The 84,433-nt window shown below is 42.0% G+C and carries 47 protein-coding genes and 2 pseudogenes (1 of these 49 only partly in view); 42 read left to right on the top strand and 7 right to left on the bottom strand.

The window, feature by feature from the left end:
- The 8 genes from KFO40_RS02315 to KFO40_RS02280 form a co-directional block, all read left to right on the top strand.
- A partial coding sequence (locus KFO40_RS02315; RefSeq protein ID WP_118326088.1) for a glutaminase domain-containing protein occupies nucleotides 1-145 on the top strand: 145 nt, incomplete at its 5' end.
- 17 nt (nucleotides 146-162) lie between these two features.
- Nucleotides 163-1,707 (top strand): IPT/TIG domain-containing protein, encoded by a 1,545-nt coding sequence (locus KFO40_RS02310; protein WP_117685120.1) that lies wholly within the window; start codon nucleotides 163-165, stop codon nucleotides 1,705-1,707.
- Nucleotides 1,708-1,739: 32 nt separating this feature from the next.
- Entirely contained in the window at nucleotides 1,740-4,865 is a 3,126-nt protein-coding gene (locus KFO40_RS02305) for a SusC/RagA family TonB-linked outer membrane protein (RefSeq protein WP_211146051.1), read from the top strand.
- Nucleotides 4,866-4,879: 14 nt separating this feature from the next.
- Nucleotides 4,880-6,931, top strand: a complete 2,052-nt coding sequence (locus tag KFO40_RS02300; RefSeq protein WP_211146050.1) for a RagB/SusD family nutrient uptake outer membrane protein — start codon at nucleotides 4,880-4,882, stop codon at nucleotides 6,929-6,931.
- A gap of 21 nt (nucleotides 6,932-6,952) precedes the next feature.
- Nucleotides 6,953-7,972: a DUF4973 domain-containing protein gene (locus tag KFO40_RS02295; RefSeq protein WP_151934068.1), complete on the top strand. Its 1,020-nt coding sequence runs from the start codon at nucleotides 6,953-6,955 to the stop codon at nucleotides 7,970-7,972.
- Nucleotides 7,973-8,190: 218 nt separating this feature from the next.
- Nucleotides 8,191-9,543, top strand: a complete 1,353-nt coding sequence (locus KFO40_RS02290; protein ID WP_211146049.1) for a sulfatase — start codon at nucleotides 8,191-8,193, stop codon at nucleotides 9,541-9,543.
- A 37-nt stretch (nucleotides 9,544-9,580) separates the two neighbouring features.
- Nucleotides 9,581-11,266: an arylsulfatase gene (locus tag KFO40_RS02285; RefSeq protein WP_211146048.1), complete on the top strand. Its 1,686-nt coding sequence runs from the start codon at nucleotides 9,581-9,583 to the stop codon at nucleotides 11,264-11,266.
- 135 nt (nucleotides 11,267-11,401) lie between these two features.
- A complete protein-coding gene (locus tag KFO40_RS02280) occupies nucleotides 11,402-12,820 on the top strand; it encodes a glycoside hydrolase family 28 protein (RefSeq protein ID WP_087318144.1) in 1,419 nt (472 codons plus the stop codon).
- 190 nt (nucleotides 12,821-13,010) lie between these two features.
- Here KFO40_RS02280 and KFO40_RS02275 read toward each other — a convergent pair whose 3' ends face one another.
- Together KFO40_RS02275 and KFO40_RS02270 are read right to left on the bottom strand one after the other, a co-directional pair.
- Nucleotides 13,011-15,572 (bottom strand): hypothetical protein, encoded by a 2,562-nt coding sequence (locus KFO40_RS02275; protein WP_151934067.1) that lies wholly within the window; start codon nucleotides 15,570-15,572, stop codon nucleotides 13,011-13,013.
- A 9-nt stretch (nucleotides 15,573-15,581) separates the two neighbouring features.
- A complete protein-coding gene (locus KFO40_RS02270; protein ID WP_151934066.1) occupies nucleotides 15,582-17,366 on the bottom strand; it encodes a glycoside hydrolase family 2 protein in 1,785 nt (594 codons plus the stop codon).
- A 301-nt stretch (nucleotides 17,367-17,667) separates the two neighbouring features.
- Between KFO40_RS02270 and KFO40_RS02265 the strand changes: the two genes are divergently transcribed.
- The 5 genes from KFO40_RS02265 to KFO40_RS02245 all read left to right on the top strand — a co-directional run bounded on the left by KFO40_RS02265 (nucleotide 17,668) and on the right by KFO40_RS02245 (nucleotide 25,585).
- Entirely contained in the window at nucleotides 17,668-19,260 is a 1,593-nt protein-coding gene (locus KFO40_RS02265) for an arylsulfatase (protein ID WP_004310843.1), read from the top strand.
- Nucleotides 19,261-19,278: 18 nt separating this feature from the next.
- Entirely contained in the window at nucleotides 19,279-20,649 is a 1,371-nt protein-coding gene (locus KFO40_RS02260; RefSeq protein WP_211146047.1) for a sulfatase, read from the top strand.
- A gap of 55 nt (nucleotides 20,650-20,704) precedes the next feature.
- Nucleotides 20,705-22,081, top strand: coding sequence for an arylsulfatase B (locus KFO40_RS02255; RefSeq protein ID WP_151934064.1), 1,377 nt, complete (start codon nucleotides 20,705-20,707; stop codon nucleotides 22,079-22,081).
- A gap of 34 nt (nucleotides 22,082-22,115) precedes the next feature.
- Nucleotides 22,116-23,495 carry a sulfatase gene (locus KFO40_RS02250; protein WP_211146046.1) on the top strand — a complete coding sequence of 460 codons (1,380 nt, stop codon included), beginning with the start codon at nucleotides 22,116-22,118 and terminating at the stop codon, nucleotides 23,493-23,495.
- A gap of 563 nt (nucleotides 23,496-24,058) precedes the next feature.
- Entirely contained in the window at nucleotides 24,059-25,585 is a 1,527-nt protein-coding gene (locus KFO40_RS02245; protein WP_008024201.1) for a sulfatase-like hydrolase/transferase, read from the top strand.
- A gap of 102 nt (nucleotides 25,586-25,687) precedes the next feature.
- Here the strand turns inward: KFO40_RS02245 and KFO40_RS02240 are convergent, their stop codons facing one another.
- Both KFO40_RS02240 and KFO40_RS02235 read right to left on the bottom strand, forming a co-directional pair.
- Nucleotides 25,688-27,244, bottom strand: coding sequence for a sulfatase (locus KFO40_RS02240; RefSeq protein WP_211146045.1), 1,557 nt, complete (start codon nucleotides 27,242-27,244; stop codon nucleotides 25,688-25,690).
- Between the two features lie 131 nt (nucleotides 27,245-27,375).
- A complete protein-coding gene (locus tag KFO40_RS02235; protein WP_211146044.1) occupies nucleotides 27,376-29,190 on the bottom strand; it encodes a glycoside hydrolase family 2 protein in 1,815 nt (604 codons plus the stop codon).
- Between the two features lie 418 nt (nucleotides 29,191-29,608).
- Between KFO40_RS02235 and KFO40_RS02230 the strand changes: the two genes are divergently transcribed.
- The 10 genes from KFO40_RS02230 to KFO40_RS02185 all read left to right on the top strand — a co-directional run bounded on the left by KFO40_RS02230 (nucleotide 29,609) and on the right by KFO40_RS02185 (nucleotide 51,097).
- Entirely contained in the window at nucleotides 29,609-31,165 is a 1,557-nt protein-coding gene (locus KFO40_RS02230) for a DUF6377 domain-containing protein (protein ID WP_248005551.1), read from the top strand.
- Between the two features lie 351 nt (nucleotides 31,166-31,516).
- Nucleotides 31,517-33,454, top strand: coding sequence for a glycosyl hydrolase 115 family protein (locus tag KFO40_RS02225; protein ID WP_306462967.1), 1,938 nt, complete (start codon nucleotides 31,517-31,519; stop codon nucleotides 33,452-33,454).
- A gap of 149 nt (nucleotides 33,455-33,603) precedes the next feature.
- Nucleotides 33,604-36,768: a SusC/RagA family TonB-linked outer membrane protein gene (locus tag KFO40_RS02220; RefSeq protein WP_087322864.1), complete on the top strand. Its 3,165-nt coding sequence runs from the start codon at nucleotides 33,604-33,606 to the stop codon at nucleotides 36,766-36,768.
- A gap of 21 nt (nucleotides 36,769-36,789) precedes the next feature.
- A complete protein-coding gene (locus KFO40_RS02215; RefSeq protein ID WP_211146042.1) occupies nucleotides 36,790-38,688 on the top strand; it encodes a RagB/SusD family nutrient uptake outer membrane protein in 1,899 nt (632 codons plus the stop codon).
- A 24-nt stretch (nucleotides 38,689-38,712) separates the two neighbouring features.
- Entirely contained in the window at nucleotides 38,713-41,484 is a 2,772-nt protein-coding gene (locus KFO40_RS02210) for a SusC/RagA family TonB-linked outer membrane protein (protein ID WP_032852725.1), read from the top strand.
- A gap of 12 nt (nucleotides 41,485-41,496) precedes the next feature.
- Complete coding sequence (locus KFO40_RS02205) at nucleotides 41,497-43,278, top strand: RagB/SusD family nutrient uptake outer membrane protein (RefSeq protein WP_008024214.1); 1,782 nt, start codon at nucleotides 41,497-41,499, stop codon at nucleotides 43,276-43,278.
- A gap of 28 nt (nucleotides 43,279-43,306) precedes the next feature.
- Nucleotides 43,307-44,227, top strand: coding sequence for a DUF1735 domain-containing protein (locus tag KFO40_RS02200; protein WP_008024216.1), 921 nt, complete (start codon nucleotides 43,307-43,309; stop codon nucleotides 44,225-44,227).
- 159 nt (nucleotides 44,228-44,386) lie between these two features.
- Nucleotides 44,387-46,399, top strand: coding sequence for an alpha-glucuronidase family glycosyl hydrolase (locus KFO40_RS02195; RefSeq protein ID WP_248005550.1), 2,013 nt, complete (start codon nucleotides 44,387-44,389; stop codon nucleotides 46,397-46,399).
- A gap of 216 nt (nucleotides 46,400-46,615) precedes the next feature.
- Complete coding sequence (locus tag KFO40_RS02190; RefSeq protein ID WP_369867976.1) at nucleotides 46,616-48,121, top strand: sulfatase; 1,506 nt, start codon at nucleotides 46,616-46,618, stop codon at nucleotides 48,119-48,121.
- 27 nt (nucleotides 48,122-48,148) lie between these two features.
- Nucleotides 48,149-51,097: a glycosyl hydrolase 115 family protein gene (locus tag KFO40_RS02185; RefSeq protein ID WP_211146040.1), complete on the top strand. Its 2,949-nt coding sequence runs from the start codon at nucleotides 48,149-48,151 to the stop codon at nucleotides 51,095-51,097.
- A gap of 1 nt (nucleotide 51,098) precedes the next feature.
- Here KFO40_RS02185 and KFO40_RS02180 read toward each other — a convergent pair whose 3' ends face one another.
- The gene (locus KFO40_RS02180) at nucleotides 51,099-52,202 is read right to left on the bottom strand and encodes a family 43 glycosylhydrolase (RefSeq protein ID WP_128858802.1); all 1,104 of its coding nucleotides are present in this window, start codon (nucleotides 52,200-52,202) and stop codon (nucleotides 51,099-51,101) included.
- 164 nt (nucleotides 52,203-52,366) lie between these two features.
- On the opposite strand from KFO40_RS02180, the gene KFO40_RS02175 reads away from it, so the two are divergent.
- The 17 genes and pseudogenes from KFO40_RS02175 to KFO40_RS02095 all read left to right on the top strand — a co-directional run bounded on the left by KFO40_RS02175 (nucleotide 52,367) and on the right by KFO40_RS02095 (nucleotide 80,275).
- A complete protein-coding gene (locus KFO40_RS02175) occupies nucleotides 52,367-53,356 on the top strand; it encodes a glycoside hydrolase family 43 protein (RefSeq protein WP_118029770.1) in 990 nt (329 codons plus the stop codon).
- A gap of 105 nt (nucleotides 53,357-53,461) precedes the next feature.
- Complete coding sequence (locus tag KFO40_RS02170) at nucleotides 53,462-54,034, top strand: RNA polymerase sigma factor (RefSeq protein WP_004299529.1); 573 nt, start codon at nucleotides 53,462-53,464, stop codon at nucleotides 54,032-54,034.
- 113 nt (nucleotides 54,035-54,147) lie between these two features.
- Complete coding sequence (locus KFO40_RS02165; protein ID WP_211146039.1) at nucleotides 54,148-55,350, top strand: FecR family protein; 1,203 nt, start codon at nucleotides 54,148-54,150, stop codon at nucleotides 55,348-55,350.
- A 158-nt stretch (nucleotides 55,351-55,508) separates the two neighbouring features.
- A complete protein-coding gene (locus KFO40_RS02160; RefSeq protein ID WP_049702268.1) occupies nucleotides 55,509-58,940 on the top strand; it encodes a TonB-dependent receptor in 3,432 nt (1,143 codons plus the stop codon).
- 11 nt (nucleotides 58,941-58,951) lie between these two features.
- On the top strand, nucleotides 58,952-60,871 hold the full coding sequence (locus KFO40_RS02155) for a RagB/SusD family nutrient uptake outer membrane protein (protein ID WP_004322390.1): 1,920 nt from the start codon (nucleotides 58,952-58,954) through the stop codon (nucleotides 60,869-60,871).
- A gap of 23 nt (nucleotides 60,872-60,894) precedes the next feature.
- Entirely contained in the window at nucleotides 60,895-62,217 is a 1,323-nt protein-coding gene (locus tag KFO40_RS02150) for a glycoside hydrolase family 76 protein (protein ID WP_211146038.1), read from the top strand.
- Nucleotides 62,218-62,242: 25 nt separating this feature from the next.
- Nucleotides 62,243-63,384: pseudogene (locus tag KFO40_RS02145) on the top strand (DUF4972 domain-containing protein).
- Between the two features lie 22 nt (nucleotides 63,385-63,406).
- Nucleotides 63,407-64,873 (top strand): DUF4972 domain-containing protein, encoded by a 1,467-nt coding sequence (locus KFO40_RS02140; RefSeq protein WP_117611276.1) that lies wholly within the window; start codon nucleotides 63,407-63,409, stop codon nucleotides 64,871-64,873.
- 232 nt (nucleotides 64,874-65,105) lie between these two features.
- Nucleotides 65,106-66,365 carry a glycoside hydrolase family 76 protein gene (locus tag KFO40_RS02135; protein WP_128858800.1) on the top strand — a complete coding sequence of 420 codons (1,260 nt, stop codon included), beginning with the start codon at nucleotides 65,106-65,108 and terminating at the stop codon, nucleotides 66,363-66,365.
- Nucleotides 66,366-66,420: 55 nt separating this feature from the next.
- Complete coding sequence (locus KFO40_RS02130; RefSeq protein WP_128858799.1) at nucleotides 66,421-68,898, top strand: glutaminase domain-containing protein; 2,478 nt, start codon at nucleotides 66,421-66,423, stop codon at nucleotides 68,896-68,898.
- Nucleotides 68,899-68,910: 12 nt separating this feature from the next.
- The gene (locus KFO40_RS02125; protein ID WP_211146037.1) at nucleotides 68,911-71,193 is read left to right on the top strand and encodes a GH92 family glycosyl hydrolase; all 2,283 of its coding nucleotides are present in this window, start codon (nucleotides 68,911-68,913) and stop codon (nucleotides 71,191-71,193) included.
- 113 nt (nucleotides 71,194-71,306) lie between these two features.
- A pseudogene (locus tag KFO40_RS02120) lies at nucleotides 71,307-72,668 on the top strand (glycoside hydrolase family 125 protein); the annotation flags it as partial.
- Between the two features lie 143 nt (nucleotides 72,669-72,811).
- Entirely contained in the window at nucleotides 72,812-73,942 is a 1,131-nt protein-coding gene (locus KFO40_RS02115; RefSeq protein ID WP_117932300.1) for an aldose epimerase family protein, read from the top strand.
- 214 nt (nucleotides 73,943-74,156) lie between these two features.
- On the top strand, nucleotides 74,157-75,551 hold the full coding sequence (locus tag KFO40_RS02110) for a retropepsin-like aspartic protease (protein ID WP_049701688.1): 1,395 nt from the start codon (nucleotides 74,157-74,159) through the stop codon (nucleotides 75,549-75,551).
- A gap of 302 nt (nucleotides 75,552-75,853) precedes the next feature.
- Complete coding sequence (locus tag KFO40_RS02105; protein ID WP_248005549.1) at nucleotides 75,854-77,068, top strand: retropepsin-like aspartic protease; 1,215 nt, start codon at nucleotides 75,854-75,856, stop codon at nucleotides 77,066-77,068.
- A gap of 37 nt (nucleotides 77,069-77,105) precedes the next feature.
- Nucleotides 77,106-79,160: a beta-L-arabinofuranosidase domain-containing protein gene (locus KFO40_RS02100; RefSeq protein WP_117611265.1), complete on the top strand. Its 2,055-nt coding sequence runs from the start codon at nucleotides 77,106-77,108 to the stop codon at nucleotides 79,158-79,160.
- 26 nt (nucleotides 79,161-79,186) lie between these two features.
- On the top strand, nucleotides 79,187-80,275 hold the full coding sequence (locus KFO40_RS02095) for an acyltransferase (protein ID WP_117611264.1): 1,089 nt from the start codon (nucleotides 79,187-79,189) through the stop codon (nucleotides 80,273-80,275).
- A gap of 241 nt (nucleotides 80,276-80,516) precedes the next feature.
- Here KFO40_RS02095 and KFO40_RS02090 read toward each other — a convergent pair whose 3' ends face one another.
- Entirely contained in the window at nucleotides 80,517-81,860 is a 1,344-nt protein-coding gene (locus tag KFO40_RS02090; protein ID WP_128858796.1) for a VapE domain-containing protein, read from the bottom strand.
- Between the two features lie 333 nt (nucleotides 81,861-82,193).
- On the opposite strand from KFO40_RS02090, the gene KFO40_RS02085 reads away from it, so the two are divergent.
- Nucleotides 82,194-82,829 carry an HU family DNA-binding protein gene (locus KFO40_RS02085; RefSeq protein WP_049701691.1) on the top strand — a complete coding sequence of 212 codons (636 nt, stop codon included), beginning with the start codon at nucleotides 82,194-82,196 and terminating at the stop codon, nucleotides 82,827-82,829.
- A 239-nt stretch (nucleotides 82,830-83,068) separates the two neighbouring features.
- Here KFO40_RS02085 and KFO40_RS02080 read toward each other — a convergent pair whose 3' ends face one another.
- Nucleotides 83,069-83,536, bottom strand: a complete 468-nt coding sequence (locus KFO40_RS02080; protein WP_004299546.1) for a hypothetical protein — start codon at nucleotides 83,534-83,536, stop codon at nucleotides 83,069-83,071.
- Between the two features lie 337 nt (nucleotides 83,537-83,873).
- On the opposite strand from KFO40_RS02080, the gene KFO40_RS02075 reads away from it, so the two are divergent.
- A protein-coding gene (locus KFO40_RS02075; protein ID WP_128859667.1) for a DUF2059 domain-containing protein crosses the window boundary here: on the top strand, nucleotides 83,874-84,433 show its 5' portion. The gene runs 460 nt beyond the window's last position; the window shows 560 of its 1,020 coding nt (coding positions 1-560); the start codon lies at nucleotides 83,874-83,876; the stop codon falls past the right edge of the window.

Here is an 84,433-nt window from a genome sequence, read left to right as displayed (position 1 = left end):
ATATATTAACGAGACAGTATCTCGTGTACCTATCAGTGACTGGCATCATACTGATAGTGGTAAGTGGGTTGGCTTCAGAGCCCGTTCGGTGATCGGAGGATACTGGATGAAAGTATTAATGGATAAAGTTCAGAATAATCAATAATTTAAATCTAATTTATTATGAATGGTAGAACAATGAGACATGGAAGCATGGAACTTCTATGGAGGATGCTATTTGTGCTCTTTATAATTTGTTTGGGCAGTTGTAAAGACGACAAAGACGCAACAGCAGCACCTTATGATCCGAATCAGCCGATAGAGGTGACGGATTTCACACCTAAGTCGGGAGGTGGAAAAAAGAAGATGATTATCTATGGTAGTAATTTTGGGACAGATCGCTCCATTATATCTGTAAAAGTAGGAGGAAAAGAAGCACTAGTCATTAGTTCTAAGGGGAATAGTATATACTGTCAAACACCTGAACGATGCTTCGAAGGAACTGTTGAAGTGAAAATTGGAGAACAGGTAGTCGTAGTATCGGAAAAATACCAATATGAGCCTCAGACGGTAGTAACGGATTTGTGTGGAGAGGTAAACGAACTAGGTCAGGGAAATATTGAGACCGAACCACGTCCGTTCAATGATTGTGGAAAGATAGAATATCCTTATTGGTTCTCTTTTGATCCTCAACATCATCATATCCTTTATTTGTCTCAAACGGGTACTGATAAGGAAAAGAATAGACCTTTACGAGTTCTGGACTTAGAAAAAGAGATGATCTATACAAAGAAAGTTAATAATATAGTTCGTATGACTTCCATAACATGGACTGATGAAGGTAATATGGTAATAGCATGTCCACAGGGTGGTGGCAGTTCCAATAGGAGTAATATTATATTAAAGCGTGGTAGTAGTGCGGACGGTCAGGACTTTAAAGATGCTAGTTGGACGATACTGACACGCGGTAATGCTTGCAACGGTTCAATGATTCTTCCGGAAACCGGTGATATTTATTTTAATCATCGTGCCACAGGGCTCGTATACAGATACAATATTAGTAATGAAGAAAATTGGAATGCTAATCCACCAGTTCCCGGTGGAGACGGATTATCTGAAATTCTGGCGTTCAGCGTTCCGAATAGTGGTGTTGATTTTAGTTTTGTGCCTCATCCTACAGGCAAATATGTCTACATTATCATGCATGAATCGCATTATATACTTCGTTCTAATTATGATAAAGAGACAGGAAAACTGGTTACTCCATACATTGTATGCGGACAGTCCGGACAAGCCGACTATAAAGATTTAGTGGGTATTAATGCCCGCCTGAATAAACCGGGACAAGGCGTATTTGTATATAATGAAGAATATGAAGATGCGGGAAAAGAGGATCATTATGATTTCTATTTTACAGATACCAAAAATCATTGTATTCGTAAACTGACCCCGGATGGAGTTGTCTCTACTTTTGCAGGACGTGGTTCCGCTTCAACCAGTGCCTATAAATGGGGAAAGCAAAATGGTGAAATACGTGAAAGAGCTCGTTTTAATGAACCGGTTGCTTTGGCTTATGATGAAGAGACAAAAACTTTTTATGTAGGAGATACGGGAAACTTTAAGATTCGAAAGATTGCAAAAGAGCAAGAAGCGGATGAACAAGGAGAAGGAGGATCAGATGATGAACAGACTGGTGAAAACCAAATGGATGAGATTTTTCCAGAATAACGAGAACAAATAATCGAATAAAAAACAAACACATGAGAAGAAAAAGTTTTATCACTATTTGTCTATTATGGATCTTTATGTCCCTTTCTGCTCAGGAAAAGAAAATAGAGGTTACGGGAGTAGTGACAGATATGAACAATGAACCGTTAATCGGTGTCAATGTGACTGTAAAAGATCAGGCTGGTTTAGGGGCTATTACAGATATTAACGGACGTTATAAAATTAATATTGAAGAGTTCTCTAGACTGGTGTTTTCATATATCGGATTTGACAGGCAAGAAGTGTTGGTGAAGAGACAGCGTGTGATCAATGTCACTATGAAAGAATCAGAAGCCAGCGAGCTTGATGAAGTTGTTATAACGGGAACTGGGGCGCAGAAAAAATTGATAGTGACTGGTGCTGTAACTACTGTGAATGTAGATGACTTGAAATCTAATCCTTCAGCAAATCTGTCGAATGCTTTGGCTGGTAATGTGGCAGGTGTACTTGCCATGCAAACTTCCGGTCAGCCAGGTGTAAACACTTCCGAATTCTGGATTCGTGGTATTTCTACTTTTGGTGCCAATAGTGCTGCACTAGTGTTAGTGGATGGATTTGAACGTGATTTGAATGATATTAATATTGAGGATATTGAGACGTTCACGGTATTGAAGGATGCTTCCACTACGGCTATCTATGGTCCCCGTGGTGCTAACGGAGTAATACTTATTACTACAAAACGGGGTAAAGAAGGTAAAATTAATATCAATGCAAAGGTGGAAAGCTCTTATAATACACGCACTATCACACCTGAATTTGCAGATGGTTATAGTTATGCGATGTTGATGAATGAAGCACGTATTACTCGCAACCAGGAACGGATCTATCGTGATGATGAAATGGAAATTTTACGATTAGGTCTTGATCCGGATCTCTATCCGAATGTAGATTGGATGGATACATTGTTGAAAGACGGAGCCATGACTTACCGTGCTAACTTAAATATGAATGGTGGAGGTAGTACCGCACGATATTTTGTATCTCTTAGCTATATTAATGAGGAAGGGATGTATAAGACAGATGAAGCGATGCGTAAAGATTATAATACTAATCCCAGTAGTCAACGTTGGAATTATCGTTTGAATACGGATATTGATGTTACGAAAACAACACTTGTGAAAGTCGGTGTGTCCGGTTCATTGAAAAAACGGAATGCTCCGGGACAAGGTGATAATGTATGGTATTCTTTGTTAGGACAAAATCCGATTAGTATTCCTATTATGTATTCTGATGGTTCCATACCTGCATTCGGTGAGGGTGAGAATCGGAAGAATCCTTGGACGCTTGCCACACAGACCGGTTATAAGGAGATTTGGAATAACAAGATACAAACGAACATCTCATTGGAACAGAAATTAGATTTTGTTACTAAGGGACTGCGTTTTGAAGGTCGATTCGGTTTTGACACTGACAACCAGAGCTCGATTACTCGTAAGAGAATGCCGGAGACATGGCGTGCCCAACGTGAACGCGATGACAACGGAGATATTATATTAAAACAGCAAAGTATCGAGAAACCGATGGAACAAACAAGCTCGTCAACTGGTGATCGCCGTGAGTTTTTTGAGGCTATTCTGCAATACAATCGTGCATTCAAAGCACATCATTTAGGCGGAACGTTGAAATATAGTCAAGATGCATACCGGACTACAGTGGATATCGGTACTGATGTAAAGAATGGTATTGCCAAGCGTCACATGGGTGTGGCAGGACGTTTCAGTTATAACTGGAATTACCGCTATTTTGCAGATTTCAATTTCGGTTATAACGGCTCGGAAAACTTTGCAGACGGACATCGATTCGGTTTCTTCCCTGCCTTTTCCGTAGCTTGGAATGTTGCTGAAGAGAAATACATCAAGAAGCATCTGAAATGGATGAATATGTTTAAGTTGCGTTATTCTTATGGGAAAGTGGGTAATGATAAATTAGGTGAGCGCTTCCCTTATTTATACACTCTTGCTAATGAATATAAGGAAAAAGTAGATGGTAAAGATGTGGTGAAATATTATCCGGGATGGACCTGGAGTGACTATGACTCTGAAGACAATAAATATAACGGCATGCTATATACCCAGTTGGCTTCGGAAAGTGTAACTTGGGAGATTGCAACCAAACATGATGCGGGTGTAGATATGTCTTTATTTAATGATAAGTTTACTGCTTCTGTTGATTATTTTCACGAACAGCGTGACGGTATTTATATGGAGAGAAAATACCTCCCCAGTATAGTCGGTGTAAGAAGCAATCCGAAAGCTAATGTGGGAAGTGTTTTATCACAAGGCTTTGATGGAAATTTTGCTTATAAACAAAAAATAGGCAAAGTAAACTTAACCGTCCGAGGAAATATGACTTATAGCAAGAACGAGATATTAGAAAAGGATGAAGAGAATGCTGTTTATCCTTATCAGACAGAAGCCGGTTATCGAGTGAATCAGGCAAAAGGTTTGATTGCGTTCGGCTTGTTCAAAGATTATGATGATATCCGTAACAGTCCGAAACAAGCTTGGAATAAAGTACAACCAGGGGATATTAAGTATAAAGATGTCAATGGAGACGGCATTGTAAATGATGCTGATATGGTAGCTATCGGTGCAACTACTAAGCCAAATCTGATTTATGGTTTTGGTGTTTCAGCACAATGGAACGGATTTGATTTTAATGTTCATTTCCAAGGTTCGGGTAAATCTTCTTTCTTTATCAACGGTACCAGTGTGCATGCCTTTAGTGACAGCCAATGGGGCAATGTTTTTACTAATCTTGTAAAAGAACGCTGGGTAGATCCGGAAACGGCAAAGATTCTAGGCATTCCTGTCAACGAAAATCCGAATGCTTCTTATCCGAGGCTTACTTACGGAGGGAATGAAAACAACTATAAAAAATCCACATTCTGGTTGCGTGATGGTTCTTACTTACGTCTGAAGACATTAGAAGTTGGCTATACTTTACCTAAATCAATTGTAAATAAGATGAGATTCAATAAAATCCGCATATTTTTCATCGGAACCAATTTATTGACATTTGCCAAGTTCAAAGAATGGGATCCGGAAATGGGTAGTTCGAATGGAGAACAATATCCGCTGGCTAAAGTCTTTACTTTGGGATTGACTGTTAACATCTAATAAATGTATGTGAAATGAAAAAGATATATAAACTATATATTGGTGTTTTATTAAGTGTGATTGCCGTTTCTTGTACGGATAGTCTGGATTCGGACAAATATTTCACTGACCGGAGGTCGTTGGAAGATGTGTTTACTGATAAAACATATACGGAAGAATGGCTGGTACATGCTTATTCTTTCTTAGGAGGCAATAATATGGAAGTCTCTACCAGAGATAATATTCTCTGGAATTTTGCCGATGATATTTATTTCGGCGGCAATAGTCTCGGTGATTATAAGAAATTCAAAACCGGAACTTATGATGAAAATTGGTATCAATCATGGGGGGCTAGTTATAAAGGTATTCGTCAGGCATCCATCTTCATCGAAAATATTGACATGAATACAAAGTTTACGGAAGAAGAAAGAGCCGATTTGAAAGCCCAGGCCCGTTTCGTACGTGCATACTATTATTGGTTGTTGTTACGCAGGTATGGACCTGTACCTTTGTTGCCTGACGAGGGACTTGATTACACAAGTAGTTATGACGATTTGGCTGTTCAACGCAACTCGTATGATGAATGTGTAGAATATATAGAGACCGAAATGCGTTTGGCAGCTCAAGATCTGCCTTTGACCAGAGCGGTGAACCAAATTTCACGTCCAACGAGAGGTGCAGCATTAGCCGCACGTGCCAGAGCATTACTTTATGCGGCGAGTCCGATTAATAATCCTCGTCCGGAAGATACAGAAAAGTTTTCGGATTTGGTAGATTATGATGGAAGATGCCTGATCTCACAGGAATATAATGAATATAAATGGGCTAGAGCTGCAGCTGCTGCAAAAGATGTAATGGAACTTCCTGGAAGTAACAGTGGACATCGTTACGAACTATACCATAAAAAAGCAATCACTACATCGGAGCCGGGATATCCTGCCACTGTCGCTCCTTGTCAAGACGGTGATTTTTCGGAGAAGACATGGGATCAAGGTGGTTATAATGATATAGATCCTTATGCATCCTATCGTGAAGTTTTCAATGGCTCATTGGCCATGTACCAAAATCCGGAACTGATTTTCAGTCGTGGACGTAATCAGGGAGACAACAGTCTCGTTGCAATGGTGAGGCTCCAAATGCCCAAAGTATTTGGTGGTGGGAGCAATGCTTATGGCATGACAATGAAAATGTGTGATGCTTATTATATGGATAATGGAGAGGAATTCAATAGAGAACTGTTTAAAGAAACATATCCTGCAGATAAGCGTTTTGTGACCAAAGAGGAAGCCGAAGCTGAAACCTACCCTCATTTGAAAGAGGGAGTATATAAGGAATATGCTAATCGTGAACCGCGTTTCTATGCTTCCGTTTCGTTTAATGGTTGTGTGTGGTCCTTGTTAAAAAATGCAGAAACAGTAGATTATAAAAAAGATGTTGAGAAACAAGTTAATTATTATTATGGTATCAACACAGATGGTTTCTCGGGGACAGGTGTCTATTTGCGTTCCGGTATTGGCATCATGAAGTATGTGCATCCGGATGATACTAATCGTAAGGAGATTAAACCGAAAGCAGAACCTGCTATTCGTTTTGCTGAAATCCTGTTGATTTATGCTGAAGCGTTAAATGAACTTGAAGAAGGAGCCAACTTTGATGTCCCTTCATGGGATGGTTCTACTACTTATTCTATTAAGCGTGACATTGATGAAATGAAAAAAGGAATCCGCCCGATTCGTCGTCGTGCGGGTGTACCAGACTATGATCTTGAGACTGTATACAAGAGTCAGGATGAATTCCGTAAAAAAATGAAAAAAGAACGTCAAATAGAATTGATGGCAGAAGGACAGCGTTATTTCGATTTGCGTAGATGGAAAGATGCGGAAGTGGAAGAATCGAAAAAGAATTATGGTTGCAATTTCTATATGTCGGATTCTAAGGACCAAAAAGAACAGTTCTATACTCCGATAGAGATTACAGATCTACCGACTGCATTTTCTCGTAAATTGTATTTTTGGCCGATTAGTCATGAAGAATTGAAGCGGAACAAAAGGTTGACACAAAATCCAGGATGGACATATAATGATTAATTCAAAACAACAGAATATGATATGAAAAATATATATGCTTATTTAATGATATTGGCTACTGTCACATTGAGTACTGCCTGTAATAATGAATGGGAAGACGAACAGTATGAACAATATATATCTTTCAAATCGCCTATTCCTGCAGGGGGCGAAGGAGTTACTGATATTTACGTCAGATATAAGGAAGATGGAAAGGTGACTTATCGGTTACCGATCGTTGTTAGCGGGTCTACGACGAATACACAGGATAGGGAAGTACATATAGCAGTGGATAAAGATACGTTGGAAACGTTGAATATAGAGCGTTTCAGCATTCATCGTCCGGAATTGTGGTATACAGCATTGGAGGAAGATAAATATGATTTTCCTAAGACGGTACATATTTCGGCCGGTTCCTCTGTGGAACAATTGAATATTGATTTTAATTTGCAAGGCATCGATATGTTGGAGAAATGGGTATTGCCTTTAACTATTGTTGATGACCCTTCTTATAATTATAAAAGTCATCCGCGCAAAAATTATGCGAAAGCATTGTTGCGTGTAATCCCATTCAATAATTATTCTGGTTCATATACTTCTTCGGCTATGAAAGTATACACATACATAAACGGTAAGCCGGATACGAATGCAAGAACCGCGAATAAGCGGACTGGATATGTGATAAATGATAATACCGTTTTCTTTTATGCAGGTTTAATCAGTGAGGATTTGGATAAAGAAGTACGTGAGAAATACAAAATAAACGTGCATTTTAATGAGGATGGAACACTGCACATGGTGCCGGACGATCCTAATAATGAAATGGAGTTTGAATTGATAGGGACACCTATTTATAGCAGCACATCTATTATGGACGCTACACGTCCTTACTTGGAACGTCGTTATGTTCAAATCATGTTTGAATACGATTTTCAGGATTTTACCTATGGTGGAAGTGGGGTAGATGTAATTCCTATCAAGTATAGAGTGGAAGGTAGCATGACGCTTCAACGGAATATCAATACGCAAATTCCGGATGAAGATCAGCAGATTGAGTGGTAACCATAGAAAATAGACTAAGAATAGAGAAGATATAGTTTCTGTATCTTCTCTATTTGATTCTAAGCTGTTATAATCATCCATTCTCATCTCTGTTTACCTGTTTTTTTCCTTTATTGATTTGTATTTTTCCCTTTCTCTTAAAAAACTTCTCTACTTTTGCTACATAAGTCAGTCACACGAAACCGACAAAAAGCATAGTTAATTAAATCAGAATAATTATGAACATCAAAAAACATTTGCCTTGGTTGGGAGCTTTATTACCCGTGGCCAGTATGCAGGCAGAGACAAAACCCAATGTGGTCGTCATCTATGTAGATGATATGGGAATCGGAGATATCGGTTGTTATGGAGGTAAGTTTGTTTCTACTCCGAATATTGATAAGATAGCGCAGGACGGATTGTTATTCAATCAGTATTATTCATCCGCACCGGTCAGCTCACCTTCACGTTGCGGATTGACAACAGGCAAATTCCCGATTGAAGTAGGAATTAATACCTTTTTAAATAATAAAGCCAGCAACAAGAAGTGTGAACAGCGTAACTTTTTGAGTGACAAGAATCCTTCCATGGCACGTGCTTTCCAAAGTGCAGGTTACGCTACCGGGCATATAGGTAAATGGCATATGGGAGGCGGACGCGACGTGCACAATGCACCTTCTATTAAGAATTATGGTTTTGACGAATATATATCAACGTATGAAAGTCCGGACCCTGAACCTGCAATCACTGCTACAAACTGGATATGGTCGGCCAAAGACAGCGTAAAACGCTGGAGACGTACCGAGTACTTTGTAAACAAGAGCATCGACTTCGTTAAACGTCATAAAGATCAGCCTTTCTTTTTGAATCTCTGGCCGGATGATATGCATACCCCTTGGGTACCGGAATTTAAGCAAAAGGATAACAAAAGCTGGAACACAGAAGAAGCCTTCATCCCTGTTCTTGCTGAAATGGACAAACAGATCGGACGTTTTATCAAAGCATTGGATGAGTTGGGATTGTCGGAAAATACAATCGTGATTTTCACTAGTGATAATGGACCGGCGCCCAGTTTCCAATCCGTTCGTGCTGCCTATTTAAGAGGAACGAAGAACAGCCTTTATGAAGGTGGAATTCGTATGCCGTTCCTTATAAAATACCCCAAGAAAATAAAGGCTGGACAAGTGAATAATGAGAGCGTACTGTGTGCAGTCGATTTATATCCCTCTTTATGTGCGATAGCCGGAATTGAAACAGAGAAAGGTTATCAGGGAGACGGACAAAATTATGATAAAGTTCTTTTGGGCAAATCGAAAGCTAAACGTAAAACGGATTTGATGTGGGATTTCGGTAGAAACCAATTCTTTAAGAAACCGGGAAATGCAAACGACAGAAGTCCTCATCTGGCTATACGCAGTGGCAACTGGAAGCTATTGATAAATAGTGATGGAAGCGATGCACAGCTGTACGATATTGAAAAAGACAAATTCGAGAAAAACGATGTGGCGCAGTCGCATCCGCAAGTCGTAGCTAAGTTAAGCAAAAAAGTATGTAAATGGTTTGAGGAAAACAAAGACAAAGGAAAAGAGTAATACAGTGAAAAACAAATTATAAACCAATATTAAATTTATGAATTCTAGATTATTACTATTACCGACCGCCTTGATGGTTGCTGGCCATTCTGCAGCAGAGGCGAAAGGCAAGAAATCGGACAAACGTCCTAATATCTTGGTAATTCTTGCAGATGATCTTGGCTATTCCGATCTGGGATGCTATGGTAGCGAGATTCATACTCCTAATTTGGATAAACTGGCACAAGAAGGAGTACGCTTTAATCATTTCTATAATGCAAGTCGTAGTTGTCCGACTCGTGCTTCCCTGTTGACGGGACTTTACCAGCACCAAGCCGGAATCGGACGAATGACCTTTGATGCTCACTTGCCGGGCTATCGCGGAACACTCTCACGCAATGCCGTTACCATTGCCGAGGTGTTGAAAGAAGCAGGATATACCACCAGTATGGTTGGAAAATGGCATGTTGCAGAGACTCCACTTCGTAAAGACCAACGCGAATGGTTGGCACACCGTGTCTTCCATGATACATTCTCTGATTTATGTCATTATCCCGTCAATCGTGGGTTTGATTCTCACTATGGAGTGATTTATGGAGTGGTGGATTACTTTGATCCGTTCAGTTTAGTAGAAGGTGAAGTGCCTATAAAGGAAGTACCTAAAGGATATTATATAACCCAAGCTCTTTCTGACCGCGCTGTGCAAGAGGTAGAAGAATATGCAAAGGATGACAAACCATTCTTTATGTATCTGGCTTATACAGCACCACATTGGCCGCTGCATGCACTTCCTGAAGATATTGAGAAATATAAGGATACTTATAAAGTAGGTTGGGAAGCTATCCGTAATGCCCGCTACGAACGTCAAAAGCAGTTGGGTATTTTCCCGGGAATGGATAACTTTTTGTCCGAACGTCAGTTTCATGACAAATGGGAAGACAATCCACATGCAGAATGGGATGCCCGTGCGATGGCCGTTCACGCTGCAATGATCGACCGTGTAGATCAGGGTATTGGACAAATTATCGAGGCTTTGAAAAAGACCGGACAGCTTGATAATACACTGATTCTTTTCTTGTCTGATAATGGTTGCAGTAACGAAGACTGCCAGAACATGTCTGGTGGAGAGAACGACCGTCCGGATATGACTCGTGATGGAAAGAAAATCATTTACCCGCGTAATAAACAAGTATTGCCTGGACCACAGACTACATACGCTTCATTGGGAGCCCGTTGGTCTAATGTAGCGAATACTCCATTCCGCTTTTGGAAAGCTAAATCTTATGAGGGAGGAATCTGTACTCCGATGATTGCTCATTGGCCGAAAGGAATTAAAAAGAACGTGGGTGGCATGACATCTGAAATAGGTCATGTGATGGACATCATGGCTACTTGTGTCGATTTAGCGGATGCTGAATATCCAACTACCTATAAAGGACATGATATTCTTCCAATGGAAGGAAAGAGCTTGCTTCCTATCTTCAAGACCGGACATCGCAAGGGACACGCCTATCTGGGTTTTGAACATTTCAACGAACGTGCTTTTCTTTCCAATGATGGCTGGAAATTGGTTCGCCCGAAAAATAACTCTCAATGGGAATTGTACAATTTGAATGAAGACCGGAGCGAGCAACATGATCTGGCTGCTAAATATCCGGAGAAGGTGGCAGAAATGTCAAAAGCCTACGAAGCATGGGCTAAGCGTTGCATGGTAGAACCTTACCCGGGACAGAAAAAGAAATAACTGTCATTCCATTTAAAACGGAATGAATAGAACATTGAATGAATAATGGGGATGAGGTTGTTCTTGATTAAGAATCATTCATCCTCATTGATATATCTAAAGATCTTATTCTTTTGGGAATAAAAATAAGTACAAATGAAAGTTCCATATAATAATTTGGATATGCAGATGCAGAAGAGTTTCTTAATAGTGTTTACTTTAATAGTGACAAATACAGCAAATCTTGCAGCAAAAAGTTCACCTTGGGATATAGCGGACAAAATAGTAGCAGAACTTAATCCGGTGACTTTTCCTGATAAGACATACAACATTGCTGATTTTGGTGCTGTAGCAGATGGGAGAATGCCTTGCAAAGGTGCTTTTGATAAGGCTATAACACAATGTAGTGATCAAGGCGGCGGTAGAATAATTGTACCTGCAGGAACTTATTATATGAATGGACCGCTGGTATTTAAGAGTAATGTCAATATCCATTTGGAAGATGGTGCTATCTTGAATTTTAGTAGTAACCAGGAAGATTATTTGCCCGCGGTAATTACACGATGGGAAGGTACGGAGTTGTTTAATTATTCTCCGCTAATTTACGCTTATCATGTACAGAATATCGCTTTGACTGGAAAAGGCACGATAAATGGCAATGGTTCCAAGAAATTTTCTGCCTGGGCTGATAATCAGAATATAGACAAGGAAATACTAAGACGAATGGGACGTGAAAACCTGCCTATTTACAGGCGTATATTTGGAGAGGGTTTCAGATTACGTCCAGGGTTTATCGAACCGTATGGCTGTGCAAATGTGCGTATTGAAGGTATCACAATCAAAGATTCACCGTTCTGGGTGATCCACCCGATATTTTGCAACAATGTTATTGTTCGTGATGTAACGGTTGACAGTCATAATCGGAATAACGATGGTTGTGATCCTGAATCATGCAGCAACGTTTTGATTGAAGGTTGTACTTTCTCCACGGGCGATGATGCTATTGCTATTAAGTCGGGACGGGATAATGATGCTTGGCGTATTGGACAGCCTACTGAAAATGTCGTCATTCGCAATTGCACCTTTTGGTCAAAAATAAACGGGGTATGTATCGGAAGCGAAATATCGGGAGGTGTACGTAATGTATTTATAGAAAATATTAGTATCCTTAAATCATCGAATGCCATCTATTTCAAATCGAATCTTGACAGAGGGGGATATATCGAAAATATTTATGTTCGCAACATACAGGCTGACTCGGTGCGCACAGCTTTGGTTCGCGTAGAACCGAATTATAAGGGAGAGCGATCGGGATTTCATCCTACCTTGTTCAACAAGATTACGGTCGAAAACGTAACTTGTGGGCAAACGAATGAGTGTGCTATATCCATGGCTGGATTCCCGGAACTACCTATAAGAAACATTACGTTGAAGAATATCACCGTAGATAAGGCTGTGTCGGACTATCGCTTGGAGAATGGTGAGAATATTATTTTCGAGAATGTGAGAGTAAATGGTGAAAAATTACCGGAAAAACCAGAAGCGAAAAAGATTAAGAAACTTCGTGTTTTATAAGATATACTGTCATTATTAAGTGCCAAACATACTTGTAATGGGATATTCGTTGAATTAAAAATATAAGGCAACTAGCTCGCAAAGAGTTAGTTGCCTTTTTGAAAGAGAGAATTACTCTTGTTAGGATAGAAAAGTGAGAATTTTCAGAATGTTCTTGTTCATATACTTACTACTTTTGTAGTAAGGAATATTATTCTATTTGTCCAATGGTAGAAGACCTCATACTTCCTATCTGTCCATCTTTTCCCAGCGTTTCCGCTTGAATAATCAATGGAGTGGAATATTGATTATTATAGCATTCAATCACCGCTTTTCCATTTTCATCAGCTTGTACGGATGGATTCCAGTATAACGTCCGTCTTTTGTCCACTTTATCCATATACAATTCCTTGGTCGGGTAGGCAGGAGAATAATATTCCAAAGGACGGGTATATCCCTGGATAACGGTTTGTCGGGTACCAAGTACGGCACTCTGACTTTTATTCAACACATCGCGTCTGGGTAGGGGAATCAGGTAGAAAACACTGTATTTATCCAGTTTGCTGATATCCACTCCCGTACTATCGGTAACTTCGGACATTTTGGTGTTTTGGATAATCTCGTCATCGATGCCTCCTGTTCCTTTGCTGATGATGATAGAGGCCAATCCATCCACCTCGGTCAACATCATTTGAGTTTCTGTCTCGGATAAAATGTGGTTATCCATGATATAGCAGATCGGTTTCTGCCGATAAGTAAGCTTGTCATTGCTACGATCCCAATCGAATTGCGGACTCAACTTTTCCATTAATTCCGGAATAGTTGTGACAATCTTCCCATTGTCACGTAATAAATCTACAGAACGGCGTACGTCGTAATAAGCGTCGATGCTTTTCTCATTGATTTTAGTAGCCATATTACTTCCTTGCCGGCGTTTACTTTTTATTTCCACCTCATCCAATACATAAAGTCCTTCTACCTTTCGGATAGAATCCATGTATAGAGAATCAAAACTCTCGGCTTTCTGTTGCCAGTAGGCCAAGTCTTTCCATTCCGGATGAAGCTCCTTGTAGCCGTAAGCCCGCGGAGCGGGGGAGAAATTACGGTCGATCAGGATAGAAGCATCCTTATTACGTTCTTTACCGACTTTCCGGGTTTGGATCACTGCCTCCGTCGTTCCTTCAAAATCTTCCACCGGAATGCTGAAACGGCCGTTTTCATCGGTCACGGTTCCTCCGGTTATGAATTGATCGTCCTTCTTTACGATCACGCTAAGCGCAATATCTTTCAGTTTATTTTTGAGAATGGTTGATTTCACCTGCCCGTTCAGTGCTAATTGTGTTTCCGGCAATTGAAGCGGAGTGAAAGGAGCGGTAGAGATGGCCTGGCTCATGTCGTATTTACGCCATCCGTGCACCATCAATAAAACATCCAGTTCGGTTTGCTTCCGCGGAGACGGAGACGCAAAGTAATAACCGGGTTGATGGATATATCCTTTTAAATCGGAGGTTAATAGCAGGTCAGTGAAAATATTGTTGTCATACTCCAAATAATCCGACCGGACACCATCCCGGATGCTGACCGACAATTCTCCGGACACAGGTTCCCCCTTAGCATTCTTTATTTGCAATTCACAACGGATGGGAGCGTAGGGAGCATACACCTCTTTCAATTTTTTTGTCGATATTTGCAGGGGAGCACGCGGATTGGCAAAGACAAAACGTTCGCACAATGTATTGCCTGCCCGGTTGATGAGGCTGACTTGCAGTACGCCTGCCGGTAGCTTACGGGTGGGTAGAATAAACTCCTGCGGAGCATCCGACCGGCAACTAATCAATTGATGAACATACGGGCGTCCCTGATGACTGATAAATACAGCCAGTGTATCTTGAGGAGTAGCGGCATTACAGAAAACTCTCACCAAAAGGGCACCGGCATTACTGACAGTGCTCAAAATATACCCGTTAGGCAATGCCTGTGGAAGGGTAAATTCATACTTCTTCCCTTGAAAATCGACTTTAGCAACAGCCGGTTGTGCGGAAGGTGTATATTCAAAACGCCCCATTCCATCGTGCAAAGTCTCGAAAGAAGTGATTTCTGCCCCTTCTTTGGTATAGATCGTTCCCGATAATTCGATATTCCCTTCATTTTTACTCTCCGCCTTGAAAGCCACTTGCGAAGTCACCCCCTCCACTAATTGTCCTCCTTCAGGGAAAAAGCGTACATTTAACTTCTCCTCTGTTTCCGACGGACGGTTCTCCATCGACGAACTAAGTTCGTAAGTCGTGATACTACGTTCCAGCTTATCACTATTTGTCAGTTGATAAATAGGAAAAGTGCGCGAAAAGTACTGTGGTTCATTAAAAGCAAGCATCCAGCGGGTATAGGCACGTACCTCGTAATAGCCGGATAACATGGAAGGGGGAAGAATGAATTGTCCGTTTCCTTCTCCCTGTGTCAGTTTGATGATTTGTTTATCTGCTATATGCCCTGTCTGGTCTACCAACTCTACATATAGAGGACGACTGATCTGACTGAAAGTCTGTTGTTCAGCAAGAGTGACATAAGCCTTGAACCAGATCGTATCTCCGACGTAATAACTCGTATTGTCAAAATGCAAATACGCCTTCTCCCGTGGAAAGTTGTTGGCAAATGTTTGTGCCTGGTTCATGTATTGTTGGAATACAACCTTGGCGGGAGGTACTTCTCCTGACACATACGCGGTCAGGAGATTACATACAATGAGTATCAGTATGAATAGTTTGTTCTTCATGATAGCTTACTATTTTATCTTTTTCGGTCTGCTTGGAATCTTTTCGAAGATAGTCTTAATACGCTGCATATCCAGCTTGGGACGTCGGTCATAATAATAAATTCCATTTTTCTCTAAATCAATGTCGGTCAATTGCGTGTAGCAAAATCCTGTAACGTCCGGTGAGGAAGCTATTGTCTGTATCAACCCTTCCAGCCGTTCGTAGAATCCTTCTTCGTTGGTGAGCATACCTCCATACCCCCATGAGTTATCCCGTTTGGTAGATTCTGTCCAAAGTATACCTCCGAATTCTCCGATGAAAAAAGGCTGGTTGTTGTAAAATGCCATTCTGTTGTTAGGCTTCAAATGCTGTGCAAAACGCATGGCATCAGATTCGTAGTTTCGGATGCTCCATATATCACTCATGAAATGCACATCTCCTGCAATACCGTTCACAGGACGTGAAGGGTCTATGGCTTTGGTCAGTTGATAGGTACCGATGCACAGGCGCATCATTGTACCCGTCAGGAGGGTTAATGCGTCTTCAAGCGGCTGATTGAAGGGAACCCAGGTGATGATTGACGGGTGGTTGCGATCCCGTGTGATAACTTCTGCCCATTCGCTAAGGAAGTTGCGTGATGCTACTTCGTTCTTGATATTCATCCCCCAGTTGGGAGATTCTCCCCAAGTTATAAATCCCAATTTGTCGGCCCAGTAATGGAATCTTTCTTCAAATACCTTCTGATGAAGACGTGCTCCGTTGAATCCGGCAGCTTTGCTTAATAGAATATCATTTTTCAGAGCTTCGTCGTTTGGAGCAGTCCAGAGTCCATCCGGATAATATCCCTGATTTAAGACGAGGCGTTGAAAGTAAGGTTCATTGTTTAAATAGATCATTCCATCTGCCGTATGCACCTTACGCATACCTATATAAGATTTTACCTCATCTACGGTTTCTCCGGTCGGACTTTTGATACTGTAGACAATATCATAAAGGTGTGGATCTTCGGGACTCCAGAGTTTCATGTTTTTAATGGGAAGGATGACAGGAGTTCCGTTGTTACATTTTACAGTTTTTTGAACCACCTTTTTCTGATTGTCATACAAGGTGATTTGAAGCGTCCTATCATTGGATGCCTGATAAAATTCGGGTGTGATGATTAACTGCTCTTCATCAATATTCGGAGTGGTTACGGCTGATTTCAGACCATAGTGAGAAACAGCTTCCATCCATACGGTTTGCCAAATACCTGTGACACGGGAGTAGAAACATCCATAAGGAGATATCCGGGTAGATTGCTTACCGATAGTTTGAAGCCCTGAACGGGCATCATCCGTGACATAAACAACTAGGTTGTGCTTTTGTCCCGCTTTGACGGCAGGAGTTACATCCATTGAAAAAGAAGAACTTCCTCCATAATGACTGCCTACATAATGCCCGTCAATGAAGACTTCTGCATAATAATCGACCGCTCCGAAGTGCAGTATGATTTTCTTTCCCTCCCAGTCGGAAGGTATGGATATGGGACGTTGGTACCACATCTGATTGATAAAATCGGTATAATTCACTCCTGACAGTTTACTTTCAGGACAGAAAGGGACGGTAATCGTATTACTGAATTGCTTGGCTATTGTCAACCGCCGGCTTTTCCCCGAATTGGAGAAGTCGAACTCGTATGTCCATTCACCGTTGAGATTAATCCATTCGGATCTTTCAAATTGAGGTCTTGGATATTCCGGACGAGGAATATCATTGGCTGCGTTTAATGTAAAGGATAACAATAAGCCGGCCAAAATCAGATGTGCCTTTTTCATTATTTATTTTTTTTGTTTTGCGTTTTGTGCGCAAAGTGTATTAGTTTATACAAAGATAGGACATTTGACATACAAAAGAGGAAACATATTGTTCAATAAAAGAAAAAAGCTGTTCATTCTAAAAAACATTGGTGGTAACATTGAATCAAATGTTGAAAATAGAAGGGAACTATTGTCTTTTAAATAGGGAATTTTCTTTTCGGGTATCACATATACCTGATTTTGTTCTTTATTGATTAGCATTTTTCCTTCCTTTTCCTTAAACTTCTCTACTTTTGTTTTCCAGATAATTGATAATACTATGGTAAAGAAGAATTTCTTAATGACTGCCCCCTTACTGATGGCATCGTTTTGTTCGGCACAAGAGAAGCCGAATGTCGTACTGATTATGGTAGATGATATGGGTTATTCCGATATTGGCTGCTACGGTGGAGAAATACTGACCCCTAATATTGATGCGTTGGCATCCAAAGGAGTACGTTTCACACAATTCTACAACACTTCACGTTCTTGCCCCGCCCGGGCCAGTTTAATGACAGGGCTATATCAACATCAGGCAGGTATCGGTCAGATGTCCGAAGACCCGTTTAAAAATCCCGGCCAGAAGAGTCCGAATGATTGGGGAGTGCCGGGATACAAAGGATTCCTCAACCGCAATTGTGTCACAATAGCCGAAGTTCTGAAAGAAGGCGGCTACCATACCTATATGGCAGGTAAATGGCATCTGGGAATGCATGGAGAAGAAAAGTGGCCCTTGCAACGGGGATTTGAACGCTTCTATGGAATTTTGGCAGGAGCTTGCAGTTATCTCCGTCCATCGGGAGGACGCGGCTTAACCCTTGACAATACAAAACTTCCGGAGCCGGAAGCACCCTATTATACAACAGATGCATTTACCGATTATGCAATCCGCTTTGTTGACGAACAGAAAGATGATAAACCTTTCTTCCTATATCTGGCATTTAACGCTCCTCACTGGCCGTTGCAGGCAAAAGAAGAAGATATTCAAAAATTCACGAAGATCTATCGTGAGAAAGGATGGGATGAAATTCGTGAAGCAAGACGGAAGCGGATGGCTAAGTTGGGAATTATCGACTCGAATACAGAGTTCGCCGAATGGGAAAACCGGAAGTGGGACGAACTGACAGAGAAGGAAAAAGATGAAGTAGCCTACCGGATGGCCGTTTATGCAGCGCAGGTGCATTGTGTAGATTATAATGTAGGAAAACTGCTGGACTACCTGAAGAAGAATCATAAACTGGATAACACGCTTGTCATGTTCTTGTCCGATAACGGTGCTTGTGCCGAGCCATACGCTGAATTGGGAGGCGGGAAAGTGTCTGAAATCAACAATCCTGCTTGTAGCGTGTTCCCTTCTTACGGAAGAGCATGGGCACAGGTTTCCAATACTCCGTTCCGTAAATACAAATGCCGTTCTTATGAAGGAGGTATTTCTACCCCTCTCATCGTGTCGTGGAAAAGCAATCTGAAGAATAAGAAAGGTGAATGGTGTCGTGTTCCCGGTTATCTGCCGGACATTATGCCGACAATTCTGGAAGCAACAGGAGCCGCCTATCCGGAAACTTATCACGGCGGAAACAAAATATATCCATTGGTAGGCAGTAGCCTTTTCCCTGCTATTCAAAAGAAAGCAGACTCTATCCATGAATATATGTATTGGGAACATCAGAACAATAGAGCGATCCGCTGGGGAAACTGGAAAGCAATCCGCGACGAAAAAGGAAAAGAGTGGGAATTGTACGATGTGGTTAAAGACCGTACCGAACGTAACAATCTGGCAGAACAGCACCCTGAAGTGCTTACCAAGTTAGTTGCCGAATGGGAGAAATGGGCGAATGCAAACTTTGTATTACCGAAACATCCGAAGAAATAAATAAAGGAGGAACACAAAATGAATAAATTACTAGTAAGTGCATCCGTAGCCTTGGGAGCTACCAGCCTGTCTTTCGCCCAGCAAACGGAAAAACCGAACTTCCTATTGTTCATAGCCGACGATTGTTCTCATTATGATTTGGGCTGTTATGGCAGTGTTGATTCGAAGACTCCGAATATCGACCACTTTGCCACACAGGGAGTACGCTTCACACAAGCCTATCAGGCCGTTCCGATGTCGTCGCCTACCCGGCACAATCTATATACCGGTTTGTGGCCTGTACGCAGCGGAGCTTACCCCAATCATACTTGTGCCAATGAAGGAACATTGAGCGTTGTACACCACCTGCAACCGTTGGGTTATAAAGTCGCGTTGATCGGGAAATCGCATATTGCTCCGAAATCAGTATTTCCTTTCGACCTTTATGTACCTCCTTTGAAAGGTGGGGACTTGAATTTTGAAGCAATTCAGAAATTTATTTCCGATTGCAAGGCGAAAGGCGAACCTTTCTGTCTGTTTGTAGCCTCCAATCAACCGCATACTCCCTGGAATAAAGGCGATGCCTCTCAATTTAATGCGGACAAACTGACACTGCCTCCTATGTATGTAGATATTCCCCAGACTCGCGAGTTGTTTACTCATTATCTGGCAGAGATCAATTATATGGACCAGGAATTCGGCAATGTCCTTTCTATTTTAGATAAGGAAAAAATGACGGATAAATCTGTTGTCGTATATTTGAGCGAACAAGGCAACAGCCTGCCTTTTGCCAAATGGACTTGTTATGATGCGGGGGTACACTCTGCCTGTATCGTTCGTTGGCCGGGAGTGGTTAAGCCGGGAAGCGTAAGTGACGCGTTGGTGGAATACGTAGATATTGTCCCTACTTTTATCGATATAATAGGAGGAAAGCCGCAGGCGAAAGTGGATGGCGAAAGCTTTAAACAGGTATTGACAGGCAAGAAGAAAGCACACAAGAAATATTCTTTCTCCCTTCAGACCACGAGAGGCATCAATGCCGGATCGCCTTATTATGGCATCCGTTCGGTATACGACGGCCGATACAGATATATTGTCAATCTCACCCCGGAAGCTACTTTCCAGAATGTTGAAACAAAATCTCCTTTGTTTAAAGAGTGGCAAAGTCTGGCAGAAACGGATGCTCATGCAAAAGCGATGACGACTAAATACCAGCATCGCCCGGCTATCGAATTGTATGATGTGAAGAACGACCCGTATTGTATGAAGAATCTGGCGGAGGACGCGAAACAAGCTTCTACCATCAGCCGCTTGGATAAAGAGTTGAAACGCTGGATGAAGGATTGTGGAGACGAAGGACAACCTACCGAAATGCGTGCCTTCGAACACATGCCGGGAAAGAGAAAATGAACCGTCACACATCAAAACGAATAAAACACAGAATGTTATTTATAAATCGTATATCATGAAAAAAGAATTTTTTGGTTTGCTTTGTGGATGTACTCTGCTTCCGGCATTTCTTCATGCGCAGACAGAGCGTCCTAATATTGTGATTGTATTGGCCGACGATTTAGGTTGGGGAGATGTAGGGTTTCATGGTAGTGAAATCAAGACTCCCTGTCTGGATGCTCTGGTAGGCGAAGGAGTGGAACTCGAACGCTTTTACACTTCTCCCATCAGTACGCCCACCCGTGCGGGACTGATGACGGGACGTTACCCGAACCGGTTTGGTGTCCGTTCGGCTGTTATTCCGCCCTGGCGTGAGGACGGACTGGATGAGAATGAAGAAACGATGGCCGATATGCTGGCACGTAACGGATATAAGAACAGAGCCATTATTGGTAAGTGGCATCTGGGACATACCAAGAAAGTGCATTATCCGATGAATAGGGGCTTTTCGCATTTCTATGGTCATCTGAACGGTGCGATAGATTATTTCGATCTGACGCGTGAAGGTGAACTGGACTGGCATAACGACTGGGAAACCTGTCACGACAAAGGATATTCTACCGAATTGATAACCAAAGAAGCCATCCGCTGTATCGATGCATACGAGAAAGAAGGTCCGTTTATGTTGTATGTGGCCTATAATGCACCTCATACACCTTTGCAGGCACAGGAAAAAGATATAAAACTCTATACTGACAATTTCGACAGCCTGACACCGAAAGAACAGAAAAAAGCGACTTACAGTGCAATGGTTTCCTGTATGGACAGGGGAATCGGTGCTATTGTAGATGCCTTGAAGAAGAAAGGAATTATGGACAACACTTTCTTTATCTTCTTTAGTGATAACGGTACAGCCAGTGTTCCGGGATCTTCATCAGGACCTTTGCGTGGACATAAATTCGACGAGTGGGATGGAGGGGTACATGCACCGGCTGTTCTTTATTGGAAGAAAGCAGAGAAACAATATAAGAACTTGAGTTCACAGGTGACAGGTTTTGTTGATCTTGTTCCCACATTGAAAGATTTGGTAGGAGATCACAGCCGTCCGAAACGTGAATATGACGGTATCAGCATCCTCCCTGTATTAAACGGTAAAAAGACCTGTATCGACCGCGATTTTTATCTGGGACACGGAGCAGTAGTCAATAAAGACTATAAACTGATAAGAAAAGGTATGAAACCGGGACTGGATTTGAAACAGGACTTCCTGGTTGATTATAAAACAGATCCTTACGAAAAGAAAAATGCCAGCGCAGGAAACGAGAAAATTGTGAAAGCTTTGTATGAGGTTGCCCTGAAATATGACACGATCACTCCTTGTATACCGGAAGTACCTTACGGTAAAGGTCGTGACGGATTCAAAGCTCCTAAAGAATGGAAAGTAGTACGTTGAATCTGTTAACCCTATGAATTGAAAATAATACAAGATGGAAAAATCAATGATTAGTTTATGCCTCCTAGGCGGATTGGCGATAGGAAACGGGTTTGCCCAAACTCCTTCAAAGCCTAATATATTATTAATCATAGCCGATGACTGCTCCTATTACGATATAGGCTGTTTCGGAGCAGTCAACAACAAGACTCCCCATATAGATGCATTGGCTCGACAGGGGATAAAGTTCAACAGTGCGTATAATTCTGTTTCGATGAGTACGCCTACCCGGCATTGTGTTTATACAGGTATGTGTCCGATGCATCATGGCGGTTACGCCAACCATAGCTCGGTCAATGCCGATGTAAAATCTCTTCCCACTTATCTGGGAAATCTGGGTTATCGGGTTGGATTGGCCGGGAAGTGGCATATCAAACCTTTGGCTAACTTCCCGTTCGAAGATGTACCGGGATTCCCCAAAGGATGTACAAGCCCAAACACTGACTATCATACCAAAGGTATCGAGAAGTTTATGGAACGTGATGCTTCCCAACCTTTCTGCCTTGTCTTGGCATCTATTAATTCGCACGCTCCCTGGACAGGTGGTGACGCTTCCGTCTTCGACCGGAAGAAACTTCAGTTGCCGCCACAGTTTATCGACACGGAAGTAACACGTGAATACTATGCCAGATATTTGGCAGAAGTCGGCTTGCTTGATCAGCAGGTGGGTGACGCTATGCAGATTCTGAAAGAAAAGAATCTGCTGCAGAACACTCTTGTCATTTTCATATCCGAGCAGGGTACGCAATTTGCTGGAGCCAAATGGACCAATTGGAGTGCCGGTGTCAAGTCGGCGATGGTGGCTTCCTGGCCGGGTGTCATTAAACCCGGTACGGAGACTTCCGCTATTGTGCAATATGAAGACCTTCTTCCTACATTTATCGATGTTGCAGGCGGAAAGGTGCCTGACGTAATAGATGGAAAGAGTCTGGTAGATGTATTTCAAGGGAAAACAAAGACACACCATAAGTATGCTTATCATGTTCACAACAATGTTCCGGAAGGTCCGGCATATCCAATCCGTTCTATTTCAGACGGACGCTATCGTCTAATCTGGAACTTGACTCCGAAGGAAACATACGTAGAAAAGCATATTGAAAAGGCAGAATGGTATCTCTCGTGGAAAGCACAGGACACGGAACAGGCACATAAAATCATGAATCGCTATAAGAATCGTCCCGAGTTCGAACTATATGATATCAAGAAAGATCCGTTCGAAATGAATAATCTGGCGGATGTGAAGAAATATAGTAAGAAGAAGGCAGAACTGACGATGGAACTGCAAAAATGGATGAAACAGCAAAATGATACCGGAGCTGATAAAGACCGGCCGCGTGCTCCTAAGAATAAGCAGAAGAAAGCAGCCAATGTATAATATTCGTAATGCTACCGCTTGGCTTGCTCTCTGAAAGAGATTTATCTTTTTTATTTCTCATTTCTCATAAAATCTAGATAATGAGTTTATAATCAGTAATATCTGGTATGAGAAATGCTTTCTATACAGGCATTTCTCATACTTTTTACAGATATTTTAACGAAAAAACGGCTATTTCTCATTCGTTTTTCAATGATTTCTCATACATCTGCCCTGTATTCATCCTGCATTTCTCATACATTTCTCATGATGACTGCATAGACGATGGTTGCTGATCTTATTTACATTGAAAACAGATGAAAGGTACTTATCATTCAAACAACCCTATGCCGGCATGTTTTTCATTCGTTATCGTCCAGTTATTGATAGAGCATCTCCATCGTTCCACTAGAGTGACGAGGGTTGCTCACTAGAGTGCATAGATTCGTTCACTGGAGTGAAAAGACTTGTCTACTGGAGTGGAACGATTGAAATGTCAGTCAGATAATCCGGGCATGTCGGTTGGAAAACATGAAGAGATAGGTTATATCATACATAAACTATAGCTTTAATACATTCAATATATGAATAAACTAATCACAATCTCCTCTGCACTTCTTACAGCAGCTGCTGTAAAAGCGCAAACGCCCAATATTGTATTTATATTGGCGGATGACTTGGGTTATGGAGACATCTCGGCCTTTAATCCCGAATCTAAAATCCATACTCCTAACATTGACAAACTGGCCGAGCACGGGATTGCCTTTACGGATGCCCATGCTTCTTCCGCTTTATCCACTCCTTCCAGATATTCTCTTCTGACTGGAAGGTATCCGTGGCGAACCAAGCTGAAACGAGGTGGTCTTGATGGCGATTCGCCTGCAATGATTGATCCTGAACGTTGCACAATCGCACAGATGTTTTCTGCCAATGGATATAATACTGCTTGTATTGGCAAATGGCATTTGGGCTGGAGTTGGGGATATACAGGAAATGGCAGAAGCATGAAAGATATAGATTTCTCGCTTCCGATCAAAAACGGACCTACCGACAGAGGATTTAATTACTATTTCGGCATACCGGCATCATTGGATATTTCTCCTTATGTATATGTAGAGAATGATGAAGTGACCTCCATCCCCGATCATGTGATAGAACCCCAAAAGAAGAATCTGGCTTTACTGATGCACGGAGGATTGGCAGGGGCCGATTTCAAACCGGAAGAATGTTTTCCCAACATCATCCGTCATAGCCTGAACTACATCAATGAGCAGAAAGACAGCAAGAAACCATTCTTTTTATATTTGCCTATTACTGCTCCTCACACCCCTATATTGCCTTCGAAAGAGTTTCAGGGCAAAACCAGTATCGGTCCTTATGGCGATTTCGTAGTCATGATAGACGACATGGTGCGCCAAATCGTAAAAACATTGAAGAAAAACAAGCAACTGGATAATACCATCATTGTCTTTGCTTCGGATAATGGGTGTGCCGGTTATATCGGCGTGAAAGATATGGAAAAGAAAGGACATTTTCCTAGTTACATCTACAGAGGCTACAAAAGCGATATTTACGAAGGCGGACACAGAATTCCCCTTATTGTCTCCTGGAAAGGAAAATATGGGAAAGAGACAAACAACTCTTTAGTCTCATTGATAGACTTTTATGCCACTTTTGCTCAAATGCTTAACCACAATTTGGAGACAGAAGAAGCTGTTGACAGTTACAGTATGTGGCCGATATTGAGTAAGAAAGGTGCTTCTGCGCGTAAAGACTTGGTGCACGAAGCGGGAGAGGGGTATTTGTCTTTGCGTACTTCCCAACTGAAATTGGTGTTCTACGGAGGTTCGGGTGGCTTTTCTTATCCTGTCAAACCTTCTGATGTGGCGAAGTTCCCTCCGATGCAATTGTTTGATATCGTGAAAGATCCTTCGGAAAAAGAAAACATTATCGGTGATAAGCGTTACGAAAATGAGGTGAAAGAAATGAAACGGGCTATGAAGCAATATGTAGAGAATGGCCGTTCTACTCCTGGTGAAAAAGTATCGAATGATACGAAGAATAGTTGGAATCAGGTAAAGATCTTCATGCAGGAAGAGGAGGGAATATAATATACTGTATACTTTTTTACTAGTAGGCATGGATTACACGGATCTTACGGAAAGAGAATAAACTTGTCCCTATTAATCCGTGTAATTCGTGCCTGAATGATGTTAGTCAGTGAGCAAAGGTGCTGGGAAGGTACGCATTGCTCCACTCAAACGCGGATAAGTTTCCCAGATGTCATCTTGAGTCGGATCATCTAAGTAGCGTGTATCTTTGGTCTTTTTAAGTAATTTGTCCATTTCTTTACGGAGATTATTTAGCTTTTCAGTGCATTTACCATTTCCAACTAAATTATGAAGGCAACCGGGATCGGTAGATACATTATACAATTCTTCATAAGGTCGTTTCCCTGCTGCTTTCAGAAAATAAGGATATATTTCTCTGTCATCTCTGTTGCTGACAATGAAGTCCCATGCCGGACATTGGTCTATGTCGTAATAAGCACTATGCATTGCTTCTAGTTTCCCTTTTTTATCAATAGCGCAAGGGTCACCTGCAGGCCATCTCTCCGGACGGAAGTTTCTGATATAAAGAAAATCTTTTGTTCTTAATGCACGGCTCGGATATCCCCAATTATTATATCGCGCAGAAGCATGACGTTCTCTTCCTGCAAAAACCATCGTTCTTCCTGTGTTTTTTCTCTTTTTCTGAAGATAGGGTAGTAGGCTGATACCTATCATTTGCCCTTTATTTGCTATACCGACTGCATCAAGGATCGTTGGGGCCAGATCGACACCACTTACAAATTCATCGCTGATACCTCCTTCGTTAATCTTACCTATCCAGCATATAGCCATTGGAATATGGATACCATATTCAAAACAAGTTGCTTTGGCTGCGGGGAAAGGCATTCCATTGTCTGCCATGACAATAATCAGGGTATTCTCTAATTCGCCCTCTTCTTTCAATGTGTCAAGGATACGGGATAATTGGCTGTCATACCATTCTATTTCCGTTCCATAGTCTAATAAATCTCCTTTTATGGCCTCCTTATCGGGAAGAAAAGAAGGAACTTTTGCATCGGCCAGTTTTCTATTGGCTTTTTTCCAGCTATTCTTTTCATAAGGACGATGCGGCTCACGTGAACCGACCCAGAAATAGAAAGGCTGTTTCTCCTTTCTGGCGTGGAGAAATTCTTTAAAGTTTTGATAATAATCGGTATTGGACACTCCTTTGAAAGGAGGTTGAATGTGTCTTTTATTGTATTCCGGACCTGCAGGGTTATGCTTTCGTCCCGATATTTTCCAGTCGCCGGGGCCCCATCCTTTCCCTGTGCAGCCAACATGATAACCTGCTTCCGCCAAAATATCAGGAAAGCATTTATATTCGGCAGGGAAGGAGGAAGCATGAGTGCCTGCTTCTGCTATTTGCCAGGGATAAAGTCCGGTTAAGATAGAAGCTCGCGAAGGGCTGCTTCCAGGAGAAGTAACGAACGCATTGTTGAATAACCAGCCGTTACGGGCTACAAAATCAAATGCCGGTGTTTTAGCTATGGGTGAACCATAGGCCGATGCGTGCGGGTAAGACTGGTCGTCAGAAATGACAAATAGTATGTTGGGTCTGTTGGTTTCGGCTGCATTGAGTGACGGAATTACTAAGGGACCGACTAAGGTGGATAAGAAGATATGCTTGCTGTTCATAAAAATCTCCTTTAAATGAAACATTGCTCTCTGACTGATGACAATGGGAGAGCTTTCTTATTATAAATGAAAATACAGCACCTCGAATTAAAAAATTCAAAGGTGCTGTCTTGATATTCAACAAGGAAAAGAGTATTTATTTAATTTGCTATTTCCTATTTATTCAGAGAGTTACAGATCTGTTGGTTGATTTCTCTGACTTTAGCTTCATTCATCTTGATAACTTTACGGTCATAAGTCATCAGACCGTTGATTTCACCTTCCACGTCTGTTGTCTGGGTATATACGGCAGCAGAGAATCCTTTCTGGATCAATTCCAACAGGTGTTTGCCATATTTAATGTATTCGTTCGTTACTTCGTCCGATGTATTGAACTTCACATAACCCCAGTTTTTCTTGTCATTCACCCAAGTGTTTCCTTCTACTACCAAGCCGATACCTCCATATTCACCCAATACGGTGGCACGTCTCGGATCGTAAAGGAACATGTTCGGGCCCGGATAGTGATGAAGGTCGAGAATATCGCCACAAGTATAGTGATTACCACCGCTGGCAGGATTTACCAGGCGGCTAGGATCGTATTCTTTGGTCCATGCTACGATTTCCGGAGTCTTGAATTGTCCCCATGCTTCATTGAAAGGAACCCATACGGCAATACTTGGATAAGAATACAGACAGTCGATGATTTCTTTCCACTCTTTGCGGTAGTTAGCCTCCGAAGCAGCGGAACGAATCACTTCTCTGCCGTTAAAGTAGTTGCGTGCCTGCCACTGTGGGCTAGGACCACCGTTCGGCATATCTTGCCATACGATCAATCCTAATTGGTCGCAATGAGTGTACCAGCGTGCAGGTTCTACTTTGACGTGCTTACGTACCATGTTGTAGCCGAAGTCTTTCGTCTTCTTCAAGTCATAAACCAATGCTTCGTCTGTCGGTGCAGTATACAAACCGTCAGGCCACCATCCCTGGTCGAGCGGACCGAACTGGAAATAGTCTTTGTTGTTCAATTGCAGGCGAGTGATGCCATTCTGACCTTTGCGGATAGAATATTTACGCATAGCCGTATAACTCTTTACCTGGTCTATTGCTTTTCCGTCCTTATACAGAGTCACTTCCATGTTGTAGAGGAAAGGAGAGTTCGGAGACCACAGTTTAGCATTAGCAGGCATTGCCAGTTCAACAGGTACTCCGTTCAACGCTGCGCCTTTGGCTACAAGGTTCTTGCCATCGAATACTTTTACTTCCACTTTGTCTGCAGAGGTCGTATTAGCGGCAACTTCTACCTTAACAGAATTATTGTCAATATCAGGAGTAGTTTTCAGATTAGTGATGTATTGTGTTGCTACCGGTTCCAACCACACTGTTTGCCAGATACCTGTAACCGGAGTGTACCAAATGCCATGAGGATTTGCTATTTGCTTTCCTCTGGGTTGTTCGCCACGATCTGAAGGGTCCCATACTTTTACTACCAGGTCATTATTTCCTTTATTAAGTACAGAAGTAATATCGAAATAGAAAGGAGTAAATCCGCCTGTGTGTTCGCCTACTTTTACATCATTCACCCAAACTTCTGCTTTCCAGTCTACCGCACCGAAATGCAACAGGATTTGTTTACCACGCCAGGCAGAAGGAACGTCGAAAGTACGTTGGTACCACAGTTCTTCTTTCTCGTTTATCATTTTACCTACGCCTGATAAAGACGATTCTACGGCAAAAGGAACAAGAATATCGCCTTGGTAAGCAGCAGGTGTAGGATCACCCTTCTTTGTGATTGCATATTTCCAAAGCCCATTCAGGTTTTTCCAGTCACTGCGTTCCATGATAGGACGCGGATATTCCGGCAATACGTTTTTAGGGTCAAGCTGTTCTCCCCACGATGTCTTGATTTTGTCACCGGCAGGTTTCCATTGAGCAAAAGTCGAACTGCATAGAGCCAATGCAAGCAGCATTGTTAGAAAATTCTTTTTCATGTTCATGGTAATAAAATATAGTTAGTAATTAGATATAATTTCCATTAATAAGGAATATTGCAAAGAAAGGGGAATTAAAAGAGAATAAAGGAAATTTGCCGTTCAAAAAACAATAAATTCTCTTCTTTTTGACCAAATTAAAGAGTTTTTGGTGGTATAAAAGGGGAATTGACTGATTTTTATTCTTTATTGAACCGTTATTTTTATATGATATTGGAAATAATGTACACCTTTGTAATGTAATATCAGGATACAAAAATATAATAGTCTTAAAAGTTTCTTTTATATGAGATTTTATATATTTTTGTATGACCGATGATTGTTAATCTATTCTTATTTGATATTTATGCAGGAACATAGACAAAAATACGTTTGGGACTTTTGGATAATATTCTTTATTATTATTTCTATATTTTATATGGGTTGTACAAGTGGAAAGCCATTTCAATATAGGGAGGAAGTTGCTAAACAAATGTCACTCGCTTTGCAACAGAAAGATGTGTATAATCAAATGAAATTGAATGATATAGATTCTATCCGGAACTTCTTGAATACTAATTCGAACAGGATGACATGTGAAGAAAAGTTTCAGGTCAATGTAGATTTGTATAATGAATTTAAGTTATATTCTTTTGATTCTGCCTTTCATTATGCTACCCAGTTGTGCAGGATAGCTAGTGTCATAGACAGTTCTGCATATATGGTAAGTGCCAAAACGCGGTTGGGATATATTTTGGCACGCGGAGGACTTTTTAAGGAGTCTCTCGATTCACTATCTTCCATTCAAATAGAAAAAGATGCATTACCTGCTAAAGTGTTGGCAGACTATTACATTAGCTTCGGACGTGTATATCACGATTTGGCGGATTATACAAAAGACGATGTGTTCTCATCCAGATATAACCAATTGGGAAATGAACTTTTGACGGAAAGCCTGCCTTACCTTTCCGATTCATCGACGGTCTGTTATGTAAAAGGAAAGATCGCTCTGAAAGAAAACAAATTGGAGAGAGCCAAACAGCTTTATCAACAAGCCCTGAACCTTTGTGATACAACTGATTCGGAAACACTTTCCATCCTTCTGTCCACAATGGCATATATCAATCGTAATTTGGAACTGGATGATGAAGCTATCCACTATTATGTGAAGGCGGCTGTGAATGACATTCGTAGTGCTACTAAAGAATCGGTATCCATGAGAGGGTTGGCAACCATGCTATATTATCATAAAAATGATGTGAATCTAGCATCTGAATATATCAATGAAGCATTTGAAGATGCAGCCTTTTACGGAACGCGTCATAGAATAAATGTCATCGGAACCTTATTGCCTGTTTTTGTTGGGGAAAAACTTGATATAGAGCAGGTGAAGCGACAGACTTTTCAGGATAGTTTTATCTTGACTTCTGTTTTTGCAATCGTATTGGTGATAGCTATCATTTATATCCTGGTGCAGATGAAACGTCTCCGCCGCTCCCGTCAATTATTAGAAAGGCTGAATCTGAAATTGTCGGAAGCGAACCGGATTAAAAACTCATATATAGGGCACTATCTGGATGCTACTTTTAAATTGGTGAATCAGCTTGATAATTTTGTATTGGTCGGTCAGCAAAAATTGGAAAATAAGCAGTATGATTCTCTCTATACGATGATTCATCATTTGAATTCGGATTTTAACAGGAAAAGTGCTTTTGCTGATTTTGACAGAACGTTCCTGTCTTTGTTTCCGACGTTTGTGGAGAACTTCAATTCATTACTTCAACCGGATGATAAATTTATTCTGGAGAATAAAGATGCATTAAATTCTACCTTGCGCATTTTTGCCTTGATCCGGTTGGGAATTACAGAATCCGAACAGATTTCAGAGATCTTGGGATATTCTGTGAATACAGTTTATAATTATAGAGTTCGCACTCGAAATAAAGCAGTTGATCCTGCAAATTTTGAAAAAGATGTCAGAAAAATAGGTCTTTAGGGTTATATAAGGATGTGCGAATCCCTATATTTTCACCCTTGTTGTGAAATGATAAATAATTGATTAATAGTGCTATATGGGTTATAAAACCCTATATTTTTATTATACAGCGGGTGTAACCTTATACTTTTCGGTAGGTAATTTCTAATTTTGCCTATGCTTCGATTAACGAAGAATGTAAATGGCTTAAATCAACAAAGAACCGTGAAAAGTATGAAGAACTACAGCAGATTATTCTTATTACATCTAATTGCTTTATTTGGGGTTTCCATCCCGTCTCTGGCAATAGATACAAATTCCTCTTTAAAGCTGCAGAAAGGAAATTTCAAGATTCTACTATCCAAGAACGAAATGGAGCCAGTAAAATTGGCAGCAAAAACTTTATGCAAAGATTTTGAGAAGGTGATGCATTATAAACCTGAAATCTTTCAGAATACTGATGATACACAGCAAATCGATATTGTTATTATAAATGAGGCGGTGGATAACCCTTTGTTTCAGTCACGATTTATCCGTCCTTTGGATGGTTTTGAATCTCACAGGGTATATTGTAGCCCGGAAGAAAAGCGCATTTATCTTCATGGAAAGGATATGCGTGGAGCTATTTATGCCATTTATACTTTTAGCGAGTTATTTTTAGGAGTGCCGCCCTTATGGTATTTTTGCTCGTGGGAACCACAGTATAAGAAACAGGTAGAGATAAAATCGAGCTTTGACTATTTTAAGAAGTCACCACAAGTCAGGTATCGCGCATGGTTTCCTAATGATACAGATTTGTTCAAACCTTGGAGGCGGTTGTCAAAAGAGAATGATGAGCTGTGGCTTGAAACGATGCTTCGGTTAAAACTGAATACGGTAGAATTAGAGGCAACGGTTACTTATCCTGATTATAAACTGAATAGTCAGGCTGCTTTATTACGCAAATATGGACTTGTACTAACTTCTCACCATCATGTTGCTTGCAACAATAATTTAATGAATTGGGCAGGATATTGGCGAAAAGTACGTGGCGTCGAACCACCGGAGCTACTTTTGTCGAATGAGAAAGCTTTGATTGAGTTTTGGCAATATAGTATAGAGACGGTATGTCGCAACAAACAGGAAAACTTGTGGCAGATTGCTTTTCGTGGTGTAAATGACCAACCTTTTTGGGCCGCCTTCTCTGATGCGCCGAAAGATGATAAGGAACGTGCAGATATTATTAACCGTATGATCCGTATACAGCTGGCTATGATAAAAAAAGCAACCGGTGAAGAGGATCCTTTCGTGCGAATGACCTTTTATGATGAGCTTTCTGATTTGTTGGCTAAAGGTTATTTACAACCTCCAACTGGTAAAAATATGCTCTGGACTTTTGTTGCAGGACGGAGAGATCATTATCCTTATGATGATTTGGTCTCATTCGATACGACGAAACAAGTGAAGCTAGGTTATTATATGAATCTCCAATTTACTTCAACCGGCGCCCATCTGGCTCCTGCAGAAGGCCCTTGGAAAATGGAAGCCAATTATCGTTATGTGAATACCCGCGGTCCGCTAACTTTTTCGGTGGTTAATGCCGGTAATTTAAGGGAGTTTGTGATGGAAATGTCCGCTAATGCTCGTATGATGTGGGATATGCAAGCATATAATACAGATTCTTTCTTGATTGATTTTTGTTCTCAATATTTTGGACAAAAATATGCTGAAGAAGTAGCCAAGCTTTATCACGACTATTACTATGCTTATTGGCAGCAGAAACCGTCTGAATTTCCGGGAATGGAACGTCAGTTTATATTCCAGGATTTGCGTTATTCCCGTGTTTTCGATCAGATAGGTAAACGTTTTAGCGATTTTTCTCCGAATCCGCTCTATGACATAGGATTTGAACGGGTTCCCGGACGTTCATTCCGCATTGATGGCAATAACCAAGTTGATTCATTGATTGCAGGTATGAAAAAGACAGCTGTGCGTTTTGAGGAAGTCTCTCAACGTTGTGAGAATCTTTTAAAACGTTTGCCAAAGCAAGACCAACGTTTTTTTAGGGATAATTTGGCTGCTCCTTGTCATTATATGGCAGCATTGAGCCATTCATTATATCATTTTGTCTCTGCTTATAAAGAAAAAGAAAGTAGTAAGCGCGCAGAAAACCTGGATATTGCTATCCGGCGATTGGAAGAGGCGCGTGATGCACTATATGATACCCAAGAAGGAGTGTTCTCAACTTGGTATGCCGGCGACTCGGCAGATGGTAAATTTAATATTCCAGCCAAGCTTAAACTATTAAGAGAACTGCGTAACAAAATATAATAAGGCAAATCTTTATCATATTCTTTCTCTCCTTGGGAAAGAATATGATGAGGTCATTGATTGAATGATATATTTTAATAGGCGAAAGGCGTAATATATTAAAATGCTAATTCGCTTCATAATAAATTTGTTAATTAAATAGAATCACTATGAGACATCAAAGCATGAAACTAAAGTGGATGTGCCTGCTTTTTCTGTCCCTGTTGCTTTCTCCTCCTTTGCTTTGGGGACAAAATCACAGCATCAAAGGGCAAATAGTAGACGCAAAAAGTAATGAGCCTTTGATCGGTGTGAATATCACCGTTGAGGGAACTTCGAATGGAACCATTTCCGATGTGGATGGTCATTTTACATTAACGGCGACTCCCGATGCTGTGCTAAAGATTTCTTATATCGGATATAGGGAGATACTTTTAAAGGTAGCTGACTTGAAAAAGGATGCTATTATCTCTCTGGAAGAGGATAGTAAGCAATTGGAGGAAGTTGTAGTGGTGGGTTATGGAGTGCAGAAGAAAGTCACCAGCGTAGGTTCCATCACGCAAACCGGTGGTAACGAACTGATGAAAGGTGGTAGTGTAAACTCGGTATCCGAAGCGCTGCAAGGAAAGCTTAATGGAGTGGTAGCCATCAATTCGTCGGGCATGCCGGGCGACAATGAGGTTAAAATGTATATTCGTGGGAAAAGTACTTGGGACAATACCGATCCGTTGGTGTTAGTGGATGGCATCGAGCGTAACATGAATGATGTTGACATGAACGAAATCGAAAGTATCTCCGTGTTGAAAGATGCTTCGGCAACAGCTGTTTATGGTGTTCGTGGTGGTAATGGCGTTATCCTTATCACAACCAAGAGAGGTACTGATACGGCTCCGGTCATCAACTTTTCTGCCAATTACACTTTTAAATCACCGACCACAAGCATGAAGCTTGCTGATCACGTTACTGCCATGCAGGCCTATAACATGGCAATGGCCAACGATGCCAGTTGGGACAAGTTGATACCACAATCTACCATTGATGCATGGAGCAGAGCCTATGCAGAAGGCAACTATGGAGCTTACAACGATGTGTTTCCCTATGTTAACTGGTGGGATGAATTGATAACGGGCGGATTTACTCAAAACTATAATATCAACATACGTGGTGGAACCGACTATATGAAATATTTTGCTTCGGCGGGTTATCAGGGTGATGGAGATATTTACGACCTGAAAAAGAATGACGACTTTGATCCGCGGCATACCTACAAACGGTACAATTGGCGGTCGAATTTCGACTTCAACTTCACCAAGTCTACCAAGCTATCCATTAACATAGCCGGTAGCATGGGTTATCGTAACAAGTCGATTGATAACGACAGTCCCTTTAATCGTATTCTGACCGAATCCACCAGCGACCATCCGATTATGTATTCTGATGGCAATTGGGGTGATGATGAAGAAAAGAATCCGGTGGCCAACATGAATCTGGGAGGTGCCAAACTTCGTAAAACGTTTCAGGGGTGGTATGATGCATCTTTGGAGCAGAAACTGGATTTCATCACCAAAGGATTGAAAGTGGCTGCAAAAGTATCTTATTCGTCTTCGTCGACTACCAATACCGATGTTTATCGTGGAGGAGGCTCTGCCGATCAAGCCTTAAAATCCATTGTCCGGTATCACCGAGTCTATGATTATGCCAATCCGGTGGTCAATACCGATGGGACCATCACCTATCCGATGATAGAAGATAAAAGGCTTCCGACTTCCGAATCGGTGCCTCTGCCTCCCGGTGTGACTATGTGGGACGGATTGGATGCCTATACGCGTCGTTTCTATTATGAATTTTCTGTTGCTTATAATCGATCTTTCAACGATCATAATGTAAGTGCGCTTGCTTTGGTCAACCGTAAAATCTATGACGAAAGGTACACGGAGAACAATACCCAATATATGCGTTTCCCTAACTACAATGAAGACTGGGTGGGGCGTGTCACCTACAACTGGAAAGAGCGTTACCTTACGGAAATGAATATCTCGTATACTGGTTCCGAGAAGTTTGCCCGTGGAGAACGGTTTGGTTTGTTCCCTTCGTTCTCCTTGGGATGGCGGCTTTCGGAAGAACCGTTTATCAAGAAAAGTATAGGCAAGGTACTTACAAATGCCAAGTTCCGTTATTCGTGGGGTAAGGTAGGCTCCGATGCAGGTGCCAAGAGGTGGAACTATATACAGCAGTTTACTTCGGACGGCAACATCACGTTGGGTACAGATGCTTCCGGTCAGATTTGGGGGCCTTTGTATCATGAAGGAGATGTAGCCAACCTCAATTCCACGTGGGAGAAATCAACGAAACAAAATCTGGGTATTGAGATTGGATTGTGGAACAAGCTTGACATCACGCTCGATCTTTTTGACGAAAAACGTAAAGACATTCTGATGGAGCCTCAAACTACTTCTTTCATTACGGGAGCCAAGTTCAATGCATTAAACATTGGTTCCACCAAGAACCATGGATTTGAGTTAGAACTGCATTACAACGATAAAATAGGTTCCGATTTCCGTTATCATGTAGGTTTCACATTGGCCTCGAGCGAGAATAGGGTAGTATTTCGCGATGACCCTGTCAACGGTCCCAACCATTTGAAAGAGGCGGGAAAACCTATCGGGCATCAAAACCGCTACTTGGCGGTGGGTAATTATGAAACTATCGATGATGTATTTAATAATGCGCAGACCGGTTCCATCAATTCGGTAGCTCCCGGTCAGGTGGTGCCTGGCGACTTTATCTACATTGACTTCGATTCCAATGGAATTCTCAATGGTCAGGACAAAGTGGCAGTAGACGAGCTCAACTATCCGTTACACACGTATGGCTTGAATCTGGGCTTTGATTGGAAAGGGTTGAGTTTCAGTGCTATGTTTTATGCGCCTACCGGTGTTTATAAATTGGTAAATTCTGTTTATTCCGCTTCGTTTAAATCCGGGAAAATTAATGCGCAGCCTGATGTGATGAATGCGTGGACACCAGAAACAGCCAATACTAGCGGTGTGAGAGCACCCGCTTTGCACCTGACAAATGACGGTGCTTTTAATGGAACCGAAAGTACTTACCGCTATCAAAACTTCTCGTACTTGAGACTGAAAACCATGGAATTAGGATACAATCTGCCCAAGAAGTGGTTGAAAACGGTAGGGTTGAAGAGTTTGCAAGTTTACGTCACCGGAAACAATTTACTCACTTGGTGGGGCGGCGACGACCGTATTGACCCCGAGGGCGAACAAGCCAAATATCCTATCTTACGTTCGTTTACTTCGGGCGTGCGAGTTTCATTTTAATCTATTAAAACGATGAATTCAATGAAGAAAACATATAAATACGCAGTGGTTGGACTACTCTTCCTGTTTTTGGCAGGTTGCGAAGACTTTCTGGATAAACGCGAAGACTCCGGTGGGCTGACGGAAGAGGCTGTATATAGCAGTTATGAGTCCATCCGTGGATTTTTGGATCAAGTATATCCTAAATTGGAAGCCTATAACACATTTGAAGGTGCAGATGATGGAAAGAATCAACGCACGTATGTAGGTGTGATGGCGGATGAAATGTCTGCGACATACAATAAAACCGTTTTTGCCAAGTTTTTCTCCGGGGCATGGTTGACTACCGATAAGGCGGCCAATGTGACAGAGATCGGAAATGGCAGCAATACTCCCATTGGTAAGGCACTTCCTTCCATACGCATAGTGAATCGGGTCATTGCTAATATTGATAAAGTACCATTGACGGGAGAGCAACGTAATGAAATTCTGGGACAGGCTTATTTTTATCGTGCTTGGTTCTATTTCAACGTCATCAAACGCTATGGAGGTATGCCGATTCTGGATAAAGTATTTGCTGGTGGTGACGACGATATTCCCCGTGTCACCTATCATGAAAGTAGTGCATGGATGATAGGCGATATAGACCAAGCCATTTCCATGCTACCTGACACTTGGCCCGATAACCAGTATGGCCGTCCTACTAAATTAGCAGCTCTGGCATTCAAAGAGATGGCTTTGCTTTATGACGCCAGTCCATTGATGCAGAACGACCTGAACTCTGTTCAAATAAAAAGCTATGATCAGGAACGTGCAAAGGCTGCTGCAAAGGCTGCATGGGCAGCTATCACCTATATGAAGCAGAATGAAGCGAAAACAGGTGTACGACTGGCAACTGCCGATGAGTATATGAACCTGTTTTGGTTTCCCGATACGGAACTCAAGCGTGTAGAGACTATCTGGTGGCGACGCAGAATACCCAGTGATAGCGATCGTTCCAAGACCGCACGTGCTTTCTGGCTTTATGCTGATATGACGGGAGGAACCGGCTCGGAATCATTCGCTATTTCTTGTCCTACACTGAATGCGGTAAATATGTACGAGCGCAAAGGAGCGGATGGTATTTATTATCCGATTAATGATACCCGGTCGGGTTACAAATTCGACCCGGAACATGCTTTCATTGATCGTGATCCTCGTTTCTACAACAACATTCTTATTCCTGGTGATACTTGGGGAACCTATGCAAGTGGCAAGCCCTATTACATTCGTTTGTGGAGAGGTTGCACAGCCTACAATAACTATGGAAGTTCGAAACATACCAACGGACGACAATTATCAGGATTTATGTGCCGGAAGTTTTTATGGCCGGAAGCAAACTATCGCCATGATCAAACGTTAGGAACAACCAAACCGTTCCTGCAAAAGATTGCTCAAACCGTCTTTATCCGTGCTACGCAACTTTACCTTGATTTTGCCGAAGCCTCTTTTGAAGCTACCGGAAGTGCGACCGCTAAAGTAGAAGACTGTGGAATGACGGCAGAAGAAGCCCTTAATACTATTCGCAATCGTATCGGTGTGACGGATATTCCTTCCGACATCGTGTCTGATCCCGAAAAGTTCCGCGAAGCCTATCGTCGGGAACGGGGAGTAGAACTGATGTTCGAGAACCACCGTTGGTGGGATGTTCGTCGTTGGATGATCATGCACACACTGTTTAACGAACCTTATCCGATAAAGGGAGTTTACTTCGATCCTGTAGGCAGTTATGAAGATTCAGCTGACGGAAAGTCTGGTACACGTCCGGCAAGTTTTACTTATACGGTGTTTGATATGGAGAAGGAAATTCGCGGATTCTCGAATATGCGCAACTATTGGTATCCGTTGCCGCAACACGATGTGGATGCACTTCACAATTTGCAGCAGAATCCCGGTTGGTAATAACACTTTAATATTTTGATATTTATGAGAAATAGTTATAATAGATTCTTAAAAGGATTGTTCGCAGCCATCTTCTTTCTGGGGATAACATCTGTTGCGAATGCCCAAAAAGAACAGCCGGATTCGGTAAGTGCCGTGAGCCGGGTCAATATGGATCACCTGAAGAAGTATCCTACCTTGCAACTGTCGAATGCGTTGCAAGGACAGGCTGCCGGACTGATAGCGATCCCTAATGTGGGAGGTATCGGTTATGATAACTCTACTTTCTATGTGCGAGGTCTGCACAACAATGGAACGAGCGAAGCTATCGTGATTATTGATGGTATCAAACGTCCGATTGACGACATCCTGCCCGAAGAAATCGAATCTATACAGATTTTAAAGGATGCCACTGCTAAAATTATGTATGGAGAGCAGGCTACGAATGGAGTGATACTCGTTCGTACTAAACGGGGAAAAGCCAACGAACGCGTGATTCGTGTAGGATTGGAATACGGCATACAACCGGTTACCCGTATGCCGGAATTTCTTGATTCCTACAACTATGCTACGCTGTTCAATGAAGCTTGTGTAAACGATGGTATACAGCCTTTTTATTCGGCAACTGATCTTGAAGGTTATAAGAATTCGAAGGGGGTGAATGATTTGCGTTATCCTAATGTCGATTATTACAAAGAATTTCTACGTGACGCAAGTACATTCCGCAAGGCTACGATCGAATTGAACGGAGGTACAGAGAAAGCGACTTATGCCGTGACAGTAGGCTATACCGGCAGTTCAGGTTTGGAAAAAGTCAGTGATCGTTCGAATTTGAATCGTATCAACGCGCGAGGTAATTTGGATTTGCGCATTACCGACTTTCTGACTGCTTCGGCTGATGTAGCAGGACGGATTGAGAAGAAAGATTGGGGGGCTGTGGATGGAGCCACGCTGTTTAGTGAAATCTCTACCCTTCGTCCCAACGAATATCCTTTCATGATTGCTCCGGAAGATATTAATGGTCGCGATGGAGTCACCACCGACGAATCGTCTTTGATATTCGGAACCAGTGTCCGCAAGACCAACAACCTGTATATGGATATGGCTTATGGAGGTAACACTTCGGAACGTTATGTGAATAGTCAGACCAATTTAGGATTGAAGTTTGACCTGAAATCATTGACTGAAGGTCTGACGGCAAATGCTTATATGACATTTGATAATTATAGTTACTTGCGTCAACAGTTACGTAATGCTTATCCTACTTATTCTATCGAACGCTACCTTGATGACGAAGGGGAGGAAGTGCTTCGATTCACGGAGCGTAAGAAGTTGAATTTGCCAAAAAAGCAATCTATCTCATCCAACGATACATATCGTAACTTTGGATGGCGTGCTAACGTAAACTATGAGCATTCATTCGATTTGCACGATGTATTGGCAGAAGCCGCTTTCCGTTATACTACTGAAGAGAAAACCGGTAATACACAAGATGTGAAAAATGGTACTTTTACCTTTCGTGGTAATTACGCTTACAATAAGCGTTATTTTGTGGAAGGCGTTCTTTCAGCTATGGGGTCGAACCGCTTTAGCGGCAGTAACCGCTACTTCTTTGCTTATGCCATTGGGGGGGCATGGATGATTTCTAAGGAAGACTTCATGAAAGATGTAAAGGCTGTTAACTCGTTAAAGTTGAAGATTAATTACGGACATTTGGGATATGCCGGCAATACGGGGCATTTCCTTTATCGTACCAACTGGAAGAATGGTGATAAATTCGAACACAAACCTAGTACCGGAGGTCCAACTACCGATTTGGTGCGTTATGGCAATCCGGACTTGAAATGGGAATATTCCAACGAATTGAATATAGGCGTAGAGGGAACCTTCTTCAACAACCGCCTCTCGGCTGACGTGAACTATTTCCGTGAAATGCGTAAGAATATCATAGGAAAGAACACCGTTAAATATGCTGCTGTAGTGGGAGACTTTATTCCTGCCGAAAACATCGGTGAAGTAATGAACCAAGGCATAGATGCGCAAGTAAGGTGGCAAGATAAAATAGGTGAGATTCATTACAATGTGGGGGTGAACCTTACTTTTACCAAAAACAAATTGCGTAAGAGCGATGAATTAGATAACATCGAAGACTATCGTAAGAGCGTGGGACGTTCCACCAGTACAATTTTTGGTTTGCAGGCAGAAGGATTGTTTGGTAAAGACGTGCAGTTGGCTGGGCATCCGTTGCAAAGCTATGGTGCCTATCAGGCCGGTGATATCGCTTATGCCGATTTGAATGGTGACAATATGATTAATGATAATGACGTAACCGATTTGGGACAAAGTTTCCCCACTACCACGATGGGTATTGATCTTTCGTTGAATTACAAAGGTTTTGGCCTTTACATACTGGGTACAGCTACGACAGGCGTCACGAATATACTTTCCAGTTCGTACTATTGGAACAACGGACTGGATGGATATTCCGTATTGGCGCTCGACCGTTATCATCCGGTAAACAATCCTACCGGGACCCAGCCCAGACTGACTACCACCTCCGGAGCAAACAACTCCCGCAATTCCTCTTTCTGGTCGGAAAACGGGTCGTTCTTCCGTCTGAAGAATGTGGAGTTGAGCTATACGCTTGCCAATAAAACGGGCAAGTTTATAGGAAAAGATTTCAAATTCTTTGTGAGGGGAACCGATTTGTTTGTACTTTCGGGCATCAAAGACTTAGATCCCGAACGTATGTTGTCCGGCTTGACCAACTATCCGACTTACCGAACCATTACGGGCGGAATATCCATTAACTTCTAAATGAAAGAAATGATGAAAAGATTTAGATACATAATAGTCCTTGCATGGGTTACAGGCATCGTAAGTGCCTGCACCGATCTCGATACCAAGATGAACAATCAATGGTCGGTGGATGATACATGGACCAACGCTGAAAAGGCACAAGGTGTGCTACTCTCGGTTTATCAGGATGTTTTGACCGTCCCTGATGCATGGGATGGCAACTTTCTGGATGCGGCAACAGACAATGCCATGACACGTGTTTACGATTCCAGTGTTTATCGTGCCGGACAGGGCGGCTTTAGCCGCACGAACAATCCCTTGGGAAATTGGAGTGCTTGTTATGATCAACTGCAACGTATTCATACTTTCCTCGACAATGGACTTACGGATGAAATACGCTATAGCATTTCTAGCGACGAAATTGATCAGGCTTACAAAAAACGTTTGCGTGGAGAAGCTATTTTTCTTAGAGCATGGTGCAGTTTCAATCTGTTGAGAATGTATGGTGGAAAGACCGATAACGGACAAGTGTTGGGCTATCCTATCGTAACACATTATATTACTCCGGAAGAAGCGGCGCATCCGGAAAGTTTTTCGCGCGATAGTTATGAAGATTGCGTTAAGCAAATTTGTTACGATTGTGACGAAGCAATGGCGTTACTTCCGTTGACTTATTCCGGAGGGGATGCTATATTGGGCGACCAAGCATTTGGTCGTGCTTCGGGATTATCTGCCGCAGCACTGAAAGTACGAACACTGCTCTATGCGGCCAGCCCTGCTTATCAGCCAGATAACATAGTACGATTGAACGGCATGGGCGATTATACGGTGGTGGACGAAACGGCTTACCAAGCCAAATGGGAACGTGTGGCTAATTATGCCGATGAAGTGTTGGCGATGAGTGGAATGAAAAACTATTCGGCATTAGTTCCGAAAGATCTGTACGATGGAGGGGATGCCCAATCGGCCGAATTCCTTTTTCGCACATTTGTGGGACGTAATCATGGTTTGGAGCAACGGCATTATCCGCCTTTCTATTTTGGGAATGCGCAGACTACGCCTTCGCAGAATTTGGCTGATGCTTTCCCGGCAAAAAATGGATTTCCCATAACCGATTCGCGGTCGTTGTATGACGAAACCGATCCTTATGATTGCCAGCGTGACAACCGCTTCGATGTGAATCTTTACTATCAGGGACGTCAATTTGGAGCCAACAGTTCGTATATCGACGTTACTCCAGGTGGAAAAGATTCCGGTTACATGAACGTAAATGCTACACGTACAGGTTATTACCTGGCAAAGTTTATGAATACGGTTGCCGACTTTTTGAAACCTCTTGAAGAACAGGATTCCCGTCACTATAATCCGATGTTGCGCAAAGCAGAGGTATGGTTCAATTTCGCCGAAGCATCCAATGAAGCTTTCGGACCGAAAGTTGTGGGACCCGGATGCACCAAGTCTGCCTACGACGTGATAAAAACTATTCGGGAGAAGTCAGGTGGAATTACCGATGTGACTTATTTGGACGAGATGGCTGCCTCGAAAGAAACATTCCGTACATTGATACAAAATGAACGTCGAATTGAATTTGCGTTTGAAAATCAACGCTTTTGGGACTTGCGGCGTTGGTTGTTACCTCTCAATGAACCTATTTATGGAATGCAGGTTACTCGTGACGGTTCAGGCGATGAGGCATTCAAGGTGGTGAAGGTAGAAGATCGCCCATTAAACGATGTTCGCTATTATTACATGCCATTACCCTATTTAGAGGTACAGAAAAATCCGAATCTTATCAATAATAAAGGATGGTGATTGTGTTTAACTATAATAAGAAGAAAGTATGAAATCTGCAAAACTTTTACTGTCCGCACTCCTGCTGTTAGTTGGGATTACGGCGTGTTATGACGACTATACCCACGATTACGAAGGAGCTGATATGGGCTTTGCTGTAGCAAAGCCGCTGCGAACTGTGATTAGCGACCGTGATATGAACATTTATGTCGGAGTGGCTATTGGTGGGAAACGTGAAATAGACATGAATGATTGGGCGAAATTTACCATTGACCCCTCCTTGCTTGAAGGAACGGGGAAAACGTTGCTTCCCGCCAACTATTATACACTGGCGGATCCGGAATATTTCCGGGTGCGTAAATCGAACTCTCCGGTAGCCGATGTAGGGATCACTTTTACCAATCTTTTCTATGAGGATTCGCGTTGTTTGACGGATTACTATGCACTTCCTTTTCGAATGACAGAGAATTCAATGAATGCTATACGCGAAGGAGCAGAGACTTGTGTTGCCGTTATTAAATACATCAGTACTTATGCCGGTACTTATTACCGCATGGGAAACGTAACCGAAGTTGATGCTGGAGGAAATCCTGTCGGCGAACCAGTAAGTTATGGTAATACTAAAGATATTATCAAATGTGCTACTGCCACTTTTAAAACAATGGAACCGCGTGTAGTGGTGTGCCCGGGCGTAGGTGATAAGTTGGAGACAGTTGGTAGTTTGACGTTGACGATGGATGCCAATAATAATGTTACAGTGGAAGAAGTGAGCGGTAAAGCTGCAATCACTAATGCATCGGGTACTTATAAGATTGAGGGCGACTACGATTATGTAGCGAAAGTAGGTACGCGTGCACCGCAATTCGATCTGGAATATACGTATGAGAACGGTGGCAAATATTATCATGTGGTGGAGAAATTGGTGTTGCGTCAAGATCCGCTTTATGATTTGCGTGTAGAGACTTGGTAATTATAAAAAAGGAGTAAAAATGAGAAAGATATATCTGAAGGGAGTGGCTTGATTTGAAGCTGCGCTCAGACAAAATAAAGTTTTAATACGATAAAATAGAAACTCATGAATCACTGTTTTCGTTGTTTTAGCATAGTTCTGTTCTTCTTTTTGAGCTGTATGAGCTATCTTTTTGGTCAGGAACAGACGTTATCCACTGTAGATACGGGGTATGAACTTTGGATGAATTATAGACCTCTTCCCGAATCTGGCTTAAAACAATCTGCCATTCGGTATGGTAGTCACATTAGTCTGCCCGGAAGCCGATACGATGAAGTCATAAGAGAAGAACTGGAGCGTGCTTTGAAGGCGTTACTGACAGTTACACCAATATTTGTTCAGGATAATGCGGTGGGAATTCAAATGAGTTTCTGTAAAGATAAAGGGCTGGGAGAGGAAGGATATATCATCCGCAGTGGTAAAAAGAGGATAACACTTCAAGCCTATTCCGATGCAGGATTTCTTTATGGTACGTTCCACTTGATTCGATTGATACAATGTGGATATCCGCTTGAACAGTTAAATATCAAAGAAATTCCTGCATTGGAATTCCGTATGATCAATCATTGGGTAGGTCTGGGTGGAACGGTAGAACGCGGCTATGCTGGAAAAGGATTGTGGGCATGGGACGATTTGCCAAAGAAAATCGAACCTCGATATACCGACTACGCCCGTGCGGAAGCATCCATCGGCATCAACGCCGTGATTCTGAATAATGTTAATGCCGATCCGCGCATCTTAGGACATGACTATTTAGAGAAGGTTGCTGCGTTAGCTGATATCTTCCGCAAGTATCACATCAAGGTGTATCTTGCACCCAACTTTGCTGCTCCCGTAAAACCTTCTACGACCAAAGACGTGGGGAAACAATGGGGAGGTGTCGGAATTGGACATCTGGATACAGCCGATCCTCTCAATCCCGAAGTGCAAAAGTGGTGGATGGATAAGGTCAACGAAATTTACAGTCTGATACCTGACTTTGGAGGTTTCCTTGTAAAAGCCAACTCTGAAGGCATGGCAGGTCCGCAAGATTATCATCGTAGCCATGTGGATGGCGCCAATATGTTAGCCCGTGCACTCAAACCTCATGGAGGCATTGTGCTTTGGCGCACCTTTGTCTACAATCCGGAGATTGATAAAGATAGAATGAAACGTTCTTATAAGGAGTTTCAGCCTTTGGACGGACAGTTCGACGAAAACGTAGTGTTGCAAACCAAAAACGGAACGCTTGACTTTCAGCCTAGCGAACCGGCTCAACCGTTGTTCGGAGCCATGCGCCATACTCCTTTGTTCCCTGAACTCCAGATTACGCAAGAGTACTTGGGGCGTTCTGTTAGCTTGGTGTATCTGTTGCCCATGTGGAGGAAAACTTTCCTCGATTTCGATACATATTGTAACGGAAAGGGAAGTACTGTGTCGAATATTATCGCCGGAAAGACATTCCCGTCGCGTATGCTTGGCATGGCAGGAGTAGGCAATATCGGTCGTTCGCGCAATTGGACTGCTCATCACTTTGCCCAAGCCAACTGGTATGCTTTCGGGCGTCTGGCATGGAATCCGGAAGAATCGACCGAAAGTATTACATCCGATTGGATAAAGTCTACATGGAATTGTGACGAAGCAACGCTGGAAGTCATCCGGCAAATGATGATGCCCACATGGGAGAGCTTTGTTTGTGCTCATGCCCCTTACAGTTTGGGATTTACTGTGAAGCGGGAAGACCATTATACGGCGGGGTTCGAACAGCGTGCAAACAAAGAGTGGCATGTGAGCAAAGAGTCTATCGGCACTGATCGTACCACAAAAGGAACGAACTATGTGTCTCAATATTTTAAATACAACAAGGATATATTCAACAGTTTGTCACAGTGTCCCGAACTTTACTTGCTTTGTTTCCACAACGTGCCGTGGTCGCATAAAATGAAATCCGGGAAGTCATTACGTGAAGAGTTCAAATCTAATTTGAAACGAGGCATTGAGCAGGTTGATGTGAACATCGGGCTATGGAAATCTATCCGGAATAAGATTGACCCGGTTAGATATGAAGAAGTATTGGAGAGCCTATATAAAGAGCAAAGAGATACAAAGGTCTTTTACCAGGCGGCTTTGAATTTCTTTAGTCAATATTGGTAATTGCTCTGTGTATAACTATTGATCGTGGTCAATAGGCTCATCGTGTGTTTGTAACTGGACTATTTGTCATTTTTTGTCCTTTATTGAACAGCTATTTTCGTAGTTTGTCAAATGAATTGTCGAACTTTGGGCGTGAACGATTAAAGAATTTATTATATGAATACAAAAGTTTTAGTTTCAATCTCTGCGATTTCCAGTATGGTTAATGTTATTCCAATGCTGGCACAAACACCCAAACCCAATGTTGTTATCATCATGACCGACCAACAGCGAGCTGATTTGTGTGGTCGCGAAGGTTTTCCGATGGCTGTCACTCCTTTTGCCGATTCGCTGGCATTGAGTAATGTCTGGTTTGATAAGGCGTATACGGTAGCTCCTGCTAGTATGCCTGCGCGTTGTTCCATGTTTACAGGACGTTATCCGACTGCTACGCATGTCCGTACGAACCACAACACTCCCGATATGTATTATAAGAAAGATATGCTCGAAGTGTTTAAAGAACAAGGATATAAGACGGCATTAGTGGGAAAGAACCATGCGCATGTGAAAGGGAAAGATTTTGATTATTGTGAGGAATATTTTCATTGGGGAAAGAATCAGCGTGACACGCAGGAAGATAAGGACTTTGCATTTTTTCTGAATAATAAAGCGAGAGGTCAATATTTGGAAGCCACCCCTTTCCCGGCAGAAGCGCAGAATCCGGTGAAAATGGTTACCAAAGCTTTGGCTTGGGCGGAGCAGCAAAAAGATTCCGCATTCTTTATGTGGGTTTCAATGCCTGAACCGCATAATCCATATCAGATATCAGAGCCTTATTTCTCAATGTTTTCTCCGGAAAAGATACCGGCAACTTTGACTAGCCGGAACGATTTATCTAAAAAAGGAAATAAGTATGAGATTTTGGCGGAATTGGAAGATACAGCCTGCCCGAATCTGGCAAAAGATCTTCCTCGTTTGCGTGGAAATTATTTAGGAATGCTTCGTCTGATTGATGACCAGACCAAACGTCTGATTGAAGGATTCAAAGCAGCCGGGCTTTATGAAAATACTATTTTTGTAATCCTGTCAGACCATGGGGATTATTGTGGGGAGTATGGCTTGATTCGTAAAGGTGCAGGAGTGCCCGAATGTTTGACCCGTATTCCGATGATTTGGGCAGGATATAACATTCATCCGCAAAAATCTCCTATGGATGCACATGTTTCTATTGCTGATGTATTTCCTACTATTTGTACAGCAATCGGTGCAGATATACCTCTTGGAGTGCAAGGACGCAGTTTATGGCCGATGTTGACGGGTAAATCGTACCCCAAGAAAGAATTTTCGAGTGTAATTGTACAACAGGGATTCGGTGGTGAAGATTTCACCCGGGATGAACCGTTGACATTTGCTAAAGAGGGGGCTTTGCAACCCAATAAAATAGCTCACTTTGACGAACTGAATACCTGGACACAAAGCGGAACTGAACGTATGGTTCGCAAAGATGACTGGAAACTAGTACTCGACAATTATGGTCGTGGTGAACTGTATAACTTGAAAGCCGATCCTTCCGAGATTAATAATCTTTATAATAAAAAGAAATATGCCTCCAAACAAATGGAATTGCTGGAAGAATTGATGACTTGGGAACTGCGTGTACAAGACCCATTGCCGGTGCCAAGAAATCGTTACCATTTTAAGCGGAATCCATATAACTATCATTTTGAAGATAAAAAGAAATAGAACTGAATAACTAGAACTACTGTATCAATGAGAATCTTTTCGCTATTAATATTATTGGTAGTGGCATCTGCCCTGCAATCACAAGTGGTTGTGAATGAGAATGTAAAACATAGTAAATATGCTTTCCCATTAGTCGCATCGAAAATAAAGGCGACCGTGTGTTATGATGCCAATGATTACCCGGTTGTAAAGAAGGTTGCCGAACTGTTTGTGTCTGATATTGAAAATGTCACAGGACAGAGATTAAAATTGGCAGATGAATGGAAGAAAGGAAGAACAGTGGTTATTGTCGGTACTATTGAAAAGAATCAGGCAATTCGTCAGTTAGCCTCCAATGGGAAAATAGATATATCTCCTTTGGAAGGAGCATGGGAACGTTATCTGATCCAGACAGTTAATCATCCTTTTCCAGGAGTAGATAAAGCGCTGATTGTAGCCGGAAGTGACAGGCGAGGAGCTTCTTACGGTTTGTTTTCTCTTTCGGAAATGGCAGGTGTGTCTCCTTGGTATTGGTGGGCGGATGTCCCTGTGAAGAAACATAAAACACTTTATGTGGATGCTCCCACCACTGTTTCCAAGACCCCTTCCGTGAAATATAGAGGTGTTTTTCTGAATGATGAAGATTGGGGACTGAAACCTTGGGCCGCTAAGACTTTTGAGAAAGAGCGTGGCAATATAGGTCCCCGTACTTATGCCAAAATATGCGAATTGTTGTTACGGTTGAAAGCCAATCATCTGGCTCCTGCCATGCATCCGGTGTCGACCGCATTTTATAAGATACCTGAAAATAAGTTGGTGGCAGATACTTTTGCTATTGTAATGGGGTCCAGTCATTGCGAACCATTATTGTTAAATACAGCTAGTGAATGGAATTCAAAAACGATGGGGCCTTGGGATTATGGTAAAAATAAGGATAAAATTAATGAAGTTCTAGGAAACCGTGTAAAGGAAAACTGTGCTTATGAGAATGTATATACATTGGCTTTGAGAGGATTGCATGATGCGGCAATGGGAGGAGGTGATGTCCCCATGAAAGAAAAGGTCAAAATGCTGGAGAGTGCGTTGAAAGACCAGCGTAATTTGATTGCAGAACATATTGATCGACCGGTTGAAACAATTCCACAGGCATTTACTCCATACAAGGAGGTGTTGGAAATCTATTCGAATGGATTGGAATTGCCGGATGATGTAACCATTATTTGGCCGGATGATAACTTCGGCTACATGAAGCGCTTAAGTGGCCCGCATGAACAGAAGCGCTCCGGGCGTGCAGGTGTTTACTACCATGTCTCTTATCTGGGAGTTCCCCATAGCTATTTGTGGTACAGTACTACTCCCCCGGCTCTGATGTATGAGGAACTCCGAAAGGCTTATGATACGACGGCAGACCGTATCTGGCTGGCTAATTGCGGTGATTTAAAAGGAGCCGAAATGCAAGTCTCTTTATTCCTTGATATGGCTTATGATATAGATAGCTTTAATGCGAATAATGTGGTTACCTATCCCGCCCGTTGGTTGGCAAAGATGTTTGGGGAACAGTATTATAGCATATTTGAAGATATCACTTCTTCGCATATCAATTTGGCTTTTTCCCGGAAACCGGAATATATGGGTTGGGGATATTGGAATAATTATTGGGGCGGGGGAGAGAAACGTACGGATACGGAGTTCTCTTTTGCCAATTATAATGAAGCAGAAAATCGTCTGAACGAATATAGCCGCATTGGGAAGAAAGCGGAAAATCTTTTGGCATCTTTGGATAAAGACAGTCAGCCGGCTTTTTATCAGTTATTATACTACCCGGTGAAAGGTGCCGAACTGATGAACCACATGACTATAAAAGGACAATATTATCGGCAGTATGTTCGTCAGCAGCGTGCCGCCGCTAATTTGATAAAGGAGAAGGTAAAGAATTACCATGATAGTCTGCAAATCATAACTGAAGGGTATAATTCTTTGTTGAACGGGAAATGGAAATATATGATGTCTTTGAAACAGAATTATGAAGGTTCCAGTTCTTACTTTATGCTCCCGTTGATGGAAGAAAGTTATACACCGGTTGGTGCTCCTAAATTAGCTCTTCAGGCAGAAAGTGAAATTTTGGATAAAGGTGGGTTGAGCTATCATAGTTTGCCTGTTTATAACACTTTTTCTCGTAAAAGCCATTGGATCGATGTGTATAATCAAGGAAGTGGAGATTTGAGTTGGACTGCAAAGCCCTCGGACGATTGGATTATAGTGTCTCAAAAAGCTGGGCAAACTCCGACAGAGGACCGAATCAGGGTATCTGTTGATTGGGAGAAAGTTCCGGTTGGAGAGAGTATTAAAGGTGCTGTGGAGTTTAGTTCTAATGATCAAAAAGAATGTGTATTGGTTTCTGTTTTTAATCCGGCGTCTCCTGTGCGTGATGAGATGCAAGGAGTATATATGGAAGAGAATGGGTATGTCTCTATTCCGGCTGCAGGGTTTCATCGTAAGTTTGAGAGTAATGACATAAAAATGAATATTCTTCCCGGGGTTGGGGTTGAAGGGTGTGCTTTGCAATTAGGGAATCCTATATCTCCCTTACAGATGTATCGTGCTGGTGATGTACGTAGAGTGGAATATGATTTTTATACGTTTAATGCCGGGATTTATGATGTGTATACCTATGTTCTACCTACATTCCCTTTACACGCAGAGCGAGACTATAAATTGCCGGAACATACTAATTCGGACACAAAGTATAGTGTCCGTATAGATGATGGTTCTATTTCTACTCCATCTACTTCTGCTATTGAGTATTCTCAAGTTTGGTATGATAGTGTACTGAAGAATTGTAGAGTGAATAAATCTACTTTGTATGTGAAGAAGCCGGGCAAACACACCCTACAGATACGTTGTGGTGATCCCGGGGTCGTCATTCAGAAAATAGTCATCGACATGGGAGGATTAAAACGTTCATACCTTGGACCTGAAAGTACAAAATGTAATTAGTCTAATTGATTGGAGAACCAGATGGCTTTGCCATGGGTTCTCCGGCTTTATCCGGTATTCCCAGTATAGGCATCCTATCTTTGTCCCACTCTATTTTCTGCAAGCGGGGAGTACGTGAGTCCATTGCACCCGGAGCATCATTCGGTATCTGACGGGCATGATAAAGCATATAACATTCCTTTCCATCCGGTGAAGAGACGAAAGAACTGCCGCCGGGGCCAAAAACTTCATTCTCCGGTTTCTGCTGAAATACGGGTGTCGGATGTTTCTTCCAGGAAGCAGGGTCCAACAGGTTGGCATTGGCGTCTGCTGTTAGCAATCCTACACAATAATAGGGAGTCCAGCTACCGCTGGCGGAATAAAAAATGCATACTTTATCTTTATTCTTCGGCTGGAAGAAATGAGGTGCTTCGTTCACATGGATCGGATAGGCTGTTTTGCTGCCATCGGGATTCACCCATTGACACTCCCATTCATATTCAGGTTTGGAAATCAGAACTCTGTCGGAAGAAAGAGTCCACGGATTTTCCATCGAAGCGATGTAAATACATTGTGTCTCGCTGTCAATTCTTCGTTTTTGCCATCCGCACCAAATCATGTAACGCTGTCCGTTGTGTTCGAAAGTACTCGCATGAATTGCCCAGTTGTTATCTTTGTCGGTCGGTATGCGCCCTTTCATAACAAACTTACCCTCTGTAGGAATATCAGCCTCGTTTTCAATTACATAAATCTGGTGATTATCCATATTACCATCGTCTGCTGCGAAGTAAATATACCATTTGTTGTTGATGCGATGCATTTCGGGGGCCCATAAGTGATGGGAATTGCTTGGATCGGTTGGTATCCATACCGGCTTTCTAAGACTGTCATTCAAATTTGTAATATCACTGGTCTCCCAGAGCATGATTCTGCTTTCAGAGCCTTGCGTATAATAATATTTCCCTTTATAAAAAACAGCCCATGGCTCTGCTCCTCTTTCACGTAGCGGATTTGTATAAGTAGCTCCTGTTATGGCTTCCTTTTCCGGCTCTGTTTTCTTCTTGGGTTGACAGGATGCACAAATAATGACTAAAAGTACGGCTAGTAATAACAATCTGCTTTTCATGGTATTTTTCATTTAATAATGACACTGCAAAGAAAGCACAAAATCCTGATAAATCATCTTTTTTTTGCAGATTGGTTAGTATTTATCCTTAATTGGTTTGTATTTATTGAATTTCTAGTTGTTTTTTCTCATCTTTGTGGCACGAACTTTAAAATTGATATTGTATGAAACTGAAGCACCTTATTCTTCTTAGTGTTATTTGCTGTTCCCAGTCTGTATTTGGACAAAAAGCCAATCAACAACCGAAGACGAGTGGCAATCCTGTATTTCCGGGATGGTATGCCGATCCGGAAGGAATTGTATTTGGGGATGAATACTGGATTTATCCTACGTATTCGGCGCCTTATGACGAACAGACTTTCATGGATGCCTTCTCATCTAAAGACCTGGTGAACTGGACAAAGCACCCGAAAGTGTTATCAAAAGAGAATATTAGTTGGTTTAAACGTGCTTTGTGGGCACCTGCCGTGATTCATGCGAATGATAAATATTATATATTTTTCGGTGCGAATGATATCCAAAGCAATAATGAACTGGGCGGTATTGGTGTAGCTGTGGCCGACAATCCTGCCGGACCATTTAAAGATGCGTTAGGCAAACCTCTGATTGATAAATTTGTAAATGGTGCGCAACCGATCGATCAGTTTGTTTACAAAGACGATGACGGACAGTATTATATGTATTATGGTGGCTGGGGACATTGTAATATGGTGAAACTGGCCCCGGACTTGTTGAGTATCGTGCCGTTTGAAGATGGTACCCTTTATAAGGAAGTAACCCCCGAAAAATATGTAGAGGGACCTTTTATGTTGAAACGTAACGGAAAATACTATTTTATGTGGTCAGAAGGCGGTTGGACCGGACCGGATTATTGTGTTGCTTATGCCATTGCCGACTCACCGTTCGGACCTTTCAAAAGAGAAGCAAAAATATTACAGAGGGATCCCAATATTGGAACAGGGGCCGGCCATCATTCAGTTGTAAAAGGGCCGGGAGAGGATGAATGGTACATCATTTATCATCGCCATCCATTGGGTGAAACGGATGGAAACGCTCGTGTGACCTGCGTTGACCGTATGTACTTTGATAAAGATGGAAAAATAAAACCCATAAAGATGACTTTCGAGGGAGTAGAGGCAAGCCCATTGAAGTAAAATCTGAAAAGTTCAGTCCATCCGTAATTAATATTTTAATAAAGATGGGCTTTTTTTGATTTATTGTTTTATTTTTGTCCTTGTAAATCAAACATACTTATTATAATGAACCCAGATATACACACTCTTTCCGACTCCCTTTTGTGGAAAAGGTTTCTCGAGGGAGATTCGAGTGCGTATACCCAAATCTATAATCGAACGGTGCAAGATCTGTTTCGATTCGGACTATTATATACTTCAGACAAAGAATTAATTAAAGATTGCATACATGATGTGTTTGTGAAAATCCACATGAATCGTGCAAAGTTAGCCCCAACAGATAATATTGCAGCTTATTTGACGGTAGCGTTGAAAAACACTCTTTTTAATGCGCTAAAAAAGACAACAGATTCTCTTTCGTTTGATGAAATAGGTGAGAGAGAAGAGACGGTTGACGAATCCCCCTCCACTCCGGAAACTATATATATTAATAATGAACAGGAAAAACAAGTTCAGGCAACCGTACATACTATGATGTCTGTATTGACGGACAGACAGCGTGAAATTATTTATTATCGATATATCAAAGAGATGAGTATTGATGAAATAAGTAAGGTGACAGACATGAATAATCAATCTGTTTCTAACTCCATTCAACGGGCTTTGGGACGTATCCGGGACTTATTTAAGAGAAAATAAGAGAGAATAATCAGCCTATTTTTCCTGTCAATCAAAAAAAAGTGGAAAAAACTTCGGAAAAGGTGAGTATAAAATGAAAGTACAACTGTTATTCATACGTAAAGACAATGAAAATGATGAACTCTGAACAAAAACATACAGATTTTTCCCTATATACTTTTGAAGAATTCCTTCAGAATGATTTCTTTATTTCTTCCATGAATCATCCTACGGAAGAAACACAGAAGTTCTGGGATGAATTTGAACAGATGAATCCTTCCAATATAGATGAATATATAGCAGCAAAAAGATATTTGGAGGTTTTTTCAAAAGAGAAAGAAGAAGTACTTTCAAACGAGGAAACGGATGATTTATGGACTCGTATACAGGCAACCAATATAAATAAGGAGAAGGCGAAACGTAAGAACTATTTCTTAATAGGATTGAGCTCGGCGGCCAGTGTTGCTATTCTTGTGGGATGTTTCTTCTTATTAAAGAGTTATTCTTCGGTGCTGGATCCGGATATTGCCACTTTTGCAGTGAATACCAAAGCTGATTTGCCTCTGACGGAGGAAACACTGTTGATTTTGGCGGAAGATAACGTAGTGAGCCTGAAAGAAAAAGAAACGGAGATTACGTATGATTCCGTAGAAATCAAAACAAATCAGGAAAGTATACAAAAGGAAAAATCGGCAGCTTACAATCAATTGGTCATTCCGCGTGGAAAGCGATCGGTATTGACGTTTGCCGATGGATCTAAAGTCTGGGTGAATGCCGGCACGAGAGTGATTTATCCGGTAGAGTTTGAAAAAGATAAACGTGAAATCTATGTGGACGGAGAAATCTACATAGAAGTAACCAGAGATGAAAACCGCCCTTTCTATGTGCGGACCAAAGATATGAATGTCAGGGTGCTTGGTACTAAATTTAATGTAACGGCGTATGAGTCGGAAGCAATTAGAAGTGTAGTGCTGGCGCAAGGATGTGTTCAGGTAGAGACAGCCCGGACTCCGAAAGCGATTTTGGCTCCTAATCAGATGTTCAGTTCTGCCGATGGAAAGGAAAATATATCACAAGTAGATGTAGAACAGGCAATATCGTGGATAAATGGACTATATTGTTTCCAAAGTGTCGATTTGGGAATAGTCTTGCAACGCCTGTCTACCTATTATGGTGTGAATGTAGAATTTGACCCAGCGCTAAGTAAAATAAAATGTTCCGGAAAAATCGATTTGAAAGACAGCTTTGAAACAGTTATTAATGGATTAACCTTTGTTGCACCAATTTCTTATGCCTATGATGAACAATATAAAACGTATCGAGTAGTAAAGAAATAGATATAAAAAATAAGATAATAAACTAATCTAACTCCCTTATTTTATGGTAATTATTGAAGAGAGTGGATGATACGAACTATCATCCAGATGGGACTTGTGTGCCTATGAATGTTTATATACAGAAAATAATATTATGAGAAATTTTTAACATGTTTAATATGAAAAATGCAATTAGAGAACGAAAGAGTAAGGTTCTCGGGCTATTCCTGTGCTTTTTACTTCTCGGAATAGACTACTCTTTCGCAAGTTACAACAATTATTCTCAATTTAAGACTCTTTCGGTCAGCATGAGTAACTCGACGTTGAGAGAAGTGCTTAAAACAATAGAGAAAAGTAGTCAATTTGTTTTCTTCTATTTAGATGACGCTGTCAACTTAGAACGTAAGGTATCTATCGACAGTAAGAATAAAAATATAGAAGAAATCCTTTCTGAACTTTTCGAAGGTACTTCGTGTACTTATCGGATCTCTGACAGGCAAATATTTATTTCCGGAAAAGCCCCTGCTTCAACCGAACAGCAACAGAATAAGCGGAAAATATCCGGACGTGTCACTGATATAAAAGGAGAGCCGCTTATTGGGGTGAACGTCACTGTGGATGGAGATGCAAACGGTTCGATTACAAATATGGATGGTTTGTATGAGATATTCGTAACCAAGAAGAGCGTAGTGCTTAAGTTTACCTATATCGGGTTTAAAACTTCTGAAATACGAACCAATGCCTCGACCAACATTTATGATGTCACCTTGGAAGAACAGGTCAACGAATTGGAAGAGACTGTTATTGTGGGTTATGGTACCCAGCGTAAAATAAGTAATATCGGTGCACAGTCTTCCATGAAGATGGAAGATATTAAGACGCCTTCTGCCAGTTTGACAACTACATTGGCGGGACGTCTGGCGGGTGTTGTGGCTGTACAACGTACAGGAGAACCGGGAAAAGATGCTGCTGATATCTGGATTCGTGGTATTTCCACTCCCAACACTTCTTCTCCGCTGGTATTGGTGGATGGAGTGGAACGTTCGTTCAATGACATCGATCCGGAAGATATTGAATCGTTGACAACGCTGAAAGATGCATCAGCAACAGCTGTGTATGGTGTACGTGGTGCCAATGGCGTAATTTTGATTAAAACCAAACCGGGAAAGGTAGGAAAACCGACAGTGAGCGCGGATTATTATGAATCGTTTACCCGTTTTACGAAGATGGTCGATTTGGCAGACGGTATCACTTATATGAATGCAGCCAACGAGGCAATGCGTAATGACGGTATTGCTACGAAATATACAGAAGATCAAATACGTAACACGATTGCCGGCAAGGATCCTTATCTATACCCGAATGTGGATTGGTTGAAAGAAATCTTTAATGATTGGGGACATAATCGTCGTGTGAATGTAAATGTACGCGGTGGTAGCGAGAAAGTCGCTTATTATGCATCAGTCAGCTATTTTAATGAGACAGGTATGACGGTGACTGATAAGAATATCAACACCTATGACTCCAAAATGAAATATAGCCGTTATAACTTTACTACCAATTTGAATATCGATGTAACTCCTACTACTAAGGTCGAGATCGGTGCGCAAGGTTATCTGGGAGAAGGAAATTATCCGGCCATCTCTTCTGCCGATTTGTATAATGCGGCAATGTCTATCTCACCGGTTGAATATCCGAAGATGTTCTTTGTTAACGGAGAAGCCTATGTACCGGGAACTTCAACCAATAACAACTTTAACAACCCTTATTCGCAGGCTACACGTCGTGGCTATGACAACCTGACGAAAAATCAGATTTACTCTAATTTGCGCGTCACACAGAATTTGGATATGCTCACGAAAGGACTGAAACTGACTGCTATGTATGCATTCGACGTATACAATGAGATACATGTACATCAGGACCGTGCGGAGTCTACCTACAACTTCCTGGACACTAGTGTTCCTTACGATATGAATGGGCAGCCTATTTTGCAACGTATTTATGAAGGAAGTAACGTGTTAAGCTATAAACAGGAAACGAGTGGTAACAAAAAGACCTATTTGGAGGCTTCCTTGAACTATGACCGGACATTCAACGACGATCATCGTGTCAGTGCGTTATTCCTGTTCAATCAGCAATCCAAACTATTATATCCGAAAGGAACACTGGAAGATGCGATTCCGTATCGTATGATGGGTATTGCCGGTCGTGCCACTTATTCATGGAAAGACCGTTACTTCGCAGAGTTCAACATCGGTTATAACGGTGCCGAGAATTTTTCGCCCAAACATCGTTTCGGAACTTTCCCTGCATTTGGTGTAGGATGGGTTGTTTCAAATGAGAAATTCTGGCAACCTCTGTCGAAGGCAGTTTCTTTCTTGAAGATACGTTATACGGATGGTAAAGTGGGTAATAGCGAAGTTTCCGACCGTCGTTTCATGTATCTGGATCAGATGAAAGAGAATGGAGACTATGGCTATAAATTCGGACCGAATGGAACTAAGTGGGCCGGTTATGAAACAGTGAATATGGCTGTTGACCTGATCTGGGAAGAATCTCGCAAACAAGACTTGGGTATTGACCTTAAGCTATTTAATGACGACCTGTCTATTGTGTTCGACTTGTTTAAGGAACGTCGTGAAAACATTCTGTTGAAGCGTGAACATTCTATGCCTTCATTCTTGGGGTACAACACATCTGCTCCTTACGGAAACATCGGTATCATAGAAAATAAGGGATTTGACGGAACAATCGAATATAACAAGCGTATCAATAAAGACTGGGTAATTGCGCTTCGGGGTAATGTCACCTTTAATAAGGATAAATGGATTCAGGGAGAATTGCCGGAACAGAAATACGAATGGATGAACCAATATGGACGTAACATCAATGGAGCGAAAGGGTATGTCGCCGAGGGACTGTTCACTCAGGCTGAAATAGATGATATGGCACGTTGGGAATCTTTGTCGGCTGCCAATAAAGCCATTACTCCCAAACCGTTTGCTTCACAGTTTGGAACAGTGAAAGCCGGAGATATCAAATACAAGGACTTGAACAATGACGGTCAGATTGATGCGTACGACCAGACTTACATTTCTCGTGGAGATGTGCCGACAACTGTCTATGGTTTCGGATTTACAGTAGGCTGGAAAGACTTGTCTGTGGGCATGATGTTTCAGGGCGTAGCGGGAGCCGAACGTGTATTGAACGGTAGCAGTATTAATCCGTTTAATGGCGGTGGTGGTAGCGGTAACCTCTACTCTAACATTGACGACCGTTGGACAGAGGAAAATCCGGATCAGAATGCCTTTTATCCGCGTTTGTCTTATGGAAGCGAAACAACCAGTAGCATTAATAACTTCCAGAAAAGTACCTGGTGGGTGCGTAACATGAACTTCCTGCGTCTGAAGACATTGCAGCTCTCTTATAATCTGCCGAAACCCTGGGTGAATAAAGTTCATCTGAAGAATGCGGCTGTATATGTAATGGGAACTAACCTGTTCACTTTGAGTCGCTTCAAATTGTGGGATCCGGAGTTGAATACCGATAATGGTGCTTCTTATCCGAATACGACTTCTTATTCAGTTGGTATTAATTTCACATTCTAAACAAAAAGATAATGAAAAAATATAATTATATAATCGTAAGTTTGCTGGCGTGTCTCTTGACGACATCTTGTAATGACTATTTTGACCAGGTGCCTGATGACCGTTTATCACTCAAGGAGATTTTCACAACCAGAGATGGAGCCTTGCGGTATCTTTCGAATGTATACACATTCTTACCGGATGAATTTAACCAACGTCAGGTGCATGAAACAAGTCTGTACCGTACTCCCGGTCCTTGGACGGGCGCTAGCGATGAGGCGGAGTGGACAAATGACAAAAAGGAAAAACTGATAAATAACAACTCTATCGATGCGACTGAAGGAACAATGGTATTATATCGCTGGAAGAGTTGGTTTTCAGGTATTCATGAAGCGGCAGTATTTACAGAAAATGTAGATCAGGCACCGCTGACTGTTACAGAAAGAAATCAATGGAAAGCGGAGGCAAGAGCTTTGCGGGCGATCTATTATTTTTATTTAGTACGTACTTATGGTCCGGTTCCTTTGCTTGAAAAGGATTTTCCGATGGATACTCCGAGTGATGAGTTGCAACTCTCGCGCAATACGGTAGATGAGTGTTTTGATTTTATCGTATCAGAACTGAAAGGTGCACAAAACGATGGTTTATTGGACGATGCTTCTACCGACAAAGTGTCCGGATATGGCCGTATTGACAAGGCGATTGCACAGGCGTTTATCATTGAAGCATTGACTTATCGTGCCAGCTGGTTGTTTAACGGAGAGTGCACTTACTATTCAGGCTTGGCTAATACGGACGGAACAAAGCTGTTCCCTAACAAACCGGATGAAGCTACCAAACGTGCCAATTGGCAGAAAGTGATTGATGAATGTAACACTTTCTTCTCTAATTACGGAAGTCGTTATCATTTGATGTATACCAATAAGGACGGTGTTGCTGTTTCCGGTCCGGACTCGGAAGGATTCAGTCCGACGGAATCTTATCGCCGTGCAGTAAGAACCTTGTTTTCTGAAATGGGTAACAATAAAGAAATGATTTTCTACCGTTTGGATAATGCTGCCGGAACCATGCAGTACGACCGTATGCCGAATAGATCCGGTAATACGACCAACTATAGGGGTGGTAGCTTGTTGGGAGCAACCCAAGAAATGGTAGATGCCTATTTCATGTCAAACGGAGAATCCCCTATTTCCGGTTATAGTGCTGACGGTGTCACTCCGATTATCAACGAAAAATCCGATTATGTAGAAGAAGGAGTCTCTACAGCAGAATACAAAGGAATAGACGGTACTTTATATGCACCGGTAGGAACCAGAATGATGTATGTTAATCGTGAACCTCGTTTCTATGCAGACATAACCTTTAGTAATTCAAAATGGTTTGAAGGAACAGAAGGCGGTTATATAGTAGATTTCACTTATAGCGGAAGCTGTGGTAAGGAACAAGGTAGCAATGACTATACGAGTACAGGTTATTTAGTACGTAAATGTATGGATTCCGGTGACCGTAACCAGAATCTGGTTTGTGTGCTCTTGCGTCTGACTAATATTTATTTTGACTATATCGAAGCGCTTGCTCATGTCAGCCCGACTCATGAAGACATCTGGACGTATATGAACATGATCCGTAAGCGTGCGGGCATTCCGGGCTACGGTGAAACAGTCAATCTGCCTAAACCGACTACAACGGAAGAAGTCATGGAGCTGATTCGTAAGGAGAAACGCATTGAGTTGAGTTTTGAAAACTGCCGTTATTTTGATGTACGTCGCTGGGGATTGGTAAATGAGTATTTCAACAAGGCAATTCACGGTATGAATGTCAATTATGACGGAAATGAATTCTTCAAGCGTACGGAGATTGTGAAGCGTATTTTTGACCGTCAGTACTTCTTCCCCATACCACAGGGCGAAATTGATATTGATAAAAACTTGGTTCAGAATACAGGATTCTAAATACTGATTATAAAATAGAAATGATGATGAAACAATATATTTTCTCTGCAGTTTGTCTCATGTCCGGTGTCCTTTGTATGTCCTCTTGCAATGAGGATAAACAGGCAAAGCCATATACTCCGGATTACGAGATTGTACCGGAGTATACCAATGCGGATACCTGGACTGCCTATGAAGCATTTAATGATAACTTACTGGACCCCGATAAGAATATTTATAAAACAAGTACCGCTTATACTGCTGCTACCGACCGTAATAACGGAGCTGCCGCTATCTGGTGCCAACCGATCTATTGGGATATGGCTATGAACGCATATAAACGTGCAAAAGCGGAAGGAGATACGGAAAGAGAAAACAAATACAAGCAGTTGTGTGATGATTTGTTTGCCGGAAATAAAGCACATTATGTAAACTTTGATTTCGACGATAATAATGAGAATACCGGCTGGTTTATCTATGATGATATACAGTGGTGGACCATTACTTTGGCACGTGCTTACGAATTATTTAAAGTGGAAGAGTATCGCAGTCTGGCAGAAGCAAGTTTTGCACGTGTATGGTACGGTTCTCCCCGCGTAGGTGATACGGGTTCTTATGCAGATCCTGAAAAGAATTTGGGTGGAGGTATGTTCTGGCAATGGCAGCCTATCGGCAATCCGAATGAAAATGCTGCCGGTGATGGTAAGATGGCTTGTATTAATTTCCCGACTGTGGTAGCTGCATTGACCCTTTATAACAATGTTCCTGCCGATCGTGTGGCTGATCCGAATCCGGAAAGCTGGAGTAATAAGTACGGTGATTTTACCCGTCCGCATTATGAAACGAAGGAAGCTTATCTGGCAAAAGGAAAAGAAATCTATGAATGGGCTGTGAAGAATTTGGTAGACAGCAATACCGGAGAAGTTGCCGACAGCAAGCATGGTGAAGGCAATCCGGCATGGTCGGACCATGTATACAATCAGGCCACTTTTATCGGAGCTTCGTTATTGCTTTATAAAGCTACCGGTGAGAAAACATATTTGGACAATGCAATTTTGGGAGCTGACTATACAATGAATACCATGTCCGGAACGTATGATTTACTGCCGTTCGAGAGTGGCGTGGAACAGGGTATTTATACCGCTATCTTTGCGGAATACATGGCCATGCTGGTAAATGATTGTGGCCAGACCCAGTACGTACCGTTCTTGAAACGTAACATTAATTACGGCTGGGCTAATCGCGACCAGACACGTAATTTGTGTGGTGGCGAATATCATAAGGCACAGATAGAAGGCGCTACTATTGACAGCTATAGTGCATCCGGAATACCGGCATTGATGTTGTTGTTTCCGGCAGATAAATAATTGTAACCCATAAAAAAGAAGAATAATGAATACGAAATATTCAAATTGGAAAATGTGGTATTATGTGTTATGCATGGTACTGACACTTCAATTGGCGGCTTGTTCTGAAGAAACGCATGACGAGTATACTGCGGCTCCTGAAATAGAAGATACCTATATCGACCAACTGGATGCATTGATTGCTGAAATGACCGATTTGCAGCAAAATTCAGACTACGGAGATAAGAAAGGACAGTACCCCACCGAAAGCCGGGCAATTCTGACAGATGCGATAGATGATGCCAATCGTGCGGTACTTTTAATCAAATATCAGCAACCCTCTCCGTCGGAAAGTGAGAAACAACGCTATGTGGCAGAAGCCAAGGCGTCTATAGAACAGTTCAAGAGTACGATCCGTACAGAAGACGCTGAAACAACACCGGCTGAACTGTTTGTGGACGGACGTGGTGATGGTGGTTCTTATATCGATTTCGGACGTAGCGAAGAATATGTCAATTTCGGAACCGAAGGAAACCAAGCCTTTACTGTTGAATTTTGGGTGAAAGTAACCAAAGGTGGTGGAAAAGACCAGAATGTGTTCCTGTCAACTTACATGGGCGGTGATGGATGGCGTAACGGCTGGATGATGTACTGGCGTAATGCGGACGGTGGTATTTATCGTGCGAGTTGGGGCGAAACAGGAGGAAATATCTGTGAACCGTCACTAAAGGCACCGGAAGATGGAGAATGGCAACATTTCTTGTTTGTGTACAGTGATAAAGGCTTGCCGGGAGTCCGGAGCTTCGTGCGAAATTGTATGTGAACGGAGAAGTGAAAACAACCGAGGGAAGCGTGGGTAACAGGTTCTATAATTCGAGCAACTATGCTAACTATAATGCACCGATGACCGCTTTCGGACGTTATATGCGTACCAGTGATAATCTGTTTGAAGAAGGTTTTGCCGGTTATATGAAGAAAATCCGTATCTGGAAAAGCGCAAAGGATGACGAATATATTCAGAATTCTTATAATGGAACGGCTGAAGTGACGGGTAAAGAAGCAGACTTGGCAGCAGCATGGGATTTCATGACCAAACCTTCCGGTGCGGGTAATGAAGTAATAGACCTGACAGGCCGTCATACTGCTAAGATTATCGGTACTTACGAGTGGCAACGTATTGTTGAATAATAATGTAAAAACGATGAAAAACATGAAATGTTTAACTAATAAATGGAGAGAGGGAGCAATGCTCCTCTCTTTCCTCCTGATTTCTAGTCTGGCAGGGATATTTACCGCTTGTGACGATATTGAAGACGAGTATATAACAGATACACAGTTGAGTATCTTACAGGAAAGCCGTACGTCATTGAACTATTTATTGAAAAATTCAACCTACGGAACTGCTCCCGGAACATATCCTGAAACCGGAAAGGATATATTAAATGCTGCTATTACCGAGTTGGATGCACTGATAACACGGGTAGAAGCTGGCGAAGAACTGGATGAAACAACTTTGGAAGCTGCTGTAGCAAAGGTAAATCAAGCGATTGACGAGTTTAAAAATTCAAAATATTATAATCTGTCTCCGGAAGCACAGCAATATATCAATAATTTACTGGCTAAGGCGGATGAAATACTTGCGATCGTTAATGATGAAACGAAGTGGGGAAATCATCAGGGACAATATCCGGTAGAAAATAAGTCGGTTTTGGAGAGTGCAGCTAAAGACTTGGAAAGTCTGGCTGAAAGAATCAAATCCGGTTCCATCACAGATATGACGCAGGAGATTTATAATGAGGCTATTGCTGCTGCCGATAAGAAAGTAGAAGAAGTCGAAGATTCTGCATGGCCGGATAACAGTCAGATTACCTGGAATCTGTTTGTAGATGGAAATGCCGGTTCCTATATAGACTTTGGTTATAGCGAGGATTATGTGAAGTTTGGAGAGGATGACAATCAGGCATTTACGATTGAACTTTGGGTGAATATCAAAGAATATTGCAATAAACAGGGAGAAGACAACTGTACTTTCCTTTCTACCATGACAAACGATCCTCATTGGAGCGGATGGCGTGCCCAGGATCGTACAAAGGGATTGTTGAGAACAATGGTTGCTCACTGGCAAGATAATAATCATACAAATCCACAAGAATGGGAACCGGGATGGAAAAAATCGGACAACTGGACTAAAGATCGTTGGACTCATTATGCATTCTTATTCAGAGATAAAGGGCTGCCAGGATTTGATACCCCGACGGATGTGAAGTGTTATTCTATGATTGACGGTACGAGACAAGGTGAAATCATTCGTGTGGGCGAATCTTGGAGAACGTATATCAACGATAACTCTATTTCTAAGAAGATTCATATGACCGGATTCTGCATGAAAGACAATAATGGAAATCGTAACGAATGGTTCTCCGGTTACATAAAGAAGATCCGTATCTGGAAAACAAACCGGACAGAAAATCAGGTATATGCTTCTTATATGGGTAATGAAGAAGGTGTAAGTGCCGATAATCCGAATTTGGTAGAAGCCTGGGATTTTGAAGTGAAAGGTGATCAGCCTACTCAAAGTGCTACCAGAACAATTACAGGTTTGAAAGGTCATACAGCAACATTAGTTGGTGATAACTGGCAATGGATTGAATCCACAGACATTACAGATAACAAATAATTGTTTACCGGAATGAGTTTTCAATAGGTAGATTAAATATTCCCCTTATCTCTGTCATAAGGACAGAGTGAGGGGAAATTATTCTCCAATAACCCTTTATTAATCCTTTATTTTTATTGTAGAAAAGTGTTTTGGTCTGTATTTGTTCTTTATTGAATAAATATTATCGTTTTTTTTCAGCTATTTCTGCAATCTTTGTAACAGGAAAAATACTATAAACTTATAAACTATCATGAAAAGCAAAATTCTTTTGGCTCTGACACTACTATTGGGAGTATCAACTACCACATGGGCAGTCGGTAATTTAGGAAAAGCAAACCAGAAGAAGCATGCGTATACGAACGAAGATGTATGGGCAGCTTATGAAGGATTTAATAATACACTACTAGACTCCAATAAATATATTTACAAGACAAATTCGTCCTATCCAAGTGCTGTTGACCGTGGCAATGGAGCAGCGGCTATCTGGTGTCAACCTATTTATTGGGATATGGCAATGAATGCCTATAAACTGGCAAAAGCACAGAAAGACAGAAAGAAGACAAGTTATTATAAAACACTCTGCGAGAAAATATTCGCAGGGAACAAAGCGCAATATTGTCAGTTTGATTTTGATGATAACAATGAAAATACCGGCTGGTTCATCTACGATGACATCATGTGGTGGACGATCAGCCTGGCACGCGGTTACGAGCTTTTTGGAGTGGATGAATATCTGAAACTCTCGGAAGCCAGTTTCAAACGGGTATGGTATGGCTCGGAAAAAGTGGGTGATACAGGTTCGTATGACAAAGAAAACGGAGGTATGTTCTGGCAATGGCAACCCATTCAAAATCCGAAACCGAATAAATTCGGTGATGGAAAGATGGCATGTATCAACTTTCCGACAGTTGTTGCAGCATTAACCCTCTACAATAACGTGCCTGAAAATAGAAAAGAATCGACCGACAAACGGCCGGATTATCAGACGAAAGCTCAATATCTTGCCAAAGGTAAAGAAATCTATGAATGGGGAGTGGAAAATCTCTTGGATAAAGCAACAGGAAAGATTGCCGATAGCCGTCATGGAAATGGCAATCCCGCATGGAAAGCACATGTATACAATCAGGCAACCTTTATCGGAGCTTCCATACTGCTTTATAAGGCGACCGGAGAGAAACGTTATCTGGACAATGCTATTCTGGCAGCAGACTATACAGTGAAAGATATGTCTGCAGAACATAAAGTGCTACCTTTCGAAGGTGGTATTGAACAGGGTATCTATACTGCTATCTTTGCGGAATACATGGCATGGTTGGTGTATGATTGCGGACAAACTCAATATCTCCCGTTCCTGAAACGTACCATCAAAATAGGTTGGGCAAACAGAGATAAGACACGGAATGTATGTGGAGGCGAATACTATAAAAAGTTGCCGGAAGGTGCGGAAATTGACAGTTATTCTGCTTCCGGTATACCGGCATTGATGCTTTTGTTTCCGGCTAAGAAATAAATAGAAAACGACGGAATTTGCGTAAAATAGATTAAATAAACAGGTGAATTAAATTATGAAACAACAACTGATGATGCTGTTGCTGGGAACAGCTTCTGTACTTTGTAGCTGTGAGACCCAGGTAGAACAGCACGAGAAGAATGAATTACGTGCTCCGGCATATCCGCTGGTGACAATTGATCCTTATACTAGTGCATGGTCTACTACGGACAATCTATACGACAGTCCTGTAAAACATTGGACAGGCAAGGATTTTTCTTTACTTGGTGTTGCAAAAGTAGACGGACAAACCTACCGTTTCATGGGAACGGAAGAACTGGAACTACGTCCTTTGGTAAAGACATCCGAACAAGGTAGCTGGACAGGAAAGTATACCACTCAACAGCCTGCTGACGGATGGCAGAATGCCGGATTCAATGATAAAGCATGGAAAGAAGGCGAAGCTGCCTTCGGAACCATGGAGAATGAGCATACAGCCAAAACCCAATGGGGAGAAGAATTTATCTGGGTACGCCGGGTAGCTGATATTCAGGAAGACTTGACAGGAAAGAATGTATATCTTGAATTCTCTCACGACGATGATGCTATTATTTATATCAACGGCATCAAGGTAGTGGATACAGGTAATGCTTGTAAAAAGAACGAGCGGGTAAAACTGTCGGAAGAAGTAGTAGCCTCTTTGAAACCGGGTGAAAATCTGATTGCAGGCTATTGTCATAACCGGGTAGGAAACGGACTGCTGGATTTCGGATTACTGGTAGAATTGGACGGTTATCGTTCTTTCCATCAAACAGCACAACAAACTTCTGTAGACGTACAACCTATGCAGACTTATTATACATTTACTTGCGGTCCGGTAGATTTGAAACTGACATTTACCGCTCCTATGTTCATGGATAATCTGGACTTGTTGTCACGTCCGGTCAACTATATTTCTTATGAAGTAGCCTCCAATGACGGAAAGAAACATCAGGTTGAATTGTATTTCGAAGCATCTCCGCAATGGGCAATCGACCAACCTCACCAGGAATCTGTTGCCGACAGCTTTACTGACGGCGATTTGTTATTCCTTCGTACCGGAAGCCGCAATCAGGAGATTCTGAAGAAAAAGGGTGATGATGTTCGTATCGACTGGGGACATTTCTATCTGGCAGCTGAAAAGGAAAACAGCACATCTGCAATCGGTGACGGCAGAGAGCTGCGCAAGAACTTCGTAGCCAATAAACTGGAAGCTCCTACCACAAACGGTTATGATAAACTGGCTTTGGTACGTTCATTGGGCGAAACACAAAAAGCTGATGGCCATCTGTTGATCGGATATGATGATATTTATTCTATCCAATACTTTGGTGATAACCTGCGTCCTTACTGGAATCGTGAGGGTAATGAAACGATTGTTTCCCAATTCCAGAAAGCAGAGAAAGAATACAAGACACAAATGAAGAACAGCGCTGCTTTCGACAAGAAACTGATGGAAGAAGCTACTGCTGCTGGTGGACGTAAATATGCCGAACTTTGTGCATTGGCTTATCGTCAGGCATTGGCTGCACATAAACTGGTACAGGCTCCGAACGGCGACTTGGTATTCCTTTCTAAGGAGAACTTCAGTAATGGTTCCATCGGAACAGTCGACCTGACTTATCCGGGAGCTCCGTTGCTTTTATACTACAATCCGGAATTGGTGAAAGCTACCATGAACCATATCTTCTATTATAGCGAAAGCGGAAAATGGGCGAAACCATTTGCTGCGCATGATATCGGTACTTATCCATTGGCTAACGGCCAGACTTATGGCGGTGATATGCCGGTAGAAGAATCGGGTAATATGGTAGTATTGGCTGCTGCCATTGCAAAGGTAGAAGGTAATGCAGATTACGCACAGAAACACTGGGAAACCCTGACTACGTGGACAGACTATCTGGTAGAGAACGGACTTGATCCGGCCAACCAACTTTGTACCGATGACTTTGCAGGTCACTTTGCACACAATGCCAACCTTTCTATCAAAGCAATCATGGGTGTTGCTTCATACGGTTATCTGGCAGATATGCTGGGCAAAAAAGATGTGGCTGAAAAGTACACACAGAAAGCGAAAGAAATGGCTGCCGAATGGGTGAAAATGGCTGATGATGGTGACCATTATCGTCTCACATTTGACAAACCGGGAACATGGAGCCAGAAGTATAACTTGGTGTGGGATAAACTGTTGAATCTGCAAATCTTCCCTAAAAATGTTGCAGAAACGGAAATAGCTTACTATCTTTCGAAGCAAAATAAATATGGTCTTCCGTTGGATAACCGTGAAACATACACAAAGACCGACTGGATCATGTGGACAGCTACATTGGCAAATGACAAAGCTACCTTTGAGAAATTTATCGAACCCGTATATCTGTTTATGAACGTTACACCTAACCGTGTTCCGATGTCCGACTGGGTATTTACAGACGAACCGAATCAAAGAGGCTTCCAGGCACGTTCCGTTGTAGGTGGATATTATATCAAAATGCTTGAAGGAAAACTGATTAAATAAAACAAAAATACCATGAAGAAACTAGCTCTATTCGCTTTTACGTTACTTAGTGCATGGGCTATGACTGCAAAAACAATTACCGGACCGGTGGACTATGTTAGTCCGCTGGTTGGTACGCAGTCAAAGCACGCATTATCTACCGGAAATACTTACCCTGCCATTGCGCTGCCCTGGGGAATGAACTTTTGGGTTCCGCAGACTGGTAAAATGGGCGATGGATGGGCCTATACGTATGACGCTGACAAGATCAGAGGATTCAAACAAACCCATCAGCCAAGTCCCTGGATCAATGATTACGGTCAATTTGCCATCATGCCGGTAACCGGTAAGGCAGTATTTAATCAGGATGAGCGTGCCAGTTGGTTCTCTCATAAAGCTGAAACGGCTACTCCTTATTATTATAAAGTATATCTTGCCGATCATGATGTAGTGACCGAAATTGCTCCGACAGAGAGAGCGGCTGCTTTCCGTTTCACTTTCCCCGAAAACGACCACTCTTATGTAGTGGTAGACGCCTTTGATAAAGGTTCGTTTGTGAAAGTAATCCCTTCGGAGAACAAGATTATCGGTTATACCACTAAAAACAGCGGTGGTGTTCCTGTCAACTTTAAAAACTACTTTGTACTAGTATTCGACAAACCGTTTACTTATACGGCTGCCGTAGCCAGTGGTGTGATTGACACCAACAAACTGGAAGCGACAGACAATCATGCCGGTGCACTGATCGGTTTCAAAACCCGCAAGGGCGAACAGGTAAATGTGCGTGTGGCTTCCTCTTTTATCAGCCCTGAACAGGCGGAACTGAACCTGAAAGAGCTGGGTACGGACAACATTGAACAGATTGCTGCGAAAGGCCGCAAGGTATGGAACGATGTTTTAGGACGTATTGAAGTGAAAGATGATGATATCGATCATTTGCGTACCTTCTACTCTTGTCTGTATCGTTCAGTATTATTTCCCAGAAGTTTCTACGAGATAGATGCTAAAGGAGATGTGATGCACTACAGCCCTTATAATGGTGAAGTACTTCCGGGATATATGTTTACCGATACCGGTTTCTGGGATACGTTCCGTTGTCTTTTCCCATTCCTTAACCTGATGTATCCATCCATGAATACAAAGATGCAGGAAGGATTGGTGAACACTTATAAAGAAAGCGGATTCCTGCCGGAATGGGCAAGTCCGGGACACAGAGGTTGCATGGTTGGAAACAACTCCGCTTCCGTCGTTGCCGATGCCTACCTGAAAGGATTGAAAGGATACGATATCGAGACATTGTGGGAAGCCGTGAAACATGGAGCGAATGCAGTGCATCCGAATGTTCGTTCTACCGGACGATTAGGACATGAGTATTACAATAAATTGGGATATGTACCTTATAATGTAGGTATTAACGAGAATGCAGCCCGTACACTGGAATATGCATACGATGACTGGTGTATCTATCAATTGGGTAAAGCCTTGAAGAAACCGAAAAAAGAGATTGAAATCTTTGCAAAGCGTGCAATGAATTATAAGAATCTCTACGATCCCGAACACAAACTGATGCGTGGTAAGAATGAAGACGGTACGTTCCAGTCTCCGTTCAATCCGTTGAAGTGGGGGGATGCCTTTACGGAAGGTAATAGCTGGCATTATACCTGGTCGGTATTCCACGATCCTCAAGGTCTGATCGATTTGATGGGTGGTAAAGACGGATTCAACCAGATGATGGATTCTGTATTTATCCTGCCTCCGATTTTCGATGAAAGTTATTATAGAGCCGTTATTCATGAAATCCGTGAAATGCAGATTATGAACATGGGCAACTATGCACATGGCAACCAGCCGATTCAGCACATGCTCTATATGTACAACTATTCCGGCCAACCCTGGAAAGCGCAACATTGGATTCGTGAAGTGATGGACAAACTTTATACCCCTGCTCCCGATGGTTATTGCGGTGATGAGGATAACGGCCAGACTTCTGCCTGGTATGTATTCTCGGCAATGGGATTCTATCCGGTATGTCCGGGTACGGATGAATATGTTTTGGGTACTCCCTACTTCAAGGAGATGAAGCTGCATCTGGAAAACGGAAAGACGGTGACTATCTCTGCTCCGAATAACGGAGACGATAAACGTTACATTTCGTCGATGAAATTGAACGGTAAAGAATATACCAAAAACTATCTGACTCATCAGGATTTGTTGAATGGCGCTAGCATTTCTTTCAAGATGGATGCGAAACCCAATCAGCAACGTGGTACAAAAGAGTCCGATTTCCCTTATTCTTTCTCTAACGAATTTAAATAGAAGAAGTAATCATGAAGAAACAGATCAAATATATCAGTGCAGGTATGCTGGCAGGTATGCTTCTCTGTGGCGGGCAGTTACAAGCCTCCAACCGTATGACGGAAATGCATGTATGTCTGGCGGATGCTATTCAGAAAGATAACCGCCCGGAAATATCCAATCGTTTGTTCCGTTCCAATGCGGTAGAGAAGGAGATTCTCCGTGTACAGAAACTTTTGAAGAATGCGAAGTTGGCATGGATGTTTACCAACTGTTTCCCGAATACACTGGATACAACCGTACATTTCCGTAAAGGAAGCGATGGCAAACCGGATACGTTCGTATATACGGGTGATATTCATGCTATGTGGCTACGCGACTCCGGTGCACAGGTATGGCCTTATGTGCAATTAGCTAATGCGGACCCTGAACTGAAAGAAATGCTGGCAGGTGTTATTCTCCGCCAGTTCAAATGTATCAATATCGATCCGTACGCGAATGCTTTTAATGACGGCGCTATTCCTGACGGTCATTGGATGAGTGACCTTACAGACATGAAACCGGAGTTGCACGAACGTAAATGGGAAATAGACTCCTTGTGTTATCCGTTGCGTTTGGCTTATCATTACTGGAAGACTACCGGAGATGCGAGCATATTCAACGAAGAATGGATTCAGGCAATCACTAATGTACTGAAAACATTCAAAGAGCAACAACGTAAAGACGGAGTAGGTCCTTATAAATTTCAACGTAAGACGGAACGTGCACTGGATACTGTGAGCAATGACGGTCTGGGAGCACCGGTGAAACCAGTCGGTTTGATTGTTTCCAGTTTCCGTCCTTCGGACGATGCTACTACGCTTCAGTTCCTGATACCTTCCAATTTCTTCGCTGTATCTTCGTTGCGCAAGGCTGCCGAGATTCTGGAGACGGTAAATAAGAAGACAGCTTTGTCTAAAGAATGTAAGGACTTGGCGCAGGAGGTGGAAACAGCTTTAAAGAAATATGCGGTGTATAACCATCCTAAATATGGTAAAATCTATGCATTCGAGGTAGATGGTTTTGGAAATCATCATCTGATGGATGATGCCAATGTGCCGAGTTTGCTTGCGATGCCTTATTTGGGTGATGTGAATGTAAACGATCCGATTTATCAGAATACCCGCCGTTTTGTGTGGAGTGAGGACAATCCTTATTTCTTTAAAGGCAAGGCAGGCGAAGGAATCGGCGGACCGCATATCGGTTACGATATGGTATGGCCGATGAGTATTATGATGAAAGCCTTCACAAGTCAGAATGATGCCGAAATCAAGACTTGCATTAAGATGTTGATGGACACGGATGCTGACACCGGCTTTATGCACGAATCTTTCCATAAGGATAATCCGAAGAAATTTACCCGCGCATGGTTTGCCTGGCAGAATACTCTTTTCGGTGAGTTGATTTTGAAGTTGGTTAATGAAGGAAAGGTAGATTTATTGAATAGTATACAGTAATATGCTGACATAGTAATTTGAACGCGGATAACGCGGGTGATGCGGCTCTTTTTCTGATGCAAAATTAGAAAAAACGCGTTATCCGCGTCGTCTGCATCTAAATATGAATAGCTGAAAACTAATATTTAAAAAACAATTGTATCATGAAAAAGTTATGTGTATGGGCAGTTGCCGCCCTTTTAATGGCAGCTTGTACTCCGAAAGCTGAAAAGGCTACAGATTCCGGTTTATTGCAGAGTAAATTCCAGACAGAAGTAGATGGAAAGAAGACTGATTTGTTCACTCTGCGTAACAAGAACAACATGGAAGTTTGTATCACGAACTTCGGTGGACGTATTGTTTCAGTGATGGTTCCCGACAAAGACGGACAGATGCGTGATGTTGTTCTCGGTTTCGATTCTATTCAGGACTATATCAGCAAGCCTTCGGATTTCGGTGCGACTATCGGACGTTATGCCAATCGTATCAATCAGGGACAGTTTACCTTGGATGGTGTAGAATATCAGCTTCCCCGCAATAACTACGGTCATTGTTTGCACGGCGGACCGCAAGGATTCCAATACCGGGTGTTTGATGCAGCATTGTTGAATCCGCAGGAATTACAGTTGACTTACCGTGCAGAAGACGGTGAAGAAGGTTTTCCGGGAAACATCACTTGTAAAGTGTTGATGAAACTGACGGACGATAATGCCATCGATATTCAATACGAAGCGGAAACAGACAAACCGACGATTGTAAATATGACCAACCACTCTTATTTTAATCTTGAAGGCGATGCCGGCAACAACTCCGGTCATTTGTTGATGGTGGATGCGGACTATTATACTCCGGTGGACAGTACTTTCATGACAACTGGCGAGATCGTTCCGGTAGAAGGAACTCCGATGGATTTCCGCACCCCGACTCCGGTAGGCGAACGTATCAACGACTATGATTTCGTACAGCTGAAAAACGGCAATGGTTACGATCACAACTGGGTATTGAACACGAAAGGCGACGTAACCCGTAAATGCGCTTCTTTGAAATCACCGAAGACTGGTATCGTACTCGACGTTTATACTAATGAACCGGGTATTCAGGTATATGCAGGTAATTTCCTCGATGGTTCGCTGACAGGAAAGAAAGGCATTACTTACAACCAACGTGCTTCCGTATGTCTCGAAACACAGAAATATCCGGATACTCCGAACAAACCGGAATGGCCGTCGGCTGTACTTCGCCCGGGCGAAAAGTATACAAGCCAATGTATCTTCAAATTCTCTGTAGACAAATAATGGATTTATGAATCAGCTCCCTGCTCTCGGTTGCCAATTATTTATTTCGGAATATATTCATAGGCAGCTATTTGTGAGGCTTTATTACGGCCTTCCGTCTCTTATTGGGACTGTTCTCTACAATATATTTCTATGGTTTACGGGAGTAGGGGGATTGATAAGTCTGTTATCGGGCAGCTCTTTTTCAAAAGATGGAAATGGAAATCAATAATTTATGAGATACTGGAAAACATATTATATCATCTGTCTTATATTTATGCTTACTCCGCTTACATTATGCGGACAGGTAGATGCAGAACGGTTACAGGAGCTGGACAAGCTAATGTTTAATGGGAGATATTTTGAATCAAAAGAGCTGTATAAGAATCTGTCTGATACGACAACTATCCCTTCTGATTTAGATTTGTTCTATAAATTTAGGATGGCACAGTTTTTGAACAAGACGGATAGTGCTGTTTACTATTTGGAGAAGTATATACCTTATTATTATGAGGATTGTGGAAATCAAGTGTTAATTCTTTATTCTATGTTGTTTGATGCATACATTGAACTTGGGTATAAAGATAAGGCACTATGTACTTATCAACAAATGAAACAGCTTTGGGATGAAAGTCTTTCAAATATAAATGGTAAAGCGTATGAGGGGTGGCAAACTGATATTAAAAATTTTTTATCCTATGCTGAAAGTGCCGTGAATTCGCCTCCTATAACAATGAAACGGAGCAATACATCTTCTTTTGTGGATATAAAAGGACATGACAAACCTGTTTTTCAAGCAAAGTATAATGGGATATCACAGACTACTATCTTTGATACAGGGATGCAACCTTACTGTTTTTTGAGTAAAAAGTTAGCCGAGGGGATGGGGATTCGATATGACAGCATTGAAAGGAATAAAGTAGTGGTGAATGAGACTTTGGTTTGTGTCCGAAGTATTATCGATTCTATTGAAGTCGGAAATATCACCTTTTATAATATTCCTACCCTTATCTATAAGGAATCTGAAAGTATTCCGTATGTATCCAGTTCATTAAGGAAGAAGAGGCGGATGAAGAAGGCTTTAGATTCGGTGCGTACATGGGTGGCGGAGCGTGTATGTCTTGGGCTACCGATCATGAAGTTGATAGGGAAAATACAGACTGATTATGATCATAATAGAATGTGTTTCCCTGTTTCAGATGTCACTCTTTCCAAGGAAGCAAATATTTATGCATACGAAAAAGGGCTTTATATGCGTATAAAACTTAATGACATTGATTTTACGGCTAATCTGGATACTGGATCTGGTGAATATATTGAAGTTGATTCTGCATTTTATGAAAAACATCAGAAAGAGATGCCAATTGGTTTTGTAATGAAAAAGAATAGGTTTGGAGTAGCTATGGTACATCAGGCGCGGATGTCCTCATATAAATCATTAAAAAATCCTGTAATTATATTTGATAACAAATTAATGCAGCCTCCGACTATAGATGATGAGGTAAGGGTATATTCTGTTAAATCTATAGCACCACTCTTTGATGGATTTGTAGGATATCGTTTTTATCGAAGCATAGGAAAGAAAGTGCTGCTGGACCTTGATAATATGCGTCTTGAAGCAGTGCAATGAGAGTTGGGTGTTTTTATGTATAAGTTGATGCCAAATAAAGCTCACTGGATAATGAGATAGCCTATAAAAGAAAGAAAATGTAAATCAATAGTAGTATGAGATATCGTAGGTCATATTATATCATCTGTCTTATTTTTATGCTTACTCCACTTACATTACATGGACAGGTCGCTGTTGAACGATTACAAGAGTTGGACAAGCTAATGTATAATGGAAGATATTTTGAATCAAAGGAATTGTACGAGAATCTATCAGAGACAACGACAGTCCCTCCTGATTTAGAGTTATACTATAAATTTCGAATGGCGCAATTTTTAAACAAGACAGACAGTGTCGCTTACTATTTAGAGCAGTTTATACCTCACCATTATGCAACTTTTGGGGAGAAAACACTTGTTTTTTATTCTAATTTGTTTGATGCGTACATAGAACTAGGGGATACGGATAAGGCATTGGATACTTATCTGCAGATGAAACGAATTTGGAATGAAAGTCTTACAAAGACAAATATAGGCGGAAAAGAATATGAGGAATGGCGAACTGCTACAGAGAATTTCTTATCCTATGCTGAAAATGCAGTGAATCTGCCTCCTATAAAAATGAAACGGAACGAAACGTCTTCTTTTGTTGATATAGAAGAAGGTGATAAGTCTGTTTTCCAGGCAAAATATAATGGAATATCACAGAACACTATCTTTGATACAGGGGTGGGCCCCTACTGTATCCTAAGTAGAAAGTTGGCGGATGGGATGGGCTTTAGATATGACAGCATTGACGAGAATAAAGTAACGATCAATGAGAACTTGATTTCTGTCCGGAGTATCATTGATTCTATTGAAGTTGGAAATATAACTTTTTACAATATTCCAGCCTTCATTTACTCGGACACCGCGAGTGTTCCATTTGTATCCGGTTTATCAATTAAGAGAAGAAAGAAGAGGAAGAAGGCTCATACTGTTGTAGATTCGGTGCGTACATTGTTTACGGATTGTGTGTTTCTTGGACTGCCGGTAATGAAATTGATAGGGAAGATACAGACTGATTACGAACATAACAGAATGTGTTTCCCCGTCTCTGTGCCCAATGCTCACCTTTCTAAAGCCCCCAATGTTTATGCATACAAATACGATTTGTATATGCGTATAAAACTTAATGGAACTGATTTTACGGCTCATCTGGATACGGGTTCTGATGAATATATTACAGTAGATTCTGCATTTTACGAGAAACATCAGAAAGAACTGCTGATTGGTTCTACCAGTAAAAAGAATACATTCGGGGTAGCTATGCTGCATCAGGCACGGGCGATCACATATAAAACGTTAAAAGATCCTGCAATAATATTTGATGATAAATTAATGCAGCCTCCTGGTCCGGAAGCTGTAAAAACATATCCTCTTGGCCAAATAGTTCCCGGTATATTCTTTGATGGAGTTATAGGCAATGGCTTTTATCGGAGAATAGGAAAGAAAGTGCTGCTGGACCTTGACAATATGCGTCTTGAAGCAGCGCAATGAGAGTTGAAATAATCTAAATGAGAATAGAATAGACGAAATGAAGAAAAATAAAACGAAAGGACTTTTTGCATCGATAGTGCTTGGAGTGGCGGTTACAGCTTGTGCGTCTGCTTCTTCTAGTGGTACGGTGACGGTAGTGGACCGACCGGACATACAGTCCGTCAATACCAATTATATCGGGTATCGCGCTCCGCTTCGACCGTTGAATTTTATAAAGTTGCCGGTAGGTAGTATTCAGCCTGAAGGATGGGTGAAGAAGTATCTGGAGTTGCAGCGTGACGGTCTGACCGGACACTTGGGAGAAATCAGCGCTTGGCTGGAAAAGGATAATAATGCCTGGTTGACAACTGGTGGCGATCACGGCTGGGAGGAAGTCCCTTACTGGCTCAAAGGGTATGGCAATCTAGCATATATCCTGAATGACCCGAAGATGATTGAAGAAACCAAATATTGGATTGAAGGTGTATTTGCCAGTCGCCAGCCGGATGGCTATTTCGGTCCGGTCAATGAACGTAACGGCAAACGCGAACTTTGGGCACAGATGATTATGCTCTGGTGTCTGCAATCTTATTATGAGTATTCTCAAGATCAGCGTGTCATTGACCTGATGACGAATTACTTCAAGTGGCAGATGACTGTTCCCGATGACCAACTTCTGGAAGATTATTGGGAGAAAAGCCGTGGCGGTGATAACATCATCAGTATCTACTGGCTTTACAACCATACTGGGGATGCTTTCCTGCTCGAACTGGCCGAGAAGATTCACCGTAACACAGCCGACTGGACGAAATCCACCTCCTTACCTAACTGGCACAATGTAAATATCGCCCAATGTTTCCGTGAACCTGCCACTTATTATATGCAGACCGGAGATTCAGCGATGCTGAAAGCCTCTTATAATGTCCATCATCTGATACGGCGTACTTTTGGACAGGTTCCCGGAGGTATGTTCGGTGCAGATGAAAATGCTCGTCTGGGATATATCGATCCCCGACAGGGAGTGGAAACCTGCGGCTTGGTAGAACAAATGGCTTCCGATGAAATCATGCTTTGTATGACAGGAGATCCCATGTGGGCGGAACACTGCGAAGAAGTAGCGTTCAACTCTTATCCGGCTGCCGTGATGCCGGACTTCAAGGCATTGCGTTATATCACTTGTCCGAACCATGCCATCAGTGATTCGAAGAATCATCATCCGGGCATTGACAATCGTGGCCCGTTCCTTTCGATGAATCCTTTCAGCAGTCGTTGCTGCCAACACAATCATGCACAGGGCTGGCCTTACTTCACCGAACATCTGGTACTGGCAACTCCCGACAACGGAGTGGCAACAGCTATTTATGCAGCTTGCAAAGCTACAGTGAAAGTGGGTGACGGCAAGGAAATCACTCTTCACGAAGAGACAAATTATCCTTTTGAAGAAGGCATTGCCTTCACTGTTTCTACCGATGAAAAGGTTGCTTTTCCATTTTATCTTCGTATTCCTTCATGGACTCAAAAAGCGGAAGTGCGGGTGAATGGCAAGAAGGTAAGTGCAGCTCCTGTAGCGGGAAAATATCTTTGCATCAATCGCGAGTGGGCGAATGGTGACCGTGTGGAATTGACTCTTCCGATGTCTTTGTCTATGCGTACCTGGCAGGTCAATAAAAACAGCGTAAGCGTAGATTACGGACCTTTGACTTTGTCTCTCAAGATTGCAGAGAAATATGTAGAGAAAGACAGTCGCGAGACTGCTATCGGTGATTCAAAATGGCAGAAAGGTGCTGATCCCCAGAAATGGCCTACTACTGAAATCTATCCGGATAGCCCCTGGAATTATTCATTGGTATTGGATAAGAAAGAACCTTTGAAAAATTTCAAGGTCATCCGTAAATCCTGGCCGGCTGACAACTATCCTTTCACAGTAGCCAGTGTACCTTTAGAAGTAAAAGCTATCGGTCGTCCGGTTCCTGAATGGAAGATAGACGAAACAGGACTGTGTGGCGTATTGCCGGAAGAAGATGCGGTGAAAGGTGATAAAGAAGAAATAACATTGATCCCTATGGGGGCGGCACGGTTGAGAATCTCTGCGTTCCCGAACACAAAAGAATAAATTAATAACTAGAAAACTTAGAATAAATGAAACGTATTGTTTTTTTAGATTACATCCGTGTGTTTGCATGCTTTCTCGTCATCCTTGTTCATGCCAGTGAGAATTTCTACTGTGCTCCCGGAGCCACTGATATGGCAGGTCCGCAGTCTTTTTTGGCAAATGAAGTAGACCGGCTATGGGTATCAGTGTACGACGGTTTTTCACGTATGGCAGTACCCCTGTTCATGATAGTCTCTGCCTTCCTGCTTGCACCGATGAAGGAAGAGCAGTCTATGTGGCAATTCTATCGCCAGCGCTGTCTTCGCATCCTTCCACCGTTTTTCATATTCATGCTACTGTACAGCACTCTACCTATGTTGTGGGGACAGATAGACGGAGAAACATCTATGAAGGACTTGTCGCGGATATTCCTGAATTTCCCGACGCTAGCCGGACACTTGTGGTTTATGTATCCTCTGATAAGCCTTTATTTGTTTATCCCAATTATATCCCCATGGTTGAGAAAAGCCACGGCTAAAGAAGAACGTTTCTTTATAGGGCTGTTCGTGTTGTCAACCTGTATGCCTTATCTCAATCGTTGGTGCGGTGAAGTGTGGGGACAATGTTTCTGGAATGAATACCACATGTTGTGGTACTTCTCCGGTTATCTGGGCTATCTTGTTCTAGCGCATTACATTCGTGTACACCTTACCTGGAACCGTTCCAAACGTTTCATTATAGGAACCATTTTAATGGTGATCGGTGCTGTATGGACTATTTATTCATTCTATGTGCAGGCTATACCCGGCGAACTCCATTCCACACCTGTAATAGAAATAGGATGGGCTTTCTGTACCATTAACTGTGTGCTTCTCACAACGGGTACATTCCTTATGTTTACATGTATCAAACGTCCGCAAGCTCCCAAGTTGGTGACGGAAACATCGAAACTTAGCTATGGCATGTATCTTATGCACATATTCTGGCTCGGACTGTGGGTGACTGTGTTCAAAGATACATTGGCGCTTCCCACTGTTGCCGCTATACCATGTATCGCAGTGGTTACGTTTATCTGTTGTTTTGTAACAACTAAGATCATTTCGTTTATACCGGGCAGTAAATGGATAGTAGGATAAATATCCGGAAACAAAGTAGCATATACTACTGACTTCAGGCAGATGATCCTAGGCTATAAACAGTAAGATATTGAATAGATAATCAAGTTTTTCCTGATTTTCTATTCAAAATCTTACTGTTTATAGCTTATTTCCCTCTTAATGTCCTCTTTTTCTTTTTACTTCTTTCACCTCTTTCACTCCTATTATAAACCATTACTCCCCAGATCCTTACGGGTGAACCCTTCCTCTATTTGAAGCTTTATGCCGCTTTCATCGGTTTCACCAGATACACATTCCCATATTTGGTATGTTTGCGGGTGACCCCTGCCGCAAGTAAAACTTGCGCGAATGTAGCCGGATTACTTCCTCGCATGGCAGCGGGGTTATACATCTTCAGTCTCCTGAATATATCCGAAGCCGAGAGCCGTTCGCTTCCCTCTTCATCATCTTTAGCTATCCGGAAGCAGGCATGAAAGATTTCCTCTGCCGGACACGGATGATAAAAAGCAGCATTGTGGCGTTGCAGTTCCCGTTCCTCTTCTTTTGTGAACCAATAGCGGATGCCGGAGAGCAGTTCAGCTTTCAGTTGGGCATAGATCTGATCGTGCATGATCCCTTCGCAATCGATCAGATGTTCTGCTTCAATGCAGATGAATCGCCGGCTACCGGTGGGATCGGTGAGCAAGTCAAAGCGGTTGCTTGTACCGATGAAAGAAGCGATGCGCGGCAAGTTGCGGAAATTCTTTTGATAAGCTTTGCAGATATTTAGGTTTGCCATTTGCATTAGATTTTTCAATAATGGCATTTGCTGCGTTCCGTACTTGTCAAATTCATCCATGTTCAGGAGTCCCATTTCGGCAAGTAACCTTTCCGGTTTTCCTTGTGCAGACAGTTTCAGGTTGTCCATGTAATAACGTGACAGTGCCGGCGGCATCAGTGCCTTGCAAAATGTGGATTTTTGTCGTCCCTGCTCGCTGCTGACAAGTATGGGGGCTACGCTGTTGGCATGTATTCCCGTCATGCCTAACCATTGGGCGGTGAGTCCCAGCATCCAGGTATGGAAGCTTTTTATCCAGAGCTGATTGTCAGAGACACGCTGCGCCAAAGCCTCCAGTCTGTCTGTCCCATCCCAGCCGGGCAGTTCTTCCATGTAAAGCCGGAAAGGATGGTATTCAGGAATACAAGTGGAATAAATGTAACGGCTCAAGTCTTTATCCCAGCAGGATATGCCCTGGTCGTGTGCTTCCATGCAGAAAGTGTTCAGTTCCCGCTTATTTACAGGTTCGAAAGGAACGGCACGTTTGTTGGCAGGGCGATATTCCGTTTCTTCCGTCAATAGGTTGTAACGAAAATCATACTGTTTTTGCAGGAATGTACGTACCTCTTGGGTTAACCGAACCGGTTGTTTTCGCTCTGCCTCTTTCTCCCTTCCAGTAGGCGGTGCAGTGTCCGGCAGGAGAACGGTATATTTATCTTCATGACATTTTAGCGTTTTCTGTGGCTCTTTGTCTGTTTTCTCAACTGCATCTTCTTTGTTCTCTTTCATTTGAAACAATTTTAGTTCCTTCAATACCTGTCTCCATATCAATGTTATTGCATTCATTATTTTTTCTATTTTTTAGTGATTAAAATCGGTTTATTGTTCAGCGCTGATACTGCGAATGTACTATCGGATGATACCGGTTTGCAAGTATTTCTCCGGAAAAAATATTAATTTCTACTTGACTGAAGAAGGCGGCTTCTTATCGTCCTTTTCTCTATTTTTTATCGTATCTTTGACGAAGAGTTATTTTTGATTCACTTTCGTGGTCCAATCAAATGACAAGAGTGATCTAATTGGATAACGACTGTGATTTGAATGAACCACAGTAGTGGTTTAATAATAAACTTAAAGTTTTTACATGAAATATATTCACTATCAAAACGTTAACTACTAATGGCTATACTTTACGATTGGTATGAGAATCCCGGTGAGTCCGATGATTCGGAAGAGAAAGGTTTGCATCCCCGCATTTTTTTGAATGGTAAGGTGGGAACGGATAAACTGTGCCGGATGATTCACGGACGCAGTTCGCTTTCCGTAGGTGATGTAAAAAATGCGTTCGAGATGCTGGCCCAAATTTGTGGTGAAGAACTACGTGAAGGACGCGAGGTACATATCGAGGGGCTAGGCTATTTTGCCCCTATTTTGAGGAGCACGCAAAAGGTGACCCGCAGTACTAAAAACAAATGGTCGAAGATGGAACTGAAAACAATCGGTTTCCGTCCGGATGCTCGCCTGCGGGGTGAATTGGTAGGTGTCAAAGCCAGCCGGAGTAAGTATGCACGCCATTCGGAGTCTTTGTCGGAGGTGGAGATAGATATGCGGCTGAAGGAATATTTCGCCGATCATGACGTAATGCTTCGTTATGATTTTCAGGAAGTATGCTGCATGACACGGACTACGGCGAATCGTCATCTCCGGCGATTGCTGGAAGAAGGTAAATTGCGAAATATCGGCAAACGTATGCAGCCGATTTATGTGGCTGCAGCGGGTTATTACGGGGTGTCTCGTGATGTGCTCCGGCGGTAAGCGGAAACGATTTGAGTAAGCGTCGATTTGAAGTGTGTCGGTGAAAGTGGTGAAAGCGTGATAGAAGGGCTTTTGCATACTCGCTTTCACCCGCTTTCCTGCTCTGGACGGAGGTTTCGGGAAGAAGGTGAAAGCGGTGAAGGATGTAGTCTTATAGATGATTTACTTTCATTGTTTGATTGAATAGTAAGGCTTTTTTAGTTATCTGTTAAATTGATAATATATCTGCTTAGAGGGGACTATTTAATAGCATCGAACTTCAGTGTCCCGTTTACGTCGATAATTTTCAAAGTACGGTTACCCTTTATTCCCATATCAATGAAATTGACCTTGTATAAACCATTTCCCAATGCAGTTACTGATGTTACTTTAGATATGTCGCTTGGTCCGTCTTGCATACCTGTTCGGAAGTTCCATATCGCATATCCTTCGCCGTCATACTCGTAGTTATCTTTCAGCTGCTTTTGCAATTTGGCTGTACAATGCTTTTTTACTGCCGGAACATAATTCTTTGCTCCAAAAACGTAGTTTGCGTAGAAATCTTTGATGAACTGAATGGTTTTGGTATTGTCCACTTTAGGTGATTGTAGAATAATGGCAGTCCCATTGGCGAGAACAGCCTCATTGTCGAGACAACAAGCTTGAATTTGTATGGGTTGTAGGGCAAATCCTAGATGAATGATATATAAAAATAAAATCTTTTTCATATTCGTATATTATGTATTTTGAAAGTCTTATTTAGATTTAGCGACCTATTGCAAAGATAGCGTTAATTACGAAAAATGAACGAAGTATGTGAGAAAAAGATAATAATATCATATCAAAAGATGAAATGAATTGTTCAAAGTCATTTTGATAAGAGAGGGGGATGAATGTTATAATTAGGGATGAATAGGGGATATTTCGTTTATCTATACATTGCAGGGCAGCCGGATAGTAGCCTCATTGATTGTACTATTCTATTAAATGATATAGATTTAATGTGTATCTTTGTAGGAAATGCAAAATAAAATATGGAATCAAAATAAATAAAATCAGATAATTATGAAAAACATTTTCCTTCCCAAAGTAATGATGTGCATAATTGCACTGTTTACTTTAATTTTACCAGCTTCTGCACAAAATACAAATGCGACAGATGAGTACAAAGAAACGTTGAAGAAGATTATGGACTTTTCTGGTACTTCGACTACTACAGATGACTTTTTCCAGAAATTATCTTCTATAATGAAATTAAATGCGCCGAAAGAAAATGAGGTTTATTGGAATGAGTTTGCTAAAAAATGGAAACAGAAGATGGAAAATAAGATATTTGAAATGTATATGCCTATTTATGAGAAGCATTTAACATTGGAAGAATTGAAGGTTGTTGCTGCATTTTATGAATCTCCTGTAGGTGAAAAATATAAAGAGGCTTCGTTGATTGTTATGCGTGAAGCAATGCCGTTGTTAGTGCAGCAACTCCAGACAGAGATGTTCAAAGAGATAATGCCGGAGAAAAGTGAACGAGTAAAAAGAGGTGAACAGCGGTTGAAAGAATATGAGCAAAAGAAGAAGCGTGATAAAGAATTATATGCACAAGCCTATATGCTTCCAAGCGATAG

The sequence above is a fragment of the Bacteroides sp. 1001302B_160321_D4 genome (assembly GCF_015667765.1).
In the GTDB taxonomy this organism is placed as follows: Bacteria; Bacteroidota; Bacteroidia; order Bacteroidales; family Bacteroidaceae; genus Bacteroides; species Bacteroides xylanisolvens.
Note: the sequence above shows the minus strand (reverse complement) of the source record. Positions and strands in the feature narration are given on the sequence as shown.

Coding starts and splice junctions, on each gene's coding strand:
- KFO40_RS02310 (WP_117685120.1), top strand. CDS start 163: ATGAATGGTAGAACAATGAGACATGGAAGCATGGAACTTCTATGGAGG.
- KFO40_RS02305 (WP_211146051.1), top strand. CDS start 1,740: ATGAGAAGAAAAAGTTTTATCACTATTTGTCTATTATGGATCTTTATG.
- KFO40_RS02300 (WP_211146050.1), top strand. CDS start 4,880: ATGAAAAAGATATATAAACTATATATTGGTGTTTTATTAAGTGTGATT.
- KFO40_RS02295 (WP_151934068.1), top strand. CDS start 6,953: ATGAAAAATATATATGCTTATTTAATGATATTGGCTACTGTCACATTG.
- KFO40_RS02290 (WP_211146049.1), top strand. CDS start 8,191: ATGAACATCAAAAAACATTTGCCTTGGTTGGGAGCTTTATTACCCGTG.
- KFO40_RS02285 (WP_211146048.1), top strand. CDS start 9,581: ATGAATTCTAGATTATTACTATTACCGACCGCCTTGATGGTTGCTGGC.
- KFO40_RS02280 (WP_087318144.1), top strand. CDS start 11,402: ATGAAAGTTCCATATAATAATTTGGATATGCAGATGCAGAAGAGTTTC.
- KFO40_RS02275 (WP_151934067.1), bottom strand. CDS start 15,572: ATGAAGAACAAACTATTCATACTGATACTCATTGTATGTAATCTCCTG.
- KFO40_RS02270 (WP_151934066.1), bottom strand. CDS start 17,366: ATGAAAAAGGCACATCTGATTTTGGCCGGCTTATTGTTATCCTTTACA.
- KFO40_RS02265 (WP_004310843.1), top strand. CDS start 17,668: ATGGTAAAGAAGAATTTCTTAATGACTGCCCCCTTACTGATGGCATCG.
- KFO40_RS02260 (WP_211146047.1), top strand. CDS start 19,279: ATGAATAAATTACTAGTAAGTGCATCCGTAGCCTTGGGAGCTACCAGC.
- KFO40_RS02255 (WP_151934064.1), top strand. CDS start 20,705: ATGAAAAAAGAATTTTTTGGTTTGCTTTGTGGATGTACTCTGCTTCCG.
- KFO40_RS02250 (WP_211146046.1), top strand. CDS start 22,116: ATGGAAAAATCAATGATTAGTTTATGCCTCCTAGGCGGATTGGCGATA.
- KFO40_RS02245 (WP_008024201.1), top strand. CDS start 24,059: ATGAATAAACTAATCACAATCTCCTCTGCACTTCTTACAGCAGCTGCT.
- KFO40_RS02240 (WP_211146045.1), bottom strand. CDS start 27,244: ATGTTTCATTTAAAGGAGATTTTTATGAACAGCAAGCATATCTTCTTA.
- KFO40_RS02235 (WP_211146044.1), bottom strand. CDS start 29,190: ATGAAAAAGAATTTTCTAACAATGCTGCTTGCATTGGCTCTATGCAGT.
- KFO40_RS02230 (WP_248005551.1), top strand. CDS start 29,609: ATGGGTTGTACAAGTGGAAAGCCATTTCAATATAGGGAGGAAGTTGCT.
- KFO40_RS02225 (WP_306462967.1), top strand. CDS start 31,517: ATGGAGCCAGTAAAATTGGCAGCAAAAACTTTATGCAAAGATTTTGAG.
- KFO40_RS02220 (WP_087322864.1), top strand. CDS start 33,604: ATGAGACATCAAAGCATGAAACTAAAGTGGATGTGCCTGCTTTTTCTG.
- KFO40_RS02215 (WP_211146042.1), top strand. CDS start 36,790: ATGAAGAAAACATATAAATACGCAGTGGTTGGACTACTCTTCCTGTTT.
- KFO40_RS02210 (WP_032852725.1), top strand. CDS start 38,713: ATGAGAAATAGTTATAATAGATTCTTAAAAGGATTGTTCGCAGCCATC.
- KFO40_RS02205 (WP_008024214.1), top strand. CDS start 41,497: ATGAAAAGATTTAGATACATAATAGTCCTTGCATGGGTTACAGGCATC.
- KFO40_RS02200 (WP_008024216.1), top strand. CDS start 43,307: ATGAAATCTGCAAAACTTTTACTGTCCGCACTCCTGCTGTTAGTTGGG.
- KFO40_RS02195 (WP_248005550.1), top strand. CDS start 44,387: ATGAGCTATCTTTTTGGTCAGGAACAGACGTTATCCACTGTAGATACG.
- KFO40_RS02190 (WP_369867976.1), top strand. CDS start 46,616: ATGCTGGCACAAACACCCAAACCCAATGTTGTTATCATCATGACCGAC.
- KFO40_RS02185 (WP_211146040.1), top strand. CDS start 48,149: ATGAGAATCTTTTCGCTATTAATATTATTGGTAGTGGCATCTGCCCTG.
- KFO40_RS02180 (WP_128858802.1), bottom strand. CDS start 52,202: ATGAAAAGCAGATTGTTATTACTAGCCGTACTTTTAGTCATTATTTGT.
- KFO40_RS02175 (WP_118029770.1), top strand. CDS start 52,367: ATGAAACTGAAGCACCTTATTCTTCTTAGTGTTATTTGCTGTTCCCAG.
- KFO40_RS02170 (WP_004299529.1), top strand. CDS start 53,462: ATGAACCCAGATATACACACTCTTTCCGACTCCCTTTTGTGGAAAAGG.
- KFO40_RS02165 (WP_211146039.1), top strand. CDS start 54,148: ATGATGAACTCTGAACAAAAACATACAGATTTTTCCCTATATACTTTT.
- KFO40_RS02160 (WP_049702268.1), top strand. CDS start 55,509: ATGAAAAATGCAATTAGAGAACGAAAGAGTAAGGTTCTCGGGCTATTC.
- KFO40_RS02155 (WP_004322390.1), top strand. CDS start 58,952: ATGAAAAAATATAATTATATAATCGTAAGTTTGCTGGCGTGTCTCTTG.
- KFO40_RS02150 (WP_211146038.1), top strand. CDS start 60,895: ATGATGAAACAATATATTTTCTCTGCAGTTTGTCTCATGTCCGGTGTC.
- KFO40_RS02140 (WP_117611276.1), top strand. CDS start 63,407: ATGAAATGTTTAACTAATAAATGGAGAGAGGGAGCAATGCTCCTCTCT.
- KFO40_RS02135 (WP_128858800.1), top strand. CDS start 65,106: ATGAAAAGCAAAATTCTTTTGGCTCTGACACTACTATTGGGAGTATCA.
- KFO40_RS02130 (WP_128858799.1), top strand. CDS start 66,421: ATGAAACAACAACTGATGATGCTGTTGCTGGGAACAGCTTCTGTACTT.
- KFO40_RS02125 (WP_211146037.1), top strand. CDS start 68,911: ATGAAGAAACTAGCTCTATTCGCTTTTACGTTACTTAGTGCATGGGCT.
- KFO40_RS02115 (WP_117932300.1), top strand. CDS start 72,812: ATGAAAAAGTTATGTGTATGGGCAGTTGCCGCCCTTTTAATGGCAGCT.
- KFO40_RS02110 (WP_049701688.1), top strand. CDS start 74,157: ATGAGATACTGGAAAACATATTATATCATCTGTCTTATATTTATGCTT.
- KFO40_RS02105 (WP_248005549.1), top strand. CDS start 75,854: ATGGCGCAATTTTTAAACAAGACAGACAGTGTCGCTTACTATTTAGAG.
- KFO40_RS02100 (WP_117611265.1), top strand. CDS start 77,106: ATGAAGAAAAATAAAACGAAAGGACTTTTTGCATCGATAGTGCTTGGA.
- KFO40_RS02095 (WP_117611264.1), top strand. CDS start 79,187: ATGAAACGTATTGTTTTTTTAGATTACATCCGTGTGTTTGCATGCTTT.
- KFO40_RS02090 (WP_128858796.1), bottom strand. CDS start 81,860: ATGAATGCAATAACATTGATATGGAGACAGGTATTGAAGGAACTAAAA.
- KFO40_RS02085 (WP_049701691.1), top strand. CDS start 82,194: ATGGCTATACTTTACGATTGGTATGAGAATCCCGGTGAGTCCGATGAT.
- KFO40_RS02080 (WP_004299546.1), bottom strand. CDS start 83,536: ATGAAAAAGATTTTATTTTTATATATCATTCATCTAGGATTTGCCCTA.